This is a genomic window from Marinomonas rhizomae, from assembly GCF_024397855.1.
Classification (GTDB): domain Bacteria; phylum Pseudomonadota; class Gammaproteobacteria; order Pseudomonadales; family Marinomonadaceae; genus Marinomonas; species Marinomonas rhizomae_A.
This window is the reverse complement of the sequence record NZ_CP073343.1, coordinates 1,211,103-1,326,445: the sequence shown is the minus strand read 5'-3', so window position 1 is coordinate 1,326,445 and position 115,343 is coordinate 1,211,103. Positions and strand designations below refer to the sequence as shown.

Annotated in this window: 101 protein-coding genes, 2 tRNA genes, 3 rRNA genes and 2 riboswitches (2 of these 108 cut by a window edge); of the genes, 33 read left to right on the top strand and 73 right to left on the bottom strand. The window is 42.9% G+C overall.

Features of this window, described 5'->3' with window-relative positions; translation table 11 throughout:
* The 4 genes from cobT to KDW99_RS06135 form a co-directional block, all read right to left on the bottom strand.
* Window positions 1-49 carry the 5' end (the start) of a nicotinate-nucleotide--dimethylbenzimidazole phosphoribosyltransferase gene (gene cobT, locus KDW99_RS06150; RefSeq protein WP_255828417.1) on the bottom strand. Its footprint begins 1,013 nt before the window's first position, so only the first 49 of its 1,062 coding nucleotides appear in the window; the start codon lies at window positions 47-49; its stop codon lies off the left edge, out of view.
* Between the two features lie 14 nt (window positions 50-63).
* Window positions 64-831: a 23S rRNA (guanosine(2251)-2'-O)-methyltransferase RlmB gene (rlmB, locus tag KDW99_RS06145; RefSeq protein WP_114411642.1), complete on the bottom strand. Its 768-nt coding sequence runs from the start codon at window positions 829-831 to the stop codon at window positions 64-66.
* A 73-nt stretch (window positions 832-904) separates the two neighbouring features.
* Window positions 905-3,484: a ribonuclease R gene (rnr, locus tag KDW99_RS06140; protein WP_255828416.1), complete on the bottom strand. Its 2,580-nt coding sequence runs from the start codon at window positions 3,482-3,484 to the stop codon at window positions 905-907.
* A gap of 404 nt (window positions 3,485-3,888) precedes the next feature.
* A complete protein-coding gene (locus KDW99_RS06135; RefSeq protein WP_255828415.1) occupies window positions 3,889-4,692 on the bottom strand; it encodes a pyruvate, water dikinase regulatory protein in 804 nt (267 codons plus the stop codon).
* Window positions 4,693-4,897: 205 nt separating this feature from the next.
* Between KDW99_RS06135 and ppsA the strand changes: the two genes are divergently transcribed.
* From ppsA to KDW99_RS06105, 6 genes are all read left to right on the top strand, one after another.
* Window positions 4,898-7,297 carry a phosphoenolpyruvate synthase gene (gene ppsA / locus KDW99_RS06130; protein WP_255828413.1) on the top strand — a complete coding sequence of 800 codons (2,400 nt, stop codon included), beginning with the start codon at window positions 4,898-4,900 and terminating at the stop codon, window positions 7,295-7,297.
* 1,328 nt (window positions 7,298-8,625) lie between these two features.
* Window positions 8,626-9,657: a DUF262 domain-containing protein gene (locus tag KDW99_RS06125; protein WP_255828411.1), complete on the top strand. Its 1,032-nt coding sequence runs from the start codon at window positions 8,626-8,628 to the stop codon at window positions 9,655-9,657.
* A gap of 1 nt (window position 9,658) precedes the next feature.
* A complete protein-coding gene (locus KDW99_RS06120) occupies window positions 9,659-10,324 on the top strand; it encodes an MAE_28990/MAE_18760 family HEPN-like nuclease (protein ID WP_255828409.1) in 666 nt (221 codons plus the stop codon).
* 51 nt (window positions 10,325-10,375) lie between these two features.
* Window positions 10,376-10,726 (top strand): VOC family protein, encoded by a 351-nt coding sequence (locus KDW99_RS06115; protein ID WP_370646895.1) that lies wholly within the window; start codon window positions 10,376-10,378, stop codon window positions 10,724-10,726.
* Window positions 10,727-10,836: 110 nt separating this feature from the next.
* Window positions 10,837-11,538 carry a hypothetical protein gene (locus tag KDW99_RS06110; RefSeq protein ID WP_255828408.1) on the top strand — a complete coding sequence of 234 codons (702 nt, stop codon included), beginning with the start codon at window positions 10,837-10,839 and terminating at the stop codon, window positions 11,536-11,538.
* 138 nt (window positions 11,539-11,676) lie between these two features.
* Window positions 11,677-12,045, top strand: a complete 369-nt coding sequence (locus KDW99_RS06105; RefSeq protein WP_255828406.1) for a DUF3703 domain-containing protein — start codon at window positions 11,677-11,679, stop codon at window positions 12,043-12,045.
* Window positions 12,046-12,518: 473 nt separating this feature from the next.
* Here KDW99_RS06105 and KDW99_RS06100 read toward each other — a convergent pair whose 3' ends face one another.
* From KDW99_RS06100 to KDW99_RS06090, 3 genes are all read right to left on the bottom strand, one after another.
* Window positions 12,519-13,103, bottom strand: coding sequence for a 3'-5' exonuclease (locus KDW99_RS06100; protein WP_255828404.1), 585 nt, complete (start codon window positions 13,101-13,103; stop codon window positions 12,519-12,521).
* A gap of 18 nt (window positions 13,104-13,121) precedes the next feature.
* Window positions 13,122-13,541 (bottom strand): tetratricopeptide repeat protein, encoded by a 420-nt coding sequence (locus tag KDW99_RS06095; protein ID WP_255828403.1) that lies wholly within the window; start codon window positions 13,539-13,541, stop codon window positions 13,122-13,124.
* A gap of 142 nt (window positions 13,542-13,683) precedes the next feature.
* Complete coding sequence (locus tag KDW99_RS06090; protein WP_255828402.1) at window positions 13,684-14,910, bottom strand: capsular polysaccharide export protein, LipB/KpsS family; 1,227 nt, start codon at window positions 14,908-14,910, stop codon at window positions 13,684-13,686.
* 162 nt (window positions 14,911-15,072) lie between these two features.
* Here KDW99_RS06090 and KDW99_RS06085 point away from each other — a divergent pair, with 162 nt between their 5' ends.
* A complete protein-coding gene (locus KDW99_RS06085) occupies window positions 15,073-15,606 on the top strand; it encodes a WG repeat-containing protein (RefSeq protein ID WP_255828401.1) in 534 nt (177 codons plus the stop codon).
* A gap of 161 nt (window positions 15,607-15,767) precedes the next feature.
* Window positions 15,768-16,310 (top strand): DUF3237 family protein, encoded by a 543-nt coding sequence (locus KDW99_RS06080; RefSeq protein ID WP_255828400.1) that lies wholly within the window; start codon window positions 15,768-15,770, stop codon window positions 16,308-16,310.
* A 37-nt stretch (window positions 16,311-16,347) separates the two neighbouring features.
* Here the strand turns inward: KDW99_RS06080 and KDW99_RS06075 are convergent, their stop codons facing one another.
* Entirely contained in the window at window positions 16,348-17,553 is a 1,206-nt protein-coding gene (locus KDW99_RS06075) for an MFS transporter (protein WP_255828398.1), read from the bottom strand.
* 135 nt (window positions 17,554-17,688) lie between these two features.
* Between KDW99_RS06075 and KDW99_RS06070 the strand changes: the two genes are divergently transcribed.
* Window positions 17,689-18,570 (top strand): LysR family transcriptional regulator, encoded by an 882-nt coding sequence (locus tag KDW99_RS06070; protein ID WP_255828397.1) that lies wholly within the window; start codon window positions 17,689-17,691, stop codon window positions 18,568-18,570.
* A gap of 62 nt (window positions 18,571-18,632) precedes the next feature.
* Here the strand turns inward: KDW99_RS06070 and KDW99_RS06065 are convergent, their stop codons facing one another.
* Together KDW99_RS06065 and KDW99_RS06060 are read right to left on the bottom strand one after the other, a co-directional pair.
* Window positions 18,633-19,304: an energy-coupling factor ABC transporter permease gene (locus KDW99_RS06065; RefSeq protein WP_255828396.1), complete on the bottom strand. Its 672-nt coding sequence runs from the start codon at window positions 19,302-19,304 to the stop codon at window positions 18,633-18,635.
* A gap of 83 nt (window positions 19,305-19,387) precedes the next feature.
* Window positions 19,388-19,615, bottom strand: a riboswitch (cobalamin riboswitch).
* A 162-nt stretch (window positions 19,616-19,777) separates the two neighbouring features.
* Window positions 19,778-20,851, bottom strand: coding sequence for an FUSC family protein (locus KDW99_RS06060; protein WP_255829262.1), 1,074 nt, complete (start codon window positions 20,849-20,851; stop codon window positions 19,778-19,780).
* A 295-nt stretch (window positions 20,852-21,146) separates the two neighbouring features.
* Here KDW99_RS06060 and KDW99_RS06055 point away from each other — a divergent pair, with 295 nt between their 5' ends.
* Both KDW99_RS06055 and KDW99_RS06050 read left to right on the top strand, forming a co-directional pair.
* The gene (locus KDW99_RS06055; protein WP_255828395.1) at window positions 21,147-22,817 is read left to right on the top strand and encodes an OFA family MFS transporter; all 1,671 of its coding nucleotides are present in this window, start codon (window positions 21,147-21,149) and stop codon (window positions 22,815-22,817) included.
* 250 nt (window positions 22,818-23,067) lie between these two features.
* Window positions 23,068-25,119, top strand: coding sequence for a methyl-accepting chemotaxis protein (locus KDW99_RS06050; protein WP_255828394.1), 2,052 nt, complete (start codon window positions 23,068-23,070; stop codon window positions 25,117-25,119).
* 91 nt (window positions 25,120-25,210) lie between these two features.
* Here KDW99_RS06050 and yegD read toward each other — a convergent pair whose 3' ends face one another.
* Entirely contained in the window at window positions 25,211-26,575 is a 1,365-nt protein-coding gene (gene yegD, locus KDW99_RS06045; RefSeq protein WP_255828393.1) for a molecular chaperone, read from the bottom strand.
* A 194-nt stretch (window positions 26,576-26,769) separates the two neighbouring features.
* On the opposite strand from yegD, the gene KDW99_RS06040 reads away from it, so the two are divergent.
* Window positions 26,770-28,680 carry a methyl-accepting chemotaxis protein gene (locus tag KDW99_RS06040; protein WP_255828391.1) on the top strand — a complete coding sequence of 637 codons (1,911 nt, stop codon included), beginning with the start codon at window positions 26,770-26,772 and terminating at the stop codon, window positions 28,678-28,680.
* A gap of 84 nt (window positions 28,681-28,764) precedes the next feature.
* On the opposite strand, the gene KDW99_RS06035 is transcribed toward KDW99_RS06040, so the two are convergent.
* Window positions 28,765-29,352, bottom strand: coding sequence for an NnrU family protein (locus tag KDW99_RS06035; RefSeq protein ID WP_255828390.1), 588 nt, complete (start codon window positions 29,350-29,352; stop codon window positions 28,765-28,767).
* Between the two features lie 297 nt (window positions 29,353-29,649).
* On the opposite strand from KDW99_RS06035, the gene KDW99_RS06030 reads away from it, so the two are divergent.
* The 3 genes from KDW99_RS06030 to KDW99_RS06020 all read left to right on the top strand — a co-directional run bounded on the left by KDW99_RS06030 (window position 29,650) and on the right by KDW99_RS06020 (window position 33,681).
* Complete coding sequence (locus tag KDW99_RS06030; protein ID WP_255828389.1) at window positions 29,650-31,116, top strand: sensor domain-containing diguanylate cyclase; 1,467 nt, start codon at window positions 29,650-29,652, stop codon at window positions 31,114-31,116.
* Between the two features lie 192 nt (window positions 31,117-31,308).
* Window positions 31,309-32,406 carry a carboxynorspermidine decarboxylase gene (gene nspC, locus KDW99_RS06025; protein WP_255828387.1) on the top strand — a complete coding sequence of 366 codons (1,098 nt, stop codon included), beginning with the start codon at window positions 31,309-31,311 and terminating at the stop codon, window positions 32,404-32,406.
* 36 nt (window positions 32,407-32,442) lie between these two features.
* A complete protein-coding gene (locus tag KDW99_RS06020) occupies window positions 32,443-33,681 on the top strand; it encodes a saccharopine dehydrogenase family protein (RefSeq protein ID WP_255828386.1) in 1,239 nt (412 codons plus the stop codon).
* A 76-nt stretch (window positions 33,682-33,757) separates the two neighbouring features.
* Here KDW99_RS06020 and KDW99_RS06015 read toward each other — a convergent pair whose 3' ends face one another.
* The 6 genes from KDW99_RS06015 to KDW99_RS05990 all read right to left on the bottom strand — a co-directional run bounded on the left by KDW99_RS06015 (window position 33,758) and on the right by KDW99_RS05990 (window position 42,351).
* Window positions 33,758-35,008, bottom strand: coding sequence for a sirohydrochlorin chelatase (locus KDW99_RS06015; RefSeq protein WP_255828385.1), 1,251 nt, complete (start codon window positions 35,006-35,008; stop codon window positions 33,758-33,760).
* 82 nt (window positions 35,009-35,090) lie between these two features.
* A complete protein-coding gene (cobN, locus tag KDW99_RS06010) occupies window positions 35,091-38,963 on the bottom strand; it encodes a cobaltochelatase subunit CobN (protein WP_255828384.1) in 3,873 nt (1,290 codons plus the stop codon).
* A gap of 182 nt (window positions 38,964-39,145) precedes the next feature.
* On the bottom strand, window positions 39,146-40,228 hold the full coding sequence (gene cobW, locus KDW99_RS06005) for a cobalamin biosynthesis protein CobW (protein ID WP_255828383.1): 1,083 nt from the start codon (window positions 40,226-40,228) through the stop codon (window positions 39,146-39,148).
* A 39-nt stretch (window positions 40,229-40,267) separates the two neighbouring features.
* Complete coding sequence (gene cobM, locus KDW99_RS06000) at window positions 40,268-41,041, bottom strand: precorrin-4 C(11)-methyltransferase (RefSeq protein ID WP_255828382.1); 774 nt, start codon at window positions 41,039-41,041, stop codon at window positions 40,268-40,270.
* Between the two features lie 48 nt (window positions 41,042-41,089).
* A complete protein-coding gene (cobJ, locus tag KDW99_RS05995) occupies window positions 41,090-41,866 on the bottom strand; it encodes a precorrin-3B C(17)-methyltransferase (RefSeq protein WP_255828381.1) in 777 nt (258 codons plus the stop codon).
* A 119-nt stretch (window positions 41,867-41,985) separates the two neighbouring features.
* Complete coding sequence (locus KDW99_RS05990; protein WP_255828380.1) at window positions 41,986-42,351, bottom strand: MliC family protein; 366 nt, start codon at window positions 42,349-42,351, stop codon at window positions 41,986-41,988.
* Window positions 42,352-42,633: 282 nt separating this feature from the next.
* A riboswitch (FMN riboswitch) is annotated at window positions 42,634-42,795 on the top strand.
* 122 nt (window positions 42,796-42,917) lie between these two features.
* Here KDW99_RS05990 and KDW99_RS05985 point away from each other — a divergent pair.
* A complete protein-coding gene (locus KDW99_RS05985; protein ID WP_255828379.1) occupies window positions 42,918-43,409 on the top strand; it encodes a 6,7-dimethyl-8-ribityllumazine synthase in 492 nt (163 codons plus the stop codon).
* Between the two features lie 120 nt (window positions 43,410-43,529).
* Here KDW99_RS05985 and KDW99_RS05980 read toward each other — a convergent pair whose 3' ends face one another.
* The 4 genes from KDW99_RS05980 to KDW99_RS05965 all read right to left on the bottom strand — a co-directional run bounded on the left by KDW99_RS05980 (window position 43,530) and on the right by KDW99_RS05965 (window position 46,032).
* Entirely contained in the window at window positions 43,530-44,771 is a 1,242-nt protein-coding gene (locus KDW99_RS05980) for a leucine-rich repeat-containing protein kinase family protein (RefSeq protein ID WP_255828378.1), read from the bottom strand.
* 42 nt (window positions 44,772-44,813) lie between these two features.
* Window positions 44,814-45,347 carry a DinB family protein gene (locus KDW99_RS05975; protein WP_255828377.1) on the bottom strand — a complete coding sequence of 178 codons (534 nt, stop codon included), beginning with the start codon at window positions 45,345-45,347 and terminating at the stop codon, window positions 44,814-44,816.
* A gap of 25 nt (window positions 45,348-45,372) precedes the next feature.
* Window positions 45,373-45,732 carry a DUF1304 domain-containing protein gene (locus KDW99_RS05970; RefSeq protein ID WP_255828376.1) on the bottom strand — a complete coding sequence of 120 codons (360 nt, stop codon included), beginning with the start codon at window positions 45,730-45,732 and terminating at the stop codon, window positions 45,373-45,375.
* 126 nt (window positions 45,733-45,858) lie between these two features.
* Complete coding sequence (locus KDW99_RS05965; RefSeq protein WP_255828375.1) at window positions 45,859-46,032, bottom strand: DUF2496 domain-containing protein; 174 nt, start codon at window positions 46,030-46,032, stop codon at window positions 45,859-45,861.
* A 171-nt stretch (window positions 46,033-46,203) separates the two neighbouring features.
* Between KDW99_RS05965 and KDW99_RS05960 the strand changes: the two genes are divergently transcribed.
* Both KDW99_RS05960 and KDW99_RS05955 read left to right on the top strand, forming a co-directional pair.
* Window positions 46,204-46,842 (top strand): thiopurine S-methyltransferase, encoded by a 639-nt coding sequence (locus KDW99_RS05960; protein WP_255828374.1) that lies wholly within the window; start codon window positions 46,204-46,206, stop codon window positions 46,840-46,842.
* A gap of 148 nt (window positions 46,843-46,990) precedes the next feature.
* On the top strand, window positions 46,991-49,231 hold the full coding sequence (locus KDW99_RS05955; protein WP_255828373.1) for a YgiQ family radical SAM protein: 2,241 nt from the start codon (window positions 46,991-46,993) through the stop codon (window positions 49,229-49,231).
* Between the two features lie 89 nt (window positions 49,232-49,320).
* Here KDW99_RS05955 and KDW99_RS05950 read toward each other — a convergent pair whose 3' ends face one another.
* The 21 genes from KDW99_RS05950 to iscR all read right to left on the bottom strand — a co-directional run bounded on the left by KDW99_RS05950 (window position 49,321) and on the right by iscR (window position 69,441).
* Window positions 49,321-49,929 carry a hypothetical protein gene (locus tag KDW99_RS05950; protein ID WP_255828372.1) on the bottom strand — a complete coding sequence of 203 codons (609 nt, stop codon included), beginning with the start codon at window positions 49,927-49,929 and terminating at the stop codon, window positions 49,321-49,323.
* A 140-nt stretch (window positions 49,930-50,069) separates the two neighbouring features.
* Window positions 50,070-51,119, bottom strand: coding sequence for a succinylglutamate desuccinylase/aspartoacylase family protein (locus tag KDW99_RS05945; RefSeq protein ID WP_255828371.1), 1,050 nt, complete (start codon window positions 51,117-51,119; stop codon window positions 50,070-50,072).
* Entirely contained in the window at window positions 51,119-52,024 is a 906-nt protein-coding gene (gene rimK / locus KDW99_RS05940) for a 30S ribosomal protein S6--L-glutamate ligase (RefSeq protein ID WP_255828370.1), read from the bottom strand. The genes KDW99_RS05945 and rimK overlap by 1 nt, the downstream gene beginning before the upstream one ends.
* 197 nt (window positions 52,025-52,221) lie before the next feature.
* Window positions 52,222-53,559 (bottom strand): ribosome biogenesis GTPase Der, encoded by a 1,338-nt coding sequence (der, locus tag KDW99_RS05935; protein ID WP_255828369.1) that lies wholly within the window; start codon window positions 53,557-53,559, stop codon window positions 52,222-52,224.
* 91 nt (window positions 53,560-53,650) lie between these two features.
* The gene (gene bamB / locus KDW99_RS05930; RefSeq protein ID WP_255828368.1) at window positions 53,651-54,784 is read right to left on the bottom strand and encodes an outer membrane protein assembly factor BamB; all 1,134 of its coding nucleotides are present in this window, start codon (window positions 54,782-54,784) and stop codon (window positions 53,651-53,653) included.
* A gap of 2 nt (window positions 54,785-54,786) precedes the next feature.
* Entirely contained in the window at window positions 54,787-55,428 is a 642-nt protein-coding gene (locus tag KDW99_RS05925; RefSeq protein ID WP_255828367.1) for a YfgM family protein, read from the bottom strand.
* A 62-nt stretch (window positions 55,429-55,490) separates the two neighbouring features.
* Window positions 55,491-56,765, bottom strand: a complete 1,275-nt coding sequence (gene hisS / locus KDW99_RS05920) for a histidine--tRNA ligase (RefSeq protein ID WP_255828366.1) — start codon at window positions 56,763-56,765, stop codon at window positions 55,491-55,493.
* Between the two features lie 9 nt (window positions 56,766-56,774).
* Complete coding sequence (gene ispG / locus KDW99_RS05915; RefSeq protein WP_255828365.1) at window positions 56,775-57,887, bottom strand: flavodoxin-dependent (E)-4-hydroxy-3-methylbut-2-enyl-diphosphate synthase; 1,113 nt, start codon at window positions 57,885-57,887, stop codon at window positions 56,775-56,777.
* 8 nt (window positions 57,888-57,895) lie between these two features.
* Window positions 57,896-58,912 carry a RodZ domain-containing protein gene (locus KDW99_RS05910; RefSeq protein ID WP_255828364.1) on the bottom strand — a complete coding sequence of 339 codons (1,017 nt, stop codon included), beginning with the start codon at window positions 58,910-58,912 and terminating at the stop codon, window positions 57,896-57,898.
* A 1-nt stretch (window position 58,913) separates the two neighbouring features.
* A complete protein-coding gene (locus tag KDW99_RS05905) occupies window positions 58,914-59,492 on the bottom strand; it encodes a tetratricopeptide repeat protein (RefSeq protein WP_255828363.1) in 579 nt (192 codons plus the stop codon).
* A gap of 188 nt (window positions 59,493-59,680) precedes the next feature.
* Window positions 59,681-60,796: a 23S rRNA (adenine(2503)-C(2))-methyltransferase RlmN gene (gene rlmN / locus KDW99_RS05900; protein ID WP_255828362.1), complete on the bottom strand. Its 1,116-nt coding sequence runs from the start codon at window positions 60,794-60,796 to the stop codon at window positions 59,681-59,683.
* Window positions 60,797-60,941: 145 nt separating this feature from the next.
* On the bottom strand, window positions 60,942-61,349 hold the full coding sequence (ndk, locus tag KDW99_RS05895; protein WP_024022239.1) for a nucleoside-diphosphate kinase: 408 nt from the start codon (window positions 61,347-61,349) through the stop codon (window positions 60,942-60,944).
* 156 nt (window positions 61,350-61,505) lie between these two features.
* On the bottom strand, window positions 61,506-62,660 hold the full coding sequence (locus KDW99_RS05890) for an IscS subfamily cysteine desulfurase (RefSeq protein ID WP_255828361.1): 1,155 nt from the start codon (window positions 62,658-62,660) through the stop codon (window positions 61,506-61,508).
* A 52-nt stretch (window positions 62,661-62,712) separates the two neighbouring features.
* The gene (locus KDW99_RS05885; protein ID WP_255828360.1) at window positions 62,713-63,138 is read right to left on the bottom strand and encodes a SufE family protein; all 426 of its coding nucleotides are present in this window, start codon (window positions 63,136-63,138) and stop codon (window positions 62,713-62,715) included.
* A gap of 117 nt (window positions 63,139-63,255) precedes the next feature.
* The gene (sufT, locus tag KDW99_RS05880; RefSeq protein WP_255828359.1) at window positions 63,256-63,786 is read right to left on the bottom strand and encodes a putative Fe-S cluster assembly protein SufT; all 531 of its coding nucleotides are present in this window, start codon (window positions 63,784-63,786) and stop codon (window positions 63,256-63,258) included.
* Between the two features lie 4 nt (window positions 63,787-63,790).
* The gene (locus KDW99_RS05875) at window positions 63,791-64,141 is read right to left on the bottom strand and encodes a HesB/IscA family protein (protein ID WP_255828358.1); all 351 of its coding nucleotides are present in this window, start codon (window positions 64,139-64,141) and stop codon (window positions 63,791-63,793) included.
* Between the two features lie 9 nt (window positions 64,142-64,150).
* Window positions 64,151-65,368: an aminotransferase class V-fold PLP-dependent enzyme gene (locus tag KDW99_RS05870; RefSeq protein WP_255828357.1), complete on the bottom strand. Its 1,218-nt coding sequence runs from the start codon at window positions 65,366-65,368 to the stop codon at window positions 64,151-64,153.
* Window positions 65,369-65,379: 11 nt separating this feature from the next.
* Window positions 65,380-66,639, bottom strand: coding sequence for a Fe-S cluster assembly protein SufD (gene sufD / locus KDW99_RS05865; protein ID WP_255828356.1), 1,260 nt, complete (start codon window positions 66,637-66,639; stop codon window positions 65,380-65,382).
* A 3-nt stretch (window positions 66,640-66,642) separates the two neighbouring features.
* On the bottom strand, window positions 66,643-67,428 hold the full coding sequence (gene sufC / locus KDW99_RS05860) for a Fe-S cluster assembly ATPase SufC (protein WP_255828355.1): 786 nt from the start codon (window positions 67,426-67,428) through the stop codon (window positions 66,643-66,645).
* A 13-nt stretch (window positions 67,429-67,441) separates the two neighbouring features.
* On the bottom strand, window positions 67,442-68,878 hold the full coding sequence (gene sufB / locus KDW99_RS05855) for a Fe-S cluster assembly protein SufB (RefSeq protein ID WP_255828354.1): 1,437 nt from the start codon (window positions 68,876-68,878) through the stop codon (window positions 67,442-67,444).
* 74 nt (window positions 68,879-68,952) lie between these two features.
* Window positions 68,953-69,441, bottom strand: a complete 489-nt coding sequence (iscR, locus tag KDW99_RS05850) for a Fe-S cluster assembly transcriptional regulator IscR (protein WP_255828353.1) — start codon at window positions 69,439-69,441, stop codon at window positions 68,953-68,955.
* Between the two features lie 271 nt (window positions 69,442-69,712).
* Between iscR and KDW99_RS05845 the strand changes: the two genes are divergently transcribed.
* On the top strand, window positions 69,713-70,231 hold the full coding sequence (locus KDW99_RS05845) for a hypothetical protein (RefSeq protein ID WP_255828352.1): 519 nt from the start codon (window positions 69,713-69,715) through the stop codon (window positions 70,229-70,231).
* 411 nt (window positions 70,232-70,642) lie between these two features.
* Window positions 70,643-71,995: a DUF2254 domain-containing protein gene (locus KDW99_RS05840; RefSeq protein ID WP_255828351.1), complete on the top strand. Its 1,353-nt coding sequence runs from the start codon at window positions 70,643-70,645 to the stop codon at window positions 71,993-71,995.
* 36 nt (window positions 71,996-72,031) lie between these two features.
* Here KDW99_RS05840 and KDW99_RS05835 read toward each other — a convergent pair whose 3' ends face one another.
* Together KDW99_RS05835 and cls are read right to left on the bottom strand one after the other, a co-directional pair.
* A complete protein-coding gene (locus KDW99_RS05835) occupies window positions 72,032-72,808 on the bottom strand; it encodes an endonuclease/exonuclease/phosphatase family protein (protein WP_255828350.1) in 777 nt (258 codons plus the stop codon).
* A 28-nt stretch (window positions 72,809-72,836) separates the two neighbouring features.
* Window positions 72,837-74,291 carry a cardiolipin synthase gene (cls, locus tag KDW99_RS05830; RefSeq protein ID WP_255828349.1) on the bottom strand — a complete coding sequence of 485 codons (1,455 nt, stop codon included), beginning with the start codon at window positions 74,289-74,291 and terminating at the stop codon, window positions 72,837-72,839.
* 130 nt (window positions 74,292-74,421) lie between these two features.
* On the opposite strand from cls, the gene KDW99_RS05825 reads away from it, so the two are divergent.
* Window positions 74,422-74,775 (top strand): YkgJ family cysteine cluster protein, encoded by a 354-nt coding sequence (locus tag KDW99_RS05825; RefSeq protein WP_255828348.1) that lies wholly within the window; start codon window positions 74,422-74,424, stop codon window positions 74,773-74,775.
* A 113-nt stretch (window positions 74,776-74,888) separates the two neighbouring features.
* Here the strand turns inward: KDW99_RS05825 and KDW99_RS05820 are convergent, their stop codons facing one another.
* Entirely contained in the window at window positions 74,889-76,910 is a 2,022-nt protein-coding gene (locus KDW99_RS05820) for an NADPH-dependent 2,4-dienoyl-CoA reductase (protein WP_255828347.1), read from the bottom strand.
* On the opposite strand from KDW99_RS05820, the gene KDW99_RS05815 reads away from it, so the two are divergent.
* Window positions 76,902-77,630, top strand: coding sequence for a TetR/AcrR family transcriptional regulator (locus KDW99_RS05815; protein WP_370646884.1), 729 nt, complete (start codon window positions 76,902-76,904; stop codon window positions 77,628-77,630). The genes KDW99_RS05820 and KDW99_RS05815 overlap by 9 nt on opposite strands.
* Here the strand turns inward: KDW99_RS05815 and KDW99_RS05810 are convergent.
* Window positions 77,616-78,524, bottom strand: a complete 909-nt coding sequence (locus KDW99_RS05810; protein ID WP_255828346.1) for a DMT family transporter — start codon at window positions 78,522-78,524, stop codon at window positions 77,616-77,618. The genes KDW99_RS05815 and KDW99_RS05810 overlap by 15 nt on opposite strands.
* Before the next feature lie 109 nt (window positions 78,525-78,633).
* Between KDW99_RS05810 and KDW99_RS05805 the strand changes: the two genes are divergently transcribed.
* Window positions 78,634-79,569 (top strand): LysR substrate-binding domain-containing protein, encoded by a 936-nt coding sequence (locus KDW99_RS05805; protein ID WP_255828345.1) that lies wholly within the window; start codon window positions 78,634-78,636, stop codon window positions 79,567-79,569.
* Between the two features lie 47 nt (window positions 79,570-79,616).
* Here the strand turns inward: KDW99_RS05805 and KDW99_RS05800 are convergent, their stop codons facing one another.
* The 13 genes from KDW99_RS05800 to KDW99_RS05740 all read right to left on the bottom strand — a co-directional run bounded on the left by KDW99_RS05800 (window position 79,617) and on the right by KDW99_RS05740 (window position 94,489).
* Window positions 79,617-81,494, bottom strand: a complete 1,878-nt coding sequence (locus KDW99_RS05800) for an Lnb N-terminal periplasmic domain-containing protein (RefSeq protein ID WP_255828344.1) — start codon at window positions 81,492-81,494, stop codon at window positions 79,617-79,619.
* A gap of 118 nt (window positions 81,495-81,612) precedes the next feature.
* A complete protein-coding gene (locus tag KDW99_RS05795) occupies window positions 81,613-82,098 on the bottom strand; it encodes a DUF3015 domain-containing protein (protein ID WP_255828343.1) in 486 nt (161 codons plus the stop codon).
* A gap of 517 nt (window positions 82,099-82,615) precedes the next feature.
* Window positions 82,616-82,730: ribosomal RNA gene (rrf, locus tag KDW99_RS05790) — 5S ribosomal RNA — on the bottom strand.
* 201 nt (window positions 82,731-82,931) lie between these two features.
* Window positions 82,932-85,830, bottom strand: a 23S ribosomal RNA gene (locus KDW99_RS05785).
* Between the two features lie 272 nt (window positions 85,831-86,102).
* Window positions 86,103-86,178, bottom strand: a tRNA-Ala gene (locus KDW99_RS05780).
* Between the two features lie 134 nt (window positions 86,179-86,312).
* Window positions 86,313-86,389 (bottom strand) — tRNA-Ile (locus KDW99_RS05775).
* Between the two features lie 94 nt (window positions 86,390-86,483).
* A 16S ribosomal RNA gene (locus KDW99_RS05770) occupies window positions 86,484-88,023 on the bottom strand.
* The 16S, 23S and 5S rRNA genes sit together here with 2 tRNA genes alongside, the layout of an rRNA operon.
* 337 nt (window positions 88,024-88,360) lie before the next feature.
* Window positions 88,361-88,966: a sulfite oxidase heme-binding subunit YedZ gene (locus tag KDW99_RS05765; RefSeq protein WP_255828342.1), complete on the bottom strand. Its 606-nt coding sequence runs from the start codon at window positions 88,964-88,966 to the stop codon at window positions 88,361-88,363.
* Window position 88,967: 1 nt separating this feature from the next.
* Window positions 88,968-89,960, bottom strand: coding sequence for a protein-methionine-sulfoxide reductase catalytic subunit MsrP (gene msrP / locus KDW99_RS05760; protein WP_255828341.1), 993 nt, complete (start codon window positions 89,958-89,960; stop codon window positions 88,968-88,970).
* A gap of 101 nt (window positions 89,961-90,061) precedes the next feature.
* On the bottom strand, window positions 90,062-90,832 hold the full coding sequence (gene pssA / locus KDW99_RS05755; protein ID WP_255828340.1) for a CDP-diacylglycerol--serine O-phosphatidyltransferase: 771 nt from the start codon (window positions 90,830-90,832) through the stop codon (window positions 90,062-90,064).
* Between the two features lie 29 nt (window positions 90,833-90,861).
* Complete coding sequence (gene hemL, locus KDW99_RS05750; protein WP_255828339.1) at window positions 90,862-92,145, bottom strand: glutamate-1-semialdehyde 2,1-aminomutase; 1,284 nt, start codon at window positions 92,143-92,145, stop codon at window positions 90,862-90,864.
* A 120-nt stretch (window positions 92,146-92,265) separates the two neighbouring features.
* On the bottom strand, window positions 92,266-93,888 hold the full coding sequence (locus KDW99_RS05745) for a chloride channel protein (RefSeq protein ID WP_255828338.1): 1,623 nt from the start codon (window positions 93,886-93,888) through the stop codon (window positions 92,266-92,268).
* Window positions 93,889-94,060: 172 nt separating this feature from the next.
* Window positions 94,061-94,489 (bottom strand): Lrp/AsnC family transcriptional regulator, encoded by a 429-nt coding sequence (locus KDW99_RS05740; protein WP_255828337.1) that lies wholly within the window; start codon window positions 94,487-94,489, stop codon window positions 94,061-94,063.
* 158 nt (window positions 94,490-94,647) lie between these two features.
* Between KDW99_RS05740 and yjeH the strand changes: the two genes are divergently transcribed.
* Together yjeH and luxS are read left to right on the top strand one after the other, a co-directional pair.
* Window positions 94,648-95,925: an L-methionine/branched-chain amino acid transporter gene (gene yjeH, locus KDW99_RS05735; RefSeq protein WP_255828336.1), complete on the top strand. Its 1,278-nt coding sequence runs from the start codon at window positions 94,648-94,650 to the stop codon at window positions 95,923-95,925.
* A gap of 64 nt (window positions 95,926-95,989) precedes the next feature.
* Window positions 95,990-96,502: an S-ribosylhomocysteine lyase gene (gene luxS / locus KDW99_RS05730; RefSeq protein WP_255828335.1), complete on the top strand. Its 513-nt coding sequence runs from the start codon at window positions 95,990-95,992 to the stop codon at window positions 96,500-96,502.
* Window positions 96,503-96,581: 79 nt separating this feature from the next.
* Here luxS and KDW99_RS05725 read toward each other — a convergent pair whose 3' ends face one another.
* Entirely contained in the window at window positions 96,582-97,217 is a 636-nt protein-coding gene (locus KDW99_RS05725; RefSeq protein ID WP_255828334.1) for a LysE family translocator, read from the bottom strand.
* 301 nt (window positions 97,218-97,518) lie between these two features.
* On the opposite strand from KDW99_RS05725, the gene KDW99_RS05720 reads away from it, so the two are divergent.
* Entirely contained in the window at window positions 97,519-98,394 is an 876-nt protein-coding gene (locus KDW99_RS05720; RefSeq protein ID WP_255828333.1) for a DMT family transporter, read from the top strand.
* Here KDW99_RS05720 and KDW99_RS05715 read toward each other — a convergent pair.
* The 3 genes from KDW99_RS05715 to KDW99_RS05705 form a co-directional block, all read right to left on the bottom strand.
* Window positions 98,391-98,837, bottom strand: a complete 447-nt coding sequence (locus tag KDW99_RS05715) for an Lrp/AsnC family transcriptional regulator (protein ID WP_255828332.1) — start codon at window positions 98,835-98,837, stop codon at window positions 98,391-98,393. The genes KDW99_RS05720 and KDW99_RS05715 overlap by 4 nt on opposite strands.
* A gap of 82 nt (window positions 98,838-98,919) precedes the next feature.
* Entirely contained in the window at window positions 98,920-99,411 is a 492-nt protein-coding gene (gene ilvN / locus KDW99_RS05710; RefSeq protein ID WP_110577225.1) for an acetolactate synthase small subunit, read from the bottom strand.
* Window position 99,412: 1 nt separating this feature from the next.
* Window positions 99,413-101,125 carry an acetolactate synthase 3 large subunit gene (locus tag KDW99_RS05705; protein WP_255828331.1) on the bottom strand — a complete coding sequence of 571 codons (1,713 nt, stop codon included), beginning with the start codon at window positions 101,123-101,125 and terminating at the stop codon, window positions 99,413-99,415.
* 437 nt (window positions 101,126-101,562) lie between these two features.
* Here KDW99_RS05705 and KDW99_RS05700 point away from each other — a divergent pair, with 437 nt between their 5' ends.
* Both KDW99_RS05700 and queG read left to right on the top strand, forming a co-directional pair.
* Window positions 101,563-101,823, top strand: coding sequence for a hypothetical protein (locus KDW99_RS05700; RefSeq protein WP_114413407.1), 261 nt, complete (start codon window positions 101,563-101,565; stop codon window positions 101,821-101,823).
* A gap of 61 nt (window positions 101,824-101,884) precedes the next feature.
* Window positions 101,885-102,958, top strand: a complete 1,074-nt coding sequence (queG, locus tag KDW99_RS05695; RefSeq protein ID WP_255828330.1) for a tRNA epoxyqueuosine(34) reductase QueG — start codon at window positions 101,885-101,887, stop codon at window positions 102,956-102,958.
* 3 nt (window positions 102,959-102,961) lie between these two features.
* Here the strand turns inward: queG and KDW99_RS05690 are convergent, their stop codons facing one another.
* Window positions 102,962-103,819 carry an acyl-CoA thioesterase gene (locus KDW99_RS05690; protein WP_255828329.1) on the bottom strand — a complete coding sequence of 286 codons (858 nt, stop codon included), beginning with the start codon at window positions 103,817-103,819 and terminating at the stop codon, window positions 102,962-102,964.
* A gap of 176 nt (window positions 103,820-103,995) precedes the next feature.
* On the opposite strand from KDW99_RS05690, the gene moaA reads away from it, so the two are divergent.
* From moaA to KDW99_RS05670, 4 genes are all read left to right on the top strand, one after another.
* Window positions 103,996-105,021, top strand: coding sequence for a GTP 3',8-cyclase MoaA (moaA, locus tag KDW99_RS05685; RefSeq protein ID WP_255828328.1), 1,026 nt, complete (start codon window positions 103,996-103,998; stop codon window positions 105,019-105,021).
* 13 nt (window positions 105,022-105,034) lie between these two features.
* Window positions 105,035-105,571, top strand: a complete 537-nt coding sequence (moaB, locus tag KDW99_RS05680; RefSeq protein WP_255828327.1) for a molybdenum cofactor biosynthesis protein B — start codon at window positions 105,035-105,037, stop codon at window positions 105,569-105,571.
* A 5-nt stretch (window positions 105,572-105,576) separates the two neighbouring features.
* Window positions 105,577-106,770 (top strand): molybdopterin molybdotransferase MoeA, encoded by a 1,194-nt coding sequence (locus tag KDW99_RS05675; protein WP_255828325.1) that lies wholly within the window; start codon window positions 105,577-105,579, stop codon window positions 106,768-106,770.
* Window positions 106,771-106,889: 119 nt separating this feature from the next.
* Entirely contained in the window at window positions 106,890-107,315 is a 426-nt protein-coding gene (locus KDW99_RS05670; RefSeq protein ID WP_255828324.1) for a HepT-like ribonuclease domain-containing protein, read from the top strand.
* A gap of 19 nt (window positions 107,316-107,334) precedes the next feature.
* On the opposite strand, the gene KDW99_RS05665 is transcribed toward KDW99_RS05670, so the two are convergent.
* Entirely contained in the window at window positions 107,335-108,255 is a 921-nt protein-coding gene (locus KDW99_RS05665; RefSeq protein ID WP_255828323.1) for a LysR family transcriptional regulator, read from the bottom strand.
* A gap of 141 nt (window positions 108,256-108,396) precedes the next feature.
* On the bottom strand, window positions 108,397-109,308 hold the full coding sequence (gene serB, locus KDW99_RS05660; RefSeq protein ID WP_255828322.1) for a phosphoserine phosphatase SerB: 912 nt from the start codon (window positions 109,306-109,308) through the stop codon (window positions 108,397-108,399).
* 146 nt (window positions 109,309-109,454) lie between these two features.
* Here serB and KDW99_RS05655 point away from each other — a divergent pair, with 146 nt between their 5' ends.
* Window positions 109,455-110,894 (top strand): AhpA/YtjB family protein, encoded by a 1,440-nt coding sequence (locus tag KDW99_RS05655; RefSeq protein ID WP_255828321.1) that lies wholly within the window; start codon window positions 109,455-109,457, stop codon window positions 110,892-110,894.
* 115 nt (window positions 110,895-111,009) lie between these two features.
* Here KDW99_RS05655 and rpoS read toward each other — a convergent pair whose 3' ends face one another.
* From rpoS to truD, 6 genes are all read right to left on the bottom strand, one after another.
* A complete protein-coding gene (gene rpoS, locus KDW99_RS05650) occupies window positions 111,010-112,026 on the bottom strand; it encodes an RNA polymerase sigma factor RpoS (protein WP_255828320.1) in 1,017 nt (338 codons plus the stop codon).
* 27 nt (window positions 112,027-112,053) lie between these two features.
* Window positions 112,054-112,866 carry a peptidoglycan DD-metalloendopeptidase family protein gene (locus KDW99_RS05645; RefSeq protein ID WP_255828319.1) on the bottom strand — a complete coding sequence of 271 codons (813 nt, stop codon included), beginning with the start codon at window positions 112,864-112,866 and terminating at the stop codon, window positions 112,054-112,056.
* A 64-nt stretch (window positions 112,867-112,930) separates the two neighbouring features.
* On the bottom strand, window positions 112,931-113,860 hold the full coding sequence (locus KDW99_RS05640) for a DUF368 domain-containing protein (protein WP_255828318.1): 930 nt from the start codon (window positions 113,858-113,860) through the stop codon (window positions 112,931-112,933).
* Entirely contained in the window at window positions 113,853-114,518 is a 666-nt protein-coding gene (locus KDW99_RS05635; RefSeq protein ID WP_255828317.1) for a protein-L-isoaspartate(D-aspartate) O-methyltransferase, read from the bottom strand. Before KDW99_RS05635 ends, KDW99_RS05640 begins: the two co-directional genes overlap by 8 nt.
* Window positions 114,515-115,261, bottom strand: a complete 747-nt coding sequence (gene surE, locus KDW99_RS05630; RefSeq protein WP_255828316.1) for a 5'/3'-nucleotidase SurE — start codon at window positions 115,259-115,261, stop codon at window positions 114,515-114,517. Before surE ends, KDW99_RS05635 begins: the two co-directional genes overlap by 4 nt.
* Window positions 115,242-115,343: the 3' portion of a tRNA pseudouridine(13) synthase TruD gene (gene truD / locus KDW99_RS05625; RefSeq protein WP_255828315.1), read on the bottom strand. The gene runs 990 nt beyond the window's last position; 102 of the gene's 1,092 nt are visible here — the last part of the coding sequence; its start codon lies off the right edge, out of view; its stop codon occupies window positions 115,242-115,244. The genes surE and truD overlap by 20 nt, the downstream gene beginning before the upstream one ends.

Genomic DNA, 115,343 nt, shown 5'->3' with positions numbered 1-115,343 from the left:
CGGCTGAAATTTCAGCCGAAGGAGCCTGAATACTAAATTGCTTAAACAAGGCTTTTTTGCCCCTTAACCTTTGGCCTTCACCGCGCGTTGACGCACCGCTTCGTAGAGACAAACACCTGTCGCTACAGACACATTCAAACTAGAAACCACACCAGCCATAGGCAGTTTCACTAGATAATCACACTGTTCACGAGTCAAACGGCGCATACCATCGCCTTCTGCACCCATTACAATAGCCGTTGGAATAGATAAATCTTGCTCGTAAATGGTTTGCGTTGCCTCGCCTGCTGTGCCAAAAATCCACACACCTTGATCTTGTAACTTCTTCATCGTTCGAGCTAGGTTGGTTACCGCGTAAACAGGAATGCTTTCCGCTGCACCACACGCCACTTTGCTAACCGTTGCATTTAAGGGTGCTGAATTGTCTTTCGGCATAACAACAGCATGAGCACCAGCGGCATCTGCACTACGTAAGCACGCGCCTAAATTATGCGGATCAGTCACACCGTCTAAGATAATAATCAATGGTGTTTCATCTAAACCCGCTACCAAAGTATGCAAGTCAGCTTCACTTCCTGCTTTGTTCATTGTGGTATAAGCCACAACGCCTTGGTGAACAGCACGCTCTTTGTTCTTAGTAAAAAGCTGATCCAATTCTTTACGTGGTACCACGCTGTAGCGCACTTTGTTGGCTTTACAAAGCTGTACTAGTCGTTGGTTTTTCTTATCATCACGGCCTTCTTGAAAGCGTACTTCTTTGACGCGTTCTGGCTGTTGAGTCAATGCGTTTTCCACAGCATGAATGCCGTATATCCATTCTAAATCTGACATTATCTACTCTATTAATTTGGGGGCATACGCCCCCCCTTTTATTCATCTAGAAAGCTCGATTCAGAGCTTCTGATCAGTCTTTTGCTTTTGGCTTAGCATTGCTCTTTTTCGGTTTCTTAGGCTTTTTCGGTTTTTTAGTAGCCGCCGTAGTTGGCTTACCATTTGCCGACACAGTACCCGACTTTTTCTGTCTAATACGTTTGCCTTTAGAGGCTGGCGAACGACGTTTTTTCTTCGCCTTACCATCCGACTCTTTGCCATCTTTCGATGGCTTAGCGTCTTTCGACTTGTCACCTTCTACTTTGGCAGCAGACTTGGGTTTAGAGCGGCCACCTAATTCAATCGGCGGCAACTGAGCCAATTGCATTTCAAGCTCGGTTTTATCGGTACGTTCAACTTTTTTGCGCGCTGGGCGAGTACTTCCTTCATCCAAGCTCAAATCAATCTTACGCTGTTCCAAGTTCACATTAGACACGCGAACTTTTAACGTATCGCCAAGGCGGAACACACGACCTGTGCGCTCACCGACAATCGCTTGATGTTCCATATCATGAACAAAGTAATCCTGCCCAAGACCAGAAATATGCACCAATCCATCAACGAACAAACCTTGTAGCTCAACGAACAAACCAAACGAGGTCACGGCGGTAACAACACCGTCAAACGGTTCGCCCAAATGCTGTTCAACGTATTGGCATTTCAACCAAGCTTCAACATCACGCGTAGCTTCGTCTGCACGGCGTTCGGTCACAGAACAAGAATCCCCTAAACCGTCCATATCAGCGTGGTTGTAACCGTAGATTTTGCGTTCTTTCAGTTCTGGGCTGCCCGCCACTCGGTGTGCCTGACGCACTTCCGGACGGCCTTCGCCACGAATCAAATAACGTATCGCACGATGCACCAACAAATCTGGGTAACGACGAATTGGCGATGTAAAGTGCGTATAAGCTTCATAATTCAAACCAAAGTGGCCCAAATTATCCGCTTGATATACCGCCTGAGACATAGAACGCAACATCATAGTCTGAATACTGCGAGCATCCGCTCGGTCTTTAATCGCTTCAGAAAGTGCCGCATAATCCGTTGGCGTCGGTTTAGTACCGCCTGTTAGTTCTAAACCTAGCAAGCCAAGGTAGGTTCGTAAGGTTAACAAACGGTCGTCTTTTGGCCCTTCGTGAACACGGAACAAAGCCGGCAAATCCGCTTTAATCAATAGCTCTGCTGCGGCCACGTTGGCACACAACATACATTCTTCGATTAGCTTATGGGCATCGTTACGTTCTACAGGAATAATGTGCTCAATCTTAGAGTTTTCGTCGAACACCATGCGAGTTTCGATGGTATCGAACTCCATCGCACCGCGCTCATCACGAGCACCTTTCAAGACATGATACAAACCATTTAAATCATCGATATGTGACACGATAGACGCGTAACGTTCACGCAGCTCAATGCCTTGCTCTTCCGGTTCATCCGCGATCATTTTCGCGACTTTGCTGTAAGTTAAGCGCGCATGAGAGCGGATAATGCCTTCATAAAACTTAAAGCCACGCATCTTGCCTTTGGATGTCAAAGAGATTTCAGCAACCATCGCCAAACGGTCAACATCTGGGTTCAATGAACACAAGCCGTTCGACAGTACTTCTGGCAACATAGGAATAACGCGACCAGGGAAATAAACCGAGTTACCACGAACAATGGCTTCTTCATCTAACGCCGTGTCTTTTTTCACATAATGAGAAACATCGGCAATGGCAACAAACAGTTTCCAGCCACCCGGTGTTTTTTCACAATATACGGCGTCATCAAAATCACGCGCATCTTCGCCATCAATAGTGACAAACGGAGTATCACGCAAATCAACACGATGCGCTTTGTCTTCTTCTGCCACTTCTGTGCTGAAGTTTTTAACTTGTTTTTCAACCGCTGCAGGCCACTCGTTAGGAATTTCATAACGATGCATCGCCACTTCAATTTCAACGCCCGGCGCCATAAAGTCGCCAAGGACTTTTTTCACTAAACCCTGAGCCGGTTTACCGCGCTCAGCGTAGCTAACAATTTCGGCCAACACATATTGACCATGAGCCGGCGTTAAACCCGATTCTGTAGTGATCAAGATATCTTGTGCGATACGCGGGTTTTCTGGGGTCACAAAAGCGGTACGGCTTTCTTCATAGTATCGACCTACAAGTTGCGTGTGCTTACGTTCTAGCACTTCAACCACGACACCATCTAAGCGACCTTTAACGCTACGACCAGAAAGACGGGCTTTGACTTTATCGCCATCCATCACGTTCTGCATTTGACGGGCAGATAAGAAAATATCGTCATCGCTTTGACGCAACAAGAAACCATGACCTTCTTTATTGCCTTGAACGTAACCTTCAATCAGGTCACTTTCTAAAATCGGCGAGTATTCGTCATTTTGATTGCTGGTCATTTGATTGTCTCGGCACATAGCGATGAGACGACGACGGAGGGCTTCAATTTCGTCTTCGCCAGTCAGCGAAAACGCTTTGCATAAATCAAAATGACCCATGCTTTTATTTTGGGTGGCAAGAAACTCTAGAATGAATTCACGGCTTGGTACGGGATTGTCGTACTTAGACGCTTCTCGCTGCTTGTGGGGATCGTTAATATTTTTATTACTCAATGTATTTTTATCCTTGGTTTTTTCAATAAGACGCCCTTTTATAAAATAGAAATATGAACATCTCACTATTCAGAACATTTGCAGTACTCGCTGTCACTTCTGATAAGTTACTTCTAATAGCCTTATCTGCAAGTCACTGTCACGCTCAATTGTTTACCATTATAGAGTATATTCACCAAATACTCTCGAAGTTAGCGACGCTCTTAGCATTATCTGCACACTCTCTTTGAGTTAATTTGGTAATTACACAACAAATAGCCCTTATGACTCGATATCAGTCTGTCTTTTACCAGCATTTGTAATGCCATTTTGACCTAAGCGAAATATTTTCATTACTAAATTGTCTAAATTTCGGGCAAAAACGATGAACCCATCGAATTATCTGATCCTTTCGCTCTTCATTATTACTGCCTGTGGCGTACCAAATTCATTTCAGCCATCACTTTGGTGGAAATTTCTTCCACAGACAGTTTTGTCGAATTCAAATAAGGAATACGCTCTTGGCGATATAAAGACTCCACTTCATCCACCTCATAGCGGCACTGACGAGAGGAGGCATATTTACTTGCTGCCATTCGACCCGTTCGGATTTCATGCAGACGCTGGGCGTCTATGGTCAAACCAAATAGCTTCTTCTTATGATCTTTCAACACCTTAGGCAAACCAGGTGTAGAAAAGTCATCTTCGGTAATTGGGTAGTTTGCCGCCTTGATACCGTACTGCATCGCCAAGTACAAACTAGTCGGTGTTTTACCGGAGCGAGACACGCCCAACAAGATAATATCCGCCTCGGCAAAATTCTTCACCGATGCCCCGTCATCGTTCGCCAACGCGTAGTTTATGGCGTCTATCCGACCGTCATAAACGCCCTCTTTCATGCCGTGGGCTTTCTGTGCCGTAGGCTGAGCTTTCACTCCTAAAGCTTGCTCTATGGGTGACAGCAAATCACCGAACAAGTTGTAACAATGGCAATCGCATGACTCAATAATATCGCGAATAGAGGCATCAGATATCGTATAAAAAACCAGCAAAGCAACACCGCTATTCAGTTCCAAATTAATCTGCTGCTTCAACCCTTCTGCCTGATCTTTGGTAGTCAAAAAAGGCACACTTTTTGTCTCTACCGCCACATCAAAAAACGACAACATCGCCGACCCAAATACCTCAGCGGTAATCGCTGTTCCATCAGAGACAAAATACACTTTCATTCAATATTTACCTATTTTGTTGTTATCTAACGACATTCGTTTTTTCGATTGAAATAAAACTACATCGAATAATCGATTTTATTCAAAGCGACTCACCTACATACAATGAACCCAGATCAAGTGCTTTGACAAGTGCCTGACATACTAGGAAAAACTGGCTAAGAACTATTCCTACCATTAATTTATATAAAAACTGGAGTCTCTTGTGAGCAAGTTTATTAAGTGGTTTAAAGATCTTCATATGGAAGATGTCGGCGAAGTTGGCGGTAAAAACGCCTCTTTAGGTGAAATGATTTCTAACCTGACAGACCTTGGCATTCAAGTGCCAAACGGTTTCGCAACCACTTCCTATGCTTATCAAAGCTTCATTACTGAAAGCGGCCTAGACGAAAAAATCCATCAAGCACTAGACGCATTGGATGTAGACGATGTTCACGCCCTTGCTGAAACAGGCGTTAAAATTCGCCAATGGATTGAAGACGCTTCTTTCTCTGCTGAGTTTGACCGTGAAATCGAAGCCGCCTTCGCAACACTTTGCGACGACAACGCAGAGGAAACCTCTTTTGCCGTTCGCTCTTCTGCCACGGCAGAAGATTTACCAGATGCCTCTTTCGCGGGCCAGCAAGAAACTTTCCTAAACGTAAAAGGCTTGGCAGACATCAAGGCATCAATTAAACGCGTGTTTGCTTCTCTCTTTAACGATCGTGCGATTTCTTACCGCGTTCACCAAGGTTTTGAACACCAAGGTGTGTCTTTATCCGCAGGCATTCAAAAAATGGTACGCAGTGACATTGGCGCTTCTGGCGTCTTATTCACCCTAGACACGGAATCAGGCTTTGACGAAGTAGTTTTCATCACCGCCGCTTACGGGCTTGGTGAAATGGTCGTACAAGGTACAGTTAACCCAGACGAATACTATGTTCACAAGCCAACACTAGCTGCCAATCGCCCAGCGGTTGTCCGCAAAAGCCTTGGTAGCAAAGCACAAAAAATGGAATACGCCGAAGCAGAAAGCGATGACGAATTCGTCAAAATCGTCCCAGTGGCTTTGGATGACCAAAACCGTTTCGCACTGACAAACGACGAGGTTCAAGACCTTGCTCGCCAAGCCTGCATCATTGAAAAACATTACCAACGTCCAATGGACATTGAGTGGGCGAAAGACGGCATCGACGGCAAAATCTACATTGTTCAAGCGCGTCCAGAAACCGTTCGTAGCCAAGCCAATGCCCAAAGCATGGAACGTTACAACCTGAAAAAAACCTCTCAGGTGATGATCACTGGCCGCGCCATTGGTCACAAAATCGGCACAGGTGCAGTAAAAGTTTTGTCTTCTATCACCGAAATGGATCGCATCCAACCGGGCGACGTTCTAGTGACCGACATTACCGATCCAGATTGGGAACCTATCATGAAACGTGCTTCAGCGATTGTCACCAATCGTGGTGGTCGTACATGTCACGCAGCGATTATCGCTCGTGAATTAGGCATTCCAGCGGTCGTGGGCTGTGGCGATGCAACCGACGTATTGCAAGACGGCCAAGTCGTCACCGTATCCTGCGCACAAGGCGACATGGGCTTTGTTTACCAAGGCGAATTGCCATTCGACATCATCACCTCTGAAGTCGGCAACATGCCAGAACTGCCAGTAAAAATCATGATGAACGTGGGCAACCCAAACCGCGCCTTTGACTTTGCCATGTTACCAAACGCTGGCATCGGCTTGGCTCGCTTAGAATTCATCATCAACCGCATGATAGGCATTCACCCGAAAGCCTTATTGAACTATGCAGAAATGACACCCGCGTTGCAGGAAGAGATCAACCACCGCATAGCCGGCTACAACAGCCCAGTGGAATTCTACGTCGACAAACTGGTCGAAGGCGTCGCAACATTGGCGTGCTCTTTCTCTCAAAAACCAGTCATCGTGCGATTATCTGACTTCAAATCAAACGAATACCACAACCTTGTGGGTGGGCCTTTGTTTGAACCAGATGAAGAAAACCCAATGCTTGGCTTCCGTGGCGCAGCTCGCTACATCGACGACTCGTTCCGCGATTGCTTCGCCCTAGAATGTGAAGCCATCCGCCGCGTTCGTAACGACATGGGCTTAACCAACGTACAAATCATGATCCCATTTGTTCGTACCTTGGAAGAAGCACAACAAGTCACCGAACTGCTTGCTGAACAAGGCTTGGCTCGTGGCGAAAATGGCCTGAAAGTCATCATGATGTGCGAACTACCGTCCAACGCCCTATTGGCTGACGAGTTCCTAGAATACTTCGACGGCTTCTCAATCGGCTCTAACGACTTGACTCAGCTAACACTCGGACTTGACCGCGACTCAGGATTGATCGCAGACAAATTCGACGAACGTAACCCAGCGGTTAAAAAACTGCTAAAAATGGCAATCACCGCCTGTCGTGAACAAGGTAAATACGTCGGCATCTGCGGCCAAGGCCCATCCGACCACGCCGACTTCGCCGACTGGTTAGTGGCCCAAGGCATCGAAAGCATGTCTCTTAACCCAGACACAGTGATCGAAACTTGGCTACACCTTGATGAAGTATTGAAAAATACCGAATTGAACAACAAAGCCATTTAAAGAAATATTCCCGTTACCTCGCAGTAATACCAGACATGGCGTAACGGGAAAACAGTCTGCGTTTGGTGATGTATTTTTTAATGCAGCGCCAAATCAGAATGCTGTGTAAAAGCAGCGCGTGACCTTATCGTAGTCACTCCCTAGTTTTATAGCCCCGCTTTGCGGGGCTTTTTTTTGAGTCCCTTCCCCCTTTTTCATCGAAAAAACATCTTTCCCGCGAAGGCGGGAATCCATTACTTTTGGTGAATAAAAAATCAGCTTCCACTCAAACGCTTTGTATTCCCAACCTTTATTCCGCCCTGCTGAGTGGGCTAGTTCCTTCCCCTTTCTTCAAGGGGAAGGTTAGGATGGGGTTGCTCTTTGGTTTCCATTCAAACACTTTGCATTCCTAACCTTTATTCCGCCCTGCTGGGCGTGTAACTTTTGCCAATCAATGCAAAAGTAACCAAAAAATCTTTTATCGGGCTATCGCCCAAACGTCTCATTCACTTTGTTTATTATCAATTTTAGTAAGACGATTTTTATCGTAAGGCATAGATTGTTTTTACAAGCTAGAGAGAAGGTATTTTTAACTGACCCTGAAACTCCATAAGGTCGCGCAACTTCGTCGCGTCGAACGGACTTCATCATAGAGGCTAGATTTTCGTAGGGCATCATGAGCGCAGCGTAATGTGCCGCTGAAAGCGAAGCTTTCATTGTTTCCACTAAAAGCCCATACGTAGACACGTCACTTCCCACAAGTGGACAAGCGCCCGCCAAGGCGGGAATCAAGCTCTTATGGTCTAGGATCTCGGCTTTAGCCCGACGCGGAATTCGTGTTGCATTCAAACGCAAAAGGTTAAGTTTACTAAGCACCAAGTCCCTTCCCCTTTTGTCTTCCAAGGGGAAGGCGGAGGATGGGGTTAATCTCTTGCTCAGACTCGATTCAAGTGCCTTACTCAACTGCTCTTTTTTGAACCAAAAATCAAAACACAATTTATGGGTAGATATACAGTTTATTTTTGAAGTAGACGCATTTTTGCGCGTTTAGCCATTTTAAATAAACCAATTATGCACGTTTGTACTAGTAGAAAGTAAAAAAGTCTTCTAATATCAATGAATAAGGATTCACAGAGCAGAAATAACGCGCTGTGGATAAATGAAATAACACGCACGCTCGCTTTTCCAGTTTTAAATTTTGTTAGTATCTCTATTAATGGCTTTAGAGTCAGTGACTTATAGTGATAATAAGGAAGTTTCTGAAATGTGTAAACGCGCATGCGCATTAACAAAATGTTAGCGCTACTAATTTTTACTCTCGTGTATAAGTCGCGAATTTAGGATAAAACATGAAAGATTACGTAAACCAGTTAGACAAGGAAACGCGAAAGGTAGATTTCGACTCGTTTGATATATCTGTTAAAGAGTTAGTTTCGATGTCTGATGAAGGGATAGTCGATATTGCCCCTGAATATCAAAGACAATTTAGATGGCCTCATGAAAATCAATCAAGGTTAATTGAGTCAGTTCTTCTAGGTATTCCTGTTCCAAGTCTATTTATGGCCGCAAATAAGGATGGGTCTTGGGAGTTAATAGATGGTGTTCAGAGGTTAAACTCGTTAATTCATTTTGTTGGGACTGATGAACAGTTAGAAAAGTTTGGTTTTGAATCAAATTTAGTTCTCAAGGGCTTGGATGTATTAACCGAGTTTAATAACTCGAGCTTTAAAGATTTACCTCAAACTTTGAAACTGAAATTTAATTTAAGACCACTTAAAGTTACTACTTTAAGTGATAAGAGTGATCTAAAAGTCCGCTTTGATCTTTTCGAAAGGTTAAATACTGGTGGTATTAAATTAACCGATCAAGAAATTCGCGCTTGTGTATTTAGAGGTCAATTTAATGACTTCCTTACTGAGTTATCAGAAAATGAGCATTTCAATTCCGTAGTAAACCTTCCTAAAGCAAAAAGTAATGATGGTACTAAGAGCGAATTAATCTTAAAATTTTTTGCATATAAAAATAATCGAGATAAATTTGATCATAGTGTAGTTGACTTCCTTAATGACTATATGGCAGATGCTTTAATTTCATTTAATTACAAAAAGAACCGTTCTACATTTGAGAGAACTTTTGAAGCACTAGCTAACGATTTACCTGATGGAATAAAAAGAGGAAATAGGAGTACAACACCTTATAACCTTTTCGAAGCTATAACCATTGGTGCGGCTGACGCTATTGAGGAAGGGTTAGATATACTTGGTAAAGACGTGTCAAATTGGATAAATGATGATGAACTTACAAAGTTAACTTCTTCGGCAACCAATTCTAGACCTAAATTAAAAGCACGTATTGCATATGCCTACGATAGGTTCAAATAGGATGTATCAGACTGTCGAGTTAGAGATAAGAGATAGGCTAAATCAATCAAAAGAATTGATTAGCCATATTTCTAGTTTGGAAACGGTTGAACAAAGTTCTGATTTGTTAAAAATTCAAAAAGGTTTCCTATTTATTTCGCTGTATTCTTCTATCGAATATACAATAACAAGTGTTGTTTCTAGGTTTTTAGAACTCGTAAGTCAAGAAGAGTTAAAGCCAATGGAGTTTAAAAAATATTTATTATGTACCGTATTAGATAATAAATTTAAAGCCTTATTGGGTAGTAGCAAAAAAACGGTCTGGAATAAGAAAAAAGAACTTTTCGATGCATTATTTTCCTCAGAGCCTGCGATTATAGATGATTCTGTTTTTCCTACGGATGGTATTAATATTTCGCAACAACAGATTGAGGACATTTGGCAAATTTTTCACTTACCAGGGGACGCTATTCCAACTGGCGTAAACGCTTGGATTTTAAAAGAAATAAAAGATCACCGTAATGCTATTGCACATGGTAGGGAAAAGGCTGTAACTATTGGTGGTCGTTATACTGGACAAACTCTTACGCAAAGAGTCGCGGATGTAGAGACTCTTTGTTTTCATATTGTTGCTGGGTTTGAAAGCGTTTCTGTCAGCAAAGAATATAAATACTCTGGAGCAGTGTAGTGCTAACAAGTCGTTTAAAAGGGCAAAAGCACATGCCCTGAGGATCGCTTAATAAAAGTAAAACGAATAGTTTCAAATATCGCAGCAACAAACCCAAATGATGCCAAGATATTCTATGAGTGTATCTTCGGACTTGAGCTTGTCATGGATCACGGATGGATTAAAACCTATAGCTCAGGTGAGGAAATGACTACACAGATTAGTGTGGCATCTGAGGGTGGCTCAGGGACTCCTGTACCAGATTTGTCCATAGAAGTTGATGAACTTGATACAGTACTAAAAAGAGTTAAAGATAAAAATATTCAAATTGAATACGGTCCAGCGTCAGAACCTTGGGGTGTTCGTAGGTTTTACGTTCGTGATCCGTTTGGGAAACTAATTAATGTTCTTCAACATGAATAGCCCCCAACAATTACGCTATAACAAAGCCATTAAATTCGCTCCCTACGGTCGCCGGACGCTCGCAAGCTCGCGCCGTTTATGGCGGCGTTAAATGAAGTATAGAGAAAACGATGAATAATGAATCATTACTAGACTTTCGAGAAAGACTAGATAGTAATACTGGATTAGTTTCCAAACGTAGAATACTGGTTACACTGTCATTGTTACTTCTTGCGATACAATTTACTGGTGCTGTCTTTAAAGAAGCTAATACATTTATCTTTAAAATTGAGTTCATCAATCAAAGCGGGCTAAGTGTATTTTTGCTCTTAGCTGTCGTCATTTTGATGGTTCGTTATTACAGCTATGCACATGAGTATCATCAAGAGCTATTCAAACTCATGGCTGAAAGAATGATGTCTAACTATAAAATATTTAGATTTAACCGCCACACTGAAAACATATCAGGTTTGCTTGGAGACGGAATTGGTCTTTTTGGTGGTGATGAACCAGGATTACAAGACGCCAAGTACGAAACTGACGGTTTTTTGAGACGTAAAATCGTCTACCAAAAGGAATATCGTAACAAAGATGGTAGCGAGCTGTTAGACGAGGACGTCTCATTAAACAGATACAATGAAAAATGGACTCGATGGGACTTTTTCATGCTTTATTCTTATGAATTGAGGTACCGTTTGGAAGCATTATTGAAATATAGAGAAAACCTTGATCTTTGGGGGCCTTACTTTCTAGGCTCTACAGCTATAGCTCTTACTTTGATAAAGCTGGATATCGAAACAATTCAAAACCTATGGTTGGCAATAACAACATAACAAAGCGTTTAAGACAGATTCACAACGTTCGGTATTTTCGGTTTGATTCAGCTTTAGTGTTTACGGCACAATGTTTAGGTTCGGTGTTGGCGTTGCTCACTAATTAACGCGGCGTTATATCCCTACAAGGAGGGTCTTATGCAACATACATTTACCAAGCGAGTAGCCTCCTATGTCGAGGCGGAGTTATCAAGTGCTAGGGAGGCAAGGTCAGCAGGTAATGCTAAGCAAGAATTTAGTCATTTGGAACGGGCGCATGTGCTTGGGCAAGAGTCAACGTATTGGCACGTTAGGGTCCATGTGCTGATGTTGGCATGGGCTATCCGCAATGGCTCAACCCGGGAAGCACTGGGTCAGCTATTTCGTATTGTTGGCGCTGCGACTAAAACCGCTTTTGGCTTAGTGCCGCAAGGTAATACCGGTGGCGCAAATGTTAGCCCTTTTAAAACAATGCCTATTAATCATGACTTGGCCACTTTGATTCAAAAGGCTAAGTCCGGTATATAACCTTACGCGTCACACTGATGCCCTCTACGTTAGGACGATGCCGCCATTACCATTATCTCGAGTCGATATCATTGCTAAAAAAGTAGCCGATAAATACTAATTATGATCAGATGAAAATTAACCATATTTGTCTAACCATAATACCCAACGGCGCATCACGCTTCGCTCATGACGCCCTACGTTTTTGTTCTCCATCCAGCAAGGTCTGTTCGACGCAACGAAGTTGCGCGACTTTATGGAGTTTCAGAGTCATTGTTTGACGATCTATCTCCAACCGAATAAATAATCTATGCCTTACGATATAAATCGTTTTGCTAAAGCTAAAGTAAAAAATTGTGCATCAGACGTTTGGGCGATAGCCCGATAAAAGATTTTTTGGTTACTTTTTTATCGATTGAAAAAAGTTACCCGCTCAGCAGAGCGGAAATAAAGGTCGGGAATACAAAGCGTTTGAATGGAAGCCTTGATAAAGCCTAGCGCAGCAAAACCAACGCCCTCTCCACACAAATAGCTGAATGCGCGTCATTCGCCGCATAAAGAATCTGATTTTCTTTAAGTGGATACGCGCCCCAGTTGGATTTTTGGGCGCCTTTGCCAAGGCGTTTTCCCAGTACCATGGCGACGGCGGCGCGGGCGCCGATGCTGTTTTTCTCTCCGGCGAGTTGCTTTAAGGTGACAGACAAGTCTTGCGTGTTGGTGATGTCGATGTTGAGTTTGTTTCGCAGTTCTTTGTTGTCGTCTTTGATGCCGAAGCCAATTTTTTTGATCTTTGGGTTTTCTAGTATTTCCTTCGCTGCCGCCACAGCACTAAGAAATCGAACAGGAAACAGAAACGCTTTTGACTCGGTGGCAAGCTGAATGAGCGATGGACCTGGGCTGACCTGGCCTTTCTGGAAAATCGGTTTGCTTTCGGTGTCGAATCCAATAGACGTTTCGTTTTTAAGTGCTGTTATGGCTTGTGCGGCATCAAGTTCGTTTTCAACGATGATGATGTCATGAAGGCCAAGGCCAATATACAAGGGTAATTGGCTAATCTGTTCCTTGGTAGGACGTTCCATTCTGTGTCTCTTGTTTCTTTAGGCTTTTTTTAGATCAAACAGCACGTCGTGGATTTCTGCTTTTAGCTCTTTATCTATGATTTTGTTGCTGTGGATTTTGGCTTGTTCTAGATACTCAATAGCAGCGGCGTTGTCTCCAAGCTCTAGTTTCAGTTGAGCGGCAGCGAAGCCAATGGAGGAAAGGTAATCTTTGGAGTTTATAGCGGCGGCTTTTTCTAAGGCTTTGTCATAGATAACAATCGCCTGTTCTAGGTCGTCGGTAAAGTCGCCTAGGGTTTCCCATTGTACTGGGTGGTCTTTGTCTGTGCCATCGTTGTCATCACAAATGGCTTTCAATTCCGCATAATAGCCGTCAAAACCCGCTTGGTCTTTTTTGTTGGCGCAAGTCATAAGCTCTTTGGCTAGATACAGTACTTCTTTGTATATTTTGGTGTTCATATTTTACTCTGTTTGAGGCATTCGATTATGCAATAACGAGTATGGTAATTTTAATAGATGATTTATGACAGCTTTTCGGTGAGTTATTGATAAGAAGGGCTTTAACAAGGGCCCTTCTTTTCCTACAACACGGCCTAAACTTTTAGTTTTGACCCAATAAGACATGCTGAATAGTCGGATGATGACGGTCAGAATGCTTTGAAGCGATAGAGTCGTCCTCACGATCATAACGGCTAAAAGCATCACTACCAGTCAGACGTTTTTCCACGGCCTCGATGTGGTCTGCATCATCTTTATTGACGCGAGGTATGCAATATACATGCTTTAGATAGGTAAAAAATTTCTCACATAATACATTGTTTGCCTGCCAACCTTTGTCTAATTTTAACAGGCGATTCACTAGTTGTGGGCCATCAATGGCTGTTAGCACTAGACCTTCAATGTTGTAGCAAGCATTGCCCAAAGTGATCACTCGTTTGCCCATTAGCAGTGATTCCATTCCAACAGTTGAATTGATGGTCACGACAGCCTGTGCTTTTTCGATTAATTCGGCTGTCGAGTTCCCATTTGCAAATAAACCAATTTCGTCTTTGTTGTATAAAGATGAATAATGTTTATGCCAAGAAGGATGCTCTTTGAATACCACTTTTAATGAAGGATCGTTGAGCTTTTTTACTGCTTTTATGACTTCATCGTAAAGCATCTCCATAGAATTAATCCAAGGAGAGTAGCAAACAATTTGCGTATCATGAGGTACTTGAAATGGGACAAAAATGAAGCGCTCAGGCAAAGCCGCTGGCTGAAATTTTTGGCGCTTTTTAATATTACTACGAGGAACTATGTCAGGTGCTGAAAATTCAAGTTCATTGTTTGGGTCAAATTCTAGATAAAATTTTGGGTCATTGCTCAATGAAGAGGAATAATTAACGCCTTTCGGATCCAAGGAAACGGTCTGAGGCAACAATCCATTTTCAAAGTAGAACACGTTAATTCCTAGACTTTTAGCAGCCATATCGACAGTCACATTAGGCAGTTTCCGACCGTTCCAAATGACCACTGTGTCTGGCTTTTTGTCAGCCAATACAGCGATGGCTTTCGCATACCTTAGGCGCTCAATACCCGTCAGAACGGTGGTGTATAGGTTACTGAGACTTGTACTATTCCAAATTGGGTTAACGGCCCGCTTTCTTTTCAGCTGCTCTTGCATAATGTGGCTAAAATCAGCAGCAAAGGCTTTTTTCAAATACAATAAAGACGTAAGTTTGGGCAACCCTGTAATGTATAGCTGAGCATTAATATTGAGACGTGCCGTTAGGATTTTGTAATATCTAGCATGTACATTTTTTCGAGTAATAAATAAATAGTTCATAGTGTCACTCCCGCTGTATGCCTTGCGTCTTTTATAACAGGCAAATAAGACACTGATGTGACGAACTAACGACAGCCTACGAATTTACTAGCGGATTCAATGATTAGTCTGGATCAACGTAGGTCCATCACACCGTACCAACCAATTTTTTAAGATATTGATATGATTATACTTATTACTTTTTTCTTTATCCTACTGTCAGGTTCAGTTCATGCTTCAGGCTTACAGTCATGTGCGTTCATACCAAAACAAACGGAACAAACCCCCTACCCTGAAATTGAGGTATTTCATCACTGTGCCTCTTATCAAAACAAACACCTAGAAATATCGGATAAACACTGGAGCAAGTTAAACTTCGACGAAAACCAACTAACAACTTTGTTTACCCAAGGCCAGTATTTTTACCTTAAACCCGATAGAAGCTACCTGCCTGTTATCACTTACGACAATGGGGCCGATTACTTTCAAGAGGGTCTAACTAGGTCTTTATTAAACGGCAAAATAGCCTTCTACAATCATGATTTTGAGTTAGTTTTGGCAACTGATTTTGATTGGGCTTGGCCATTCCAAGATGGAATAGCCAGAGTGTGTCGCGGCTGTGTCGTTACTCAAGTTGATGAAGAGCATACTGGATTAACTGGCGGTGTCTGGGGCTATATTGATAAACAAGGGAATCAGGTTGATCCAGCAAGATAGGCTACAACGGTTGCAAACACTCATTATCACAAAAAACAATATCGTTTCCACTTTAAACAATTATATAGACAAACATTATTTCTCTATTATCAAAATGCCTTTATTTGTTAAAGGCTGCTCTTAGGCTACAAGAGCAATAACAATAAAAATGGAGAACAAGTATGTTTAAAATCATTAATACCATCGCAATTTGCTCCACACTTCTACTAAGCAGCGTTAGTGTTTTCGCCGCTGATAAAAACCCTAATAGAGATGATCGCTTTGAAACGAAATTTGTCTACGAGTCACGTGTGACGATAGACAAAGATCGAGTCACTGTTGGACAAAGCAAGTATGGTGAACGCGGCATTATTTGGATCACTGGTGGCGAATTTGAAGGCCCATCTCTAAAAGGTGAAGTTATTTCTGGGGGCGGTGACTGGCAGCTCGGTAGGCCTGATGGTAGTAGAGAATTAGAAGCCAAATACGCTCTTAAAACCGATGATGGCTTCATCATCCTAGTACAAAATAAAGCCATCATCAGAGCTCAACCTACCGAAAATGACCCAAAACATAACTACGCTAGAAGTGTGCTTAGCTTTGAAGCGCCGATCGGAAGCCCTTATGAATGGATGAATAAATCAATATTCTTAGGGACGGTAGACCTTGCAGATAACTACAACGAAGACCCTGCGGTGATCATTCGCGTCTGGCAACTTCTTTAATATCAGCGTCATTCATATTTTTAGAAAGCTCCGGCATTTATGCCCTGTCGGAGCTTAATTGATTCAAGGTTCTATTTTGTCGAATCAAACTTAAACCTGCCAATACAACAACCCCTAATACTAACCACGACCCAATAATGACTCCTGTCCAACCATCTACTTGCCAGAAGGGATCAAGATAAAACCCACCTAGGCTAGCACCAAGATAATAGAATACTAGGTACAAGGAAGAGGCGCTGGCTTTAGCGTGCTTAGCATTGCGGCTAACAAAACCACTGGCTGTTGAGTGGCATAAAAAGAAGCCGAAGCTGTTGATCAATAATCCGGCAATAATCGCTAATAAAGATCCTCCCAATGTGACTAACGAGCCAAACATAAAAATACAGGTGCCAAGCACCATAATATTTGGCTGGCTCCAGCGTTTGGCAAGCTTGCCCGAAATAGCGGAACCTAGTGTGCCAGACAGGTAAGTTAAGAAAAGCAGCCCTACGTATTTCGCGGTAAGATTATACGGCTCGGCTTCTAACACGAAGGTCACGTAACTGTATTGGTTAATAAAAATAAAGAAACTAAAACCTCCGATGAAGTAACTGGTTAATAAACGACGGTTCTGCAAATGACTTTTCATGTTCGTCAGGATATGACCAACACGCAGTGGTTTTGCTTCAAAGTGCTGTGATTTTGGCAGTAGAAAGAAAAAGGCCAATAAACAAATCAGGCTAATCGCACTCATCACACCAAAGGTCGCTGATCGCCCCATCCATTCGCCAACAAACCCACCGATAAGACGGCCACCAATGCCGCCTAGGGTGTTGCCGCTAATGTATAAGCCAACGGCTACCATTAAGGCTTCAGGCGTGTATTCATCCCCCAAGTAAGCAACAGCAATCGCAGGCAACCCCGCCAAGAAGAACCCTTGTAGGCCGCGCAGCAATAATAAGGCTTCATAAGTTTGTACTAATGATAAACAAAAAGTGGTTAAGGTAATGCCGACCATGGTCATAACCATAATCCCTTTGCGGCCTAATGCGTCTGAAATTGGACCGTAGAAAAGTAAGGAGATGCCCAGTGTCAAAGTAGTAATAGTAAAGCTACCGCTGGCTTGCAGTGGCGTAATGGAAAATTCGTTGGCAATCATTGGCAACAGCGGCTGAGTCACATAAACGTTGGCAAAAATCATAAAAGAGCCAATGATGAGTGCCACTGTGCCTCGCAAAAAAACAGAACTACCCACTTCTATCACAAACATTCTCCTACTATCGCAGCAGCATCAAACGGGAATGACGCCCGAATAAAACAATAAACTATCGTGATACTATACGCTTAGAAAAATAATCAATAAAATATATCCATCTTATTCAATCCATAAGGATTATTGATGGACATTAAACCGCTGCGCTACTTCATTGCCATTGCAAAAACCGAGAGCTTCACCAAAGCCGCGCAACAGCTTGGTGTTGCTCAGCCCGCGGTGAGTATGGCGATCAAGAAACTAGAGACGGATTTGGGTTTGACCTTAATTCATCGAGCCGATCGCAATATCGGACTCACAGACGAAGGCAAAAAGCTGCTGAACCATGCTGAAAAAATCATCCAAGCCACCGACGATGCCCTGTTAGAGATGAGTGAGCTAAAAGGATTGAGCCAAGGCGAAGTGCGCGTTGGTATTCCGAGTATGCTCGGTTCCTATTACTTCCCACCGATTCTGATGGCATTTCGTCACAAGTACCCCAGCATCACCTTAAAAGTCATAGAAGGTGGCACTTGGCAGTTACAGAAAATGCTCGAAAACGGAGAGTTGGACCTTAGCGTTATTGTTGCAGAAACGCTTCCTGACAGTTTGGAAACGCAAGCGCTGATTCGAGAAGAAATGCTGGTAACCATTGCGACGGATCACCCTTTCAGCCAGCTAGACAAAATCTCTCCTGACGACTTTTTTAATGAAGAGTTAGTGATGTTTAAAGAAGGCTACTTTCACCGCCGTATTGTCGACAAGCTAGCAAAACAGTGTAAAAAGACACCTAAAATTGGTTTTGAAACCAACCTGATTCCACTGATCAAATCCATCACTCAGCAAGGCTTCGGCATATCCACCCTACTTGCCATGGTGATTGAAGAGGACGACGACTTAATTACTCGCTCTTTTGATCCGCCAATCTGGCTAGATCTCGGTATTGCTTGGCGTAAAGACAGTTACCTATCGAAAGCCAATCGCGCCTTCTTAGAGTTTGTCAGTGAACACGGACAATATAAACGCTAAGCAAATAAAAATGCCTGCCCCACACGAAGGCAGGGGCAGGCATTTACAATATTCAAAGCGGTTTAGTGAAATAAACGTGCTTCAAGCAAAGATGAGCTCTTAAAGCGATGCAAGCTTTTCGCACCAGCCAGAACAGCCAAATCAAGCACAGGTTCAAGTAAAACAACACTTAAATACGCCATACCAAACGTCGCCACAGACGCTAAGTTTTCGGCGCCGAAACCTTGGCCATAAAACGCCCAAAAAGCCACCCAAGCAACAATGCCACCTTGGTAAGTTAAAGACAGTTTCAGTGCTTGCTTGTAGCTGATATCTACATAAGCGGTACTATCGGCAATCGTACGACGAGCAACGGCAGACATAGCAAACAGAGGCAACAACAAGGTGGTGACGTTCATGCCATATTGAGGTAAGTCAAATGGAGCAAATAATATCCCTTGCGTTAATAGACCTAATATCAAGCCAATAGAAGCAGCGGCAGGGCCAAAGATAAGGAACAGCGTAGAGCCTAATATGAGATGCACTTCGGACACACCAACAGCGTGATGAGGCAAGAGTTCAAAAAAGGCAAAGACAAAAAGTGTGGTTAACACACTACGACTGATTAAAGACATTAGACCGTCTTTTTTGATCATATCGATAGACGCTTTCGCAGAAAAGCCAAATGCGGCCAACGCGGTCGCGTAACTCAAAACAATTTTCGCGCCATCAACGACGCCAGGTTCAATATGCACTATGTGCCTCCAAAAAATGTTTCATACTCACCCGTATGATTCAAATTAGCGGACTTTTACATGGCAAAATTTGCCCATAGAAAAAGTCCTGATCAATGAAGGCCGGTCTCCGGACTGATAAGTGTTTGGTCGATCTGTATTTATTAATCCCCTCGTTCCTTCCCATTAACGATATATCTATCTATTAACAGTGGAAGCGAGAAAAATACACCACTTATTTACCGTTGCGGGGGCAGTACAGGCTTTGCTTTTTTAAAAACTCACCTGTTTCCCGTTTCACCCGTTAGGGCACCTTCACAAGAACTGGTATTCATTTTCTTAATGCAAGATTAATAACCGATTACCAGAGATTCGAAGCGTAAGGTTTAACCTGAATTTAAGCAACTAAAGCGATGAAAATAGTGAGGGGCTAACAAATGCCTTTCATACAAAGAAGAAAGGCATTCATCTAGGTTTATTTTTCTAGAAATTTTTTAAGACGGTTTGCGTCCAGATAAAGAACTACGAGCATTCATACGCGACTCAATATTCTTCAGCAAAGACGTGCGATGAAAAATAGTACCGCCAATAATCCCAATCGCACTACCAATAGAAATATCGACTAATCGATGCTCTAGTAAAACAGCAGTACTCATATTCGCACTGGTAAATTCAGCCATAATCACAGTCAGCGGCGTAATAAAAATCACGGCAGCACCATAGTTTTTGACGATCAGCAGCTCTACAACGAATTGAAAGATGATCATGCTTAGTGCTAAAACCCAATAATTCGGTTGCAAGGAAAACAAACACCAAGCGACCCCCATACCCAGCGCGGTTCCTACGATTCGATGAATATTTCGGTGCCAGATCATACGATAAGTCGCACCTTGTAAAATAGCGGCACAGGAAATAGGCACCCAAAGCGCATTAGGTAACGCTAACAACACAGCCAATAAATAAGAGAAAGCGATAAAGAAAGCCACTAACGCCCCTTCTAAAATAATCGCATTTACTTGAGAATCGATTTCCACTTTTGTAGCAGGTAACTCATTTGCTCCAGTCATCAGGCTATAAAAAAACGCCAAACCACATGACAACATGCCACCCAAGGCTACCATGCCAATATTCGCCGACCAACGGCCTAAATCAAACGGCAAGTAAATCGCCAAAGCAGAAACGAGAATAAAGAAGAAGCTGCCTGGAGGCGGTAGACAATAATATCGAGTAATCACAATCGCACCGAAAGACAAAAGTCCAAGAGCAAATGCCGCAACATAAGGGTTAAAACTGGAAAGTGAACCAATGGTAAAACACACCATAAAACCAAAAGAACACATAGCGAGTGTCACCATGCGATGCGCCGTTCGAGTTTTAGGTAAATATAAAATAACCATCGCCCCCAAACTAGACAACGTCGCCAAGGCAAATTGATCTGTTGCTGCACCAATCAAGGCAGGAATACCAACACAAACAGCAGCAAGGACAGCCAGGTGCCAAGGACGCTTAACGTCACTCCATGCAAAAAGGCCTTTAATCTGGATAAATAACTTATTAGACAAAAACATACCCCGCAAAAAATGTTTAGTAGATAAACAGTATATCAGCATTATCTGAGCCTAATAGTGAAAAAATAACAGTAAATAGCTGAGTACTCTGCGATAAAACAGAATTCCTATCCTTAACGATGAAAAAAACTAATCGGTTAATATTTAATAAATTTTTATATTCTTTTCATTCAAAAAACTTATAATCGGTTTGTAAGGATTTGTAAAATTTTAAATATAAAAACAACATTTTATGAAAGGACACATCATGAACCTGATTCGCACCCTCTTATCCTTTTTAATGAAGGACAAAATAGTGGCGTCACCCAGCTTTAACCGCTGGTTAGTTCCACCCGCTTCGATCGCTATTCACTTATGTATTGGTTCTGTTTATGCGTGGAGTATTTTCAATCCAGCACTAACAACTGAATTTGGTGTTGTTACTAGCGCAGCAGAAGACTGGAGCCTAAGCAGTGTGGTGTGGATCTTCTCTGTGGCCATTGTATTTCTTGGTCTATCTGCAGCAATTGCAGGTAAATGGCTTGAGGAAGTAGGCCCTCGTTGTGTTGGTGTAACAGCAGCATTTCTTTGGGGCGGCGGTTTCATTATCGGTAGCGTAGGGATATCAACACACCAATTATGGCTGGTGTATTTGGGCTATGGCGTTTTGGGGGGTTGTGGCTTAGGCCTTGGTTATGTATCCCCTGTTTCGACTCTACTGCGCTGGTTTCCTGATAAGCGCGGTATGGCAACAGGTATGGCGATAATGGGTTTTGGTGGTGGCGCTATGATTGGCGCCCCTTTGAAGTCTTTTTTATTAGAAAAATTCGCGATTGCACCAACTTACCTTGGACCTGAATCAGCTGTAAATCTAATTACTGAAGGCGGAAAGCGCTTTGCAGAAATGACAAGTGGCAAATTAGAGGTTGTTATTGCCAGCGCTTCTGAAGCGGCAAAGCTGCCGACTCCTGGTGAAGCGGGTGTTTATGTTGTTGGTACAGGTGACACTGGTGCTTCCAGCGTATTTTTAACACTGGGAATTGTCTACTTTATTATCATGATCATTGCTGCCTTCGCTTATCGTGTTCCACCTAAAGATTGGAAACCGGAAGGTTGGACACCACCAGCAAAAGATGCAGCAAACACCATGATCAGCCGCAATAATGTACACATTGATCAGGCCTTAAAAACGCCTCAATTTTGGCTGTTATGGGTTGTATTGTGCTTTAACGTGACCGCTGGTATCGGTGTAATCGGTATTGCAAAAACCATGATGACGGAGATATTTGGTTCTACTCTTCCCACTGTCGCTACTGCAACATTTGCTGGCACATACGTATTGATGATTTCTGTGTTTAATATGTGTGGTCGATTCTTTTGGGCATCTACTTCCGACTTCATTGGACGCAAAAACACCTATCACTGCTTCTTTGTCCTTGGCACGCTTTTATACCTTTCCATTCCTTATGCAGCTTCTGCGGTAAGCGCGGACCCTTCTGTAACTTGGTTAGTGATGTTCTACGCAGCAACCATGATTATCTTCACTATGTACGGCGGTGGCTTTGCCACTATACCTGCTTACTTAGCGGATATTTTTGGCACGCTACACGTTGGTGGCATACATGGCCGATTGCTAACTGCATGGGCAACAGCTGGTGTTCTAGGGCCTTTCGTTATCACCTACCTAAGAAATCTTTCGGTTGAAAATGCGATTACCGACCTGGTTAACAAAATAGACCCGACCGCGTTCGAACAAAAATTTAACGCGTCCGTTTCCCAGCTAAATGAGCTAATCGCAGCTAAGTCAGTGACCGTCGCCAAATTGATGGAAATCGCTCCAGCCGGGACTATCGACCCAACGTCTAGCCTCTACAATACAACTATGTATGTTATGGCTGGATTGTTGGTAGTTGGCTTCTTCGCGAACTTAATGGTCCGTCCAGTAAAAGAAAAGCACCATGTAGAAAACACACACCCGAACCTCTAGTCGTTAACATAAACGTACAGTCGGTGACAAAGTGTAAAGGCAACAAGACAAATCATGTCTTGTTGCCTTTTCTAGAAAATGTTCCGATCAATCGAACAAGTTCACACTACTTTTCGGAGTGTTCGAATTTTAAAAGCTCGTTCTCAGTCATTGTGGAGCAACAAAAATAAAGACAACTATAATAATAAAAGCTTTATCAAATGCTGTACTCATCTGATTAGAAGCATACTTTAATAGAAGGAACAACTTCATGATTAAGCGTATAAAATCCATGCCTATCACACATCAACTAGGTGTTGCTGTGTTCACGGTTTCTATTCTCTGTTTTAGTGCATTGAGCTGGTTAGCATCTAATAAATCCTACGACGGTTTTATGACCAGCATCGACCACGAACTACAAACTAGCGCTAACCAAGGCAGTATGTTGCTTGATTTTTATTATGAAAATCTAGAAAGCAATACAGACAGATTAGCCGATATATTTTTCACACTTTTCCCCAATGGAATCACAGTAAGTGATTCAGAAACGGTAAAAATTGGCGAATACGACAGCCCTTTGGCAACCAACTCAGGCGAAACCATTAATTTAAACTTTGATAAGCCAGACCAGTTTACAAAAATGACAGGCGGCACAGCGACGGTTTTCATTCGCTACGGTGATGACTTTCTTCGCGTCAGCACATCCTTGAAAAAAGAAAATGGTGACCGTGCTTTCGGCACTTTATTAGGCAAAGGTCACCCTGGTTATCAAACACTTATCCAAGGTAAAACATACTCTGGTCCGGCAGCACTATTTGGCCGCAACTACATGACAAAGTACGTTCCCTTTAAAGATACCGCAGGTAAAGTAGCTGGTATTCTTTATATTGGTTTTGATTACACTGAAGGGCTAAAAAGCTTAGAACAAGAAATCAATACCCTATCCTTTGGAGAAACAGGCAAAGCCACTGTTATCAGTTTAAAAGAAGGCAAAGACTTCGGCAGAGTCGTTATTGATTCCAAGAATAAAGGTAAGCTATTTAGTGAAATAGGCCTAGCCAATGCAGAAAAACACTTAGAGTTAATGAAAAAGCAAGATACTGGCACATTTTTCACCCAACAAACCATCAATGGTGTCACTAAAGAAAACATCATGTCATTTCGTCATGCCGAAAACTGGAATTGGGCGCTATTAACAGGAGGTCCGGTAAATGAATTCACCGTGGTCGCTAACTCTGTTCGTAATAGCTTAATCATCATCTCACTCATTTGTGCGACCATTCTTGTAGCTCTGATTGCCTTTATTACTCAGCGCATTCTTTCCCCTTTAAAACGTGTTGGTCAAGACTTGCAAGAGCTAGGTAATGGAAACCTTTCAACACATCTTTTTGAAAATGGGCACAATAACCAGATTCATAGTCGCAATGAAATAGCTATTCTGTTCGAGCACGGACGAAATACCATCAAACAATTACGCTCCATGCAAATGGAAGTAAGAAGCAGCATGGAATTACTTGCCAGCTCCAGCCAGAAAGTACAAAAAACTGCCTCACAGGCTTCAAAAGGTATGACCAAACAGCAAGTTGAAACAGACTTGGTTGCTACCGCCATGAACCAGATGGTTATTGCCGTTGAAGATGTGTCAAAAAATATCACAGAGACAACGAATGAAACTCATAAAGCCGACGAAGAAACTCGAGCAGGTACTCAGGTAGTCAATAATGTTGCTACCGATATGCAAGCACTAGCTAAGGTCATTGGCCATGCCTCTTCCGTTATGCAAGAAGTTGAAAAAGAAAGTGTAAACATTGGTTCCGTACTTGATGTTATTCGCAGTATTGCAGAACAAACCAACCTGCTGGCGCTTAACGCGGCCATTGAAGCAGCTCGCGCAGGTGAACAAGGCCGAGGTTTTGCCGTTGTTGCTGACGAAGTAAGAACGCTGGCAACTAGAACTCAAGATGCGACATCTGAAATTGAAGGTATGATCGACCAACTGCAAAAACTGTCTAAAACAGCTTCTATTGAAGTTATCAGTGGTCGTGACCAGGCAGCAGGAAATGCGGAAAAAGCGATTGAAGCAAGCAAAGGATTAATGAAGGTTACAGAGTCTGTTAGCTTAATAAACTCTATGTCTATTAACATCGCCAGCTCAATTACAGAACAATCTGCCGTGGCTGTCAGTGTTAATGAAAACATATCGAACATTCGCCACGTATCAAATGAAACTGCTGATGGCGTAAAAGAAATGATGGCAACAACCCAGACTCTTTCTGAGGTATTAGAAAAATTGAAGATTTCAGTAAATAGATTCTCTCTGTAACTTCAGCCCTGAAACACTTAGTTTGTTTGCAAAAAAGGGAACAGCCAATGGCTTGTTCCCTTTTTCATGAGTTTAAGAAGTCTTGTAAAATCTATTTAAAAATTTTATCAGACCAAACCGTCAAACCTGCCGCCACACTTCCAAAGTGGTCACCATCCAATACAGGAATGTCACCGATATTCGCTTGAATTGCATCGCGAATAACTGGCGATTTAGCCGAGCCCCCCGTCATATAAATGAGGTCTGGTTTCTCACCCGCCTGTTCAATGGCTGCTTTCATTAAATTCAGCATTTTCTCTAATGGAGAAGCAATCGATTTCGCCAATTGTTCGCGAGTAACATCAGCACCTAAAGCGGCTTCAATATAATCAAGTGAAGCAAAATAGTTCTGGGCGTCGGACAACGCAATCTTCGCCTCTTCCGCACTGCGAACAATATGATAGTTATGCTTTTCTTCACGCATTCGCAAGAAACGCTCAATCAATTTTGGTTCTGCCGCATCCACTCGTAGCTGATGCATTTGGTTCTTCGTTTCCATACTATTGAAGGTCGCAATAGCAGAAACATCATTGGTTGTGATGGCATTCCAATAAAGTTGCGTCGGCATTGGCAAGCCTGTTTTTAACAATGACTCCATACCAAACAGCGGCATTAAATGCTTACCTGCAATCTGAATATCTAAATCATTACCGCCAATCCGCTCACCGGTATGCGCTAAAAAATCATCACGACGATCTTCTTTTTGTAGATAATCAGGGCCCATACGAACCATGGCGCAGTCCGTAGTACCACCACCGATATCCACAACCAATACCGTTTTATTTTCGGTAAGCTTTACTTCAAAATCCAAACCAGCTGCAATTGGCTCATAAAGAAACTCGATTTCTTTAAAACCAGCACGCTTGCCTGCTGTCGTTAGAATCTCCAGTGCTTGGCGGTTACTGACTTCCGCATCAAGGCCTTGGAAGTTAACAGGACGACCAATAACAGTGTGAGTAATGTCAGCACCCAGGCTTTTTTCTGCGCGCTGTTTGATGTTCTGCATCATCACAGTGACAACGTCTTCAAAAAAATGTATGTGCTCGGAACGCAGTCCTGCGCCGCCTAGAAATGACTTAGGTGATTTTACGAAGTAACCTTCTTCAGGCCATTGGAAATATTCGTCAAATGCCGCGCGACCAAAAAATAACGTTTGATCTTCATCCGCAATGTCTTCTTCATAACGGGCTCGTTTTGCCCTTGTTAACGCGTTCATTCGCAATTCTGCAAACGCTTGCCTTGACTGAATATCTGGCAGCCCTCTTCCGACCGCTTCAGTAATTAAATCTCGATCTAAAGCATACAAAGTAGAGGGTAAAAATGCATGTTCTCCTTCTAAAGCGACCAAACGCACAGCCGAATCTTGCACAATACCTAATGCACAATTCGATGTTCCGTAATCAAATCCACAAATCATCTATACTCTACCTATCATCGCTCATAAAAGGGCCGCGGACGATAACAGAAAGATCCAAAAGTATCAAAGCCATCAGGAACACCAAGAAAACATTTATTGGGTAACACAAAAAACTGCAGTGAAATTACACTGACTCATATAGAATATACTCTGTGTTTATAATTGCAGTTACCACTAAGCTCAGGAGATCTTAAATGCATCTTTCGCTACAAACCAAAATAACCCTTCAGTCCATTATTGTGGCTGTGATCATTGCGATCGGAATCGGAGGTGTCTCTTTTTACGCCTTCAAAAGCGACAGTGATGCTCGCATAAAATCTGAAGTAAGCTCTCAAGCTAATGCTATCTCTACTTATATTAATAGCTGGTCTAATGATCGCATCAGCGCAATGCAAGCCGTCAAACAAAAGATAGAAGCCTCTTTACAAGACAACCCTGACATAAACGAAAAAGAGGTTCTGGATATTCTCCAACAAGCCCAAGCCAGCCTAGGATTCGGCATGACCTATTTGGGCATGGAAAACGGTGCCATGTATCGTCATGATCCATCACTGAACAGCGCAGATTACGACCCTCGTAAACGCAGCTGGTACATTGATGCGAAAGCCAAAAACAGCGCCTACATAACGGCACCATATATTTCGGCCTCCACCAAAAAGCTTTCAATGACATTCGTAGAGCCTATAACCGTTAACGGGAAGTTTATCGGCGCTATCGGCGGTTTGGTATTTCTAGACAGTGTATTGGATAGCATTTTGGCCATGAAAGTAGCGGGTGACGGCTACAGTGTCTTATTTGATGGCGACGGTAAAATTATAGCTCACCCCAATACAGATCGTATTTTGAAAGATGCTACGAATTTATCACCGATATTAAGCAATGACTTTTTTAAAGGCGTTGGCACTAAAGCTAAATTTACCGAGCTAAATATAGACGGCAAAGATATCGATATGTATGCCAGCAACATTAAAGGCAGCCCTTGGGTTTTAGGGTTGATGATGAACAAAGACGTTCTGAATGCCCCACTTGTTAGCTTGGGTACAAACATTATTATCGCGGTATTTATTTTGCTTACCATCGCAATACTCGTAGTGGTTCAAGTAACTCGATTCTTGCTTAAAGATTTACGTCGAGTGTCTGACAGCATGGCGCAAATAGCACAAGGGGATGGCGATCTAACACAACGCTTAACGGCCAGTTCTAAAGATGAAATCGCCGTATTGGTCGATAACTTTAATAAGTTTGTCGCGCTATTGCACGGAACTGTGTCACACCTTAAAAAAATTGGTCATGATCTAGCTGACCAAGCCAGTGCCGCCCACGATTCTTCGAGAAACAGCTCACTGAAACTAGAAGAACAACAGCACAATATCTCTATGGTGGCGACGGCCATTCATCAGATGGCACAAGCGACACAAGAGATTGCGGGCAATGCGACTAATACCGCCATCAATGCTGATGAAACCGTAACCGCGAGCAATATCGGTCAAACTCAGGTACTAAAAAGCCAAGAAAGTATTCGAACACTGGCTGCTGATATCCAAGGCGTGGCAACGGTTATTAATGACCTCAGCAAAAATGCAGATGGCATCAATACCATCTTAACGACCATTTCAGGCATCGCAGAACAAACTAACCTATTAGCCCTGAATGCTGCCATTGAAGCAGCGCGAGCTGGCGAACAGGGCCGTGGCTTTGCCGTGGTGGCTGATGAGGTTCGAGTTCTGTCTCAACGTACTTATAGCTCGATTGAAGAAATTCAAAAAATGATTGAGTCGCTGCAAAAGATCACTAAAGACGCCGTGGGCAAAATTCAGTTAAGTCATACTAGAGCAAACAGCAGTGTTGAAGATGTTAATCAGGCAAAAGAAAGCCTAGATAAGATTCAGCAGTCTGTTACAACGATCAACGACCGCGCGGCACAAATTGCAACGGCCACCGAAGAGCAAACCAGTGTCACCGCAGAAGTGAATCAAAATACGGCCGACATACAACAAGGTTCAACCGAATTGGTCGTTCTTGCAGCAGAGAGCGCCGCTCGAGCTGAAGAACTTAAATCTCTAGCAGATGACCTAACGAAAAACATTAATAATTTTAGAACTTAATAAACGGATATCAATAAAAACGGCCTATCAGATTTACCTGATAGGCCGTTTTTATTTCTCTAACTATTATGCTTTCGCAACAGATTACACTAGTGGTGAAACGCCAATAATCGCTTGATGAAGATAAAAAACGATAGCGAACCACGATACCATAGCAAAAACAAAAGCAATCAAGTTCGTTGGGACAGTGGATTCTTCAGAGGTTTTATAGACAACGCCAGCCTTACGATCTCGTCGACGATAAACGGCAAAGCTCACAATAGACCAAACCAAGAAGCTTCCAAAGATAATCATATCCGCTAAAGTACCGTTACTGATTAAATGCGCGAAAGCCCATAGCTTGACCGCGATTAACATGGGATAGCCCATTTTGTTTTTCAGCGATGTATTTGGCACTAACGCAGAACCAACGAAGAAAAGCGCAACCAGCACCAGCAAGCCAGCTAGATGGCGAGTCCAAACAGGAGGAAACCACAACCACACAGGCTCAAGGCGAACTTGCATATAGCCCATTACAATAAAAGCAGTAGCCAGTAACGTAATCATGCCAAAACGCATCTTCCAGCGCATAGCACCATGAGCCGTCATGATCTTCTCTCGCCATTGCGGAGCAACCAAGCGAACAGAATGCAAACAAAAGAAAATGACCAAACCTAAAACTAAAATCAACATATAAACTCGATTCCTAAACTAAACAGTAAACAAAATTCAGTACTGCTATTCTTGTTGCAAAGCAGCATCCCTAGGGACAAAAAATATTGGAGATAAGAGTACCTTGTTTTCAAAAATTGAAAAGCACTTTCCTAACGCTGAATGTATGATTAATGCCGCAATAAAGCCCACCCATCTAATTAAAAGACCACAAAAAGCATGGCAAGCGTTAAGAAAAGCCGAGTAAAATACTTTTTCCGACAGAAAAAACCTATACTGCTATTTCCTACTGATGATACAAGGTGACACTTTTCTAGAATGGCAATCAATACAGGCGATCTAAATAAGCTTGGCGACGAAAAAGTCACAAGTCTTGGTAATGATATCCTTGCTGCTATTTTACATAGCGCCGAAGACTTGATGACCGGGCAAGGATGGCTAGAAGGCATCAATAAGCTCTTGGCCGAACTAGGAAGAGCAACCACCGTTAGTCGCGTATGGATTTTTCAAACCTTAGATGTTCAAAATGATTTCATTATTCAAGACTATGCATTCGAATGGTATTCAGATAAAAAATATAAGCAAATCGGTTTACCCCATTTCAACCACTTTAAATCTCCACTGATTGAACCTGAATACATCTCTTTAATTAAAAGCCGACAAAAAGGCGAGTATCAAAGTGTCGTCACAGAGAAACTGCCTGATGCATGGCTAAAAAACCACCTTCGTAGTCAGAAAATAAAGTCCATGCTGACCATACCGATTATCATCGAGAACCAATGGTGGGGGACACTGGGTCTCGACGACTGCGAAAGAGAATACAGCTGGTCAGCTAATGATATTACGCTACTCAGAACCGCCAGCTACTTTATTTCCAGCGCTATTGTCCGTGACAATCACAGAACAAAACAACACCAGCTTGATATTCTAAAAGAAAACCTTTCCTGTAGTAGTTGGGAATTGGACAGCCGACGAGGCCACTTTTGGTGTACTTCTGAAGTGCTGAACCCAAATAAAAAAATCGCTAGCCGTCAATTATTTACCTTCAAGCAATGGCTTAAACGCATTCATCCAGAGCATAGAAAACCTTTCCTTAAAACGGCTAAAGACTTCTTAACATCTTCAACACCGACACTTCGCTATGATCTAAAAATCATGCGTTCGGATGGTGAATATCGCTGGATAGAAGTTTCCTGTAATGCGATTAAAAATGAAACAAAATTAAACCACACCATTGCCGGTATTTATTGGGATATCACTCAAAGAAAAATCGACGAAGAACGACTACTCCTAGAAGCCACTACGGACTCGCTCACTGGCTTGATAAATCGTCGTAAACTCCAAGGTATTATCAGGGCTCAGTTTGAACAATTTACCCGCGATCAACAGCCCTTCATCTTGGCGATGCTCGACATTGATTTTTTCAAGAAAATCAATGATCAATACGGACACAATGTTGGAGATAGCATACTGACTCACTTTGCTCAGCTTTGTAGCCAACTGATACGCCCACCAAATGTTCTTGCCCGCATCGGCGGCGAAGAATTTGCTATTGTCATGCCAGATACAAATCAAAGTATCGCCCAGAATCAATTAGAAACCTTATGTCGACAAGTAAACCAAATACCATACAGTCACCAAGGAAAAAGCATAAATTATTCAGTTTCGATTGGCTTTACTATAATTGAAGACACTTCAACTCAGGCTAACGATGCCTTTGACGCCGCTGACAGGGCCTTGTATCACGCAAAACAAACTGGCCGAAACAAGGTTATGCTTGGATAAACGGACCTCAAAATTTACTATTAAGCCTTCTATTTCACCGTTCACAAAAACTCAATGAGGTAGAATACAAAGGCTCGAAAAAATCGCATAAAAGGAACAATTCAAGATTCAATTAAAAAAGACAGTCCACGCGGTAGAAAAACGCCCCGTCTTTGCACTAGAATACGCCTTTTTACGGACAGGCCTGTTGCCATGATCAAGACACCTTATTACCTTATTGATAAAGCGGCTCTTCTGAAGAACCTAGAGAAGATCGCTTATGTGCGCCAACAGTCCGGAGCCAAGTCTTTGTTAGCTCTTAAGTGCTTTGCGACATGGTCTGTATTTGACCTAATGCAAGACTACATGGATGGCACCACGTCTTCTTCCCTGTACGAAGTCAAACTGGGAAAAACCAAATTTAAAGGTGAAACACATGCTTACAGCGTCGCCTATTCAGACGATGAAATAGCAGAAGTGTTGGATCACTCAGACAAAATCATTTTCAACTCCATTGGACAGTTCAATCGTTTTAAAGAAGCCAGTAAAGACAAGACTCGTGGTTTACGTGTTAACCCACAAGTCAGTACCTCTGAGTTTTTGATTGCCGATCCAGCTAGGCCTTTTAGCCGTCTTGGCGAATGGGATCCGGAAAAAATCGAAACAGTTATTAACGATATCTCTGGTTTTATGTTCCACAATAATTGTGAGAACAACAGCTTTGAACGCTTTGATGAGATGCTAAACCTTATCGAAGAACGTTTTGGTCATTTGATTCAACAAGTAAAATGGATCAGCCTTGGTGGCGGTATTCACTTTACTGGTGATGACTACCCAATTGATAAATTCTGCCAACGTTTAAAAGCGTTTGCTGAAAAATACGACATTCAGGTCTATTTAGAACCAGGTGAAGCCAGTATCACCAAAAGCACCACATTAGAAGTGACCGTACTAGACACATTGTTCAACGGTAAGAATTTAGCGGTCGTTGATAGCTCCATCGAAGCTCACATGCTGGATCTGCTGATCTATCGTGAAAATGCTAAAATGGCACCTTGTGATGGCGAACATGAATACATGATTTGTGGGAAGTCCTGTTTGGCTGGGGATATTTTCGGCGAATTTAAATTTGATAAAACACTGCAAGTGGGTGACCGCCTGTCTTTCCAAGACGCAGCGGGTTACACCATGGTGAAGAAGAACTGGTTTAACGGTGTTAAGATGCCGTCTATTGCCATACGCCAATTGGATGGCAGCATCGAACTTGTTAGGGAATTCGGTTACCACGATTTTGAGCAGAACTTGTCTTAATTCTGCTTCGATTACTACTTTGGAGAAAGCACTACCATGAAAAAAAATGTTCTCATTATTGGCGGCGGAGGCGTGGCACAAGTTGTGGCACACAAATGCGCCCAACACAATGACACACTGGGCAATATCGCAATTGCTTCACGCAGCGTTTCGAAATGCGACGATATTGTAGCCAGTGTCCTCGACAAAGGCAGCATGAAAGTAGAGGGCCGCATTCAAGCATTCGCCCTAAACGCTCTTGATGTGCCAGCTACCGTTAAACTGATTCAAGAAACAGAATCCCAGATTGTTATTAACGTTGGTTCAGCGTTTATCAATATGTCTGTTCTTGAAGCTTGTATGGAAACGGGAGCAGCTTACTTGGATACTGCTATCCATGAAGACCCAGCAAAAATTTGTGAAACACCACCTTGGTACGCCAACTACGAATGGAAACGTCGCGACGCTTGTAAAGAAAAAGGCATCACCGCCATTCTAGGTGTGGGCTTTGATCCAGGTGTTGTAAATGCCTACGCAGCACTTGCCTATAACCATTACTTCGACAGCGTAAGTGATATCGACATCATTGATATCAACGCGGGTAGCCACGGCAAATATTTCGCGACTAACTTCGACCCTGAGATCAACTTCCGTGAATTTACCGGTGTTGTGTACTCATGGCAGAATCGCGAATGGAACGTCAACAAGATGTTTGAAGTAAGTCGTACAGATGACCTGCCTGTAGTAGGAAAGCAAACGTCTTACATGAGCGGCCATGACGAAGTACATTCGATTTCTCAAAACTTAAATGTACCAAACGTACGTTTTTGGATGGGTTTTGGTGAGCATTACATCAACGTATTTACTGTATTACAAAGCCTAGGACTGTTGTCTGAACAGCCAGTTAAAACGGCAGAAGGCTTAGAAGTTGTACCGCTTAAAGTCGTTAAAGCCGTGCTTCCTGATCCGTCTTCCCTTGCTCCTGAGTACACAGGTAAGACTTGTATCGGTGATGTTGTTAAAGGCATCAAAGACGGCAAAGAAAGAGAAGTATTTATCTACAACGTAGCGGACCACAAAGACGCTTACAACGAAGTGGGTAGCCAAGGTATCTCTTACACCGCTGGCGTTCCACCAGTTGCTGCTGCCATCCTAGTTGCTAATGGCACTTGGGATGCAAAAGAAATGCGCAACGTAGAGCAGCTTGACCCAAGACCTTTCTTAGGTTTATTAAACGAAATGGGCTTGCCGACTCGCATTAAAGACGAAACAGGTGACCACCCTTTCACGTTTTAATTGCTAATTTAAGATTGGCAACTAAAAAAAAACCAGAGCCTGAAACTCTGGTTTTTTTACTTTCAAAAACGCTTTGCTACCTATGAGCAAACGCCGTTTTAGTGCAATCACCGTCGATTTTATCTTTCTCTTCTTCCAAAATTTCATCAGTAAACTGCCCCATAAAGCAGCAACAAATACCCTCACCGATCATGGTACGCGGCCCCATTGGGTGACCGATGTGCTTGTACACACCATGACTGTGACCATGGGAATGATCGTGTGAATGACCATGACTATGAGAGTGTCCATGACTATGAGAGTGTCCATGACTATTATCATGGGAGTGACCGTGGTCATGATGTTTCAACACTAATGAGTGCCCATGATCCGCATGATCTAGCGCTTGAACTAGGTTAGTAAAGTGTTTGGTATCGAATTCCGATAAGCCTTGAGTATCATCTTGTGGATCAACAAATTCGGCATGGTGATGATGGACATCCACTTCACCCGCTGCAAGGCGACGCTTAAAAGAGTTCATCAAGGTTTCTTCGCCAGTTTGTAATTCGCCCTGCATGATCTCTTCGACACGGTTTTGAAAAGCGTCGATCACACGAGGGTGGTCATTCAAGTAAGGCGTTTGAATGAAGTCAATGCTTGGGTTTTCTTGGGCAACTTTATCAACATAACCTTGTATACGCTTGATCAATCGACCCGTAAACAAGAAATATGGCGCAACGACAATGCGTTTAAAGCCAAGCTTCATAAGCTTTTCAAGGCCCACACCAACTGATGGGTAAGTCACACCGGAATAAACGGTGTCCGCCCAACCAAAGCCCATGTTTTCGTTAACGATACGCGTTAGCTTAGCCGCTTCGGCATTGGCAGAGGTATCAGACGTACCACGACCAACCACCACCAACATGGTGTCATATAGATTCTCTGGTGGATTTTCTGGATCTAAACCAAGCGATTCATAAATACGCGCTTGGAACGCTTCGATCATGTCATCTTGCAGGCCTAATTCGCGCCCATAAGTGACTTTTAACCCAGGGTGTTTTTCTTCGTATGTGGTCAAAACAGAGGGAATGTCATTTTTCGCATGGGTAGCCGCAAATAACATGCCTGGCACCGCGTATATTTCTTCTACCCCTTGGTCGACCAAACTGTTTAAGCCCATGTGAATATTCGGCGCAGAAAATTCTAGAAAACCGTATTCAACAGGAAGGTCGGGATAACGCGCTTTAAGTCCTTTTGCCACTAGGCCAAATTCACGCTCCGCGTCTTTATCACGGCTGCCGTGACCACAAATCATAATGCCCTTTTTGGCCTGTTCTTTATTACTCATCATTTCTCTCTACTTTATTCGTCACAGCTAGTTGTTAGTCTAAATACAACCAGCAAGGTTACAAGAGATCTTCTGCCCAAGATCACTGACGTTGTTCTTGTTGCTGATCTAAATCAAGCAACAAGGATTGAATTTTTTCTCGGTGCACATCGGCATTTTGCCACATGCCACGCTGGATGGCTTCTAATAAGCGCTCACCCATTTCTTCTAGCGCGTGGGGGTTATTATCGCGCATAAAAGCTTGGTTGTCTGGATCAAGCAACAATCGATCGGTCACTTGCTCATATTGATAATCCGCCACCAGATCGGTTGTCGCATCGTAGGCGAATAAATAATCCACGGTGGCGGTCATTTCAAACGCACCTTTATAGCCATGGGTTTGCATGGCGTCGATCCATTTCGGGTTTAATACTCGTGAGCGCACCACACGATTAAGCTCTTCTTTTAAGGTACGAATTTTTGGCGAACTCGGGTTAGAGTGATCACTATGATAAACGCTCGGCGCTTGACCACTAAACTCGGTAACAGCGTTGGTCATGCCGCCTTGGAACTGATAATAATCGTCTGAATCGAGAATGTCGTGCTCGCGATTGTCTTGGTTTTGCACAACCGCATCCAGTTGTGACAAACGCTCAATAAAAGCCGCTTTTGCTTCGACGCCTTCGCCATCCCCCTTGTTATGATTATCATCAGCGTTATCGCTATAAGAGCCATAAGCATAGCCGCCCCAGTTCACATAGGCTTCGGCAAGATCCGCTTTGGTGTCCCAACAACGCTCATCAATCAAGCCTTGTAAACCCGCGCCATAAGCCCCAGGTTTACTGCCGAATACACGATAAGTCGCTTGGCGATTCGCCTCAGCTTCATTCATACCTTGAGCAAGTAGTTTACTTTTTCTCGCTTCCACATTGGCGCGAATCACGTTGCCCGTTCCCGGCTCTTGATATGCCGCAATGGCTTGTACGGCCGCATCATAGAGCCGCATGACGTTGGCAAACGCATCACGGAAAAAACCTGAGACACGCAAAGTCACATCCACTCGTGGACGACCTAATTGCATGCAGGAAAGAATTTCAAAATCCGTCACACGGTTTGATCCCGGCGCCCAAATCGGACGAATACCCATCAGTGCAAAAGCTTGAGCAATATCATCGCCGCCCGTTCGCATGGTAGCAGTTCCCCACACGGACAAACCTAAATCTTTCGGATAATCACCATGTTCTTGTAAGTGTCGTTGAATCAGTGCTTCGGCCGATTGCTGACCAATAGCCCAAGCTGCAGGCGATGGAATAGCGCGATTATCCACAGAAAAAAAGTTCCGTCCGGTAGGCAAGGTATCAAGTCGGCCACGTGTCGGGGCGCCGCTTGGGCCTGGGGGAATAAAACCACCAGCCAATCCTGTTATTAACGCCTGAATTTCATCATGAGCACTTTGCTGCAAAGCAACCAATAAGCGTTTTTTACTGTGCGCCAATAACACGGCGGTTTGAGGGAGTTTTGTTGCTAACTCGTCAGTGGAGTCTTCGCCAATCAAATGACTCAAAACCAGTGATTTAGCCAATAACTCTAAGCGTTCCTTGGTGTCTGCATGGCTGCGCCACGCTAGTTCGCTTACTGATTGTAAAAGCTCAGGCTTATTACCTAGCCAAGGCGCTCGCTCACTTTTCATCGGATCAAAATCGTCTTGTTCCAGCGACAAGTCTTTAACCAAGACGTGTAGAATGCCTTGACTGGAAACCTCACTACCGCGAGGCAAACGCAACAAAGCTACTAGCGTATCGGCAAGTTTATCGTCTTCGGGCAATTCTCCTAGACGATGCAAACCATGGCGGATTTGCGCTTCTTTTATCTCACATAAATAGGTATCTAACCCTTCCAGTACAGAGTCATCATTGTCCGCTTGCACTCCTGTCAGCTCTTCAAGCAGATGCGTGGTTTGGACCTTTTCAAGAATCTGCTCACGTAGCCAGGTTTCACGGCGTACATCCATGCCCATGGCTTGGTAATATTCATCGACTAAATTTTCTAGCTCGGCCATGTCGCCATAGGTTTCAGCACGGGTCATGGGCGGCATAAGATGATCAATAATCACAGCTTGCGTACGGCGTTTTGCCTGCGCGCCCTCACCTGGGTCATTCACAATAAAAGGATAAAAATGCGGCATCGGACCCAAAGCAATATCCGGCCAACAAGAGGCAGACAAAGCCGTGCCTTTACCCGGTAACCATTCAAGGTTGCCATGTTTCCCCACATGAACAAAGGCATCGACTTTGTAGACGTGACGCAACCAAAAGTAAAAAGCCAAATAGCTGTGAGGCGGAATCAAATCTGGGTCATGATAATTCGCTGCCAAATCTAAATTAAAACCACGGGCCGGCTGAATACCAACAAAGGTTTCGCCAAGCCGAATGCCTGCCAACATGATGCGTCGCTGGCCATTTTGCTCGCGGCATTTATGATCGTCTTCTGGCGGCCCCCAGCGATCCCAAACCGCGTTCTGGCATTCCAACGGCAACTGATAGAAATAATGTAAGTAGTCTTCTAAAGCGAGGCTTTGCCAGCAACCGCGCTCATGCAAGGTGTTGGGATTATTGGTCACTGCGCCGAGTAATTCTTCAATCAAGGCGTTACCGTGATCGGGAATATTCGCAATCGGATAACCCGCCGCTTCTAAGGCTTTTAATAGATTCACCGTCGAGGCCGGTGTATCCAAACCAACGCCGTTACCAATACGACCATCTTTGGTTGGGTAGTTTGCTAACACAAAGGCGATACGTTTTTCATGATTTGGTTTGCTAGCTAAATTAGCAAAACGCTTGGCAAGTTGAGCAACAAAACATGCACGCTCTTCCTGTAATTCGTAACGCACCAAATCCACTTGAGCAATGTCGTTGTAATGACTTAACGCTTTAAAACTCACCGCGCGGGTAATAATACGTCCGTCCATTTCTGGCAAGACGATTTGCATGGCGACATCACGACTGCGAAGGCCTTGAGTTTGTCCTTGCCAATCCTCTTCGGTACTACCAGAAAGAATCAACTGTAAAACCGGAATAGGCGACGCGAACGCAGATTGAAAATCCGTTGGCTCCGAGGCTAAATCTGGGCTGCCCACACGATTGGCAGCGAAACCTGTGGTGTTTAAAATCACCTTAGCTTGAGTGCGTTCCACTAACGATTCGATCAAACCCACCGATACATCGTCTTTTAGTGAACTTACCGCTACGGCAAGCGGCACTAAGCCTTCCTGCTCTAATATCTCGATCAAGCCATCAAACATGGCAGTGTTGCCGCTTTGTAGATGTGAACGATAGAACGCCAAGATGGCGACCGGAGAGCCCTGAATTAATTCATCGGCATAGTGCTTCTGCCACTGGGCAAAACCAGAAGAATGACCGGCATGATAAATCAAGGCGCTCGGTAAAGGAGCAGGCTCTTGCCAAGGACAAGATGTACCGAAGTAACGATCCGTGAGGAAATAGAATAATTGTTGAGAGTTTGCTTGACCACTTTCCCGTAGATAACGCCACACTCGATAGCAGTCTTCTGGCTTTGCGGTAGAAACACTCGTTAACGAAGGGTCTTGCGAGTCATCCCCAGGCACGACAATTAAGGTACGACCCGCTTTGGCTTGCGCCCATTCTTGCAAGCGCAGAAAGCCATACTCCCAATAATGTTCACCACCCAGTAGTGAGACAACAACGACCTTGGCATGATCAAGCACCTTGTGCTCGTATAAATCGTAAGCAGCGGGTTTGACCAACTGCATCCAATTAGCAAGGCGAACAGAAGGTAGTGCCTTTGCATCAATAGATAATTGATCTAAAGCACTACCCAGCGCACCAAGTACACTATCCGCCGCGGCCAAAATAACTAAGTCGGCTGGGGATTGCCCAAGATCGACAATCCCTTCGTCGTCAACAAAGCCACCCGGTTTGGCTGCTAATAAGTGCACGGTTTCTCCAATTACGTTCTTTTACTAAATCAATCTAGTTATTAGGTTATTCGACATTTATTCACGGTGTTACGAGCGAAGCCAAGACGAGGCGAAAATAGACGAGAAAGCGGAGTTTATAGTTATAAATGAGCAATTCGAGTCTATTTTTAACAAAGTATTGGCAAGCGCAGTAGCCGTGATCAAGCACTCAAAGCATCATGTAATACATTCTCAACCTGCTCTTTACTAATGCCTTTGCCGATAAATACCAACTGCGTTTTGCGCACTTCTTCTGGTAGCCACAAACGATCAAAATAACGATCTAAACGCGTTCCTACTACTTGAAACACTTGGCGCATCGGCTTGCCATGAACGGCAGCAAAGCCTTTTACGCGGAAGATGTTGTGCTCTTCGACCAGTTGCGCCAGGGTTTCTTGTAAAAGATCAGACTGAACTTCACCTAAGGTCACCACAAAAGAGTCAAAGTGATCATGGGCATGGTCGTGATGCTCGCCATGAGCATGATGATGATCGTGGTGATTATGCACGTCGTCGATACGACTTTCCGTTGCAGCGTCAATGCCTAACAAGACATCCAATGCCGCTTCACCGTTTTCGATGTAGACCGTTTTGACTGTGTTTGGTACTTGGTGAGCAATAATCGCTTGCACGCGAGAACGTTCTTCGTCGTTGAGTAAGTCGTTTTTACTAACCACTACCAAGTCTGCCGCGCTTAGCTGATCGTCTAATAATTCCTGCAAGCTAGGATCATGATCCAGACTGTCGTCCGCTTGGCGCTGAGCCTGTACTTTGTCTTCGTCATGAGCAAAACGGCCTGCAGCCACAGCCTCACCATCCACCACGGTAATCACCGCATCGACCGTGCAATGCTCTTTAATGCCCGGCCAATTAAAGGCTTGCACCAAAGGTTTTGGTAACGCCAATCCACTGGTTTCAATCAAGATATGATCAATATCACCACGGCGAGCAACAAGCTGCTGCATGACAGGTAAAAACTCTTCTTCTACCGTGCAGCAAATACAGCCGTTCGCCAATTCGTAAAAGCCATCATCACTGCGTTGGCTCCCCTCTTCCACCCCTTCTGGGCAATCAAGTGGACAAGAGCGCAATAGATCGGAATCTATGTCTAGCTCACCAAATTCATTAACGATCACGGCGATACGTTTGCCTGCCGCTTGCTTTAGCACATTGGATAATAAAGTTGTTTTACCACTGCCCAAAAAGCCAGTCACAATTGTTGTTGGAATTTTATTCAACTGCATGATTCATCCTTCTTACTTTTAGGGATAGTATTTTTAAATTTATGCTTTCTTAGACTTATGTATTTTACGAAAAATGTGCGCCTGTCCTTTATCGTATAAATAGGAATCCGCGAAATCTTCTGTGTCTAATACCTTCCCGACCAATATCAAACTGGTACGAGTAAATTTTTTCTCTCTTACTTTGGCAACAATATCCGCTAAAGTTCCCACAACATAATCTTGATCCGGCCAACTGGTGCGATAACACACAGCAACAGGACAATCTTCACCATAATGAGGAATGAGTTCTTCAACGATTTTATGGATACGAGTAATACCAAGATGAATCGCTAACGTCGCGCCACTTTGCGCCAAGGCTGGCAAACGCTCCCGTTCTGGGAAAGGTGTTTTGCCTTCATAGCGCGTCATAATAACGGTTTGAGAGACGCCCGATAAGGTCAATTCTTTGCGCAATAACGCAGCCGATGCCGCCACAGCACTAACACCAGGAATCACTTCATAATCAATATCTAACGCTTCTAAACGACGAATTTGCTCGCCAATCGCACCATATAAAGCAGGGTCACCAGACTGTAAACGTGCAACGTCTTTGCCTTCTTGAGCCGCTTTTGCGATGACTGCGGTGGTTTCATCTAGATTCATTTCGGCTGTATCATAAATCGCTTCGGCTGTACCACGGACACTATCGATCACCTGTGATGGAATCAAGGAACCGGCATAAAGAACAATCGGGCAGCGCTCCATGGTTTTGACCGCTTTCACTGTCATCAAATCTGGATCACCAGGGCCTGCGCCAATAAAATACACTGTCATTTTTTTCACTTACCTTTTATAAAAAAGCTAAAGCTTTTTAGAATAGCTCTAAAGCTTTTTAGAGTAGCCGCGCGGCGTATAAATCCAATTCTTATCACCATTAACTATGTGTTTGGTGTCGGAGTTCCCAACGCTAACCATGGTGAACATATCCACATCTTTTGCGTCTAATTCACCCAGTGTCGTAAAAGTAATATCTTCTTCAGGGCGTGTTAATTGACGCCCAATCATCACAGGTGTGCTGGCTGGACGATATTGCAATAGGACATCACGAGCGTGGTTAAGTTGCCAATCTCTTTTCTTTGAAACAGGGTTATAAAACGACACGACAAAATCACCCGCGCCACAAGCGTGCAAGCGTTTATCGATGGTTTCCCAAGGGGTTAATAAATCGGAAAGTGAAATAGTACAGAAATCGTGACCCAGCATGGCGCCAACACGACTTGCACCGGCCTGCATGGCTGAAATACCGGGGATAACTTCAATATCGACATCTAGCCATTCCGGATGGTTTTCTTTGCCTTGCAGTTGCATATCCAGCAATTCAAACACTAACGTCGCCATGGCATATATGCCAATATCACCACTGGAAATTAATGCGGTAGTTTTGCCTTGCGCAGCCAAATCAAGCGCCAAGCGCGCACGACCTATTTCTTCACCTAAAGGCAGGTTATGAAAGGTTTTACCGTCACTAAGTTCACCCAATAAATCCAAGTAATAGCCGTAAGCCACCCAATCGCTACAAGCGGCCAATGCCTTGGTGGCATTTGGCGCGACCAAACCTAAATCACCTGGCCCCATACCCATTACAAATAACTTACTCATGCACTCTCTACAATATAATCAAGCGCCATAGGGCGCGAATGATGCCATTGTACACGGATTGCAAATATGACGGGATGAAAACACCACTATTTAAAGTGAGCAATGTTCAGGTAATGGAATTACGATTTAACGCGAACAAGGCGACAATGGCTTTTGTCGGCACCATTGAATTCTAACTCAGCCTCAGCACCATGAATCCAAAAAGACAGGCCTTCGCCCAGATAAAATGCACCAGATGCACTGATTGCATGAGTCAATACATAGCTTTGATCTTGCCAAGTTAATTTGGCTTGCTCGGCATGGAAAAATATATTTAAAGGCGAGTTTTCACAAATATAATCAGCGGAATTGGTTTGGTCTATGTCCTCTATCTCGTTCGCACTATCTGTAGGCGCGACGCCTTCATTCATAGAGCTACAAGCCGTTAACCCCACTAAAAAAGTACCGACCAAGACACCTTGTAGAAGTAGCTTTTTAATTTGCACTAGTATGAGACTCCATTCTAAAACTTTAATGGTCCAATTTTTTCCATTCCTGACCAAAAGGTCATCACAGATAACACCTCAGATATTATCAGTTCATAGTATATCGAGCCAGATAATAAGCTCTACTGAGCGATGTAATTTATTAGTTACTTTTTGTTACCTAAGCACCTTTGAGTAATGTTCAGTAACTGAGTAGTCACAAAATCAACACAATTGAAGGCAATGGACACTTTGACAGCCGTCAATAAAAACGAGTATATTCCACTAGTCGGATTTATCCGACTTCGTTCTCGGGGCGGGGTGTAATTCCCCACCGGCGGTAAAGACTTTACGTAAAGTAAAATTTAAGCCCGCGAGCGCCTTTAAGAAGCCTTTCTTTTAGGGTCAGCAGATCTGGTGTGATTCCAGAGCCGACGGTTATAGTCCGGATGATAGAGAGCGCGTCAGACAAGACCTCTATTGGCATAGTGCATTTTGCTTTGCCGTATTAAAGGTATGCCATTTAAAAATGGCGTATTTGCCTGCCCGTTCGCCCTGATTCACCTTAGATATTTTAGGATTAAAAAATGAATCAGAGCTCAACGAATAACATAGATTTCACTCCAGCTACTAAACGCATTGCTATTCTTCATGCTTCTTGGCACGAAGATATTGTAATGAATTGCGTTGACGGCTTTAAAAACGAACTCATCTCTCGCGGCTATGACGCGTCTTTAATTGACGTCATTCCTGTGCCTGGCGGCTACGAAATCCCATTACAAGCAAAACTGCTGGCGAAAAGTGGACAATATTCCGCTATCGCTGGAACAGCACTGGTTGTAGACGGTGGCATTTATCGCCACGATTTTGTGGCTCAGGCAATTTGCAATGCATTAATGCAAGTTCAATTGGAAACGGAAGTACCTGTTTTAACCGCAGTACTAACGCCTCACAACTTCCATGAGCACGACGAGCATAAAGAATATTTCAGCCGTCATTTTGTTAAAAAAGGCATGGAGCTGGCGAATGCTTGCGATCAAACTATGCGCTTAACAGAAAAAGCGAAGCAAATGCTTTAAGCGTTTGATGTAGAAAGAACTGAAGCTAAAAAAACGGCTCTTATCTCAGGATTCGAGTCGTTTTTTTTGTCTTAGCTATAACCGAAACAACTCTAGCACCTATAAGAACAGGCATGAGCCCTAAGAAAAAGCATGAGAGCGAAGCGATTGATAAAGGTCACTATTTTTATCCTCTTCAATACACAACCCCAACATATCGTCGATAAAAAAGCCTAAAGCTCGTCGCTCTATTCGTTCAATTCCTTGCTGCTGTTGTAGAGACAAATTGGCATATTTTGATGCTGCACCGAAATCCCCAAACAATACATGTCCGTTATCATTGATCAAAGTATTGTGGGCATAAAGATCACCATGGCTGACTTTTTTCTCACAAAAGTGCGCGATCAGTTGATCCACTTGCTGAATAATGCGAACAATTTTATCAATAGAGAATTGTTGATCCTCCACAAACGTATCCCGCGTACAAGACTCAAGACTAGGGGGTTGACCTAAATTCGTATAATGCGCTGGAATCAACTCCATCACGAGCGCCGAGCAATCATCTTCTGTCACCTTGGCAAGCGGTTGAACCAGATTATTGTGGCTTCCAACAGCAAGGCATGCATCAAGCTCATCCTCGGGATAACCATCGCTAGTCACATCACCTTTAAACACTTTTACAGCGACCGAATCTGAGAAATTAAAGCTATTCTCCCACCAAGTAGCGCGAGAAATAACGCCTGATGCGCCCTGCCCTAACACTTGATGTAACTCTAAATCGCGAAAAAATACGGTTTTAAATTCATTGTGCGGATCACGTTGAGCACAAAATGGATTACCAGAGAAGGCCAACCAAGCCAAGCGTGGCAAGGCTAACAACGCATCAGGGAAAGCTATCAACTTATTGGCCGATAATCTAACCAACTCCAGTTTACGACATTCCTTAATGGAATCAGGAAGAGCGGTTAAGCGATTCCCAGCCAATGCCAGCTTTTGCAGTCGCGTCAATCTTCCAAAGTCGTCAGGTAAAGAGGTTAATTTGTTATCCGTAAGAATCAACCAACGAGTCAATGTTGGTAACGAATCCGAAGAAACAGTAGTAATTTGGTTACTTTTGAAACCAATCATCTCCAATTTTTCACACTGACCTAAAACCTCAGGCAATTGAGTAAAGCGATTGTTTGAGCAAAAAAGTATACGCAGCTTTTTAAGACGTGATAAATCCGCTGGCAGCTCACGTAATTTGTTATTAGATAGATCCAAAATTTCTAGGCTGTCGGCGAGGTCAAAGATAGCCTCGGGAAAAACGCTTAAATTTTCGGATAGCTGTAGGCGAGTAACGCCTTTCAACTCTCCACGATTAAGTTGGTCAAGTGTGTGCAAAATAGAACTCTTTCTAAATAAAATTTATGCGTATTATAACAATTACATAGGTGGAATGGTGATGATTAAGTCTGTCGCACCAACATCAATCCCCATTTGGGAAAGTAAAGTGGTTATCTGGCCCCTATGATGAGTCTGATGATTAAAAAAATGCTGCAAAGTGAAACCAAACCTTTGCGAGTGCTCGATGCCCTTCATATTTTTGTACATTAGGGCCGATGACAGCATCTCATCTGTTATCTCATTCATCATGTCTATAATTAACTGATCTAGCCGAAATCGCTGACTTTGAAGTAAGAGTAGATCATCGAACAACTGAGTATTCAGCGTGGCTGGTCGCTCTAGCGTTCGAACAAAATCTAGACTAGAAAGCTCTGAAAAATGATCCGCGAAGCGTTTCAACCAGATAATATCTGCAGCCAGGTTATGGTTAAGCGTACCGAGTACAGAGCCAAAAAATGCACCTTTATCTTCAATTAGATCAGCATCGCTCAACTCAGCAACAGCCTTATAAACCGAGAGATTCATCCATTGATTATAAGACGCCATAAGCTGCAAATTTTCTTTTACCGACATCCTCATCGTCCTCTTGATGCATTTGTTAAGCCGCTAATAAAACAGCGATTAGAGCAATCAACCCCGGCAAGCCTTGTACAAACAAAATCTTTTTACTTGACGTAATTGCGCCATAAACGCCAGCAACAACAACGCAAAGTAAAAAGAACACAGTTACCTGCGAACCAGCCGCACCAAGCCACAACCCCCACAACAAACCGGCTGCGAGAAAACCATTGTAGAGACCTTGGTTTGCAGCCAACACCTTACTCGCTTTAGCAAAATCTGGTTTCAATCCAAATACTTTCATGCCTTTAGGTTTATCCCAAAGAAACATCTCAATATACATAATGTACAGATGCAAAAGAGCAACCAGTGCCGTAGTGATAATTGCAATTAATTCCATAGATATAGCCTCTTATTTTTATTCCATCTAATGAACATTTTATACCTAGTTCGGGAGCTTTTAACGAGTACACCGAGAAACTATTTTGCTTTTTCTTGGTCTAGTTTATTAAGCATGCTTTACATCTCATTTCTCAAGCTTTCCTTGCTCTTCATCGATTTTTTCAAGCTTTGCTTGAAAGTCACGCAGAGCAATTGTTAAAGCACCAACCGCAACACTTGGCTCAATATCGTGACTTTCAAGCAACTCAATAAGATCAACTGCCAACTTAACATGATCTGGCGCGTGGTCTAAAGACATAAAAACTCCATATAGAAGACTGCAACAATCTATGTGTAAAATGCGTAAATAGGTAATTAAAAAACTTTTTTGACGTCTATAATGGCTTTTTGCATTACGAATTGTTCGACGTAAAATAAAACAAATACAATACACACAGAACATAAACAAGCCTAATTTAAAGAGGTTCTCGTGATTACAAATGAATTTTGGTTGGATCGATGGAAAACAGGGCGTATTGGCTTTCATCAAGAAGGCGTCAATCCGAAACTAATTGAGTTCTGGCCTATTTTACCCAAAGGCAGCCGAGTGCTTGTGCCTTTATGTGGAAAGTCCAACGATATGATCTGGTTAGCCGAGCAAGGTTATGAAGTCACAGGTGTTGAACTCTCTTCTCTGGCGGTGATTCAGTTTTTAGGGGATAACGATCTGGCCTATAACACACAACAAGATGGCGGCTTAAAAATCCATACCGTTGACGGATTGCCATTACGCATTGTCGAAGGTGACTATTTTCAATTCACCGAAAACGAATTTGATGCCTGCTACGATCGTGCCGCCATGGTAGCCATGCCTGATTCAAAGCGGACTGAGTATGTTTCTCACACTCTTGAGCGTTTGTCGTCATCTGCTTGCGGTGTTTTGATTTCGTTACAGTACGATGGTGATCAGCAAGGACCTCCATTTTCCGTTGATGAAGACAGTGTTATCTCACTATGGGGAAGCAAAATTCAGAAAATTACTGCAGAAAACCTAGCTCTGACGAATCCCCAATATAAAGAGCAAGGACACAATATATTTGAGGAAAGTGTGTGGCGCATTCAACCCTAGATAATATAAGGCTGAATAGACCTAGATTAGACTGTCTACCCTAGGTTTTTTCTGGGATAATACGGCACAATTTTTCACCGATAATCCATGTATCCTCGTAATGACAAAGAAAACCGCTGACCATTACGCCCGATACCAAGAGTAAATAATGATCAAACGACATAAAACCGCCAAAGAACTCTTTTCTTACCCATTATATTGGGCTGAGTGTTATGGCGTTTCGCCCTTTCTACCAACTACCAGAGAAGAAATGGATGCTCTTGGCTGGGATAGCTGTGATGTGATCATAGTGTCAGGTGACGCTTATGTGGATCATCCTAGTTTTGGTATGGCGGTTTTAGGTCGCTTATTAGAAGCACAAGGCTACCGAGTTGGTATTATTGACCAACCCGATTGGCGCAATACAGAAGACTTCATGCGCCTTGGTCGTCCTAACCTATACTTTGGCGTTACCGCTGGTAATATGGACTCCCTGATCAACCGCTACACAGCCGACTTGAAAGTACGTAATGACGACGCCTATACACCTTACGGTGTTGGCGGAAAACGTCCAGACCGCGCGGTTATTGTTTACTCTCAACGCTGTAAAGAAGCGTTTCATGATGTTCCAGTCATGATTGGCGGAATTGAAGCCAGTCTTCGTCGTATTGCTCAATACGATTACTGGAGTGATGAAGTTCGTCGCTCAGTGTTAATCGATTCGACGGCCGATATTTTACTTTACGGCAATGCTGAACGCGCCATGATTGAAGTCACCCACCAGATGGCAATGGGCAAAACCCTTGATGAACTCACTAATATTCGCGGCACAACCATTGTCCGAAATACGCCGCCTGGTGGTTATACGGAAATTGATTCAACACGCGTAGATTGGCCTGGTAAAGTCGATCAAATTTACAGCCCTTACGAATACATTCCGGAAGGTAAGTGCCAAACTAAGGATGAAGAAGAGTCCGATGTTATGCCGATTCGAGTCATTCCCGCTCCACTGCGTCGTGGTGAAAAACTCGATCCGGAAAAAACCTATATACGTTTACCATCATTCGAAAAAGTATCTAAAGATCCTGTTTTATACGCCCATACTTCGCGTATTTTACACCTTGAGTCTAATCCGCATAACGCACGTGCTCTAATTCAAAAGCATGGCAAGAAAGAGATCTGGGTAAACCCACCACCAATTCCATTGGAGACACCAGAAATGGATGGCGTGTTTGATTTACCTTATGCACGAGTGCCCCACCCAAAATACAAAAAAGCCCGAATTCCGGCTTATGACATGATCAAGACATCAATCAATATCATGCGTGGCTGCTTTGGTGGATGTACTTTTTGCTCAATAACCGAACACGAAGGGCGCGTCATTCAATCTCGTTCACACGAATCTATTTTGAATGAAATTGAAGATATCAAGGCAAAAGTCCCAGGCTTCACTGGACACATTTCAGACCTTGGCGGGCCTACCTCTAACATGTACACGCTGAACTGTAACGATGATGAAGTACAAGCGTCGTGCCGCAAGCTTTCCTGCGTTTACCCGACCATCTGTTCTAATTTGAATACAGATCACAGCCCAACAACTCAGCTGTACCGTAAGACGCGTGCAGTTGAAGGTATTCATACTGTCTCGATCGCCTCTGGCTTACGCTATGACCTTGCTGTGGAAGATCCAGAGTACGTTCGTGAACTGGTCACCCATCACGTTGGCGGACTGCTAAAGATAGCACCAGAGCATTCAGAAAAAGACACACTATCAAAAATGATGAAGCCTGGCATGGGAACTTACGATCGCTTCAAGCGCATGTTTGATAAATACTCTAAAGAAGCGGGTAAGAAACAACATTTGATTCCTTACTTTATCGCTGCCCACCCAGGTAGCTCAGATGAAGACATGCTTAACCTTGCAGTATGGTTGAAAACTAACGATTTCAAACCAGACCAAGTACAAACCTTTTATCCGTCGCCCATGTCATTAGCAACGGCCATGTATCACTCTGGCAAGAACCCACTAAAACCGGTTACCTATAAGAGTGAAGACGTTTATACCCCTAAAGATGCCAAGCAACGTACGGTACAAAAAGGCTTTTTGCGCTACCACGATCCAAGCAACTGGCAGGATCTGCGCAACACCTTAATAAAAATGGGTCGCCCTGAACTTATTGGCCACGGTGATAACAAACTGGTGCCAGCTGAAGAGAAAGATAAACAGGTGCGTCGTCGCCCTCAAAAAGCCAAACCTGGCCAAGCGACAGGCGCTTCTCATACTTCAAATAGACCAACCATGGAAAAGAATGCGGCTGCAGAAAGAGCACGTCGTAAAAACAACAACGGCGGCGTGACTGCCACTCCTGCAAAACGTCGTAAGACTAAAATAAAGTCTCGTCAGCAGTAAGGCTCATAAAAAAATAAGTATAAAAAAACGCGTCATATGGTCCCAATAGCAGGGAAACCAATATGACGCGTTTTTTATGCCATTAGCATTTAACGATTCGACAATTTACTACGCCTACGACAGGCTATCACTAACTCAACAGCAGATATAAAGATTAGGGTATAACCTAATGTCTCAATCCCCTCTTCTACTATATTTTTAACAATGCGCATATAGGAATCTCCCATGACAGCTTGCCAAAACGATGCGCGCCCCATCAATCGAGAAAACGCCAATATAGTGACAAAACCTGCCAAGAATGTACCAAAGCTTGATTGCAGAGAATACTCTTTTAAAGAAGCGTAAATAGAAGAAAATTGCCCCCATAAAAAAATCAATACACAGACAAAAATAAGACATACGATGGTTTGCCAAGCCCCATCAAACACATACTGGTCTAACAGTGAATCAGATTCACGGACAAACATCATAGCCATCAAAGCGCCTAAAAGTGTAGCCGCTATGTTTAGCTTTTTATCTACACGTGCCGCGTAAAGAAATAACATACAACTAAAAAAAGACATGAAGTCTTGCATATGCTCTGTAAGGGTTTTCTCACTGTATTCAGCAGCAGACAGTAATTGATACCCTTCCAAAGAAATGAGCTGCGCAACGCCTGCGACAGCAAAAAGATAAACGAAACCACGAAGAATGAACATGAAAAGACCTCAGCTTGTAATGCCGAGATTTTAATGAAAAAAAAGTAAAAAAACGATGTGTGACAATAAGATGACACTATCATTTCTTGATTATGAGTTATGTCATGTCAGTTATAATAAAAAGGCAATTAATGAACAAATTAAGACGATTTATAGTCAATTAAGTTTAAAGATGCATCTCTGTCCATCAATTCATCCTGCATACTTTCCACATGGCCAGCTACTTCGTCAGGGGAAGAAAAATGGGCAATATGGTACATAGCGTCACCTTCTTGAACTAATGGAATATTTTGTTTGCCAATGATAATCCCACCATTTTTACACAAGACTTTATCTAAAATATCACCATATGGATCTTTAATTTCGGCTAACACATCACCAGCTTCAACAAGATCGCCTAGCTCTTTTATATGCGTCGTAAAACCACTATCGGTCGCTCTTACCCAACTACTGTTACGTGCAATTCTTGGCTCAGATAAAGATTTTTTGCTGCGCGACTTAGGCAACATTCCAAGGTGCCTCATCACACCAACAATCCCCTTCACTCCCGCTCTTATAGATAGCTCGTCAAAACGCAATGCTTCACCGGCTTCATAAAGAATAACCTTGGCTCCTACATCATTGGCACATTCACGTAATGAGCCATCACGAAGGTTAGAGTTCATTAAAACAGGGACGCCAAAAGCTCTGGCAATCTCCAGTGTTTCAGGATCATCAAGGTTCGCGCGCACCTGTGGCAAATTAGTGCGATGCAAACTTCCAGTATGAAGATCGATACCATAATCCGCTTTAGAAACGATTTCACTCAAAAAGCGATCCGCCACACGCCCTGCTAACGAGCCACGCTGGGAGCCAGGAAAAGAGCGATTTAAATCACGACGGTCAGGCAAATAACGACTTTGGCTCAACACACCATAGCCATTAACAATTGGCACTGCGATCAAAGTGCCCTTTAAGCTCTCAAGATATTTGCTTTGAATGATTCGACTAATAATCTCGATACCGTTCAATTCATCACCGTGAATCGCAGCACTAATAAACAAGGTCGGACCAGAACGCTTGCCGCGTTTTACAAACACCGGCATAGACATATTCGTGTCGGTATACAACTTTACCATTGGCAGTTTTATACGAGCAGTACCACCTAACGGAATCTCAACGCCACCAATTGTTAAAGCTGTTTTACCCATTAACCTTTCCCTTTTGTTTTTGTACTACCCAATAAAGCGGTTTTTTCAATGTGCGTTATGATCATAGAAGCCACGTCTTTGCCCGTTGCAGATTCGATACCCTCCAACCCTGGCGAGGAATTTACTTCCATAATAAGAGGACCATTGTTGGATCGCAGAATATCAACACCGCACATATTCAAACCCATTACTTTTGCCGCTTCTACTGCTGTGCGCCTTTCTTCGGGAGAAAGCTTAACCAAAGATGCCGTTCCACCACGATGAAGGTTAGAGCGAAACTCGCCGTCTGCACCTTGTCTTTTCATTGCGGCAATTACTTTGCCACCCACCACCAAGCAGCGGATATCAGCACCACCCGCTTCTTTAATATATTCTTGTACTAGGATATTGGCTTTTAGCCCCATGAAAGCTTCAATAATAGATTCTGCCGTTTTGTTTGACTCCGCCAAAACCACACCAATTCCTTGCGTGCCTTCCAATAGTTTAATCACCACAGGAGCGCCACCAACATTCTTTAGCAAGTCACCTATCTTATCAGGATGATGTGCAAAACCCGTCTTAGGCAACCCCAAGCCCTTACGCGACATCAGTTGCAACGATCTTAACTTATCTCGTGAGCGACTGATCGCAACAGATTCGTTAATACTGTAAGTACCCATCATTTCGAACTGTCTAACTACGGCCGTTCCATAAAAAGTAACTGATGCGCCAATTCTTGGAATAACCGCATCATATTTCGGCAGAGGCTTACCATCGTAACGAACGGAAGGGTTGCTACTTGTAATGTCCATATAACAATGCATCGTATCAATTACATCTACCTCATGCCCAAGCTGCTCACCGGCCTCAACCAATCGACGAGTAGAATAGAGTCGTGGATTACGAGAAAGAATTGCGATTTTCATAGATGTCCTTTGAACAAAATAAGAAAGCAAACGTACAAACGATGCTTATAAAAAGATTTACGCCATTGGCGCGAGAATAGTAAATAACCTTATATTTAGAAAGAGATTTCATGCATTTTACATAAAAAAAATCTCCAAGCCCCTTTATCTAATAAGGGTGCTCAGAGATTTTTTAGGTGACCTTACAGAAATTACGATTATTTCTTAGGTGCAAACGGGTTTTCAGAGGATTTAAATTCAAAAATAATCGGGGTTCCGGTGATATTCAACACCGTTCTAAATTTATTCTCTAAGTAGCGTTTGTAACTACCTGGTAAAGCACTCGTTTGATTTCCATGCACAACAATACGAGGAGGATTCGATCCACCTTGGTGCGCATATCGAAGTTTGATTCGACGACTATTCACCATTGGAGGCTGATGTTCTGCAACCGCATCCTCAAGAATTCTTGTCAAACGGTTTGTTGACCATTTGGCATAGCAGGACTCATAAGTGCTTTCAATCGTATCGTACAAATCACCAACGCCAGTACCATGCAAAGCTGATATATAATGAACTTTCGCATAGGGTACAAATCCCAAACGACGCTCAACTTCACTCTTGATATGCTCACGATCGTCTTTCTTAAGACCATCCCATTTATTTATAGCCAACACCACACCACGACCAGCATCTAATACATAACCGATCATGTGAAGATCTTGTTCAACCAAGTCTTCATGGGAGTCAATGACAACAATAACTACGTTAGCGTCTTGGATAGCCTGTAAGGTCTTAACAATAGAAAATTTTTCTACCGCTTCCTTCACATGTTTACGACGACGCACACCTGCCGTATCAATAAGAGTATATTCTTTATCATGACGCACGTAAGGAATGTAAACACTATCGCGCGTAGTACCTGGCATGTCATACACAACAACACGATCTTCACCTAACATACGGTTTACCAATGTAGATTTACCTACGTTTGGTCGACCTACTACACCAATGCGGATACCACGTGACTCCAAACTAATTTGGTTCTTAGCTTCCTCAACGCGTTCTGCATAAGGCAGCATCACCTTATCAATCAGGACATGTACACCTTTACCGTGAGAGGCGGCGATAGGATGTAGTTCACCCATCCCTAAAGAATAAAAATCCGCCAACGCGATATCTTCATTGATGCCATCGGTCTTATTCACCACAAGAGAAACAGGCTTATTTGAACGACGCAAATGATTAGCGATCATTTCGTCTGCAGGATTCAAACCATGACGACCATCAACAAGAAACAAAACAGCATCTGCCTCTTCTATTGCCAATAAAGACTGGCGCGCCATTCTTTCATCTATACCCTGCTCATCACCACTGATACCACCAGTGTCAATGACAATAAATTCATGTTCACCAAGCTTACCGTCACCGTATTTACGGTCACGAGTTAGCCCTGGATAATCGGCAACTAAAGCATCACGGGATCTCGTCAATTGATTGAAGAGAGTCGATTTGCCAACATTGGGTCTACCTACCAATGCAATAACTGGAATCATTTTTTTACCTATAAAAATACAAAGTGGCCACCATCCCCATTAAGGGATGGCAGCCTCTTTAAAAATCGCTATAAAGAAATCGAAATTGATTTCAATAGCTCAATGCCGTTACATTAGAGTTCGGCGTAAGAATAAACAATTGCTTATCATTTGCGACCATACGACTACCAGAAGGAACACCATTATCAGCGACTTTATGAGCTGCAACTTCGCCTGTCGTTAGATCAAGTAAATGAACGTAACCACCGCGATCCATCACAGCAACATAATCACGAAAAAACTCTGGTGTAATCAAATCTCGGTCTACAAGATCTTTATTTTTCCAAACTTCAGTGCCATTTTTAGCATTCAATGCAATGACTTTACTGGTCATATCAACAGCAACAAGAAGCTCTCCCTTTACAGCAACACCCACTGAACTAGGGATGCTACGCTGCCATAGTGGTCGACCATTTTCAATTGAAAGTGCGGCCAGCGTACCATTGTAGGCAACGGCGTAAACAACACCATTTTCTACCACTAAACGACCATCTACATCGCTTAGTCGCTCAATTTCGTAACGCCCTTCTGGCTTACCTACATCATAAGACCAAAGTAAATTGCCATCTTGCAAAGAGTAGGCTTTCAATTTTCCACTGGCAAAACCTGCAATGACTTTACCATCGGAAATAATGGGTGCGCTTGTACCACGTACCGTTAAAGATGGCAAATCTTCTTTTGCACGCCACAGCGTATCACCTGTCTCAGCATCCATCACACTCAACCAACCATCGGCTGTTTGAATGGCTATTTTGCCCGCAGCATAAGACGCTTCAGACAATACTTCCGAGCTTAGTGCTTTTTCCCACAAGACAGATTTACTTGCTAAAGAAACAGCGACAAGTTGGGCATCATATGTACCGAAATACACAATATCGCCATGGCGCGTTACGCCAGCACTTGGTTTATAATCAGTCGAGAAAGAGTCTTTCTTATCCCCATTATCTTGCGCAAGCTCGTATACTGTTCCCTTATCCGTAACAAAGTACAAAGAGCCGTTTTCTGCAACGAGATTGAAACGCTCACTGGACTCACCAAAATTACCATCAACCCCCGTGCGCCAAGCTGTCTTTAAATCCACCTTACTTTCAATAGAGGGAAGATCTGATAAAGCTGGACGGGAGTTAGAGCAACCTTGAAGGATCAAAGCAGAAAACAAAACAATGTAATAAAGAGACTTGCTCATAATTAGCCTTTCACCAAATCTTTAAGCTTTATATCAAGCAATGGATGATTCACACCTACGCCCAATGACTCACTTGCCTTTTGATAAGCGACACGCGCATCATCACGTTTACCTTGGGCAATTAAGATATCACCAATGAGCTCTTGCTTCTGTGCAACAAACTCTTCTTCAGATACTTGCTCAGCACGTGTCATTGCACCAGCATAATCTTGTTTCTGAAGCATTAAACGTGCAACACGTAAGTTTGCAATAGCAATAAAAGACACATCTTGAGTTTTGGCGATTGCATCTTCTAAGGCTTTAATTGCCTCATCGTATTTACCATTTTCAGCATCCACTCGAGCTAAAAACAATTGACCGAACATTGCATAACCCGTATCACCATAATCCTCAGCAAGTTGCTTAGCGATAAAGGTTACCGTTTTTTGGTTATTCTCATCACTTAAATCAGCAGAGGCCTGAACCAAGTTTTGATATAATGCTGATGCTTCGCTAATGTAGTTAGCTTGATTGGTTTTCCATGCCTGCCAGCCGAAATATCCACCGACGGCAACAGCAACAGCAACCACCAACATCATGCCGTTCTTTTTCCACCAAGATTTAAACGCTTCGATTTGCTCTTCTTCAGTCTTTAATTCAGACACTTTTTCTTCCTCATGCAAGGTACTGCCAAATCATTTATATGGCAGTACTCCATTAAATCAAATTACAACTTGGCGCAAATATAAGCAGCAACATCATCAAGCGGTTGAGATTGTTGCTCACCCGTTGACATATCTTTTATCTGACAAATACCATTATCTACTTCATTTTGCCCTAAGATAATCGTGAAACGAGCCTCTGACCGGTCGGCTTTTCTCATTTGATTCTTAAAGTTTCCACCGCCACAGTGACGTAAAACAACCAAATTTGAATTTTCTTCACGCAACTTCTCGGCTAGGACAAAAGAAGTAAGCTCTGCATCATCCCCCATACTGATAACAAACACATCAGTAGAGAATGTTGCAGCTTCAGGAATTAGGTTTAATGTTTCAAGCAAAAGCACTAAACGCTCAATCCCCATTGCGAAACCAACAGCGGGAGTAAATTTCCCTCCCAATTGCTCAACCAAGCCATCGTAACGGCCGCCAGCGCACACGGTTGCTTGCGATCCCAAATGCGTTGTTACCCATTCAAAAACCGTTTTGCCGTAATAATCCAAACCACGCACTAAACGACGATTGATGACATACGGAATGCCATTGGCCTTCAGAATAGCCTGCAAAAAATCAAAATGGGCTTGAGATTCTTCACCGATAAAATCTTCTAAATTAGGTGCATCTTTTAACACCGCTTGGGTCGACTCATCTTTAGAGTCCAAGATTCTTAGTGGATTTGTTTCTAGACGGCGCTGACTGTCTTCGTCTAGTTGATCTTTAAACTCTGTCAAATAATCAACTAAAGCCGCTTTGTAGTTTTCGCGTTCAGAGGCTAAACCAATCGTATTTAGCTGCAGCTCAACATGCTCTAGCAGACCAAGTTTTTGCCATAGGCGGGCAGACAAGATAATCAACTCAGCATCGATATCTGCAGACCCCATACCAAAGGACTCCACACCTATCTGATGAAATTGACGATAACGACCTTTTTGGGGACGCTCATAACGAAACATAGGTCCCGTGTACCACAAACGCTGAGTTTGATTAAATAACAAACCAGCTTGATCCGCTGCACGAACACAGCTCGCAGTACCTTCAGGGCGTAAAGTCAAAGATTCGCCATTACGATCATCAAAGGTATACATCTCTTTTTCAACAATATCCGTTGTCTCACCAACACCGCGCTTGAACAAATCCGTATTTTCCACAATGGGAAAACGAATTTGCTGATATCCATAAGACTTAACAACATCTGCTACTGTTTTTTCTAGATATAACCAAACAGAAGATTGGTCAGGCAGAATGTCGTTCATTCCCCTGATCGCTTGAATTTTACGAGCCACAATGGATCCTTAATTTTTTACAATGATATTGGCCAATTCCTGTTCTTTTAGGAGAGCCTTTTTACGAATCATTTTTTCTAAATCATCAACAAGCGTTTCATTTTTCGTTTTACTGTCCGGCTTGCCATCTTGATAAATCAAGTTATTCGGCGAACCACCAGCAAGACCAATGTCCGCTTCTTTTGCTTCGCCTGGCCCATTTACCACACAGCCAATAACAGCAACATCCATTGGAATAGTAATATCATCAAGACGCTCTTCTAACTGATTCATCGTTTTAATGACATCAAAATTCTGACGGGAGCAGCTTGGACAAGCAATAAAATTAATGCCTCGATTACGCAACTTCAAACTGCGCAACATATCCCAACCGACTTTAATTTCTTGCACAGGATCAGCCGCCAATGAAACACGTAGCGTATCGCCAATACCGTCCATTAACAGCAAACCAAGACCAATAGAAGATTTTACTGTTCCAGAACGCAAACCGCCCGCTTCAGTAATCCCCAAATGCAACGGATTATCTATTTGACTGGCAATTTTTCGGTAGGCTTCAACCGTCATGAAAATATCAGACGCTTTAAGGCTCAGCTTGTACTCATGAAAGTCTAACTCATCAAAGTATTGGATTTGTCTAAAAGCTGATTCCACCAACGCATCAGGCGTTGGCTCTCCGTATTTTTTTTGCAAATCTTTTTCTAAAGAGCCAGCATTGACCCCAATACGAATAGGAATATTTTTATCGCGGGCACAATCTACCACGGCACGAATACGATCTTTATTACCGATATTACCTGGATTAATTCGCAGGCAATCGACACCATACTCAGCCACTTTCAAAGCAATTTTATAATCAAAGTGAATATCAGCGACTAATGGAATAGAAACCGCTTCGCGTATTTTTTTAAATGCTTCGGCCGCATCCATCGATGGTATTGATACACGAACAATATCTGCTCCCGCCTCGGCAATAGCACGGATCTGAGCCACAGTCGCGTCAACATCACAAGTTTCCGTGTTCGTCATACTTTGAACACTGATTGGCGCACCACCGCCAACCGGCACATTCCCAACCATAATTTGACGAGAATGGCGGCGTTTAATAGGTGATTCAAAATGCATAGGAGTCTCTACTTGAGCTCAAATCGAGCCAAATCTTTACGTGTAAAAGAAGAAAAATCGAATTCTTCACCTTTGTATTTCAAAGATGAAACACCCTTCGCGTAGCCTAATACAACGCGGTAAGGTGCCTTGCCATTTAGAGATAATGTACTATTCGCAGACTTCACCCCAGAAAATAAAATTTTTCCTGAGGAATCTCTCACTTCCGTCCAGCAATCCGCATCAAAAGTCATTTCTACTTCATCAGAGTAAGAAGGTAATTTGGGCGCAGCTGCAAGCTCAGCAGGAGCTTCAGCATTGGCTCTAATGACATCCTCTGGTTTTACGCCAGCCTCTTCCAAAATTTCCATTGTTTCTTCAGAAAGCCCCGATACAACATTACTTTCATCAACTTCTTGCTGACCTTGTGAGCTTTTTACTTCCGTTTTTTGTTCAGAAGTTGCTTTTGGAATTTGGTTTAACTGAGCATCAATCTTATCCTCAACAGCTATAGAGTCATTTGGCTCGTCTATTATAGGCTCTTTAGATATCCTTACATCATCTTCGCTTCCAGCTGTTTGCTCAACCTTATCTCCATTCTGAGAATCATTAGACATTGGAGTATTGTTTGTTTGAGAAGGCCACCAGAATACCAAAAAGACCAAAACAGCAATAATCACCACAGAAATAAAGATAACAATTGGGTCACCTAAATGAGATTGCTTATTAACTTTATCAACTGGCTTAATTGTTGTTTCAGCATCAGCTCTTTCCGCATCAAAAGCATTTAAGATTTCAGATGGATCAATTCCTAGTAAACGGCAATAGCTTTTCAGAAAACCACGAGCAAAGGTAACGGAGCGGAAATAACTAAAATTGTTTGCTTCAAGCGCTCGCACTTGATCAATTGGGATTTTTAGCTCGGTAGCAACATACCTTTCATCAAACTCTAACTCTAACCTTTTTGCCTTTAACCGATTACCGATATTAATGGTGTCCATATTCGCTTTACTTACAGAAGCATCCGTTTGAAATTCAGTTGTCATGTCAATACCTTGAGCCATTTAGGCATGTAAAATCACTCGCAAATGAGGACAATGTAGGGTCAGTTTCGCGTGCAATTAAATGCCGCGACAGACAGTTGTACTCATCAAAATGCACCGTTCCTCGAGCATTTTGTTTATCAGCCTGGATATTATTAAAAATTAAGCGAGCTTTGTCATTGTTACCTTGTATTAAAACAAGATTGAGCTCTGTCATCAAACCAATCAGAGGTAAATCCGCAATTTCTTTTGCTTGTTTTAGATAGATTCCAGCCAAACTTACTTGTTTCTGGCGTAGAGCGCATCTGGAAAGATTAATTTGCACTGATTGGCGCGCTGCCAAGCCTTTACTGTCTGCTTTTTCAAAAGCAACACAAGCCTCGTCCCATCGTTTTTTTAGTCCTAAAAGAACCCCATAGTTATTCCATACAAAGTCATCATAAGGAAACTTCTGCAGAGCTTTTTCATGGACCAAAAGCGCTTCACTGTAATCTTCAACACTCAGCCAATACAAACTGAGCAGTCGCCAATAATCACGCCCTTGGTATGATTCGTCAACTTGGTCAAGTTGCTTTTTTGCCACCCCCCACTGCCCTAACAAAAGATGAGCTTGAACAATTGACAGTTTTTTAGGCTCGGAAATAGGAGGCGGTTCTGGATAAACGGCCTGGTAAGCACAAGATGAGCAAAGCACGCAATACAATAAAAAAGGCAGTAACCACAAGCGCATACAGACATCCTTGTCATATACATTATTTTTGAAAAAATACGTTAGCTTTTCACTTCTCGTAATTCAATATACTTCTGACTACGGCGAGTTTTATCATGGAAGTCTCCAACCAATTGACCACAAGCCGCATCAATATCATCACCACGGGTCGTTCGGACTGTCACAGTATACCCAGCATCCGCTAGGATTTTCTGGAAGCGACGAGTACGATTATTCGATGGTTTCTCATAACCCGAATGTGGGAAGGGGTTAAATGGAATCAAGTTGATTTTACATTCCAATACCTTAAGAAGCTCAGCCAATTCATGGGCCTGCTCTTCGTTATCATTCACACCAGACATCAATGTGTATTCAATCGTAATATGGCGCTTATCCGGTAAATTTGCCAAGTAGTGCTGGCAAGATTCAATTAACTCCGCAATCGGATATTTTTTATTAATGGGTACAAGCTCGTTACGCAAAGCGTCGTTTGGCGCATGCAATGAAATAGCCAAAGATACATCGGTACGTTTTACCAATTCATAAATTTTAGGCACAACACCTGAAGTACTCAAGGTTACACGGCGCTTAGACAAGCCGTACGCATGGTCGTGCATCATAAGAATCATAGAATCAACAACAGGCTCGAAATTCATCAAAGGCTCACCCATGCCCATCATCACCACGTTAGTAACACGACGAGGACCATTCGGATCCATAGGGCCAAACGACTTAATCGCAATCCAAACCTGCCCTATAATTTCAGCTGGCGTTAAATTACGGTTAAAACCCTGCTTACCCGTTGAACAAAAGCTGCAATCTAAAGAACATCCCACTTGCGAAGAAACACACAAAGTCGCTCGATCACCATCTGGAATCAAAACCGTTTCCACGCAATCGTTTTTGCCACCGTCAGTGCGAATAATCCACTTTCGCGTACCATCACTGGAGATATTCTGAGAAACCACTTCTGGCCCACGAATCTCACAAATTTGCTCTAATTTTGCTCGCAACGCCTTGCTGACATCGGTCATTTCGTCAAAGCTTTCTGCTCCCTTTTGATGGATCCATTTGATCACTTGTGTTGCGCGAAATTTCTTTTCGCCAATGGATTCAAAGAACTCAATCAGTTTGTCAGGAGATAAACCCAACAGGTTTACTTTTTTGATGTCAGTCATAATTCTATGTCGCTTGCTGTAGTTAGCATTAAGTGTAAACGAAAAAAGCCTCTGAAAAGAAAAGTCTTTTCAGAAGCCTCTGTAAAAAAGCGGGCTCACGCCCGCTTTTTTAAAACAGATCGGACATAAAGGTCCTAGCTGTCAATTACTTACCGAAGAAGTAAGCAATTTCACGAGTTGCAGATTCAACAGAATCAGAACCATGAACAGCATTTGCATCGATAGACGTTGCGTAATCTGCACGCAAAGTACCAGCAGTCGCTTCTTTAGGGTTAGTTGCGCCCATAAGTTCACGGTGACGAAGAACAGCGCCTTCACCTTCAAGAACAGAAACAACAACAGGACCAGACGTCATGAAAGCAACCAAATCTTTGTAGAAAGGACGCTCTTTGTGCTCAGCGTAAAAACCGCCAGCCAATTCGTCGTCTAGTTGAATCATTTTAGCTTCAACGATTTTAAAACCAGCACGCTCAAAACGAGTGTAGATTTCGCCGATTACGTTTTTAGCAACAGCATCTGGCTTGATGATTGATAGAGTGCGTTCTAACGCCATGGTATAACTCCAAATTAAATTTAAAGGGGCGATGCCTTTTGCATGGCCCGGGACTTAAAAGTTCAGCGCGCGTATTATACGCAGCAATTCATTAAAATTGTATGATCAAACGAACATTATTTATTCAAACATCAATAAAAGTACAAATTCTTACCTCTAAGCCACAGATCTAAGACGTCCCACTGCATTTTTAATCGTCTCAGCCGCAAAATCCACCTCTTCTTCCGTGGTAAATCGTCCTACGGAAAGACGCAAGGAACTGTGCGCTAAATCATCGGCCAAACCAATGGTTCGCAACACATAGGACGGCTCCAAGCTTGCTGATGTACATGCCGATCCAGATGAGACAGCAATGTCACTCAAAGACATCAATAACACTTCCCCATCCACGCCAGAGAAACCAACATTCAACACGCCGGCAACGCGGTTATCAGCATCACCATTCAGGTGCACACCTGATAGCTCAGTTAAAGAGGACCACAAACGTTCACGCAAGGCTTTGATGCGGGCACAATCTCGCTCCATTTCTTCACCAGCCAAACGAAACGCTTCGCCCATACCGACAATTTGATGTGTTGCCAAAGTACCAGAACGCATACCACGCTCATGACCACCACCATGAATTTGCGCCTCTAGCTTCACTTTTGGCGAGCGTCTTACAAACAAAGCACCAATCCCTTTTGGACCATAGGTTTTATGAGCCGTAAGCGACATCAAATCTACTTTCATAGCATTAACGTCAATCTCAACTTTGCCGGTAGTTTGCGCAGCATCCACGTGAAAAAACACACCATGCGATCGCGTTAATTCACCAATCGCAGCAATATCCGTCAGCACACCAAGTTCATTATTACCATGCATCAAAGACACTAAAATTGTATCTTCACGAAGTGCTTCTGCAACCTGATTTGGTGAAATCACCCCATGGGAATCTGGTTGCAAATAAGTCACTTCAAAGCCTTCTTTTTCAAGCTGTTTACAAGGGTCCAAAACCGCCTTGTGCTCAATCATCGACGTAATAATATGGCGGCCTTTTTGACGATAAGCATGAGCAACACCTTTCAACGCCAAGTTGTTTGCTTCTGTCGCACCGGATGTCCAAACAATCTCACGAGAGTCTGCTTTAATTAAACTTGCCACCTGCAATCTAGCCTCTTCTACCGCTTCTTCCGCACGCCAGCCAAAAAGATGCGAACGCGAAGCCGGGTTTCCAAAGTTTCCGTCCTGCGTTAAACACGCCATCATTTTTTCAGCCACTCTTGGGTCAACTGGCGTGGTAGCAGAATTATCTAGGTAAACCGGGGTGTTCATTTAACGCTCTCCAATAAAAATTAAACGACTGCTTTTTTACAATTAAAAAAAGTTAAGCGGCAGCCTGTGCGATGCCTTTTATGCGACCCACAATAGAACGCAGACCATTACCACGAGTCGGACTCAAGTGCCTCTCAAGATCCAGCTCTTCGAAATACTCCGTGATATCGAAATCTAAAATTTCCTGTGGTGTTTTATGATCCAATGCTGCTAACACCAAGCCAAGTAAACCACGAACAATGATGGCATCACTGTCTACCGCAAAAGTCAGCACTTCGCCTTTTATTGCATCTTGCTCACTGCCCGGCTGAATCCAAACACTGCTCTGGCAGCCTTTCACCATACGCTCAGGCGTGCGCCACGCATCATCAAATGCAGGCAAAGATTTACCCAAATCAATGATGTACTTGTACTTATCTTCCCAATCGTCAAAAAACGACAGATCGTCTACGATGTCTTCCGTACTAGGTAAAGCCATGACTACCCTCTTTTTGCACTGTGCCTATTAAAACAAAAACGGCATTGGCTAAGCACCAAGGCCGTTTCATATTGTATTCGATTTTAATGAATGACCGAAGCTATCAAAAGAAAGCGGCTAAAAGAAAAGACCCGCTTCCAATTGAGCTTCTTCACTCATCATTTCTCGCGACCAAGGTGGATCAAATACCAAATCGACTTTCACTGAGTCAACATTTGGCACTTTCGCCACTCGATACTTAACATCACCAACCAAAACAGGTCCCATTCCACAACCTGGTGCAGTCAACGTCATATCAATCAAAACAGACTTAGCCTCTTGGTCAAGTGTCACTTTATATACCAAACCTAAGGACACCAAGCTAATAGGAATCTCCGGATCGTAGATGGTATCCAATGCCTGCCAAACCTGATCCTTACTGATTTCCCCGGTACCGAGATCCTCAAAATCTAAAACCTCAGGTTGCTGACCAATCGCTTCAGCATCGGTTCCATCTATGCGCAGCATATTACCTTGCCACGTAACGGTGTAATTACCGCCCAAGCTCTGATTAATCGTAATAAACTGACCCTCATGAATACTAACTGGTTCACCGCTTGGCACTCGTCGAGCTGGACAAGGGCGTTGTGTTACTACCATTTTTTGCATGAAGTTAACTCACACTAAAGCTTTCGCCACAGCCACATTCGGCTACAACGTTAGGGTTTTTAAACTTCACAACTTCGTTAACGCCTTCGCGTACCAAGTCAATCTCAGTGCCTTTCAGCATGGAAGTCGAATGCGAATCGACCGCAAGGGTGACATTGCCGAAATCCAAAACCATATCACTTTCCAAAGCGGCATCAACAATATCCAGCACATAGGAGAAACCGGTACAACCGCTCTCTTTGGTACTTAGCCGAATCAGCTTGCCTGGCTGCTTTGTCAATTTTGAGGCAAAATATTTCTGCGCAGAAGCGGTTAAAGACACGCTAGAGACAGGATCAAACGTTGTTACTGTCATTGAAACCTCCTAAGCCAGCATTGTTCGCACTTTTTTCAGTGCAACAAACAAAGCGTCAACTTCTTCTAATGTATTATAAATCGCGAACGATGCTCGCGCGGTACCAGGAACATTAAAACGCGCCATCAAAGGCTGGGCACAATGGTCACCAGTACGAACAGCAATCCCCTGACGATCCAATAAAAAACCGATATCAGCGGGATGCCCTTGATCCATCACAAAGCTTAGTACGCCAATTTTTTCCTTGGCTGTACCAATAATAGTTAAACCGTCAAACTCTTCAGCCAGCGCTGTTGCTCGATCCAATAAAGCCTTTTCGTGGGCAGCAACCGCTTCTTGATCCAAGGCACTAAACCAGCGAACAGCTTCACCCATGGCAATGGCATCACCCACATTGGGCGTACCTGCCTCAAAACGATAAGGCAATACGTTCCAAGTAGCATCCTGCAAAGTTACGGTGGAAATCATCTCGCCGCCAGTGCGCCATACAGGCCAAGTCGACAATACTGATTCTTTACCCCACAACACTCCGACACCCATTGGTCCGTAGATTTTATGCCCTGAAAAGGCATAAAAGTCACAGCCGATGTCTTGTACATCAACATGACCATGAGCAGCCCCTTGGGCACCATCTACTAGCACCCAAGCTCCGACTTTTTTCGCTTTAGCCGTCATTTCTTTAATGGGATTCACGGTACCTAACGCATTAGAAACATGCGGAAAAGCCACAAACTTTGTATGCTCGTTCAGCATGGCATCATAAGCCGCTTGATCTAACTCACCAGCATCTGTAACGGGAATCGTTCTTAAAGTGGCGCCTGACGCTTTGCAGGCTTGCTGCCAAGTAACGAGATTGGCGTGATGGTCCATTCCAGTCGCGATAACTTCATCACCCGGCGACAGCAAAGACCCCAAACCATTGGCGACTATATTAATCGCCTCGGTAGTGCCAGTTGTCCAAATCACTTCTTCACGTTTCGGCGCATTGATAAAGTCTTTGACAATATCTCGTGCATCTTCAAAGCGACGTGTTGCCTCGTCCGCAAGACGATGGGCACCACGATGCACATTGGAATTGCATGTCGAGTAATAATCAACCAAAGCATCAATTACACACTGTGGCTTTTGCGTTGTCGCTGCATTATCGAGATAAACAAGTGGATTACCATCAATGACGCGTTTTAAAATCGGAAATTGCTCGCGGATAGCCGCTACATCAAAACTCATTCGATTCTCGCTTACTTTACTTCCATTTGCGCAAAGCGCTCACGGATAATAGGACGAATCCACTCTGCTAATGCGGCGTTTGGCATCAAATCAATCAGCTCATTAATAAAGCCAAAGTTAAGCATTACTTGCGCTTTCGAACGACTTATACCTCGAGTCTGTAAGTAATACAAAGCCTGTTTATCAATCTGAGCAACCGTAGCACCATGAGCACATTTCACATCATCTGCGTAAATTTCTAACTCAGGCTTAGTGTTAATCTCGGCCTTATCAGATAACAGCAAATTGCGATTATTCAACTCTGCCAAGGTTTTCTGCGCATCACGATGTATATGAATACGGCCATTAAATACAGCGCGAGAACGATCCGCGACGATACAACGAACGTTTTCTTCTGTTTTACCATTTGGCATAGCGTGCTCAACCGTCGCATGAAGGTCAAACAACTCTTTACCATCCAGCAAATACATGGCATTTAACTTAGCATCTGCAAACTCACCCGCATGAATAATATCTGTATCCAAACGAGACAACTCACTACCAAAACCAACGATTGTGCTGTTCATTTTCGCATGGTCATGCAAATTAAAGTGACTACCACCAATAGCAAGATTACTTCCTGTTTGCAGGGCAAAACGGTAATGTTCTAGACGCGCATTAGCACCTACATTGTATTCAACAAATGCTGTATTAAAGCTATCACCTTGCGCCTGCACATCTTCAATCACGGTTAATTTAGAACCCGTAGCTAAAGTCACTTGGACGCGTGTATGAGATTCAGCCCCTAGGCTCAACAAAGAGCTAATACGAATCGGCTGAGCAATCTCAACGTCTTGTGCAACAGAGACAACAACCACATCTTTGGCAAGTGCATCGTTTACCAAACCAAAGATATGACGTTCTGGCTTTATCGTCGAAAACGCATTTAGTGCATCGGCTTGTTGTGCTGCCCCCAAATCACCACCTAAGGCAATAGACAGACCTTCAGGCAACGCTTTTGATAATTGTGTCTGATCAAACTGACCATTTACAAACACCAATTCGATAGCAGACAAATCCGCAATAGTGACAGGCGATAAATCAACCTTGTCACTAATCATTTTAGCCGGTGTACGCTCTACTGGGCGAAGCGGCGTGTAACGCCATGCTTCCGTTTTGCGTGTTGGCCACTTTGTATTTGCTAAAACTTCAAGGGCATGCGCTCGCTTCGGCGCCAACCAATCATGAATACCTTGCGCTCGAGTAATGGCGCTTTCTAACCATTCACTCATGCCTTACCCCTCAAGTTCGTCTTCAGACGGCTCTTTTTGCAACCAAGCATAGCCCTGAGCTTCTAACTCAAGAGCAAGGGAAGCATCGCCACTCTTAACGATTTTACCGTCAGACAATACATGCACGAAGTCAGGTTTAATATAATCCAAAAGACGCTGGTAATGCGTCACAACAATGAAACTACGATCAGCAGAACGCTGGCTGTTTACACCTTCAGCAACCACTTGTAGCGCATCGATGTCCAAACCTGAGTCCGTTTCATCAAGGATGCAAAGCTTTGGCTTAAGCAATAACATTTGCATTAGTTCATTACGCTTTTTCTCACCACCAGAGAAGCCTTCGTTAACACCACGCTTCAAAAAAGCCACTGGTAAGTTAACTTGTTTACAAGCCGCTTTTGCTTCTTTCAAGAAGTCAGCAGACGTAATAGCGTCTTCACCACGCGCTTCACGCTGCGCATCAACTGATGCTTTTAAAAACTCTAAATTGCTTACACCAGGAATTTCGACTGGGTATTGGAATGCCAAGAATAAACCAGCGCGAGCACGGTCTTCTGTTTCCATTTCTAGCAAATCTTCACCGCCAAGCGTCACACTACCGCTTTCAACACTGTAACCATCGCGACCAGACAAAACATAGCCTAGGGTACTTTTACCAGCACCATTTGGGCCCATGATCGCGTGAACTTCACCCGGTTTGATATCTAGATCTAAGCCTTTGATGATTTGTTTTTCTTCAACACTGGCGTGCAAATCTTTTATCGTCAACAAACTGTTCGTGTTCGACATCTTTAATAATTCCTTAACCTACTGAGCCTTCAAGGCTTATTTCTAGTAACTTGCCAGCTTCGACGGCAAATTCCATTGGTAATTCTTTAAATACTTCCTTACAGAAGCCATTCACAATCATGGATACGGCTTTTTCAGGATCAAGACCACGCTGACGACATAAGAACATCTGTTCGTCGCTGACTTTAGACGTCGTTGCTTCGTGCTCCACAATAGCAGACGGATTACGGCTTTCCACGTAAGGGAAAGTATGCGCACCACACTGATCTCCGATCAGCAAAGAATCACACTGAGTGAAGTTACGTGCGCCCTCAGCGCCTGGGTTCATACGAACAAGTCCACGGTAACTATTGTTACTTCGGCCTGCCGAAATGCCTTTGGATATAATGGTGGACTTGGTGTTTTTACCAAGGTGAATCATTTTGGTCCCCGTGTCTGCTTGCTGACGACCACGTGTCAAAGCAACCGAGTAAAACTCACCAACACTGTTATCACCTTTCAAAATACAGCTTGGATACTTCCAAGTAACAGAAGAACCAGTCTCTACTTGCGTCCAAGAAATTTTGGCGTTGGTATGACAAATACCGCGTTTCGTTACAAAGTTATAAATGCCACCTTTGCCATTCTCATCACCTGGGTACCAATTCTGCACTGTTGAGTACTTAATCTCAGCGTTATCCATGGCAACCAATTCTACAACAGCAGCATGCAACTGGTTCTCATCACGCTGTGGCGCTGTACAACCTTCTAGATAACTTACATGACTGCCCTCATCGGCAACAATCAAGGTACGCTCGAACTGACCAGTATTTTGCTCATTGATACGGAAATAAGTAGACAACTCCATTGGGCAGCGAGTGCCTTTAGGAATATAAACAAAAGATCCATCGGTAAAGACAGCGCAGTTCAAGGCTGCATAGTAGTTGTCTTTCTTAGGAACAACACTGCCGATGTATTTTTTAACAAGGTCTGGATACTTATGAACCGCTTCAGAGATTGGGCAAAAGATAACACCCGCTTCTTCTAGCTTTTCACGGAATGTCGTCACCACAGAAACGGAATCAAATACCGCATCAACTGCGATGCCAGCCAACATTTGTTGCTCTATCAGAGGGATGCCAAGTTTCTCATAGGTGCGCAGCAATTCAGGATCGACTTCGTCTAACGACTTCGGTTTATCCTTCATGCTTTTGGGAGCCGAATAGTAAGAAATAGACTGAAAATCTATTTTTGGATAATCGACTAGCGCCCATTCAGGCTCTTCCATTTCTAACCATTCACGAAATGCACTTAGGCGCCATTCGAGCATCCATTCAGGCTCGCCTTTCATTCCAGAAATACGACGAATAACATCCTCATTTAAACCAGGTTCGAATGTTTCTGATTCTACATCAGAGACAAAACCCGCTTCGTATTCCCGTGCCAGCGCCTTATCTATCTGCTCAGTCATATAAAAACTCACTCAATTATAGTCACTAACGCCCTGTGAATCAGTGCGTTAAGCTCTACTAATTTATTCTCTATTTAATCAACAATGGCCGCACTAATTTTGTCATCTACAAGACAACGTTGTCGGCTTTCGAATTCTTGCCGTTCTGCAACTTGGCGCACATCATTTCGACGTACTAACTGCTCTAAACTAATTTGATTTAAAAAATCGTGTATTTGATCGCTTAAATCGCACCACAAATGGTGGGTAAGACAAGTGCTACCACTTTGGCAATCACTTCGCCCTTTACAACCTGTTGCGTCGACAGATTCATTAACTGCGTCGACTATTTGTGCAACAAAAATCTCATTATTCGGACGACTCAAACGGTATCCACCACCTGGGCCTCTCACACTGTTTACCAATGATTTTTTACGAAGCTTGGAAAACAGTTGTTCAAGATAAGATAACGATATCCCTTGTCGACTCGAAATATCAGACAAAGACACTGGCCCTTGATCTGAGTGTAATGCCAGATCAAGCATGGCGGTTACCGCATAACGACCTTTTGTTGTCAGGCGCATAAGCTATCCAATTAAAATTATTCACTGAGGGTAAATAGTACACAAAACCTACTGTTTTGATCAAGTATTTACCTGACTATTTTAGTCGGTTATTACTCACACCCAATAACTGTGGCGTATTTTACGTGCACCAAAGAAAAAACTAAACTGTTGAATGAGTTTAAAAAGCAGTACTACCATGTTGGGAAAGCCTTCAGTAACAAAAGCCTTGTCCTTTTCACGCAAACAAGCACACTATTAACCTCAATGAGTAGAACAAAAAGGAAACACCATGCCATCAAAACCTATTGATGATAAAAACCTTCAGGAAGAAGCGCCCAAAAAAAAGCCTATAATGCTGATTATCGCTTTTTTCCTATGCTTTATTTTTAGTGTTGGTGCATCTTCTGGCATTACTTACTTTCTCCTGCAACCTTCGCCGGAAGAGACTCAGTTCGCGGAAAAAATAACGCAACAAAGCACTCTACTCTCAAATGTTGAGCAAACACTCTCCAAACAAGATGCCAAAATAGAAGCAATTGAAGAGCAAAATGATGTTCTTAAGCTTTATCTAAGACACAGCAGCGCAACAGCATTAAAAAATATTTTGATAGATCAAGAACAAAATATTCAGTCTTATTTAAAAGTCATGAAATCGGCTATGAGAGACCTGTCTGCACTTAGCCCACGAACTACTGACTGGAATGACGAATATCAATATCAGCTGGATTTGGCATTAAAAGGTAGCCTGGAAAGAGAGGACTTACTGAAACTACTAAAGACGGGTGAACCAAACGAAAAAAGTCAGTAGCCGTTAAGGAAGGTGCAAACAAGTCCTCTTGTCTCGGTAATTGCTCCTGCATTACCCTAATAATCTACATCCATGTAGGAATCAGCATGTAGATAAAAGCCTGTTGTTCGAGGCGAGTGTCGAATGTGAATAGTGGTTCTATTTTCGAGGTGCTCAACAAAGAATACAGGCTTTTAGACCATGCCCTCGGCAATTGCTCCTGCATTGCCCTAATTACCTACATCCATGTAGTCATACGGGTCTGTCAGAGCTTACTATTAAAAATAACAGGCCACATGTCGTTGCGACTCTTTGAAAGGTACCTACATTCCTTCAAAGTCGCGCCTTATTTGACGATTTCTCTGAAAGACTGAGGTTTAGTAGACTTATTCACACCTTCCTTAACTTTCAACAATCGAGAAGGATATACTCTTGCTATTCTCTACGATGAAGAACACTAAAATCTTAAAAGTATATGACATAGTCAAAACCAGCTTCTGGTTCACACCCTGCCTGATTCTGTCCCTCACTATTTTAGGCTGTGTGTCTCTGTTGTTTATTGATTTATACACCAACCTAAACACTGTCATTTGGCTAAGCTTTTTATACCATGCCGATGCAGGCATAACTCGCGACCTTCTCACGACGGTTGCCGCTAGTGTCATGACAGTCGTTAGTATCACGTTTTCCATCACCATAGTAGCGCTTACTAACGCCTCCTCCCAATTTGGACCGAGACTAATACGTAACTTTATGGAAGACTCCAGTACTCAAATAGTACTCGGTGTCTTCATATCCTTGTTTGTCTATTGCTTGATTCTTGTACGAACGACGGATGATTTTTCCAATGGAGCATTCCTTCCAGGCTTAACGATTGCTGGTGCAATAGCAATGACGCTATTCGGCATTCTTCTACTCATCTATTTTATTCACCATGTGTCTCTAAATCTGCAATCTGACAGTGTCATAGACAATGTTTATCAAGAGCTGCAATACAGCATAAATCAGATTTTTAAACAGCAAAAAGAGGAAGAAGACACCAATACCTCAGACAAGACTAATCAGTATAAAACCACCAAGGATACAAAAAGCAGCGACAAACAGTTTGAGTTCAAAAGCCACTCATGTGGCTATATTCAAGTCATTAATTACGCAAGCCTAACCAGCTTAATGACGAAACTAGATGGTCACCTGAATATCTCTGTCAACCCAGGGGATTTTATCGTAAATCGTATGGTAGTTATGACGAGTGACATAAAACAGTTTTCAGAAGAAGATAAGCAAACACTACACGAATGCTTTACCCTAGGTCCAAAACGCACTCCAATACAAGATCCAGAGTTTGCCGTTCACCAACTGGTTGAGATTGCCCTAAGGGCGCTATCTCCTGGTATCAACGACCCGTACTCGGCGATCGCCTGCATTGATAAACTGACAGCCGCCGTTTGTGACCTGACTCAAAAGAACTTCCCTGAAGGTCTTACTTATGATGACAATGGAACAGAAAGAGTGATCTACAAAACAACATCGTTTGAAAATCTTGCCAACATTGCCTTTGATCAAATTCGCCAGTATTCACGAACATGCTTAGCAGTACAACTGCGCCAATTAGATGGGTTAATTCGTATTGCCGAACAAGCAAATCATGCAACTCACTGGTCTTTCATTTATCATCAAAAGCTCATGATTGAACACGAATTAGAACAACAGGACTTAGTAGATTTAGATAAAAAAGAAATATCCACCCGTCTACAAACCTTAAGCAAGCGATTAGAGGAAGCATAAAAGCCGCCAGCAATTTAGACTAGTTTTCAAAGTAAGCTAATCCTCCATGAGACAAAGAGACAAGCTGATTGGATAATGATCAGAAGAATAAACCTCTGTATGTACATGTACATCAACAACACTCAATCCACGGCAATAGATATGATCAAGGTGACGAAATAAGTGACCGAGTCTTGGCTGTCGCTTAATCTGCACTTCTTCTAATGAACATGACATGGCCAACTTATCAAAATACTGCATTCTTTTTTTATTCCAAGTATTAAAATCACCTGCGAATAATATTGGCCCGTTATGGTGCTCTAGTGCTTGAAAAGCCTGATCCAAATGCGCACTGAACTTCGCAAAGGAAACAAAGTTGATCATATGAGTATTAATAACGAGCAACGACTGCTCAATGGAAGCCCCGGACAAACTTACTAGAGGGTACTCAGTCGCTAACACCATTTTTTTAGTGTTAGTCACAGGCTCACTATGGGCTGAAGCCGAAAAAAAATGCTGGCTTGCCAAAACCCTTGACCCTGTCTTAACACCCGTTTCAATATTAGATTTTACGTTCCTAAAGCTGCTCGCCATAATCCACTGATGTTGTGTAGATTGATTAAAAAGAGCATCGAAAGGTGAGTTTAAAATAGCCTCTTGTAGCAGAATTAAATCTTTATCGTCAGTCAGAGAAATAAAATCATTCTGCCAACCCTTTCGTTTACATTTGAACACGTTCCACAGTAATACTTTGATATTTGGCCCCATAAACGCTTTAGAGGCACTCCCCATTACTTTTAGCGACTCAACAGCGCTATATCGACTTTTGATCATAAAGGTGGCCCCAACAAATACGAATCAATCACAAATATGGAGAAAACAAACGAAACAAGTTATTACGGACTTTTTTAAAGATAGGTAGTTTACTCATATCTTCTTCTAATACTTGCTCAGCATTAAATTTCTTCTTCTCAAACAGCTCTGTAAGCTGCGTATTTAGGCCAGTGTCAAAACACTCTAAATTGATTTCGAAGTTAAATTCCAAGCTTCTTGCGTCCCAATTAGTAGATCCTATGAATGACCAAATATCATCGATAAGAACGATTTTACTGTGATCAAACGGTCTCTTGTTTTTAAATATCTTTATCCCATGCTCTATGATTCTGGAGTAATTTGCTTCCATCACCCAATCAACGAAAAGAATATTACTGTGTTCGGGCACAATAATTTCTACAGATACGCCACGCAAGGCAGCTGCATGAAGAGACGTCATCAATGTCTGATCTGGAATAAAATAAGGCGTAATGATCCGGACGCTTTTCTGCGCGTAGACTAGCGCATTAATTAATGTCCAGCGTATTCTATTATGATGCTCATCTGGGCCATCTTGAATGACTCGGGAAACAACCTTGTTACCAACTTTCGATTTCAAAGCAATTGCTTTATAAGTAGGAAATTGAATCAATTCCCTTGTGGCAAAAAACCAGTCCTCTATAAACACTTGGCTAATCTGGTCAATAACGGGACCCGTCACTCTAAAATGAACATCATCAATCGGATGTTTAGCAGAGTTTACTTGGTTATTTTTACTGATGTTCATACCACCAATATAAGCTTCTTCACCATCGACACAGAGTATTTTTCTATGGTTTCTCAAATTAATGAAACGAATGCCTGTCAGTGAAATGGCAGGTAAAAATTGCGCTGTTCTCACGCCTCGACTCTTTAATGCTCTATCGGATTTACGCCAACTATACCCAACACCTATTCCATCTAATAAAACATGAACGACCACCCCTCGCAGCTTTGCTTGAGCTAAAGCATTAACAAATTGTCGTCCGAGCGAGTCGTAATCAAAAATATAACTCGATAAAACAATATGTTGCTTTGCCGATTGAATGGATTTAATCATCGCTGGATAAGCATTATCACCGTTCACCAGAAGCTCAACACTATTCTCATCAACATAATGCACTGGATGGAGAGCGTATCCTGCAGTAATAGAAGAGTGCCAATGTTTAGGTAAGCCGTGAAAGGCAATACAATCCTCTTTATATCGAAAGTCTTGCTTAAGACTGTGAGGGTGTTCTCTCTTTGCTATGCGCCTAATGCGGTTGATACCAAATAACCAGTAAAACAGGCTGCCTAACACAGGCGAAAATATCACTAGACCTATCCAAGCAAGAGAAGTACGTTCATTCTCTTTGAACAGTAGCACATGCAAAGAGGCCACCACAGACAAACCAATATGCAACACTACAATAATAGTTACCCAGTGAAAGCTAATCCATTCAAATAATGTCTCTAATACCTGCATAAACTCCCACTCTAATAATATGCCATCAATACCCGCTACTTTTATCAACTATTTCATATGTGATAAGTTACACCAATAATCAATGAGATAAAGTGATTTTCAGAAATCTTACGAGGTATTAAGGCAAAAAATGACGAATGACCGAGACATAATTGCTCGACTGCGAGAGCGAATTCCAGCCTTTAAATGCAAATCAGGTTGTCACGATTGTTGCGGGCCTGTCACAGCCTCTTCGGAAGAAATGTTACGTCTGCCCATTAAATCCGATGCCGAACATGAAGCAGCTTTAGAAGAGCTAAATTGTGTTCACTTAGGGCCAAATGGCTGCGAAGTCTACGACGAACGCCCATTAATTTGCCGACTTTTCGGCACAACACCTAAAATGGCTTGCCCCAATGATTGCGGACCAGAAACCATGGTCGATGCTGAAATTGAGGATCAGGTCCATCACTACATAGCCAGAACCAGACAAGTCTTAGTATAAATATTCATACCCAATGAATAACGAGAGCGATGAATCAATATTTTCAATCATCACTCTCTGGGTATTTTTAATACTCTATTGGCACGAGCAGATGTTGTGCAAAGGCCCCATCATTACAAAGAACAAGCCAACAAAGTCCCCTGTTTAATAGCCCGTTTCGCATCCAGCTCTGAAGCCACATCCGCTCCACCAATAAAATGTACTGTGTGACCAATTTCAGCTTCTAACAATCGATTTGGCTCTTGTCCCGCGCATACAACAATCGTATCGACATCAAGACAACGAGCTTCGCCATTTACTGTTAAATGCAGCCCTTCGTCATCAATACGTTGATAATCACAGTCTGACAAAAAGACAACACCTTTTTTCGACAATTCGGTACGATGAATCCAACCTGTCGTTTTACCTAAATTAGCACCTACCTTGCTTTTCTTACGCTGTAATAAAAAGATCTCTCGCTCTGCTTTTGCAAAAACAGGCTTAACACCTTCCACGCCACCACGAGCTGAAAAACTCATATCAACGCCCCATTGAGACATGAAGTCTGCAATTTTTTGCTCTTTATGAGCTGTTGAATGCATTAAGTACTCACTGATATCGAAACCAATACCGCCAGCACCAATGACAGCCACACGCTTGCCAACTGGTTTGCCATTCATCACCTCTAAGTAACTTAGTACTTTTTGATGTTCTACCCCTTCAATCTCAGGCGTTCTAGGTAAGATCCCCGTTGCCAGTACCACTTCATCAAAACTCTCTTTTTTTAGAAGGTCGCCATCTACTCGGGTATTCAACTGAAGATTAACACCAGTTAGTTCAACCTGACGTGAAAAATAGCGCAAAGTTTCATAGAACTCACCTTTACCCGGGATTCGTTTGGCAATATTAAATTGTCCACCAACTTCATTACCTGCATCATATAAGGTAACAATATGACCGCGCCTAGCTGCCGTGGTTGCAAAAGCTAAACCTGCAGGTCCAGCCCCCACAACAGCAATACGCTTAGGAGAATCAACTGGTGTAATAACAATCTCTGTCTCATGACACGCTCTTGGGTTAACCAAACAGGATGTCATTTTTTGATCAAAAACATGATCTAAACAGGCTTGGTTACAGGCAATGCAGGTATTAATTTCATCGCCGCGGTTTTGCTCCGCTTTTACCACAAATTCAGGATCGGCAAGGAAAGGCCTCGCCATAGAGACAATATCCGCATCACCACGAGCCAGCACTTGCTCTGCCACTTCAGGCGTATTAATTCGGTTAGAAGTAACCAAAGGAACAGTCAAGGATTTACGCAGCTCTGCGGTTACCCAAGTAAATGCCGCTCGTGGCACTTTGGTAGCAATCGTCGGCACTCTCGCTTCGTGCCAACCAATCCCTGTACTAATGATACTTGCGCCTGCTTTTTCGATAGCAAGGCCAAGTTTCACCACTTCTTCAAGGTCACTCCCTCCTTCAACAAGGTCCAACATAGACAATCGGTAGATAATAATAAAATCACGACCAACTGCTTCTCGAATTCGTCTGACTATCTCTGTCGGTAACTTAATGCGATGGTCGTATTCTCCGCCCCACTCGTCCTCACGTTGGTTGGTTCGAGCGGCAATAAATTGATTTAGCAAATAACCTTCTGACCCCATCACTTCAACGCCGTCATAACCGGCTTTTTTCGCTAAAACAGCGGCGTTGATAAAATCAGCAATTTGCTTTTCAATACCTTCAGGCGTCAATGCCTCAGGCTTAAAAGGGTTAATAGGTGCTTGCAAAGCTGACGGTGCAACTAACTTGGGGTTATAAGCATAGCGCCCCGTATGCAAGATTTGCATGCATATCTTTCCTCCTTCTACATGAACTGCATCAGTAATGATTCGGTGCTTCTCTACATCCTCTTCGGACGCCATTTTTGCAGCCCCCGCGTAAACAGCACCTTCAGAGTTAGGTGCTATGCCACCAGTAACGATCAGTCCTACTCCGCCACGAGCACGTTCTGCATAAAAGACAGCCATTCTCTCTACTCCGCCCTTTACCTCTTCTAAACCTAAATGCATAGATCCCATTAATACTCGATTTTTTAGCTGAGTAAATCCTAGATCTAACGGTTCAAATAAATTTGGATAGGTTGAATGGCTCATAATCATGACTCGCTTTGTTTATTATTTTTTAAATTGCTGCTGCCCGCATGCAATTTTGACACTGTCAAGATAGGTTTTCATTTTGACATTGTCAAGATAGAAGTATCTAATCGGCCCATGTCGACATTAAAAACACAATATCACCACGGTGATCTCACTAAATCTTTACTTGAATCCGCTTCTTTAATCATCAAAGAAAAAGGCGTCGAAAGTCTTAGTATGCGCAAACTTGCAGACACCGTTGGTGTTTCAAGAACAGCGCCTTATCATCACTTCAAAGATAAGAATGCATTGCTTTGCGCACTGGCAGAGCAAGGCTTTTGTGAACAAGAAAAAATACTCAAAGTTTTAAGAGCACAAAAAAACACCGCTGAAGAAGGTTTCAGTAAATATGTTCACGCATATTTAGATTATGCACTTCAACATAATGAAACCTACGATCTTATGTATGGTAGGGCACTGTGGAAAGCCGGCAATCCAAGCGACTCACTCAAGGCGGCTTCTAAACAAACCTTTAAAGCATGGATCGATTGGGTAGAAGAATTACAAGAGCAAAACATACTGCCAAATAACAACACACCACTAAGAATAGGACAAACAACCTGGGCCAGCCTTCACGGACTAGCTCGGTTGTTTATTGATGGAATCTACCTAGATAAGGAAGATTTGTCAGATATGGTTGAGCAAATGATTAAGAACCTTTGCTCAACCAGCACCTAAATTAGACCGAGTATTCGATAATAATTGCTCTTTACGTAGTCGCCTAATATCCCGGTGACTTAAGTACAGTAACGGCGTAATTACAAAAATCGACCCTAGGAAAACACCCAAGTCCGGTGTATCACCAAAGATCCACCACCCTAACAAGAAGGCAAAAATCAAACCTGAATACTCAGCGCTAGTGACTTTACTTGACGCCACATAACGATAACCAACTAAGCAAGAAACACTGTATAAGATAGAACAAACCGATGATAAAGCAGCGTAGATCAAAACTTCAAATTCAAACTTTTCACCCTCCCAAATTGCTAGCCCACTAACCATAGGTAACGCAAAAAGCTGGGTCACAAATAAACCATAAAACATACTTTGTTCTTGAGGTATTTTTTTAATCAATAAGCTATTTGCCGCCAGAACAACCGCAAAAAGAATCGCACTAATCATGGCAAACGTCACCTCAGTCGGCCTTAGAATCACCAAAATACCAATAAAGCCCAACACAACAGCGAGCACAACATCTACACTCAAACGTTCTTTATAGAAAAAAGCACCAAACAGCATAATAAAAATAGGCGCAGCATAAAACACAGCATTCGCTGTCGCCAATGATAGCTCAGACAATGAAATAACAAGGAGAACAGCACCTAAAACCCACAGATTTCCTCGAAGAAAATGCAACTTTAGACCTAATCTTGCTGCTGCTTTAGGTGAGCGTAAGTATTTCATGACAGCAATTGGGCACAGAATCAGACACATACAAACAGCACGAAAAAAAGTAAATTGAAAAATGGCAACATCCGCACCGGCCATCTTAATAAAGACATCACATAGGGTGGCAAAAAAACTCCCTAATACAAGAATTAAAATAGCGCTACTTACTGTTCGACCCGACACAACTCTTCTCCAAAGACACTTATTGCTATATTTCCCTCAGCTTAATTAGTTCACATCATTAGATAAAGTGATATATTTAAGTTAAGTATTAGTTATTTGGATAAATAATATGCTACCTCCGCTAAAGTCCCTTCCCGTCTTCGAAGCCGTCGCTAGACTAAACAGCTTTTCTCAGGCAGCCAGCGAGCTCAATGTCAGCCAAAGCGCAGTTTCACATCAGATAAGGATTCTAGAAAATTACTTGGGAGAAAGCCTCTTCCATAGACAAGGAAGAAACCTAGAATTAACAAAAGAAGGGAAACATTATTTAGACTCAATCAGCAATTCATTGTTGCAAATCGAAGAAGCGACAAACCATATTAAAGGCCAACAAAAAACTAACATTAGACTGGCCGTATACAGCTCATTTGCTGTTTATTGGTTAATACCAAGACTTCCTGAGCTGAGACACTTACATCCCAATCTAGAACTTAGCATTGAGATGAGTCATGGCACTCCAGACCTTTCCGATCGTACTGCTGATTTCTTTATAACGACAGAAAAAGAAAAGCGAGGATTTTTATTTGAATCTCTTTATCAAGAAGAGCTATTCCCCGTTTGTAGCCACAGCTACCTTGAGACGATAAAAAATAAATTGGGGACAATAACGAACCAAGAGCTGAAGAATAAATTAAACACGAATCCCAGCTTACTTGCCCAATTTCCACTTATAACTTCTTACAGCATCTATGATCGACACACAGAAGACTGGAAACGTTGGTTTGCAAATTTAAGCCTTCTTCTTCCAGAAGGCATTCAATTCCACCGATTCAGCCACCTTATGCTCGCTTATGAAGCTGCTAAACACTCGCTGGGGATAGCACTTGTTAACGACTACATGATGAATGAAAAAAATGATGAAACAGCGCTAATAAAACTCCCCTGTAGTGCATTTAAAACAGGTGACAACTTTTATATAGCATATAAAGAAAGCAGAAAAGATGAAGAAGCTATAAGATCTTTAAAAGGATGGTTAAAAAAAGAGGCTAAACATCTTATTAACTAGAATTTTATTACCCAGGTTAATTTCAATATAGCCTCTATCTAAATCAACTAAAAATAATGCAGTAGTGATAGCTGAGCTGTATTTTGCTTTAAATCATCTTGCTTTTGTTGTTGTAGCTTCGCGCGAACTTGCCAATCAATATCGATTAAATAAGACCATTCAATCTTACCTATTTCGAGAGATTTTGCATGGTGATCAATATCATCAAAGTACTCATAAGAAACCATTAAGCGATGAGTATCACCTGAATAAAGCCATTGTAACTGAGGCCCAACCTGGACTTTATATTTTTTCTGATAGATGTCTTGATACTTTTTACTAGCAGAAGCACTACCATTAATGAGTATAGAGAATAAATGATTCGACAATTTCTCGGTAACACCTGCCCCCCCCTTTAGACGAAATACCAAAGCATCCTCAATAACAAAATCTCTGACTAAAGAAGCGTTTATTTGCCAAGACTTAGGTGTAACCAGTGCATTAGAAGGTGCTAACGAGCGAATATTGATAAAAGATATTTCTTCAATGCGAAGGCTTTCATCTTCACTCAAACCTAAGCTACCACTGAACATAGATAGTTCAGCCCCTTCAAGATAACCTCCTTTGGCATCCAATAAGTCATGGTAGGATGGTCGATACTCAAGCAGAGAAAAAGCATCGCCCTCAGTCTCTCCTAGAGTGATCCCAAGACGCTGTGTTTTATGACCTTCATCATCCCTAACCTCAGGAGTTTGAATCGGTATAAACACGTCAGTAGTGTCGTATTTACTGCGCAGCGAAAGGAGCTTAATAGAACGCGTATTCAAATAAGCCAAAGTGGACTTCTGTCTAGCTGACAAATAACGACTATATTGATAAGCAACCTCAAGAATCTGTGCCTGCTCATTCTTAGAAAAGTCATACAAACCGTCCAATGAAAGTTGCTCATTCAGCACCAAAACTTTTACTTCTTCAATTTGCTCATCCGTTAGCTCTTCTAACATATGCTCCATTTGGGCAACAACAGATGGACGATAACTTACCTCTTGTAAAATACCAGAATCTTTTAACTCTCTTACTGTATCAGCAGGTATAGCCCAGTAATTAAAATTTTTCGTAGTATTCAAGCGTTCACTACTAGCATCCAGCATAGCTAATAATTGATAAGAACAATTCTCTGAAAAGAAATAATATTCCATATAGGTATTACGTACTTCCCATACATGTCGAATAAATTGATTTACCTCCTGCTGAGTTAAATCCAACTTATACTCCCAAATATCTCTACTTTCTAAAAAGTTGTATTCTTTTACTTTTTCATAATAAGGCGTTACTGAAACAACACCGGGATACCCACCTGTGAGCCCCTTATAACTAAAGACCAATTGGTTATCAGTTGGATCAGCATTCGCGGCATAATTTACGGCATAATCTAATAAAGGAGAATTGTTACCTTTCTTTTTAATCCTCAACAACGTATGTCCATACATAGAAGAAGGACTATTTAAATAAGCAGCTGGAAAAACTAAGTAAATACTTTCACCATTTAATTTTCCATACCAATCTTGGAATTCAGGGCAAGTAGGTTCAATAAAGCTTATACCAAGATGCTGCTTCTTTAACCAACTTAGTCTTGCAGGGTAACGACACTGGCTGGCGTCATTAATATCTTCCCCTAGAAAAGAAGTTTGGAAAGCAGTCAATGTTGCCTGCAATTCAGCTTTAGGATCAAACATTCCCTGGGGAGATAAAAAAAACGTCGAATCATCTATCTGACTTTCATTAGGTGAAATAACGCCTATTTGGTGGTAATGAAGCAAATCTAACCACAAAGAGCTTTGTGCTAACTCTGTGAGCACATTGTCATCTACAACTACAGATTTAGACTCAGTTGCGAATACTGAAAAGCACCATAGTACAGACGATAAACAAACTAAAAAACGCATATAAACTTACTTTATAAGTAGGTGGGATTAATTTAGAAAAGCCACCATTTTGTAGATAAAAAAATAAGAGCTTATGCCTTTATAGACATAGCTCTTATTTGACTAAATGCGATTAGAATTAACCTAGGTATTTAGACAATTCTGGGGAATTAGCCATAACATTGGTAATTCCTTCATGTGCAGTTGTAGGAGTGACTTCTGCAGAAGCAAAAATTTGATCAAAATTTTGCTTCATTTGAGCGTTGAAAATTGCTTTATCTTCAGCTTGTACACCCATCAAAGTCGCAAAAGCATCAAGAGTTTCGCCATCACCTTTTGCCATGTCTACGGCTAGAGGCTCAAGATTTTCATTCATAAAAACGGCAACGCTACTAGAAAGAGGGCCATTGGCATCCTCACAACCAAGAGTTCCAGAAGTCATACCAAAGCTTTGGTTACCAGATGTACCGTTTGTGGTTGCAGCCATTACGTGCTCATACCAAGCATCAGCATTTTTAAAAACATATTCAGTACCTAGACCACAACCTGCTGGTCCATGACCACCCGCTGCAAAAGAAGTTGCTGACATGCCGACTAGTACGAGTGATAATGCTAATTTTTTCATATATATCCTTTATATAAATTGAAAACTTTTCTAATGAATCAGTCAATTAAGACAGCGACTATTATAAATATATAACAGCTCATGTATATGAAGATTATAATATTATTACAAACACCTTACATTTAAATAAATAATAAGCCGTCCAAATTTTATCTTTCATCAAACTTACAATTTTGATCATGAAAAATCGATAATCAAAATTAACATTGGGGAAAAATTATACTCATATTTTTCATACTAAATATTGATCTTTTAGTTGACAGTGCTTCGACTGATTTGAAAATAATACAAATATAAAAACACTAAAGTCGATTAAAGAGTATCTCTAAACTAAAAATATTTACAAAATCAACCTTCCCAAAAGAAACTACAACATAGCAATTAATTTAAAGATAATTAGATGACCTCAAAGGAATAATAATCGTAGGTGTTCAGACTAATCCAAAGACGATTTTCCATTTCTTCGAAACGAAAAAAGCCCTGACAGCGTTAGCTATCAGGGCCTTCTTAATATAAAGCTTGACGACGACCTACTCTCACATGGGATCTCCCACACTACCATCGGCGATGGCGCTTTTCACTTCTGAGTTCGGGATGGGATCAGGTGGTTCAACGCCTCTATGATCGTCAAGCAATTCGTTTTGCGTTTTGTTCTGGCTGGACTGTGTCAGTCTCACCAAAACACGCGAATACGTGCTTGGATCTTTAACAATTCATTTTGAAATAACGTGTATCAAGCGATAAACCAGCTTATTCAATATCGTATATGTGTCTTTGTCATTTTGATGATCTTGAGCTTTCACTCTTCTCATCCAAAACCACTTTGGTGTTATATGGTCAAGCCTCACGAGCAATTAGTATTGGTTAGCTCAATGCCTCACAGCACTTACACACCCAACCTATCAACGTCCTAGTCTCGAACGGCTCTTTAGGGGACTTATGTCCCAGTGAGATCTTATCTTAAGGGAGGCTTCCCGCTTAGATGCTTTCAGCGGTTATCCCGTCCGAACATAGCTACCCGGCAATGCCACTGGCGTGACAACCGGAACACCAGAGGTTCGTCCACTCCGGTCCTCTCGTACTAGGAGCAGCTCCTCTCAAATCTCAAACGTCCACGGCAGATAGGGACCGAACTGTCTCACGACGTTCTAAACCCAGCTCGCGTACCACTTTAAATGGCGAACAGCCATACCCTTGGGACCGGCTTCAGCCCCAGGATGTGATGAGCCGACATCGAGGTGCCAAACACCGCCGTCGATGTGAACTCTTGGGCGGTATCAGCCTGTTATCCCCGGAGTACCTTTTATCCGTTGAGCGATGGCCCTTCCATACAGAACCACCGGATCACTAAGACCTACTTTCGTACCTGCTCGACGTGTCTGTCTCGCAGTTAAGCGTGCTTTTGCCTTTACACTCTATGCATGATTTCCGACCATGCTGAGCACACCTTCGTGCTCCTCCGTTACTCTTTGGGAGGAGACCGCCCCAGTCAAACTACCCACCACACAGTGTCCTCGATCCCGATAAGGGACCTGAGTTAGAACCTCAAACATACCAGGGTGGTATTTCAAGAGTGGCTCCATGCAAACTGGCGTCTGCACTTCAAAGCCTCCCACCTATCCTACACAAGTAGGTTCAAAGTTCACTGTGAAGCTATAGTAAAGGTTCACGGGGTCTTTCCGTCTAGCCGCGGATACACAGCATCTTCACTGCGATTTCAATTTCACTGAGTCTCGGGTGGAGACAGTGTGGCCATCGTTACGCCATTCGTGCAGGTCGGAACTTACCCGACAAGGAATTTCGCTACCTTAGGACCGTTATAGTTACGGCCGCCGTTTACTTGGGCTTCGATCAAGAGCTTCGCTTGCGCTAACCCCATCAATTAACCTTCAAGCACCGGGCAGGCGTCACACCCTATACGTCCACTTTCGTGTTTGCAGAGTGCTGTGTTTTTAATAAACAGTCGCAGCCACCTGGTATCTTCGACCGACTAGTGCTTACGGAGCAAGTCCTTCACACCGGCCGGCGTACCTTCTCCCGAAGTTACGGTACCATTTTGCCTAGTTCCTTCACCCGAGTTCTCTCAAGCGCCTTGGTATTCTCTACCTGACCACCTGTGTCGGTTTGGGGTACGGTCAATGTATATCTGAAGCTTAGAAGTTTTTCCTGGAAGCATGGCATCAACCACTTCGCCCAAAAGAGGGCTCGTCATCAGTTCTCGGCATTCTCTCTAAAAGAGTGACCCGGATTTGCCTAAGTCACTTGCCTACCGCCTTAAACACAGACAACCATCGCTGTGCTGGCCTAGCCTTCTCCGTCTCTCCATCGCAATATACATCGGTACAGGAATATTAACCTGTTTTCCATCGACTACGCATTTCTGCCTCGCCTTAGGGGCCGACTCACCCTGCCCTGATTAACATGGGACAGGAAACCTTGGTCTTCCGGCGGGGGAGTTTTTCACTCCCCTTATCGTTACTCATGTCAACATTCGCACTTCTGATACCTCCAGCCTGCCTTACAGCTTGACCTTCAACGGCTTACAGAACGCTCCTCTACCATGCCTAATAAATTAAGCATCCGTAGCTTCGGTGTACAGTTTGAGCCCCGTTATATCTTCCGCGCAGGCCGACTCGACTAGTGAGCTATTACGCTTTCTTTAAAGGATGGCTGCTTCTAAGCCAACCTCCTAGCTGTCTAAGCCTTCCCACATCGTTTCCCACTTAACTGTAACTTTGGGACCTTAGCTGACGGTCTGGGTTGTTTCCCTTTCCACGACGGACGTTAGCACCCGCCGTGTGTCTCCCGTAATTGCACTCATTGGTATTCGGAGTTTGCATGGGGTTGGTAAGTCGGGATGACCCCCTAGCCCAAACAGTGCTCTACCCCCAATGGTGAGATACGAGGCGCTACCTAAATAGCTTTCGAGGAGAACCAGCTATCTCCGAGCTTGATTAGCCTTTCACTCCTATCCACAAGTCATCCCCAGCCTTTTCAACGGATGTGGGTTCGGTCCTCCAGTTGATGTTACTCAACCTTCAACCTGCTCATGGATAGATCGCCCGGTTTCGGGTCTATTCCCAGCAACTAAACGCCCTATTAAGACTCGGTTTCCCTACGGCTCCACTATGTGCTTAACCTTGCTACTGAAAATAAGTCGTTGACCCATTATACAAAAGGTACGCAGTCACGGAACAAGTCCGCTCCCACTGCTTGTACGTACACGGTTTCAGGATCTATTTCACTCCCCTCACAGGGGTTCTTTTCGCCTTTCCCTCACGGTACTGGTTCACTATCGGTCAGTCAGGAGTATTTAGCCTTGGAGGATGGTCCCCCCATATTCAGACAGGATAACACGTGTCCCGTCCTACTCGTTTTCATGATTAAGGTGTTTTCGTATACGGGGCTATCACCCTCTATCGCGGCACTTTCCAGAGCCTTCTACTAACACCAAAACCACTTAAGGGCTAATCCCCTTTCGCTCGCCGCTACTTAGGGAATCTCGGTTGATTTCTTTTCCTCCGGGTACTTAGATGTTTCAGTTCCCCGGGTTCGCCTCCACACAGCTATGTATTCACTGTGGGATACTCTACAAGTAGAGTGGGTTTCCCCATTCGGACATGTTCGGATCAAAGTCTGTTTATCGACTCCCCGAACCTTTTCGCAGATTACCACGTCCTTCATCGCCTCTGACTGCCAAGGCATCCACCGTGCACGCTTGGTCACTTGACCATATAACCCAAAATAGTTTCGGATCACATACCAAAGAGCTTTTGTGTCTCTCTGGATTTACGATAATAGAAGTCACTAGGTTAAAGTGAACTTCCACCGGTTTAACGCTTGATTCATCGTTATTTCAAAATTCGAATTGTTAAAGAGCAAGTTTAGTGCAAAGCACTAAGTCAGAGACTAAAAATCACCCAACACACGAATGTGTAAGATGTTTAGCGTCTTGCTTAGAACTCTCTTCTAATCTTTTACACAGAGTGATTGTCATCAGTAAATGGTGGAGCTATGCGGGATCGAACCGCAGACCTCCTGCGTGCAAAGCAGGCGCTCTCCCAGCTGAGCTATAGCCCCATTACTAACTAGATCGTATTTGGTTGACTAAAGAAGATATCTCCAATCAAATACCAGAATGTCAAGAACAAGGCTTTTAAGATCGACGTTTAGCTTTCTAAACGAGGGCTTAAATAACGCGGTTATTGATATACTGGTGGGTCTGGGCCGATTTGAACGGCCGACCTCACCCTTATCAGGGGTGCGCTCTAACCAACTGAGCTACAGACCCAAATACTTTCTGTGCTTCTTATAAACTAGATATTGTGTCGTTTAAAACACCATCAGATAATTTGTGTGAACGCTCACCAGAGGTTTCTATCGTTTAAGGAGGTGATCCAGCCCCAGGTTCCCCTAGGGCTACCTTGTTACGACTTCACCCCAGTCATTGACCACTCCGTGGTAACCGCCATCCCCGAAGGGTTAAGCTAGCTACTTCTGGAGCAATCAACTCCCATGGTGTGACGGGCGGTGTGTACAAGGCCCGGGAACGTATTCACCGTGACATTCTGATTCACGATTACTAGCGATTCCGACTTCATGGAGTCGAGTTGCAGACTCCAATCCGGACTACGACGTACTTTCTGGGATTCGCTTACTATCGCTAGTTCGCAGCCCTCTGTATACGCCATTGTAGCACGTGTGTAGCCCTACTCGTAAGGGCCATGATGACTTGACGTCGTCCCCACCTTCCTCCGGTTTGTCACCGGCAGTCTCCTTAAAGTTCCCACCCGAAGTGCTGGCAAATAAGGATAAGGGTTGCGCTCGTTACGGGACTTAACCCAACATTTCACAACACGAGCTGACGACAGCCATGCAGCACCTGTCTCAGAGTTCCCGAAGGCACTAAGCTATCTCTAGCGAATTCTCTGGATGTCAAGAGTAGGTAAGGTTCTTCGCGTTGCGTCGAATTAAACCACATGCTCCACCGCTTGTGCGGGCCCCCGTCAATTCATTTGAGTTTTAACCTTGCGGCCGTACTCCCCAGGCGGTCTACTTATTGCGTTAGCTGCGCCACTAAGTCATTACAACCCAACGGCTAGTAGACATCGTTTACGGCGTGGACTACCAGGGTATCTAATCCTGTTTGCTCCCCACGCTTTCGCACCTCAGTGTCAGTATTAGTCCAGGGTGTCGCCTTCGCCACTGATGTTCCTTCCTATATCTACGCATTTCACCGCTACACAGGAAATTCCACACCCCTCTACCATACTCTAGCCTGCCAGTATCGGGTGCCATTCCAAGGTTGAGCCCTGGGATTTCACATCCGACTTAACAAACCACCTACGCGCGCTTTACGCCCAGTAATTCCGATTAACGCTTGCACCCTCTGTATTACCGCGGCTGCTGGCACAGAGTTAGCCGGTGCTTCTTCTGGGGCTAACGTCAAAGTAACTGGATATTAGCCAGTTACCCTTCCTCACCCCTGAAAGTGCTTTACAACCCTAAGGCCTTCTTCACACACGCGGCATGGCTGGATCAGGCTTCCGCCCATTGTCCAATATTCCCCACTGCTGCCTCCCGTAGGAGTCTGGGCCGTGTCTCAGTCCCAGTGTGACTGGCCATCCTCTCAGACCAGTTAAAGATCGTCGCCTTGGTAGGCCTTTACCCTACCAACTAGCTAATCTTACGCAGGCTCATCTAATAGCGGAAGGCTCCGAAGAGTCCCCTCCTTTCCCCCTTAGGGCGTATGCGGTATTAGCATGCGTTTCCACATGTTGTCCCCCTCTACTAGGCAGATTCCTACGCGTTACTCACCCGTCCGCCGCTCGTCAGCAGGAGCAAGCTCCCCTGTTACCGCTCGACTTGCATGTGTTAAGCCTGCCGCCAGCGTTCAATCTGAGCCATGATCAAACTCTTCAGTTAAAAAGTTTGCTTACTCAAAATCTATTACACTAACAATAACTTAATCATTTCGTCGTCCCGAAGAACAACAAAACAACATAAAGCGAATTGACGTGTTAGACGTTTCGCAAGACTTCAATTTTTTTGATCATCTCGAATCGGTTAAAAACCAATCTGGACAATCTTCTGAAGCCTCCAGCGAGCGCCCACACAAATTATCTGATTATCTATTTTAAAGAGCGTCTGATTCATCGTTGAACTTGCTTACCTTAGTAAGTTGCAAACCGTTGTTTGCGTCGTTCTCCGTGTCAGTGGGTGCGTATAATACATCCCCAAAAATTCTGCGCAAGCTCTTTTTTCATTTTTTACTAAAAAGTTTTTTATAGGTTGGTATCGTAGGGATTTTCACTATTAATAAGGGAACTAAAAAAACCGAAAAATAAACAGCTAGTGAGATGTCATCTTTAACTTGCCACCATAGGTGGGCAATAACACCAATAGCTGCAAGGTACATTAAACGATGCAAAGGCTTCCACTTTTTCCCCAAAGCACGCACCATTCCTTTGGTGCTAGTAATAGCTAAAACAGCCATAATAGACAAAGCAGCCACACCAACATAAATATATGGCTTTTCAACCAAATCCGAACTTATCCAAGTCCAGCTCAATCCTGCAAACAAAACCAAATAAATAACAAAATGAAGCAAACCATAAAAGAAGGCGGTTAATCCGATAAAGCGTCGATAGCGATTAATCACTTTCAGATGCTTGAATTTACCAACCAAGGTCATCGCCATCACAGCAACAACAAAAACAGATGCCCAGATACCACTCAGCCTCATCAGCAATTTACCAGGGTCAGGAAAGTATTGCCCCATCAACAATGAAATCAACATCCATATAAAAGGTAAGGTAAATATAATTAAAATATACGGCTTTTCTCTTCTGTCCCAAAATGTCGCCATTCTAATAAAACCTTTTAAGATCCATGCCTGCATACAAAGCCCCGACCTCTTCCTCGTAACCATTAAACATTTTTGTCTCAATAACATTTGGAAAAAGCACACCGCCAGGCAGACGTCGTTCTTGTTTTTGCGACCAACGAGGGTGATCAACATTCGGATTTACATTGGCATAAAAACCATATTCGTTAGGAGCTAACATACTCCATGTAGTTTCAGGCATGGTTTCAACAAAACGAATTTTCACAATAGACTTAATACTTTTAAAGCCATACTTCCAAGGCAAAACTAAGCGAACAGGTGCACCATTTTGATTTGGCAATATGCTTCCATACATACCAACGGCAAGTAAAGCGAGAGGGTTCATTGCTTCATCAATACGTAATCCTTCTCTATATGGCCAATCTAAACCGCCACCACGCTGTCCTGGCATTTCTTTGGGGTCATATAAGGTCTCGAAGTAAACATATTTTGCTTTGGACGTTGGTTCAAACTTCTTTAAAACGGTAGCAAGAGAAACCCCAACCCAAGGAATCACCATTGACCAAGCCTCAACACAACGAAGACGATAAATTCGCTCTTCTAGCATTGATTCCTTGATAATATCCTCTAGATCAAATACGCCTGTTTTGCCAGCCTCACCTTCTACCGTTATTGTCCATGGTGTAGTTTGAAACTTAGAAGCCCTATCTTTAGGGTCGCTTTTTCCATAGCCAAATTCATAAAAGTTATTATATGAAGTAGCAACATCATAAGGCGAGATTTTATCGCCTTTACCGAAGGAGGTTTCAGCTATATTTGCAAAGGAAGATTTAAGAGCGGAAGGCGGAGATAAAGGGTTACCCTCTTGAAGCGCAGCAGAAACATGCCCAATACCACCTACACCAAGAGCAACACCACCCGTCACCTTCATAAATTGGCGACGATTTAAGTAAATAGACTTATCGGTTACCTCTGACTCAGAACAATCAGACGCTTTTTTATTAAAAATTAGCATAGCATGACCCCTTCTATTATCTAAATAATTGACAAGAGGGCATGCTACAAGTTCAGCAAAGCTCTCGAATTAAGAAAGAATGCTCTTTTTTGCCACATTGTTTAGCGAAGTCGCTTAAATATAATTCCGAGCGGCCCCCACAAACCATAAAGGCAAAAAACACTCATCAATACCAATGCAGGCTCTAATGCGACCAACACCAAAACCAAAACAGCAATAAGTAGCACCACAAAAGGAACACGCCCTTTTAAATTAAGGTCTTTAAAGCTTCGGTACTTCACATTACTGACCATCAATAACCCCGTAATAGGAACGATCAACGCCATCAGTGTCGCCATACTTTCGCCTGAAAAACCTTTATCGTTAGCAGCCCAAATTACACCAGCAACAAGAGCGGCTGCTGCAGGACTCGGCAAACCTGTAAAATAACGTTTTTCTTCAACACCAAGCATGGTATTAAATCGAGCCAGACGAAGTGCCGCACCAACAGCGTAGATAAATGCTGCAATCCAACCAATTTTACCAAGTGGTGCCAAAGACCAAGTAAATACAACAAGAGCCGGCGCAATACCAAAGGAAACCATATCAGCAAGAGAATCATATTCAGCGCCAAACGCACTTTGAGTATGAGTCAAACGAGCAACACGCCCATCTAGGCCATCAAATACCATTGATATAAAAATAGCGACAGCGGCATGAGTAAAGTTTTCATTCATTGCTGCAATAATCGAGTAGAAACCCGAAAAAAGCGCAGCCGTCGTAAACAGGTTAGGCAATAAGTACACCCCCTTGTGCGGCTGTTTCTTTTCATCACCAACGTCTACGTCTTCAATTTCATCAACCGGTGATTTTTTCACATCATCAATAGACATGTTACCAACCTTCCTATTTCACAAATTATTTATACTAGCTTAGCAAAAGAACGCTTAGCCGCTTCTATTGTGTAATCGATATCGTCTTCTGAATGGGCCTGTGAGATAAAACCAGCCTCAAACGCAGCAGGAGCAAAATACACGCCCTCTTCTAGCATGTAGTGGAAGAACGCTTTAAATTTACTTAAATCGCACTTCTGCACGTCAGCAAACGTCTTCACTGCGTCAGCTTCAGTAAAAAAGAAACCAAACATTCCACCGACACTCACAACACAGAAAGGCACACTGGCATCATCCGCTGCTTTTTTCAGTCCAGAAACAAGACGATTAGCCTTAGAACCTAATGTCTGATGAAAGCCATTTTCACTGATTTTATTCAAAACAGCCAAGCCTGCTACCATAGCCACTGGGTTACCTGATAATGTACCAGCCTGGTAAACAGGGCCTAATGGAGAAATATGCTCCATGATTTCACGCTTACCACCAAAGGCACCGACGGGCATACCCGCGCCAATCACTTTGCCTAGCGTTGTCAGATCAGGAACAATATTAAAATGGTCCTGAGCACCACCAAGAGCCACACGGAATCCAGTCATCACCTCGTCAAAGATTAAAACGGCACCTGATTCATCACATACTTTACGTAGTGTCTCAAGGAAACCTTCAACAGGTAAAATACAGTTCATATTACCCGCAACAGGTTCGACAATAATACAAGCGATTTGATCCCCAATTTCAGCGAAGCAGCGAGTCACTTCTTCGATATCATTGTATTGCAATGTGATCGTATGCTTCGCCAAATCGGCAGGCACACCAGGAGAGTTTGGAACACCAAGGGTTAATGCCCCAGAGCCAGCCTTTACAAGCAAAGAATCTGAGTGACCATGATAGCAACCCTCAAACTTAACGATTTTATCGCGTCCGGTGTAACCACGAGCCAAACGTATCGCACTCATCGTCGCTTCAGTACCCGAATTCACCATGCGCACCATATCCATAGAAGGGACAAGCTCACACACTTTCTCCGCCATGGTGATTTCAACTTCTGTCGGTGCACCAAAACTTAAACCAAAATCTAATTGCTGCCTAACCGCATCCAACACATCGGGGTGAGAGTGGCCTAAAATCATTGGCCCCCAAGACCCCACATAATCTATGTAGCGTTTTTTATCTTCATCATAAACATAAGCCCCTTCCCCACGCTGGAAAAATATAGGAGTGCCGCCCACACCATTAAAAGCTCGTACTGGAGAGTTAACGCCTCCAGGAATACGGTGTTGGGCTCGTGCGTATAGATCTTCTGAACGACTCATATTTATTCAAATCCCATAACTGATAATTTACAAAAACAAGCAACTTTCAACATAAAAAGCGCCGCTAACCATAAAGACTTTAACCAAGAGCCAGTAAGTAAATTCCTATCTGAAAAATCACTACTGGTCACTTTTTAACAAAAATTGATCAAGATGATGACGAGAAACCAAACTAAAGGAAGACGTATCAGCAACAGCCACCAACACTTCTGGCAAACCATATTGCTGAAACCAATCGAGCATAACCTCTAACGAAGAAGGCTCATCAATCAAAGGCACAAGAGTTGATTCTAAAGCCAAAGACAAATCCATCTTTACTCGGTCCCCCTCCGCAACTAACCATAACTGCGGCCCTTGATCTAAGGCATTCAGCGTATCCAACACAGAAATTCGTCGAACCAGACGATACTCGTTACCTATCTCGAAAACGACATATTCTATCATACTTGATGCTAAATCTTTCACTTGCTCGATAGGTACCTGTTTAGGAAGAAGCAAGACATCTTCGGCGACAGGCCTGACTGTATGATGTCTTAGGTAACGCTGAAAAGGGCTTATTGTTGAAGACATCCCCATAAAGCTCAACCGTTCAACAAATACAGATTCTTGATGGAAAAAAACTCGCATCAACAAGCAAGCAAACACAATAACGAACAGTGCAGGCACAATAGCGGCAGACGAATGGGTCATTTCTATAATCGCCACCAGTGCGGTCAATGGCGCTTGGAAGCAGGCCGCCATCATAGCTGCCATTCCTAACAAAGCAAACAAAGCAACATCCGCTACATTATTATCAAATACCAAAGCAACTTGAACGCCAGCCAACCCCCCAATAATAAAAGTTGGCCCAATCATTCCACCTGGAATCCCCAAACCAATGGTAAGTGCAGTCAGCACGGTCTTAATAACAATTAACAGCAGCAGTGAGTAAAGAACTAAATCGCCCGATAACAGACGAGAAAGAGAAAGGTAACCACTGCCTAATGATTCAGGCAAATAAATTGCAGCTAATGCTGTGGCAATAGCAACCAACAAAAAACGCCACCAAATAGATACACCACTAAAACGCCAAAGGCTTTTTTGCGTATGAAGAAACAAAGCAGACAGCAAAACAATGAAAACAACCAAGATAAAACACGCGAAAAATAAGTCTGTTGAAAGCAATACGGAGGAGATATTTTCAATGCTAAAAATATCCAAAGGACCAATAAAGAAATGACTTACTAAAGTAGCAATGACAGAAGATAGTAAAACAGGTAAAACGTAACGCTGCCGATATTCCAAAAAAATCACTTCAAAAGCAAACAGAACACCAGCTAAAGGCGTTTGAAATATTGCCGAAATAGCTCCTGCAACACCACACGCCAACAAGGTTTCGACACCATACTGAGGTAACTTAGCTTTTTCAGCCAAATAACCACCGAGCGTAGCACCAAGATGTACCGCTGGACCCTCCTTGCCAATCGAAAGACCACCAGCCAAACCAATCGCAGCAGAAAAAAACTGTACGACGGCATTCCAGACAGGCAAATTACCATGATGATAGTTTAGACGCTCAACAACATAAGGCACACCCACTTTATGAAGTCGGTTCGGCAGCAAGGTAAAAAACAACGCCAAAACAATGCAAGAAGCTAAAGAAAGCCCAACACGCCACTCAACGGGCAAGGATTCAAAAGAATCAAAATCCGCGTCAATTAAATATCGGGTAGGTAAATAAATCACGGCATAAAAAAAAGCCATCAAAAGGCCACTTAGCAAGCCACACAAGGCACCAAGTAGAGCTAAAATAATCAGATCATCATAAGATTTTGCTTTACTAGACCATCTTTCCCTTAAGTTTAACCTTTTCAGAAAACTCTCCATTTTTGGGTGCGTTCAGACAATCAATGCCTTATTTACCAATGAATGTCACTTACCAACGATCTAGGCGCTTAGCGAGACACATGTGAGTCACCACTTTATGCAAATTAGGCCATGTCTCCATTATTTCACGTATTTCATTCATCCTATCCATTGATGCCGCCTGCACTAACAATAGCAGATCAAGATCACCACTAATGGAATGAGCCAATTTAACTTCTGGAATACCACTAATCAAAGGCAATACTTGCTCACAAGATAAAGGTCGAAATGTCAGAGCGATATACGCACTAACCCCTTCCTCTTTTGAAACAGAAGTATGAGCGTGATAACCCGTAATGGTTCGATTATCTTCCATGCGGCGAATCCGCTCCGTCACCGCAGAACGAGATAAATTTACCTGCCGACTAATATCTGAAACAGAAAGTCGAGCATCGTCTACCAGTAACGCTAATATTTTTTGATCATAATGATCGGCCACTCAAGCCCCCTTTCACAACATAGTCATTCAACTTGACGGCCATTCAGGCAAAATGCGCCTTAATAGGGTCAACTTGTATAGCGTATCGATAATGTAAGTATTTTATCCTTAGCAGCAATAAATAACAGCCACAGAATTTAACAAGTTAAGGCAAACAAATGACTCAATACCAAAAAACTCTTGGTCCTCTTCAGGGTATAGCAATGACGGTGACCACGTTTATGGGAACCGGCTTAATGATCTTACCTGCGATGTCTGTTGCAGAAGCTGGATCCTTTGCGTTTTATGCTTGGTTAATCACAGCTGCCATGATTATTCCCATTGCGTTTATTTTCGCTTTGCTTGGCTCTAAATACCCTTCTGCTGGAGGTGCATCGCACTATATTGGTCGAGCATTTGGCTCGCGTTATGAAAAAGCCGTTGGCTGGTTATTTTTAAGCATCTTATTAGTAGGCCCTGCTGTCGCAATAAAAGTCGCCGCGGCCTATTTAATTATTATATTTAACGCTCCTGATGACTGGGTTCTTGCATTTAGCCTACTCACTCTGGCAGGCATGCTTTTTTTTGCCATCGTAGGTATGAAAACCTCAGCGAGATTTCAAACAGGAGTTGTCATTGTAATGATTGCCACAATTCTATGGCTTTGCTTTATAGGCGACATTGTTGGTAGCCGCCAAGTAATAGAAGCGCCAATAACGAGTTCAGAATGGCAACAAACCCTATACGCCACAGGCGTTATATTTTGGTGCTTTTTAGGTATTGAAGTCATGGCGCATATGGGCGCCGAGTTCAAAAACCCCACTAGAGACTTCCCAATCGCATTATTGGGTGGCATTGCTATCGTTATTCTTGCGTATCTAAGCTTGGTACTACTTATCGCTTGGCACCATACTTATGGAGACGAAGTGACCAATAGCCAATCCTTAGCACTTTTGGTAAGTAAACTCATGGGCGAAACCAGTAGCCGATTCTTTGCCGTTGGTGCCTATGTAATCGCTTTCGCCAACGTCGCTATTTATATCTTAGGCTTTTCTCGCATGGTGCAATCCATGGCACAGCAAGGTGCACTGCCTAAAACCTTTATTCAACTCAATAAAAACGGCGCGCCAGAAAGAGCGGTTCTATTAGTTGGTTTTATTACGTTATTCTCCATTGTGTTTTCTGAACTATCTGGATGGAAAATGTCATGGTTCATTGAAATGACAAACGGTAGCTTTTTGCTCATTTACACACTCACCTGCATTGCTGCATTCAAGCTGGTTAATCGAGCAATTCAAGTGCTGGCCGTTATTGCCTTAATAAGCTGTAGCTTCATGGTACTTTTCATTGGTCAAGGCATGTTATTCGCTGTTATCGCTTTTTGCTTAGCTCTTAGCTATGAATACTTGAAGTCACCAAAAAGCCCAATCAAAGATTCAAAACTTCATGTACAATAGTGGCAATTGATATCAACATTTATACAGCAACGATAATTTCGTTGAGCTAAGCAGGGGAGTTTTTATGCCATTACTAGACAGTTTTCGTGTCGATCACACTCGTATGGATGCACCAGCAGTACGTGTTGCTAAATCCATGTCTACACCTAAGGGTGATGACATCACAGTCTTTGATTTACGCTTCTGCGTACCAAATGAAGAAATTCTTTCAGAGAAAGGTATTCATACACTAGAGCATTTATTTGCTGGCTTCATGCGTGAGCACCTAAATAGTAACAACGTCGAAATCATCGATATTTCGCCAATGGGTTGCCGTACAGGTTTCTATATGAGCTTGATCGGCACACCTTCTGAAAGCACCGTTGCAGCTTCTTGGAAAGCGGCAATGGAAGATGTATTACAAGTGAAAGCCAAAGCCGATATTCCAGAGCTTAACGAATATCAGTGCGGCACTTACGAAATGCACTCCCTAGAAGAAGCGCAAGAAATCGCGAAAATGATTCTAAGCCGTGACGTAAAAGTGAATAGTAACGAAGAGCTATACCTAAGCGAAGAGTTCTTGAAAGAACACAGCTAAGCACTGTTACTTAGTACAATGTAAAAAAGGTGGTCAATGCGACCACCTTTTTTATTGAGTTCAAGAAAGAATATTGCCCTTAAGAACGCGTTGCCGTTGCTAAAAAAGCACTCGCAGCAACAAATACACTCCCCATGCCGCGATTAAGATTTTTCATGCCTTTAGGACTTCGAATCAAACGTCGAATTTGTTTTCCACTCATGGCATAAACATAAGCCGCGATAAATTCTGTACCGCAGAAGGTTAATCCCATCCAGAAAAACTGCATAGGAACAGGCTGACTAAGATCAAGCAGCTGAGGAAAAATAGCGGTAAATAACAATACGGCTTTTGGGTTACCAATTGCCACCAAAAACTCCTGACGCATTCTTGCTAAATGCCCGCGTTTCGCCTTGGTCCCCTCTTCACTTTCATGTTCCTCTAAAACCATTGCTGCACTGCGCCATGTTTTGATGCCAACATAAAATAAGTAAGCCACACCAAACCATTTGATGACACTAAACCAAAACGTAGAAGACACAATGATCGCCCCCAAACCGAGAGCAGAAACCAGCATCAAAATGCTAAACGCTAGGTTTCGACCAACTACTGCAATCACTGCCTTAGTTGCCCCAACCTGCATTCCATTATGCATCGCTGTAAAATTATTTGGACCAGGCCCTAAAGACAGCAACATTAACAATGGCGCAGTTGCTAACCAAATACTGAGTGTCATAACAATACATTCTCTTAAGATTGAGCTAAAAACTGTCTAAATTAACAGCTAAAATTTGGCGCAACTGTACAACCAAATAATCCGCCTGTCAGCCTATTTTTTAACCTTTTCCACAACCTAAAAGTGAATATATTAAGATGCATATAAATCAAATAGTTAGTTCACTAGATTAATAAAGCAAAACCTTAAATTTACTTTTTAATCCAAAGCCAAGCACGTAAAGAACCTTTTTTTTCAACTGTGGAAAAACAGTTCTGCTACGTAAAATAGCCATTCCATTATCAATAATCAGGGATTAGCTATGTCGATTGCACACATTTTTTTATGGGCGACTGCCGCCATTTGGGGCTTTGCCTTTGTCGCCCAAAGTGTCGGCATGGAAAGCCTTGGACCACACAGTTTTAACGCTATGAGATTTCTATTAGCCACCTTATCGCTTTTACCTTTATTGTTTATTTTCAGACCCAAACAGTCTCAAAACAACCGTAAATTATGGTTAGGCGGCCTCGCAGCGGGTAGCTGTTTATTTTTAGGTTTTACGTGCCAACAAGTAGGCCTGCAATACACCACAGCAGGTAATGCAGGTTTTATCACTAGCATGTACATTGTGTTTGTGCCGATATTAGGACTTATGCTTGGCCATAGAACAGAGAAACATACTTGGGTCGGTGTAGGATTGGCATTAATTGGCTTATACAGCCTGACTGTTGGGCCAAACCTATCTATCAATAAAGGCGATGCGATAGAATTATTAGGCACTTTATTTTGGACTGGCCATGTATTACTGATAGGTTATTTATCTCGATATGTATCTGCTTTACCGCTTTCGATTGTGCAGTTTTCCGTGGCAACTATATTAGCCACCATAACGGCCTTTACATTAGAAACACCCACGTTTGAAGGCATTAAAATGGCTTGGTGGCCTTTAGTTTATGCAGGTGTCGCTTCATCCGGTATTGCCTTCACATTACAAACGCTAGGGCAAAAAAATGTTTCGCCGAGTATAAGCGCTCTTATTCTCTCATCTGAAGCGGTATTTGCCGTATTAGGGGGCTGGATATTTATGGAGGAAATTCTTTCAACCCGCGCTTTGATTGGTTGTGGTTTTATCATGACAGGGATGATTATTAGTCAGAGGCCAAGAAAAGCCATCACAGCAGAAGTTGCGGTAAGCTAATCCTCTTGAGCGATATTTAATGGCATGATGCGTTTGACTGGTGTGGTCATTATCATCATGGTGTTGGTATCGCTCAAATCAATTAACCGCTCTAATAATGCATCAAGTTTAGACATAGACTTCACCCCTACTTTGAGTACAAAAGCATAAGGCCCTGTGACGTTATAGCATTCAATCACTTCCTCTAAACCCATAACAAGTGCTTTAAACTCACGCTCTTTGGTTCGATAAACCTGACACTCAACCAAAGCAGTAATAGGGATTCCTGCTTTTTCTAAATTGACTTGGACACTGTATCCAGTAATCACACCAGATTCTTCCAGTTTTCTAACGCGTTCAGCGACCGCTGGGGCTGTCAGGTGAACTAGCTTTCCAAGTTCTGCGTAGGTTAAACGGCCATTTCCTTCCAACAGTTTAAGTAGCTTCCAATTCGTCTTATCCATTTCCCCTCCAATGTGGCACCCTATCAAACGGCCATAAAAAAGCCGCGAATAATCGCGGCTTTTAAGTCTAACCACAAGGCGATTACAAAGACAGTGTCTTTTCACCACGAGCAATACCAGAAACACCAGTTCGAACCACTTCAAGCAAATGAGCACCGCCCAAGGCTTGCAAGAATCCATCTAGCTTATCCGACTCGCCCACGATTTGAACCGTGTAAATAGAAGGTGTCATATCTACAATGTTGCCACGGAAGATATCAACGGTACGTTTCACTTCAGCGCGCTGAGCACCAGTAGCACGAACCTTAACCAGCATCAATTCACGCTCAATGTGCTGACCTTCGGTCAAGTCCACCAGCTTCACCACATCAATCAACTTATTCAGTTGCTTAGTGATTTGCTCAACGACTTGATCAGAACCAAACGTCGTCAAAGTGAGACGAGACAAAGTTGGATCATCCGTTGCCGCTACGTTCAATGATTCGATGTTAAAGTTACGCTGTGAGAACAAACCAACTACTCGCGACAAAGCACCCGGCTCGTTTTCCATCAATACAGAAATAATATGTCGCATATTAGGTACGCTCCGTCTTGCTCAAGAACATATCGCGCATCGCGCCACGAGGCACTTGCATTGGATACACATGCTCTTCTGGATCCACGTAACAGTTAATGAAGACCAGTTGATCTTTCATCGCAAACGCTTCTTCCATCTTGGCATCGAGTTCATCTTTGGTTCGAATTTCAACGTACTTATGGCGATAAGCATCCATCAATACTTTAAAGTCAGGCAATGAATCCATGTAGGAGTTTGAGTAACGACCTTCATAGTTCATGTCTTGCCACTGACGGACCATGCCCAAGTAGCCATTATTCAAACACAAGATTTTCACTGGCAAACCGTATTGCAAACAGGTTGAAAGCTCTTGAATATTCATTTGAATACTACCTTCACCCGTTACACATACTACGGTTTCTTCAGGGAAGCTCATCTTCACGCCCATCGCCGCAGGAAGACCAAATCCCATCGTACCCAAACCACCGGAATTAACCCAACGGTTAGGTTTATCGAATTTATAGTACTGCGCCGCAAACATTTGATGCTGACCTACGTCAGACGCAACAAAGGCATCACCTTTAGTAGCACGCCAGCAAGCTTCGACTGCAGCCTGGGGCTTGATCTTTTCGCTACTAGTATCGTAACGACCACCGTGCACTAAACGCCATTCATTGATTTGCTTCCACCAGCCTACAAGCGCTTCAGTGTTTGAACTTTGACCATCAACTAAAGACAGCATCTCTTCCAAAACCTGATTAACAGGACCAACAATTGGCACATCTGCTCTGATGGTTTTAGAGATAGCAGCAGGGTCGATATCAATATGAATGATTTTCGCGCCAGGGCAGAATTTATCCGGGTCATTCGTTACACGGTCATCAAAGCGAGCGCCAACAGCCAAAATCACATCGCTGTGATGCATTGTCATATTCGCTTCGTAAGAGCCATGCATGCCCAGCATACCAACAGACTGCTTATCGGTTCCTGGGTATCCGCCCAAGCCCATCAGTGTGTTAGTAACAGGAACATTCAATGATTTCGCCAGTTTAACTAGCAAATCAGATGCACCGCCCATGATGACGCCACCACCGGCATAGATGATTGGGCGCTTGGCAGCAAGAAGAAGCTCAACGGCTTTTTTAATTTGACCGCTGTGACCTTTCGTTGGTGGCGTATAAGAGCGAATAGAAACAGATTCTGGGTATTTGTATTCGTATTTATCACCTGGCATGGTCATGTCTTTTGGCACATCAATCACAACAGGGCCTGGACGACCAGTGCTAGCAATGTGATACGCCTTTTTCATGATCATCGGAATTTCAGAAGGATGCTTGACCGTGAAGCTGTGCTTCACAATTGGGCGAGATACACCAATCATATCGGTTTCTTGGAACGCATCTTCGCCGATCAGGTAGCTCATAACCTGACCACAAATAATGACCATGGGAATAGAGTCCATATAGGCTGTCGCAATACCAGTAACAGTATTGGTTGCACCTGGACCTGAAGTCACGAGAACCGTACCCGCTTTTCCCGTGGCGCGCGCATAGCCATCAGCCATGTGCGTTGCAGCTTGTTCATGCCTAACCAGAATATGCTTTACGTCAGACTGACGATGCAAAGCATCGTAAATATGAAGTGCGGCTCCACCTGGATAACCATAGATATATTCAACTCCCTCATCTTTGAGGAAGCGGGCGATCATTTCACCACCGGATAATAACTCCACCTTGTTACCCTCTATAGTATTTATCTGTCTTTTAATTTTAGTGCAGCTATTGTAACCGCATAAGACAAACAGATTAAAGTTGATAGAACGAAGTTTCTAAACTAACTGAGGTAACTTTTATAAATAAGGAACATTTATCTAAAAGTAAGAAACACTCAAACGCAAGAAATCGCAGTTTTTACACTGCCCGCGTCTTTTCGCGAGGAGAAGCGTAAAATAACAATATTGCGTCATTCTACACTTGTGCTTATCAGAACGAATCTGACTGAGATGAGCTAGTGGCCCATAAAAAGGAGTCATCGACAGGGTGTCGTCGAATTATATAGCTTTTCATTTTGTCTTTGTGCCTCAGATTTGTCAACACAAAGCGTATAAAAACTTGCTCTAAACTACGCTTCATGGTGTCATAGCGGCATAAATTGATTAGGAGTTTTACCATGGCTAATGAGCTTAACCAACAACGAGTTATTGATGAGTTTTCGCGCTGTTTTCGTAAAATGCTTATGGATCCAGAACTCGCTGGAGAATTAGTCCGTATTGCCAAAGAAAATATCAACCAACCAAATGCTTACCAGCGCATTGCAGAAGAAGTGTCGAACCAAACCACCATTAAAATCCAAGAAGAGCACACAGAAGCAGATAAAAAATTCATCAAACTATTGATGGATGTCGTTAAAGGCGACTCTCAGCTTTACTAATTTTTTTTGTTTTTCACGCTAGGCTGATTTCTAGCCTAGCGCTCCATGTTTCGGTACCCATTTGCTTCCTTCGTTTTTATCCAGCCCAGAAGAATTAAACCAGCTTGCTGATGATATAAAATCATGGGCGACTGAATTTGGATTTGCCGAAGCTCGTATTGTCGAGCCCGATCTAGCACAATACAAAGACGACTTTAACGAGTGGCTTGATAATGGCTATCACGCTGGCATGGATTACCTTGCCAACCATGGCGACATGCGCTTTTATCCCGAGCAACTACACCCGGGAACTCGTCGGGTTATCTCCCTTAGGATGCATTATCTCCCTCAATCCGTCGAAACCGTTAAAAGGCTGCAAACTAAAGACAAAGCCTATATTGCACGCTATGCCTTGGGGCGTGATTACCATAAGCTAATTCGCAAACGCCTTACTCAACTGGCTAAGAAAATAGAGCAACAAGTTGGCGATCATGGCTACAGAGCTTTTGTAGATAGCGCGCCTATTCTGGAAAGACAAATTGCGGAACAAGCCGGCATGGGCTGGATTGGCAAAAACACCTTATTACTAACGCCAAAAGCGGGCAGCTGGTTTTTGCTCGGTGAAATATTTACTAACCTGCCGCTTCCTGTCGATAAGCCAACTGAGACAAGGCATTGCGGTAGCTGCACGGCCTGCCTAACTCAGTGTCCAACTGATGCCTTTGTCGAGCCTTGGGTGCTGGATGCAGGAAAGTGCATTTCTTATCTTACCATTGAACATAAAGGCTCCATTCCAGAAGAGCTGCGCGGCAAAATGGGCAATCGTATTTTTGGCTGCGATGATTGTCAGCTGGTTTGCCCTTGGACCAAGTTCGCCAAATACACTGAAGAAGATGATTTCCAACCAAGACACAACCTGGATTCAGCGGATCTGGTTGAATTATTTGAGTGGGATGAAGCAACCTTCTTAAAAAATACCGAAGGCTCACCTATTCGTCGTACAGGATTTGAAAATTGGCGCCGAAACATCGCTGTTGCACTAGGCAATGCCCCCACCAGCACAGACACTATCCAAACACTCAAAAATGCACTCCCTCACGCTTCTGAATTAGTGAAAGAGCACATTATCTGGGCATTACAACAGCACAACCTTTGACAGCTAACAAGAGTAACGCAACAAGCCTTCTTGAGCGGTTGACGCTACCAACTCTCCTTTCTGATTAAAAATTTGTCCGCGAACAAATCCTCTTCCCGAATCGGCCGATGGCGAATCCGCTACATAAAGCAACCATTCATCCAATCTAAATGGTCGATGAAACCAAATAGCATGATCCAAACTTGCAGCAGTAAGGTAAGGACTTCCAATTGAAATACCATGAGGCATCAATGCGGTTTCAATAAAACCATAATCTGTTGTGTAAGCCAGCATAGATTGATGGATTAACGCATCGTCAGGCAAAGCTGACACACTACGAATCCACATATGACGTTTCGCAATCCCTGGCCGCGGACGAAATGGGTTTTGATTCTCGACTATTCGATACTCAATGGGGCGATCTGCCGTGAATAAATCTCGCACTTTAGACGGAATTTCATCAGCATGTTCTCGATAGAGTGATAATTCGGATTTAAACGATTCAGGCCCGGGAACATTTGGCATAGCCTCTTGATGAGCCAAACCTTCTTCCTCAATATGAAAAGATACCGTCATCGCTAAAATACTTTTCCCAAATTGTGAGGCAATCACTCGTCGAACACTAAAACTCCTTCCATCACGAACGGTTTCGACTTCGTATTCAATAGGATGAGATGAATCCCCTGGGCGCAAAAAATAACAATGTAGTGAATGAGGAAACCGTCCTTCAACTGTCTGAGTAGCCGCACTCAAACCTTGGCCAATAACCTGCCCACCAAAGAGCTTAGGAAAACCAATGTCTTGACTACGGCCTATAAACTGAGTCGCCGACACACGCTCTAACTTTAACAAACCAATAAGATTATTAACGACCTGATTCACAACAGCCCTCCAGCTTCAATAATTATCCGTATTATGTCGTGTTTAATACGGCAGCCTGAACAAAAAACCCTTATAAAGTATGATAATACTAAGAATATGATCTAAATTTTTTTAGCTTTTGCTAAATAGACATTTTTTTGCTTTGATGAACACTTAATTTATGGGGTAACTTTTTCTTGGTCACGTCCGCTTTAATTGATCCATTTGGTCGAAAAATAGACTATCTACGCATCTCTGTCACCGATCGATGCGATTTTCGCTGTACCTATTGTATGGACGAAGATGTCACCTTTATGCCTAGAGACCATATACTATCTTTAGAAGAAATTGTTCATGTGGCAAAAACCTTCATATCCATGGGTACCAAGCGAATTAGAATTACGGGTGGCGAACCTTTGGTACGCAAAAACATCCTTTGGGCTATAGAGCAAATAGCCAACACTGACGGTTTAGAAGAGCTCACTATAACCACCAATGGTTCTCAGCTTTATAAAATGGCACAAAGCCTTCTCGACGTAGGCGTATCACGAATTAACATCAGCCTAGACACATTAAAAGCCGAGCGATTTTACGCCCTAACTCGCCGGGACAAATTCCAACAAGTGATCGACGGTATAGAAGCCGCCAGTAGATTGCCTTTTAAACGCTTAAAAATTAACAGCGTAATGCTGAAGAACCATAATGATGATGAGCTTTTCGATCTTGCTAAATTTGCTTTAGATCACAAAATGGACATCAGCTTTATTGAAGAAATGCCGCTTGGCGTGATCACCGACCACAATCGTGCTGCAACATATCTATCTAGCGACAATGTCATCGATGCGCTTAGCGAGCACTATGAGCTCACACCGAGTTCAATCACCACCAGCGGACCGACACGCTATTATCAAGTGGCTGGTTATGATCATAAAATCGGTGTTATTTCACCACACAGCCATAACTTCTGCGACACTTGCAATCGTGTCAGACTGACGGCCGAAGGCCGCTTATTACTCTGCCTAGGCAATGAGCACTCAAAAGATTTAAGAACCGTACTACGTGATAGTTCATATTGCTCAACGATTTTAGGGTCAAAAAATCATGACTCAACAGAACTAAAAAACGCCATTATTGAGGCGCTAGCACTCAAACCCGAAAAACATCACTTTAATCTCGATGAAGCTCCGCAAATTTTACGTTTCATGAGCGCAACAGGAGGCTAAACAAGGAATTCCCATGGCTAAAACACCAACACCTTTTCGACCATTAAATATCAGTGTCCTAACTGTTACCGATACTCGATCCATTGCTGAGGACACATCTGGTGATGCTCTAATTGAGCTATTAACTACAGCAGGTCACACACTCAATGAAAGAAAGCTAGTGAAAGACGACGTTTATCAAATGCGTGCCGTCGTTTCTAACTGGATTGCAGATCAAGATACCCATGTTGTGCTAATCACAGGTGGAACCGGATTTTATTCACGTGATAGCACACCAGAAGCCATGACACCGCTGTTTGATAAAAACATCGAAGGCTTTGGTGAACTGTTTCGACAAATCTCTTACACAGAAATTGGCACATCCACTATTCAGTCACGCGCTATTGCTGGATTGGCCAATCAAACACTTATTTTCTGTTTGCCAGGCTCCACTGGTGCTTGTAAAACCGCATGGAATGGTATTTTAGAAGAGCAACTTAATGCTTCTCATAGGCCCTGTAATTTTGTCAGCATGCTGATAGGCCCGTACACCAACCAACATGAGGCATAACGGACATGGCCACTTTGCTCGCCTTTGAGGACGCCCTAGAAGAAATTAAGCGCAGCGCTAGTGTTCGTGTAGAACAGCAGACAATCCCTCTCATAAAGGCTGTTGGGCGTACTCTAGCAACCAACGTGGTTGCCGGAATTTCTGTCCCACCTTATGACAACAGTGCAATGGATGGATACGCACTTGCCTGCCAAGATTGGCAAGATGGCAAACGCTTTACCGTTAGTCAACGTGTTGCCGCTGGACAGCATCCTCAGCCTTTAATGCCAGGCACCTGTGCTCGTATTTTCACAGGTGCAAATATTCCTTCCGGCGCTGATACCGTTGTTATGCAGGAAAACGCCGAGCTAGAAGGTGACAAGGTCATCTTTACTAAACAACCGACGTCTTCCGACAATATTCGACCGTTAGGGCAAGATATGCAGATCGGTCAAACGGTTGTTAAGGCAGGTGAGAAAATTACGCCAATACACATTGGTCTTTTGTCTAGCCTTGGTATCACAGAGGTCATTGTCTACAAACAGTTGAATGTCGGTATCCTCACAACAGGCGATGAGCTGATTCCTACTGGTGAGAAACTAAAAGAGGGCCAAATCTATAATTCAAATGGCCCAATGTTAAGCGCGCTTGTCACTCAAGCTGGTCATAACGTTAGCCAATGTTTACATGCAGCTGATACACCCGAAGACACAAAAATAGCCTTAAAAACCTTGATGCAATCCTGTGATGTTATTCTTTCGTCTGGCGGTGTTTCTGTTGGCGAAGAAGACCATGTAAAAGGCGCCTTGGAAAAACTGGGCAAAGTGCATTTATGGAAAATAGCCATTAAGCCTGGCAAACCACTTGTTCACGCTACGCTTCAAGGCATTCCTTTTCTTGGCTTACCCGGAAACCCAAGCTCAACGTTAGTAACCTATCATTGGTTCGCTCGCCTTTTGCTTTCCATCTGTGCAGGCCAAGTTGCGGAACTTCCCAAGTCTTATCCTGTAGACGCAGGTTTTAACCGAAATAAAGCAATCCAACGAGATGAGTTCTTAAGAGTTTCCATTGGTAAAGATGGAATGGCTTACGCCCACCCACAACAAAGCTCTGGCGCCCTGCTCGCTGCGTCTGAAAGCCAAGGTTACCTGCACATCAAAGCTAATACACAAGTCGAATACGGTCATTCTTATTCTTTTTATCCTTTCTCAGGCTTCTAACTTCCCCCTTTCTTCATAACTCACCTAGACTAAGAGAGCAGCATTCTGAAAAATCAGCAGGCTGCTCTCTTGATTTGATAGGCACTAACAACAACTAGCATTCAAAAGAGGCGAATAATATGAGAGACGTCGAATGGGAAAATTCCCTATATGAGCATCAACACACCATGATCAAGCGGCTCGATGCTTTTCGAAAAGGAGCAAAAGTTGTCGAATATTCGAAAGATGAAACCATGGTGATAGAACATTCATTTCAGCTACTTGTTGCTTCCATGCTGGACCTAGCTCGTTATGTTTTGAAACACCATTACAAAACCGAAATATCTTCGCGCAAAAAAGTATTAAACGCGCTGATCACCCATAAAGAGGTTACTTATGAACAAGCGGAACAAATTAGATCGCTAATCGTTTTAAGAGATCGAATTCTGCATGATTATCTAGACGAAAATTTTGCTGATTTAGAAGAAGCCATGACGCTTAGACGCTATAGCTTAGTGGAAGTATTAACAAAAGAATGGATAACTCGCTTATCAAGCCCGTCTTAATAAGCTTAGAGCATCTAGATTATACCGAGGCATCAAGAAAAGCCTGTCGCAATAATCCACGAAACCAAACATGGGCAGCGTCATGTTGGAAACGCTCATGCCAAATCATTGAATAGTCAAATTCGCGCGAAACAAAAGGCAATTCATGTACGACAATTTCAGATACTGTCGCCGCCATATCTTCAGCAAACAGCTTTGGAACCGTCAACAATAAATCACTGTCCATTACAACTCTTGCTGCCGGTACAAAATTAGGTAAATGCACCGAAACATGACGCTTATGACCCATTTTTTCCAGCTCTCGATCTACTGCGAAATACTCTCGACGACCTAACACTACTTGCACATGACTTGCTTGCAAATAACTTTCTAATGTTAATTTATTTTCAATCCCAGGATGATCTTTACGAGCCAAACAGACCATACGATCACTCTTCAAACGCATCGCACGAATACCGGCTGGTGGTTCTTTGGACAAAACAGCGACAGCCACATCGATATTCGTTTGATCTAATTCGGCTACCATATCTTCATTCCAAGATTTTACGTCCAATATTGCATCCGGCGCTTTTTGTCGAAATTGATCCAGTATTTTAGGCAAGACAGTTAATGTGCCAAAATCTGTGGTTGATAAGGTAAACCGACGCTTACTACTTTGAGGAATGAATTCACTGGGCTGAATGAGACTTTCAAGTCCCTTTAATGTGTCCGACAAAAGTGGAGCCAAGTCTTGCGTTTTAGCTGTGGCGGATAAACCGTGAGAAGTTCGAATAAACAGAGGATCATCGAATACATCTCGTAAACGTGACAATGACCGACTGACAGCAGGCTGGGAAACATTGAGCCGAGTAGCGGCTTTGGTCACGTTCAGCTCTTCAATTAAAACTTGAAAAACATACAATAGATTTAAGTCTATATCAGACAATCGGATTTCTGACAAAACAACACCTCAAGCAAGCTTGTTATAATTATAACTGAGAATCATAACAAGCTTTTAAGGGTGACAATAGCAGTCTCTATCGTAAGCACAAAAAATTACGTTGTACTTTAAACAGCGAAAAGCCCACAGCCAGAATAATGATTACAAAGACAACTCTCGAATTTGCGCAGACGTCATACCAAGCAAGTACAAAATCCCATCTAGACCAAGATTGTTCATTGGACATGGTGCTTGCTCTCGAACCAAAGGTTTAGCGTGCAAAGCGACACCCAAAGCAGCATGATTAAGCATCAACAAATCATTAGCGCCATCACCACAAGCAATCGTCTGATGCCAATCTACATTTTGCGCAGCAACGATATTCGTTAACAAAAGCTTCTTGCGTTCACCATCAACAATCTCGCCTAAATGCTTGCCAGTCAGCTCATCGTTTTGTATTTCTAATACATTGGCATGCACTTCAGTCATACCATATTCTGCTTGGACTCGATCCGCAAAGTAAGTAAAACCGCCTGATAAAATCGCCGTGTACCATCCATAATGATGCAACACCTTCAGCAAGGTTGAAATACCGTCCATGTGCTGAATTCTGTTATAAACACCGTCCATTACGTCACTGCTTAGGCCTTTAAGTAAAGCTAGGCGCTGTACAAAGCTTTCTACAAAATCAATTTCGCCACGCATTGCGCTCGCCGTAACAGCAGAGATTTGCTCGCCAATGCCAGCCTCTACCGCTAATTCATCCATGACCTCAGCCTTAATAAGGGTAGAATCCATATCAAACACAGCAACACCAGGTATTTTAATGTCCAGCGTCGATGACTGATAAATATGATCAATTCCAGTATCATTAGATAAAGTTAACAGCTCAGAACGAATAGAAACGGGGTTAAGTGCACCACCATCTACCTTGACTTGCGCCACAGAGATTGCGTCTTGGGCATCTGACAGCAAGCGAATAGACCCTTGCAAACTCCGCAAGTCTAGCCAAGCGTTAAATTTTTCAAGATATTCAGGTGTCAAAGAACCGATAAGAGTAATACTGGCAGACATAAACGCTCCTAATTCAATAAGACGCCTACTATAGCAAATCGTTTTCTTTTCGCTAAGCACCTGTTCTACTTTAAAGAATTCAGAAAACAGCCGTTATGATGTGTATACTTTAGTCATTGTTCCACGAGTTACCCCAAAGGAAGTTAATGGACACCCAATCGAAAACCAAGGCTATCACTGCATTTATACGCAAAAAACTGAGTGCGTCAGCCATCACTGTTGCCACCTTTATCTCGCTAATCATCCTAACCGTTTGTATTTTTTGGTATACGATGACACATGCGCTAGGCAACTACTTATCTCAGCAAACAGAAGTATTAGGCAGCAGCTTAGCAACTCAAGCCGCATTCAATGCGACACAGTCCATCTTAAACAACGATTTATTAAGCTTGAATGTGTTGCTGAACCGCCTCGTTGTTGATGACAATATTTTGAGCGCTCGAGTCTTCAACAAAAAAGACGAACTACTAGCAGAAGCAAGCAGTAGCAACTCAGGTATGCAATCAGAACAAGACTTTCGACCTAGCGATACTCGCAGAGTCTATAGCTCAAGCATAAAGTTTAGAGACGAAATTGTTGGCCATGTATTAATTACGCTAGACAAAACGCCGGCTCAAGCAACATTACAGCACCTAAATAACCTGTTGATTGGTGTCGCCATATTTGTCTGTACCATTGCATTACTGTTGGTTATTTTAATTACAAAATGGCTTTTTGCACCGATCAATGAAGCCGCTTCAGCCCTTTCAAACTACAGCAAGGGACGAAAACCAAACGAGCTATCTTCTCCAATTTACAAAGAAGCCAAAGCACTATTTAGAGCAGTTGAAACGATTCGATCCACTGAAAAACCAAAAGAAGAAATAGAAAAGCCGGTAAAAACAGAAGAAGCTATCTCGCCAGTGGCAAAACCCCAATTTGAAATAAACTTTGACGCTATATTCGAAGAATCTAGGCAACGTAGCTGTGTTCTCTATTTCGACATTCTTAATCTAGAAGAATGGCACAAAGACATGACACCCTTGCAAGTAGCCAACTTACTAACACCAATTTATCGAGCAATATTTCAGGCTAGCGAGATCTACTTAGGTCAGGTTCATCAGTACAAAAACGATTCGGCAATCGTGCTTTTTAGTGCGCATGACTGTGAAGATAATCTTTACATTAACGCCGTCAGTACAGCGCAACTATTTTTAGGCTTAGTCAATAAGTTATTAGAAAATGAACTCTACACAGACACACCTAAACTAAACTTTCATTTAGGGTTACATCAAGGCAACACTCAAGTTACCAATATGGTGAAAGAAAATTGCTTTGAACCAGATAGAATAGAAACGCTGTTGGTAAACATTCATCAACTCAGCAAGTCTGAAAGCATGAACACTTTGGTTATTAGCGACGACATTTTCACTCTATCTCATATCCAAAATCGTGTATTCACAGGTCTACCTGAAGTCATTGAAGATAATGATAAAGAAATATTAGCCTATGAAGTAAAAGGCATGTCAGATAAATATAAACAACAAGTTCATCAGCATATTCTTGATATTACTAGCCCCGAAGAGCAAGAAGACAGCACATTGTGATCTATTGATACAAAAGCCAAACATAAAAAGACCCCCAGCAATTGGAATATCCAACTATTGAGGGTCAATTCATTAAAATAGGGCTTTTTTATGTTCTAAATTTCATAAAAAGGATCTAGTCATCAAATCGAATCACATCGTCTAATGACAAACCTTCTTTATCCATAATCAAACGCAGCTTTCGCAATGCCTCAACTTGAATTTGACGAACACGCTCACGCGTTAAACCGATTTCAGCCCCCACATGCTCTAACGTGCTCGCTTCGTGCCCACGTAAGCCAAAACGACGTGTAATGACCTCACATTGCTTCTCACTCAACTCGTCTAGCCAAATTTCAATACTATGTAAAACATCACCGTCTTGGCGATCAGCCTCTGGGCCTTGATGAAGAGTATCCGCTAAAATCTCAACCAGACTCTTATCGTTATTCTCCCCACCGAATGTCGCATCAATTGAGCTAATTTTTTCATTTAGACCAAGCATCTTTTGCACATCTGCGACAGGGCAATCTAGCATGTCTGCAATTTCTTCAGCACTAGGCTCATGATCTAATTTTTGTGTTAGCTCACGAGCAGCACGCAAATAAACATTCAGCTCTTTGACCACATGAATAGGCAAACGGATAGTTCTCGTTTGATTCATGATAGCGCGCTCAATTGTTTGTCGTATCCACCAAGTTGCATAAGTCGAAAATCTAAATCCACGCTCTGGGTCAAACTTCTCCACAGCCCGAATCAAGCCTAGATTACCTTCCTCGATCAAATCTAACAGAGATAGTCCTCGATTTAGATAACGCCGAGAGATCTTAACAACCAAACGTAAATTACTTTCAATCATGCGCTTACGCGCTTTCGGATCGCCTTTTAGAGAAAGGCGAGAAAAATACACCTCTTCCTCGGCAGTAAGTAGTGGAGAAAAACCAATTTCACTCAAATACATCTGTGTAACATCAAGGTTGCGACTAGAATCAGCGTCAGCATATCGAGCACTTACCGCTGATTCAAACTCTTCATCAACCAAATCTTCGTCTAAGACATCATCTTCAACGACATCACCATCCAGTGTATCAAGATCAAAGTCCCCAACATTCGAAACCTTAGCTGCTTCTTTATCCCTATTTGCAAACTTCATGTCCCCTCCTTAAAACGCTAATTTCGCTTAATTCATTTTGGGCAAAACATCTAGCGGATCAATAGGCTGACCATCTCGACGCACCTCAAAATGAAGTAGTGGTCTATCATCTCCCTTACCACCAATAACAGCAAGAGAGTCACCTGCTCGAACATTTTGCTTTTCTTTTACCAATATTCTTTCGTTGTAAGCATAAGCACTAAGATACACATCGTTGTGCTTCACAATGACAAGATTTCCATAACCAATAAGACCGCTACCAGCATAAACAACTGTTCCATTAGCCGCCGCCTTAACTAAAGTTCCCTTTTCAGCTTTTATGTCTATACCTTTACTACTAACGCCGGCATTTGAAAACCCCCTAGTGACGTTTCCATCGATCGGCCAAGCCCAATCACCTGAGATTTTTTCGTCTTTCGTGTCGCTTTTAGAAACATTACTAACCGACTTAACAGGAACAACTGGAGCTGGTTTAGAGGGAGTGTTCTTTGTTTTTGATACAATTAAAGGAATACTTGATTTCGAATTATTAGCAACACTAGATGACGTTTTTTGCGTACCCTTTAGACGAATTTTTTGCTTAGGATAAATGATATATGGAGCGTCTATTTTGTTTGCTTCAGCAAGTTCTCTGTAATCCAAGCCATAGCGAAAAGCAATGGAAAACAGGGTTTCACCACTTTTAACACGGTGAATGCCAGATGAAGGGATGGACGAAACGCTGGCATTATTAGAGGCATAAGTGCGGCTACTTTTGTCAGGATAATGTAGCAGTTCATACGAGCATCCAGACAACAAAAAACACAAAAGAACAAGCCAACTTATTTGCCAAGCCGACAATGAAAATCCATAATTTTTTAAGACGCAACGAAAGATAATTCTTTACCCCAGTATTGAATTTCGACTAATTATTACTATTTGTCGAATTTCGTAAAATTATGTAAGAAATGAGAATAACACTCATAAACCCTATACAGACAAACACAAGCGGCAGTAAAAAATCTGTTGGCCAATAAAAGTTTAATAAGTCCCAAGGTAAAACAAGGTGCTCTTCTAACGGAAGCTTTTTATCACCAATAACACTCCATGTGTCCGTCACTTTCCAAGGCCATACTTTAACTAAAGCCCCCAGCATAACACCTGTAAGAAATGACAAAGTCATGGACCTCACATGATTTAGCAAATAATGAAGAATTTTAGAAAAGATGAGCAGACCAATCAAAGCGCCCGCAGCAAAGACAAGAATAACAGCAGCATCGAAGCTCTTAATAGCTGAAAGAATAAATCCATACATCCCTAGCATTAACAATAAAAAGCTGCCAGAGATACCAGGCAAAATCATCGCACAAATCGCAATCATGCCAGAAAAAAAGACCATGACATACGATGTACTTACCTGAGTAGGGACAAGTAATGACAAGCTAGCACCAACGACCACACCAACGACAAGCCCAGCAAAATGCCGCCAAGAAAATCCATTAATTTGATTAATTAAGAAATACGCAGAGGCTAGAATTAAGCCAAAAAAGAAACTCCATAAATAGCTTGGGTATACGGCTAACAAATGAGTAATCAAACCCGCCAGCAGAAAAATGCTGGTGACAATACCAGCCCCTAACGATAATAAAAACGTACCATCAAAATGCTTCCACAAACCTTTAAAATCGCCTTTACTTAACATAACCAAACTGGCTTTATTCACGCCACTTAACGCATTAATAAGTCGATCATAAACACCTAAAATAAAAGCAATGGTTCCCCCAGAGACACCAGGAACAACATCTGCAGCTCCCATTAACACACCACTCAAGTACACTCTAAGCCATTTAGGCATGTTCCATTCCTTCTAATAGGGGCACAAAATACGCAGCTTCTGTTCCTAGGCATTTCCAACGATCACCTTCTTTACGCCAACATCCTATCTGCGGGCTTGGATGATCAATAGGCATAATTAAAATACCCTGCTGCTTCAAACATTCGGTCAAGGCTAACGGTATTTTACTGGCCATCGCGGTAATAATAACGGCATCCATTTCTACTTTATTTGGCCATCCTGTTTGCCCATCACCAAATAAATACTCGACATTCTTAACCCCCATCGAAGACAAACGTTTTTTTGCTAGTAAATGCAGTGGCTCGTGACGTTCAACGGTATGAACTTTATTAAAGAAATGCGACAAAATGCGTGTCTGATAACCCGATCCGGTGCCAATTTCCAACACGCGACCAAGTCGAGAGTGCGCCAACAGCCACTCACTCATCCTCGCGACAGTAAGCGGCTGACTAATGGTTTGACTGCGTCCTATAGGAAGTGGCGTTGCAGAGTAAGCCAAATGCGAAAACGCCGGCTCCACAAACTCATGGCGAGGAATAGACCCCATCAGAGCCAATAATTCTTCATGGCTAATCCCATGCTCTCGAAGTTGATCAACCATCTTAGAAGCTTTGGGTTCAGTGTTTGAAACTAACCAATTGAGATCGTTCAAGCTCATAACGTTATAGTGTCTGTCCATTTTTCGAGAGGAGATTTCGCTTCATAACACGTCATATCCGTATGAATGGGCGTAATAGAAACATAGCTGTGATTTACAGCGAAAAAGTCGGTTCCTTCTGACATGTCATGAGGTTCAGACAAGGCACCAATCCAAAAACTAGGCAAACCTCTGGGATGCTGAGCTGAGATAGGCGCTTGCGCCTTATGCCGATAACCAAGGCGTGTCACCTGCACCCCCTTTAGCTCACTATATGGGACATCAGGGACATTAATATTCAATAGAATACCGGCTGGCAAAGCAAGGGTGTGTGAATCCTTTAAAAGCATCATAATGACCTTGGCGGCTGTTTCAAAATGCTGATTGCCAACTAAAGACACCGCCAGCGCTGGTCGCCCTAAATGCCGTGCTTCCATTGCAGCAGCAACCGTACCAGAATAAATAACATCATCACCTAAATTGGCACCATGATTGATCCCTGACACAACCAGATCCACGTCACCATCGATAACACCTGACAACGCAAGATTGACGCAATCGGTTGGCGTACCATCGACACGGTAGCGCCCTTCTTCAACCATAATAGGCTGTACCGGACGGGACAAAGTCAACGAGTTACTAGCACCACTACGATTGCGGTCTGGCGCTACGACTAAAATTTCGTATTCACGTTCTAAATGCCTAGCCAGCGTTTGTATGCCAAGGGCATCAAGGCCATCGTCATTAGCGATCAATATTCTCATGGTATTTCTCAGCTGACTTATCCGTATAATCAATCATTTCGCGCAACAAGCTAGTCGCAAAACACCCTTTTGGTAGAGAGAA

What these genes read in the sequence shown, in the direction of transcription:
- cobM (WP_255828382.1), bottom strand. Translation starts at nt 41,041, where the DNA reads ATGACAGTGTATTTTATTGGCGCAGGCCCTGGTGATCCAGATTTGATG.
- KDW99_RS06060 (WP_255829262.1), bottom strand. Translation starts at nt 20,851, where the DNA reads ATGTTTTTGTCTAATAAGTTATTTATCCAGATTAAAGGCCTTTTTGCA.
- msrP (WP_255828341.1), bottom strand. Translation starts at nt 89,960, where the DNA reads ATGCTAATTTTTAATAAAAAAGCGTCTGATTGTTCTGAGTCAGAGGTA.
- KDW99_RS05970 (WP_255828376.1), bottom strand. Translation starts at nt 45,732, where the DNA reads ATGGAATTAATTGCAATTATCACTACGGCACTGGTTGCTCTTTTGCAT.
- KDW99_RS05640 (WP_255828318.1), bottom strand. Translation starts at nt 113,860, where the DNA reads ATGCCTAAATGGCTTAGAGTGTACTTGAGTGGTGTGTTAATGGGAGCT.
- KDW99_RS05820 (WP_255828347.1), bottom strand. Translation starts at nt 76,910, where the DNA reads ATGAGCCATTCAACCTATCCAAATTTATTTGAACCGTTAGATCTAGGA.
- KDW99_RS06080 (WP_255828400.1), top strand. Translation starts at nt 15,768, where the DNA reads ATGTTTAAAATCATTAATACCATCGCAATTTGCTCCACACTTCTACTA.
- KDW99_RS06015 (WP_255828385.1), bottom strand. Translation starts at nt 35,008, where the DNA reads ATGAGTAATAAAGAACAGGCCAAAAAGGGCATTATGATTTGTGGTCAC.
- KDW99_RS05805 (WP_255828345.1), top strand. Translation starts at nt 78,634, where the DNA reads ATGCTACCTCCGCTAAAGTCCCTTCCCGTCTTCGAAGCCGTCGCTAGA.
- rlmB (WP_114411642.1), bottom strand. Translation starts at nt 831, where the DNA reads ATGTCAGATTTAGAATGGATATACGGCATTCATGCTGTGGAAAACGCA.
- KDW99_RS06105 (WP_255828406.1), top strand. Translation starts at nt 11,677, where the DNA reads ATGCAACATACATTTACCAAGCGAGTAGCCTCCTATGTCGAGGCGGAG.
- KDW99_RS05890 (WP_255828361.1), bottom strand. Translation starts at nt 62,660, where the DNA reads ATGAACACCCCGGTTTACCTAGATAATTCTGCTACCACGCCAGTTGAC.
- der (WP_255828369.1), bottom strand. Translation starts at nt 53,559, where the DNA reads ATGATTCCAGTTATTGCATTGGTAGGTAGACCCAATGTTGGCAAATCG.
- KDW99_RS06085 (WP_255828401.1), top strand. Translation starts at nt 15,073, where the DNA reads ATGATTATACTTATTACTTTTTTCTTTATCCTACTGTCAGGTTCAGTT.
- KDW99_RS05985 (WP_255828379.1), top strand. Translation starts at nt 42,918, where the DNA reads ATGAATCAGAGCTCAACGAATAACATAGATTTCACTCCAGCTACTAAA.
- KDW99_RS05745 (WP_255828338.1), bottom strand. Translation starts at nt 93,888, where the DNA reads ATGGCTTTTTTTTATGCCGTGATTTATTTACCTACCCGATATTTAATT.
- rlmN (WP_255828362.1), bottom strand. Translation starts at nt 60,796, where the DNA reads ATGACTGACATCAAAAAAGTAAACCTGTTGGGTTTATCTCCTGACAAA.
- bamB (WP_255828368.1), bottom strand. Translation starts at nt 54,784, where the DNA reads ATGAGCAAGTCTCTTTATTACATTGTTTTGTTTTCTGCTTTGATCCTT.
- ispG (WP_255828365.1), bottom strand. Translation starts at nt 57,887, where the DNA reads ATGCATTTTGAATCACCTATTAAACGCCGCCATTCTCGTCAAATTATG.
- KDW99_RS05670 (WP_255828324.1), top strand. Translation starts at nt 106,890, where the DNA reads ATGAGAGACGTCGAATGGGAAAATTCCCTATATGAGCATCAACACACC.
- rpoS (WP_255828320.1), bottom strand. Translation starts at nt 112,026, where the DNA reads ATGAAGTTTGCAAATAGGGATAAAGAAGCAGCTAAGGTTTCGAATGTT.
- KDW99_RS06070 (WP_255828397.1), top strand. Translation starts at nt 17,689, where the DNA reads ATGGACATTAAACCGCTGCGCTACTTCATTGCCATTGCAAAAACCGAG.
- ilvN (WP_110577225.1), bottom strand. Translation starts at nt 99,411, where the DNA reads ATGCGACATATTATTTCTGTATTGATGGAAAACGAGCCGGGTGCTTTG.
- KDW99_RS06110 (WP_255828408.1), top strand. Translation starts at nt 10,837, where the DNA reads ATGAATAATGAATCATTACTAGACTTTCGAGAAAGACTAGATAGTAAT.
- KDW99_RS06125 (WP_255828411.1), top strand. Translation starts at nt 8,626, where the DNA reads ATGAAAGATTACGTAAACCAGTTAGACAAGGAAACGCGAAAGGTAGAT.
- KDW99_RS05955 (WP_255828373.1), top strand. Translation starts at nt 46,991, where the DNA reads ATGATCAAACGACATAAAACCGCCAAAGAACTCTTTTCTTACCCATTA.
- KDW99_RS05945 (WP_255828371.1), bottom strand. Translation starts at nt 51,119, where the DNA reads ATGGGTAAAACAGCTTTAACAATTGGTGGCGTTGAGATTCCGTTAGGT.
- hemL (WP_255828339.1), bottom strand. Translation starts at nt 92,145, where the DNA reads ATGAGTCGTTCAGAAGATCTATACGCACGAGCCCAACACCGTATTCCT.
- iscR (WP_255828353.1), bottom strand. Translation starts at nt 69,441, where the DNA reads ATGCGCCTGACAACAAAAGGTCGTTATGCGGTAACCGCCATGCTTGAT.
- ndk (WP_024022239.1), bottom strand. Translation starts at nt 61,349, where the DNA reads ATGGCGTTAGAACGCACTCTATCAATCATCAAGCCAGATGCTGTTGCT.
- KDW99_RS05965 (WP_255828375.1), bottom strand. Translation starts at nt 46,032, where the DNA reads ATGTCTTTAGACCACGCGCCAGATCATGTTAAGTTGGCAGTTGATCTT.
- KDW99_RS05870 (WP_255828357.1), bottom strand. Translation starts at nt 65,368, where the DNA reads ATGAGTTTTGATGTAGCGGCTATCCGCGAGCAATTTCCGATTTTAAAA.
- KDW99_RS06100 (WP_255828404.1), bottom strand. Translation starts at nt 13,103, where the DNA reads ATGGAACGTCCTACCAAGGAACAGATTAGCCAATTACCCTTGTATATT.
- KDW99_RS05875 (WP_255828358.1), bottom strand. Translation starts at nt 64,141, where the DNA reads ATGACAGTAACAACGTTTGATCCTGTCTCTAGCGTGTCTTTAACCGCT.
- luxS (WP_255828335.1), top strand. Translation starts at nt 95,990, where the DNA reads ATGCCATTACTAGACAGTTTTCGTGTCGATCACACTCGTATGGATGCA.
- KDW99_RS05845 (WP_255828352.1), top strand. Translation starts at nt 69,713, where the DNA reads ATGCCATCAAAACCTATTGATGATAAAAACCTTCAGGAAGAAGCGCCC.
- KDW99_RS05885 (WP_255828360.1), bottom strand. Translation starts at nt 63,138, where the DNA reads ATGGCTTTACCTAGTACGGAAGACATCGTAGACGATCTGTCGTTTTTT.
- sufD (WP_255828356.1), bottom strand. Translation starts at nt 66,639, where the DNA reads ATGAGTGAATGGTTAGAAAGCGCCATTACTCGAGCGCAAGGTATTCAT.
- KDW99_RS05700 (WP_114413407.1), top strand. Translation starts at nt 101,563, where the DNA reads ATGGCTAATGAGCTTAACCAACAACGAGTTATTGATGAGTTTTCGCGC.
- KDW99_RS05910 (WP_255828364.1), bottom strand. Translation starts at nt 58,912, where the DNA reads ATGACAACTGAATTTCAAACGGATGCTTCTGTAAGTAAAGCGAATATG.
- yjeH (WP_255828336.1), top strand. Translation starts at nt 94,648, where the DNA reads ATGACTCAATACCAAAAAACTCTTGGTCCTCTTCAGGGTATAGCAATG.
- KDW99_RS05950 (WP_255828372.1), bottom strand. Translation starts at nt 49,929, where the DNA reads ATGTTCATTCTTCGTGGTTTCGTTTATCTTTTTGCTGTCGCAGGCGTT.
- KDW99_RS06050 (WP_255828394.1), top strand. Translation starts at nt 23,068, where the DNA reads ATGATTAAGCGTATAAAATCCATGCCTATCACACATCAACTAGGTGTT.
- serB (WP_255828322.1), bottom strand. Translation starts at nt 109,308, where the DNA reads ATGTCTGCCAGTATTACTCTTATCGGTTCTTTGACACCTGAATATCTT.
- KDW99_RS05825 (WP_255828348.1), top strand. Translation starts at nt 74,422, where the DNA reads ATGACGAATGACCGAGACATAATTGCTCGACTGCGAGAGCGAATTCCA.
- KDW99_RS05635 (WP_255828317.1), bottom strand. Translation starts at nt 114,518, where the DNA reads ATGAGCTTGAACGATCTCAATTGGTTAGTTTCAAACACTGAACCCAAA.
- KDW99_RS05720 (WP_255828333.1), top strand. Translation starts at nt 97,519, where the DNA reads ATGTCGATTGCACACATTTTTTTATGGGCGACTGCCGCCATTTGGGGC.
- KDW99_RS05655 (WP_255828321.1), top strand. Translation starts at nt 109,455, where the DNA reads ATGGACACCCAATCGAAAACCAAGGCTATCACTGCATTTATACGCAAA.
- KDW99_RS05975 (WP_255828377.1), bottom strand. Translation starts at nt 45,347, where the DNA reads ATGTCGGTAAAAGAAAATTTGCAGCTTATGGCGTCTTATAATCAATGG.
- KDW99_RS05795 (WP_255828343.1), bottom strand. Translation starts at nt 82,098, where the DNA reads ATGAAAAAATTAGCATTATCACTCGTACTAGTCGGCATGTCAGCAACT.
- KDW99_RS05835 (WP_255828350.1), bottom strand. Translation starts at nt 72,808, where the DNA reads ATGATCAAAAGTCGATATAGCGCTGTTGAGTCGCTAAAAGTAATGGGG.
- rimK (WP_255828370.1), bottom strand. Translation starts at nt 52,024, where the DNA reads ATGAAAATCGCAATTCTTTCTCGTAATCCACGACTCTATTCTACTCGT.
- KDW99_RS06135 (WP_255828415.1), bottom strand. Translation starts at nt 4,692, where the DNA reads ATGAAAGTGTATTTTGTCTCTGATGGAACAGCGATTACCGCTGAGGTA.
- sufB (WP_255828354.1), bottom strand. Translation starts at nt 68,878, where the DNA reads ATGACTGAGCAGATAGATAAGGCGCTGGCACGGGAATACGAAGCGGGT.
- KDW99_RS06095 (WP_255828403.1), bottom strand. Translation starts at nt 13,541, where the DNA reads ATGAACACCAAAATATACAAAGAAGTACTGTATCTAGCCAAAGAGCTT.
- KDW99_RS05765 (WP_255828342.1), bottom strand. Translation starts at nt 88,966, where the DNA reads ATGGCGACATTTTGGGACAGAAGAGAAAAGCCGTATATTTTAATTATA.
- KDW99_RS05675 (WP_255828325.1), top strand. Translation starts at nt 105,577, where the DNA reads ATGGCCACTTTGCTCGCCTTTGAGGACGCCCTAGAAGAAATTAAGCGC.
- KDW99_RS06040 (WP_255828391.1), top strand. Translation starts at nt 26,770, where the DNA reads ATGCATCTTTCGCTACAAACCAAAATAACCCTTCAGTCCATTATTGTG.
- KDW99_RS05815 (WP_370646884.1), top strand. Translation starts at nt 76,902, where the DNA reads ATGGCTCATAATCATGACTCGCTTTGTTTATTATTTTTTAAATTGCTG.
- sufC (WP_255828355.1), bottom strand. Translation starts at nt 67,428, where the DNA reads ATGTCGAACACGAACAGTTTGTTGACGATAAAAGATTTGCACGCCAGT.
- KDW99_RS06120 (WP_255828409.1), top strand. Translation starts at nt 9,659, where the DNA reads ATGTATCAGACTGTCGAGTTAGAGATAAGAGATAGGCTAAATCAATCA.
- KDW99_RS05715 (WP_255828332.1), bottom strand. Translation starts at nt 98,837, where the DNA reads ATGGATAAGACGAATTGGAAGCTACTTAAACTGTTGGAAGGAAATGGC.
- KDW99_RS06030 (WP_255828389.1), top strand. Translation starts at nt 29,650, where the DNA reads ATGGCAATCAATACAGGCGATCTAAATAAGCTTGGCGACGAAAAAGTC.
- KDW99_RS06020 (WP_255828386.1), top strand. Translation starts at nt 32,443, where the DNA reads ATGAAAAAAAATGTTCTCATTATTGGCGGCGGAGGCGTGGCACAAGTT.
- nspC (WP_255828387.1), top strand. Translation starts at nt 31,309, where the DNA reads ATGATCAAGACACCTTATTACCTTATTGATAAAGCGGCTCTTCTGAAG.
- KDW99_RS06035 (WP_255828390.1), bottom strand. Translation starts at nt 29,352, where the DNA reads ATGTTGATTTTAGTTTTAGGTTTGGTCATTTTCTTTTGTTTGCATTCT.
- pssA (WP_255828340.1), bottom strand. Translation starts at nt 90,832, where the DNA reads ATGTCTATTGATGATGTGAAAAAATCACCGGTTGATGAAATTGAAGAC.
- KDW99_RS06090 (WP_255828402.1), bottom strand. Translation starts at nt 14,910, where the DNA reads ATGAACTATTTATTTATTACTCGAAAAAATGTACATGCTAGATATTAC.
- sufT (WP_255828359.1), bottom strand. Translation starts at nt 63,786, where the DNA reads ATGCAAAAAATGGTAGTAACACAACGCCCTTGTCCAGCTCGACGAGTG.
- moaB (WP_255828327.1), top strand. Translation starts at nt 105,035, where the DNA reads ATGGCTAAAACACCAACACCTTTTCGACCATTAAATATCAGTGTCCTA.
- yegD (WP_255828393.1), bottom strand. Translation starts at nt 26,575, where the DNA reads ATGATTTGTGGATTTGATTACGGAACATCGAATTGTGCATTAGGTATT.
- surE (WP_255828316.1), bottom strand. Translation starts at nt 115,261, where the DNA reads ATGAGAATATTGATCGCTAATGACGATGGCCTTGATGCCCTTGGCATA.
- cls (WP_255828349.1), bottom strand. Translation starts at nt 74,291, where the DNA reads ATGCAGGTATTAGAGACATTATTTGAATGGATTAGCTTTCACTGGGTA.
- KDW99_RS05725 (WP_255828334.1), bottom strand. Translation starts at nt 97,217, where the DNA reads ATGACACTCAGTATTTGGTTAGCAACTGCGCCATTGTTAATGTTGCTG.
- KDW99_RS05800 (WP_255828344.1), bottom strand. Translation starts at nt 81,494, where the DNA reads ATGCGTTTTTTAGTTTGTTTATCGTCTGTACTATGGTGCTTTTCAGTA.
- cobW (WP_255828383.1), bottom strand. Translation starts at nt 40,228, where the DNA reads ATGCAGTTGAATAAAATTCCAACAACAATTGTGACTGGCTTTTTGGGC.
- cobJ (WP_255828381.1), bottom strand. Translation starts at nt 41,866, where the DNA reads ATGAGTAAGTTATTTGTAATGGGTATGGGGCCAGGTGATTTAGGTTTG.